Consider the following 111,319-nt stretch of genomic DNA (forward strand, 5'->3'; position numbering starts at 1 on the left):
GCTGGTGCGCCCAGCGGTTGAAGCGGGCGAAAAGCTCGGTTTCCTGCCCGGTGACTTGTCGCAGAAAATTGACCCGTACTTGCGACCGCTCTACGACGCCCTTTATGAAATGCTCGGCTTCGAATACGTGGCCAAACTGATCGAGCGTCAAGTGATTGAAGTCGCGCCGCTGGCCTATATGCGCGGTCGCACGCTGAATAACAGCTTCATCATTCTCGACGAAAGCCAGAACACCACCGTTGAACAGATGAAGATGTTCCTGACCCGGATCGGCTTCGGTTCCACCGCCGTCATCACCGGTGACATCACACAGGTGGACCTGCCGAAAGGCACCAAGTCTGGGCTGCACCACGTGATCGAAGTGCTCAAAGACGTGCCGGGCATCAGCTTCACCCACTTCAAGCCGAAAGATGTTGTGCGCCACCCCTTGGTGCAGCGGATTGTCGAAGCCTATGAGCGCTTCGAGAACCGCGTGGACGATGAAGCGCCGAAGGATAGCCGTCGCGATGCTTGAGCTTGATCTGCAACTGGCCACCGAAGCGCCAGTCCCAAGCGAAGCCAAGTTGCGCCAATGGTGCGAACTGGCGTTGCGCCAACGTACTGCCGACTCTGAAATGACCATTCGCCTGGTGGATGAAGAAGAAGCTCGCGAGCTGAACTTCACCTGGCGGCAGAAGGACTACGCCACTAACGTGTTGTCGTTCCCCGCCGACGTGCCCGACGAATTTCTCGACATTCCCTTGCTGGGCGACCTGGTGATTTGCGTCGCCGTGGTCGAGCGCGAAGCGGCCGAACAAGACAAGGAACTAAACGCCCACTGGGCACATCTGGTCATTCACGGCTGCTTGCATCTACTCGGTTACGACCACATAGATGACGACGAAGCCGAAGAAATGGAAGCACTGGAACGAACGTTGCTTGCAGAGTTGGGGTACCCCGACCCATACGCGGACGACGAACCCGAAACATCCCCTATCGTCATAACAAAGGATTCAGAGTAATCGCTATGAGCGAAGATCGATCGAGCAACGGGCAGAAGTCATGGCTGGGTAAGCTCACCCAGGCTTTTGCCCACGAGCCGAAAAACCGCCAGGAGCTGCTGGAGCTGCTGCGCGACGCGCACCAAAATAAACTGTTGGACAGCGAAGCGCTGGCCATCGTCGAAGGCGCCATCCAGGTCGCGGACCTGCAAGTACGGGACATCATGGTCCCACGCTCGCAAATGGTCAGCATCAAGGCGACCCAGACACCCCGTGAGTTCCTGCCAGCCGTGGTCGACTCGGCCCACTCCCGCTACCCGGTGATCGGCGAAAGCCACGATGACGTGATGGGTGTGTTGCTGGCCAAGGACTTACTGCCGTTGATCCTCAAGGAGAATGGCGACAGCTTCAACATCAAGGACCTCTTGCGCCCGGCCACCTTCGTGCCGGAGTCCAAGCGCCTTAACGTGCTGCTGCGCGAGTTCCGCGCCAACCACAACCACATGGCCATCGTGATTGACGAATACGGCGGCGTGGCTGGACTGGTGACCATCGAAGACGTGCTGGAGCAAATTGTCGGCGACATCGAAGACGAGCATGACGTCGAAGAAGATAGCTACATCAAGCCACTGCCCAGCGGTGACTTTCTGATCAAGGCCCTCACCCCAGTCGAAAACTTCAACGAGTTCTTTGACAGCGAGTTTTCCGACGATGAGTTCGACACCGTCGGCGGCTTGGTGATGAGTGCGTTCGGGCATTTGCCAAAACGCAACGAAATCACGGAAATCGGCCCGTATCGCTTCCGCATTTTGAACGCCGACAGCCGCCGGATTCATCTGCTGCGCCTGACACCTATCGCCCGGTAACTCTAAGGATTGAAATGCGCTGGATAACCCGCCCCGGCTGGCCCGGTAACCTGCTGGCCGTGGCGGCCGGTGCAATCACCACCCTGGCGTTGGCGCCGTTTGATATCTGGCCGCTGGCATTGCTGGCAGTCGGCTTCTTTTACGCCGGGTTGCGCGAACTGAACCCCCGCCAGGCCCTGGGCCGTGGCTGGTGCTTTGGTTTCGGCCTGTTTGGGGCCGGCACCAGCTGGATCTACTACAGCATTCACCATTTTGGCGGTGCTTCGGTGCTATTGGCCGGGTTGCTGATGCTGGCCTTCACCGCCGCGATTGCCTGGTTCTTCGCTCTGCCGGCCTGGCTCTGGGCACGCTGGTTACGCCGCAACGAAGCGCCGCTGGCCGATGCCTTGGCCTTCGCCGCGTTGTGGGTAGGCCAGGAAGCTTTCCGGGGCTGGTTCCTCACCGGTTTCCCGTGGCTCTACTCCGGTTACAGCCAACTCAATGGCCCACTGGCCGGGCTCGCACCGATGGGCGGGATGTGGCTGGTATCGTTCGTATTGGCGCTGACAGCGGCACTGATCTACAACGCTCCACGCCTGATTCGCACAGCACGCAAAGGCTTTATCGCGCTGGGCGTGTTGCTGCTGGTCGGGCCCTGGGTTGCCGGCATGGCGCTCAAAGGTCACGCCTGGACCAGCCCAGCGGGCGCACCATTGAGCGTCGCAGCCCTTCAGGGCAACGTCGAACAAAGCATGAAGTGGGACCCGGCACAGCTCAACGCACAACTGGCCCTATACCGCGACATGAGCTTCAGCTCCAAGCGAGTCGACCTGCTGATCTGGCCGGAAACTGCCGTCCCGGTACTGAAGGAGTCCGCCGAGGGCTACTTGTCCATGATGGGAAACTTCGCCGCCGAACGTAAGACTGCGCTGATTACCGGTGTGCCAATCCGCCAGGAAGTGCGTCATGAAAAACGCTTCTTCAACGGCATTACCGTGCTCGGCGAAGGCGACGGTACTTATCTGAAACAAAAACTGGTGCCGTTTGGCGAGTACGTCCCGTTGCAAGACCTGCTGCGTGGGGTGATCGCCTTCTTCGACCTGCCCATGTCCGACTTCGCTCGCGGCCCATCCGACCAAGCGCTGCTACAAGCCAAGGGCTATCAGATCGCACCGTTCATTTGCTACGAAGTGGTTTATCCGGAATTCGCCGCCAGCCTTGCTGCTCGCAGCGACTTGTTGCTGACCATCAGCAACGACACCTGGTTCGGCACTTCTATTGGCCCGTTGCAGCACTTGCAGATGGCTCAAATGCGCGCGCTTGAGGCGGGTCGATGGATGATCCGGGCGACCAACAATGGCGTGACCGGCCTGATCAACCCGTTTGGCCAGATCACTGCGCAAATCCCGCAATTCGAACGCGGCATTTTGTACGGCGAAGTGGTGCCGATGCACAACTTGACGCCTTATCTGCAATGGCGTTCGTGGCCGTTGATTATTCTGTGTGGGTTGTTGTTTGGCTGGGCGTTGCTGGCCGGCCGGATTGCCAAGACGGTCTAAACGCCGTGGCGAGGGAACGCCCCCTCGCCACCGCTTCAACCCATGGCGTCAATTGCGGTAAAACAACCAATACCCCATCTGCCCCACCGCCTCGTTGAGCAACTGCCCACTTTGCCAGATCGATTTAAACTCTGGCATCCAGCCGCCCAGCGGCCGAGCATTGTCCACCCCTAAAAACCCGACAGGCCCGGGCACCACATCAAAGCCAGCCTGCTCGAAACTCCAGACCGCACGCTGCATGTGCCAGGCTTGCGTCACCACGACCACTCGCTTGATGCCTTCAGGCAACAGCACCTGCGCGCTCATTTGTGCGTTTTCCCACGTGGTGCGGCTAAGCCCCTCCTGCCAACGAACGGTCACACCGAAATCATCAAGCATCGAATCGGCCATCAGCTTCGCTTCGCTGGGCGGGGTGCCGTAATGCAGGCCGCCGCTGGTCAGGACCGGTAAACCGGACGCCTTGGCCAATCGCGCGGCATACCGCTCGCGCTCCAGCCCGATACCGGTTGGCTGATCGGCGCCCCAGGCCAGATCCCCACGCTCGCGCCCCGACCCCAGCACCACAATCGCATCGGCCCGCAGTGCCAGGCTCGCCCATTCGTCACGTGACAACGGCGGCTGGCGTTCCAGCGCGCTGGCACCCCATTGCACTACGACGGGAAGGCTCATCAGCCAGAACCCGCCCAAGCCCAGCGCGAAGCATATGCCCGCCAGACGGGGCCTGGAACGACGAAACCACCAGGCAAGCGCCAGCAGCAGCAAAAGAATACCGGGGGGCAACAGAAGTTGTTTTACAAAATAACGAAAAGGCATCGAGCATCTCCCTGAGATGCCCGAAGCCTATTTGGCTTGACGCCATACGACAACTATTACAGAAGGCCTTTTACTCAAAAAACAGTCGGCGTGGCGCTGCGCCTTTATTTGCATTGCAGAGCCTTCGCCTTTACCGCACTTGTGGGTGCTCTGTCCCTGAGCCAGATAACCTTGGCCGAACGTGCTGAGCCGAGCTGCTTCACTGCCTCTGACAAACATCCGTGCATCTCACGCTCTCTTCGATTCAGATACGCCTTGACCAGTTCAAACTCTGCGCGGCTCAACCCACGCAACTCCAGTTCCAACGGACGCTCATCACGTAGCAGACCCGCAGTTTTTGCGGCGTCCAAGGCGACTCCCAGACGATCTATCAGCCTTTCATACAACTCAGGCGTTGTGACTTTCCTCTGTGATTCAACCATCCAGCACCTCATTGAAGATAAGACTCACTCCCCATTTAGAGCTTAGCTTCGCTGAACAAACCGGCTGAGCGCTGCGACCAACGGCCCTCACAGCCAATATCGACCGCCCACCTGCCTGTAATCAGGGTTTCCCTCGGTAGAGCACGGTCATGTATGCTACGGCGCTTCCTGTAACTCCACTTCCAGCTCGCCTGGGCACCGAAACGCCGAATTGGCGTGATCACCGTCCAGCGTTGCATTGAAGAGGATTAGGCCACCCCTATTCAGTTCAAAAGTAGCCATGCACGAACAATATCAGCCCCGTGAAATCGAAGCCGCCGCCCAGTCATTCTGGGACGAGCAAAAGTCCTTTGAAGTCAGTGAACAGCCAGGCAAGGAGACGTTCTACTGCCTGTCGATGTTCCCTTACCCCAGCGGCAAGCTACACATGGGGCACGTGCGTAACTACACCATCGGTGACGTGATCTCCCGCTACCAGCGCATGCTCGGCAAAAATGTCCTGCAACCCATGGGTTGGGACGCCTTCGGCATGCCAGCGGAAAACGCCGCGATGAAGAACAACGTAGCGCCCGCCAAATGGACCTACGAAAACATCGCCTACATGAAAACCCAGCTGCGTAGCCTGGGCCTGGCCGTGGACTGGTCCCGCGAGGTGACCACCTGCAAGCCTGATTACTACCGCTGGGAACAATGGCTGTTCACTCGCCTGTTCGAAAAAGGCGTGATCTACCGCAAAAACGGTACCGTGAACTGGGACCCGGTCGACCAGACCGTTCTGGCCAACGAACAGGTGATCGACGGTCGCGGCTGGCGTTCCGGCGCGCTGATCGAAAAGCGCGAAATCCCGATGTACTACTTCAAGATCACCGCTTACGCGGATGAGCTGCTGGAGAGTCTCGACGAGCTCACGGGCTGGCCTGAACAGGTCAAGACCATGCAGCGCAACTGGATTGGCAAATCCCGCGGCATGGAAGTTCAGTTCCCGCACAACGTCGATTCCATTGGTGAAAGCGGCGTACTGAAAGTCTTCACTACCCGCCCGGACACCCTGATGGGCGCGACCTACGTTGCCGTGGCCGCCGAGCACCCGTTGGCGACCCTGGCCGCGAAGAGCAGCCCTGAGCTGCAAGCGTTCATCGCTGAATGCAAGGGCGGCAGCGTCGCTGAAGCGGATGTCGCCACTCAAGAGAAAAAAGGCCTGCCGACGTCACTGTTCGTCGAGCACCCGCTGACCGGTGAAAAACTCCCGGTGTGGGTCGCCAACTACGTACTGATGCATTACGGCGATGGCGCGGTAATGGCTGTGCCGGCGCACGACGAACGTGATTTCGAGTTCGCCACCAAGTACAACCTGCCGATCAAGTCCGTGGTACGCACCAGCGCCGGCGACACCAACCCGGCACCGTGGCAGGACGCCTATGGCGAGCATGGCACGCTGATCAATTCCGGCGAGTTCGACGGCCTCGACTTCGCCGGCGCTTTCGACGCAATGGAAGTGGCGCTGATCAAGAAGAGCCTGGGCGCCTCGCGCACCCAGTTCCGTCTGCGCGACTGGGGCATCAGCCGCCAACGCTATTGGGGTTGCCCGATCCCGATCATCCACTGCGACACCTGCGGTGATGTTCCGGTCCCGGAAGATCAACTGCCGGTGGTATTGCCGGAAGACGTGGTGCCGGACGGCGCGGGTTCGCCACTGGCGCGCATGCCCGAGTTTTACGAGTGCGAGTGCCCGAAATGCGGCGCGCCTGCCAAGCGTGAAACCGACACCATGGACACCTTCGTCGAGTCCTCTTGGTACTACGCCCGTTACGCCTCACCGCACTATGAAGGCGGTCTGGTGGAAAAATCCGCTGCCGACCATTGGTTGCCGGTAGATCAGTACATCGGCGGTATCGAACACGCGATCCTGCACCTGCTGTATGCGCGCTTCTTCCACAAGCTGATGCGCGATGAGGGTTTGGTGAGTTCCAACGAACCGTTCAAGAACCTGCTGACTCAGGGCATGGTGATTGCCGAGACGTACTATCGTCGCGAAGCCAATGGTGCCTACACCTGGTTCAACCCCGCAGACGTGGAACTTGAGCGTGACAGCAAGGCCAAGGTAATTAGTGCCAAATTGATCGCAGACGGCCTGCCGGTGGAAATCGGCGGCACTGAAAAGATGGCCAAATCAAAGAACAACGGCGTTGACCCACAGTCGATGATTGACCAGTTCGGCGCAGACACCTGCCGTCTGTTCATGATGTTCGCCTCGCCGCCGGACATGAGCGCGGAATGGTCCGACTCCGGAGTAGAAGGTTCGCACCGTTTCCTCAAGCGTGTCTGGCGCTTGGCGCAAGCACACGTCACTCAAGGTCTGCCGGGCAAACTTGATGTCGCCGGCCTGAATGACGAGCAGAAAGTCATTCGCCGCTCGATCCACTTGGCGATCAAACACGCCAGCCAGGACGTCGGCCAGCACCACAAATTCAACACCGCCATCGCCCAGGTGATGACGCTGATGAACGTGCTGGAAAAAGCCCCGCAAGGCACCGAACAGGATCGTGCGCTGGTTCACGAAGGCCTGGAAACCGTAACCTTGCTGTTGGCTCCGATCACGCCGCACATCAGCCACGCGCTATGGAATCAACTGGGTCACGCCGATCCGGTGATCGACGCAGGCTGGCCGGTGCTGGACGAAAGCGCGTTGGTACAGGACAGTCTGCAACTGGTGATTCAGGTCAACGGCAAGCTGCGCGGCCACCTTGAAATGCCGGCCAGCGCCAGCCGTGAAGAAGTCGAAACCGCCGCACGGGCCAATGAAAACGTGCTGCGCTTCGTCGATGGCCTAACTATTCGTAAAGTGATTGTAGTGCCCGGGAAACTGGTCAATATCGTCGCCAGCTAATTGGATCAGGCGTCAGGTGAGCCTGGCGCCGAGTAAAACCTTTCGGGCCGCACCGTCGGCCCACATGGTTTCAAGGGGAGCAACAAGATGATCAAACGCAATCTGCTGGTGATGGGCCTCGCGGTCCTGTTGAGCGCCTGCGGTTTCCAGCTGCGCGGTACTGGCACCACTGAACTGACGATCAAGGAGCTCGACCTGAGCGCCCGCAACGCCTACGGCGATACCGTGACGCAATTGCGTCAGGTACTGGAGGGGAGCGGCGTCAAGGTCTACACCGGCGCGCCTTACAAACTGATTCTGACCGATGAGCAGGAAACCCAGCGCATCCTCAGCTATGCAGGTGCCGGCCGCACTGGCGAATACCAGGTGAGTACCGTGCTGAACTACGACATCCGTGGTGAGCACGACCTTTCCCTGTTGAGCGACAAGCTTGAAGTGCAGAAAATCTTCATCCACGACGGCAACAACCTGGTGGGATCCGACCAGGAATCCAACACTGCCCGCCAGGAAACGCGTCGCGACCTGGTTCAACGCATGATCCTGCGCCTGCAACAGATCACTCCAGCTCAGTTGGAGCAACTGCAGCAGAGCGCCAATAACCGAGCGAAGGCAGAAGCCGATGCTCTGGAAGCGGCGAAGAAGTTTGAAGCGCAAACGCCGCGCCAGTCGCCTGTCGAACTGCCGCAGCAATAAGACTTACGGGGCGCCCAGGCGCCCTGTTCGCCCTTCTATATGAAACTCGCCCCCGCCCAACTCGGTAAACACCTGCAAGGTACACTCGCGCCAGTCTATATCATCAGTGGCGATGACCCACTGCTGTGCCAGGAAGCGGCCGACGCCATCCGCACCGCCGCCCGCCAGCAAGGCTTCGACGAGCGCCAGGTGTTTGCCGCCGACGCCAGTTTCGACTGGGGTACGCTGCTACAAGCCGGCGCCAGCATGTCGTTGTTCGCTGAAAAGCGTCTGCTGGAACTGCGCCTGCCCTCCGGCAAACCCGGCGACAAAGGCGCCGCTGCGTTCATCGAATATTGCTCACGACCTGCCGAAGACACGGTGCTGCTAATCAGCCTGCCCAAGCTCGATGGCGCCGCCCAAAAGACCAAGTGGGGCAAGGCGTTGGTCGAAGGCGCACAGACCCAGTTTGTGCAGATCTGGCCGGTGGATGCCAACCAGTTGCCGAGCTGGATTCGCCAACGCTTGTCCCAGGCCGGCTTGTCTGCCAGCCAGGACGCGGTCGAACTGATCGCCGCCAGGGTCGAGGGCAACCTGCTGGCCGCCGCCCAGGAAATCGAAAAGCTCAAGCTAATGGCCGAGGGCGGTCAGATTACCGTCGAAACCGTGCAAGCGGCAGTGGCCGACAGTGCGCGCTTCGACGTCTTCGGCCTGACCGACGCGATTCTTAACGGCGAAGCCGCTCACGCCTTGCGCATGCTCGAAGGACTGCGGGGCGAAGGGGTTGAACCTCCCGTGATTCTCTGGGCCCTGGCCCGAGAGCTGCGCCTGCTGGCGAACCTGGCGCTGCAATACAGCCAGGGTGTGCCGTTGGATAAAGCCTTCAGCCAGGCACGTCCACCGATCTGGGACAAACGCAAACCACTGATGAGCAAGGCCCTGCAACGCTACTCTGCGCAACGCTGGGCACAATTGTTGCTCGAAGCACAGCGCATTGATGCGCAGATCAAGGGTCAGGCAGCGGGTTCGCCATGGATGAGTTTGAGTCGTTTGTCGTTACTGATGGCTGGCCAACGGCTGATGTTGCCTGCCGAATAGGTTGTTGCGCCGGTCCTCTCCTACTCAATGCAGGACTGGACAGCGCCTCAACATCGGCAGATGATTTGCCTCGCAAAAACCACTCATCTGCGAGAAATCATCATGAGCAAAAAGCCATCCAGGAATGGCCCCAACAAGGCCAAATCAATCATCGCCCAGCCACTGTTCCGCAGCCGTCAGGAACCCGCCGGCAAGGGCAAAGGCAGCTACCGCCGCGAAGCCTTCCAGTCTAATAGCTGGGAGGCTTCTTACTTTCTGGCCGCCTGAAGCAAAACCACCCTCCCCCGTGATAAGGTCGGCACCTGATTCGTATTCTCTGGACCTGTGCATGCCCCTTTGTCTTTCCCGTCGTTGGCACCTTCGCCAACTGATCGCTGCCTCCAGCCTCATTCTGCTTGTCGCCTGCGCGGAAAAACCAACCGCCGCCGACGCCCAACCGCTCCAGACCGTGCCCGTCACGACGGCCCCTGCGCTCATCCCGCCAGTGGTGCCAAGCGGTGACAACCTCGACATCCAGCCGACCCAGACCTTCGCCGAATGGCAAGCCGGTTTTCGCAAGGACGCTCTCGCCGCCGGCATCCGCGCCGATGTCTTTGACCGCGCGTTTGCCAATGTCAGCGTGGACATGAGCGTGATCCGCGCTGACCGCAGTCAGCCGGAATTTTCGCGCCCGGTGTGGGAATACCTCGACGGTGCCTTGTCACCGCTGCGGGTGCGCAAAGGTCAGGCGCTGATCAGCCAATACAGCGACGTTCTGCAGAGCATCGAGCAACGCTATGGTGTCGACCGTCAGGCACTGGTCGCGGTGTGGGGCATGGAAAGCAACTTCGGGCAATTCCAAGGCACAAAGTCGGTGATCAATTCGCTGGCGACGCTGGCCTATGAAGGCCGGCGTCCGGCATTTGCACACGCACAACTGATCGCCGCCCTGCAGATCCTGCAACATGGCGATATCGAGCCCGAGAAGATGCTGGGCTCCTGGGCCGGCGCGATGGGCCAGACGCAGTTCATTCCGACCACCTACAACACCCATGCGGTGGATTTTGACGGTAAAGGTCGCCGCGACATCTGGGGCAGCCCGACCGATGCGCTCGCCTCCACCGCGCACTATTTGCAAAGCTCCGGCTGGCAGAAAGGCCAGCCGTGGGGTTTCGAAGTGCAATTGGCCAGCGGTTTCAATTATTCGCTGGCTGATGGGGCGATTCGCAAGAGCGTCGCCGAATGGCTGCAAATGGGCGTCACGTTGCCCAATGGCAGACAGATTCCTACAGGCTCCGAACACCTGTCTGCGGCCCTGCTGCTGCCAGCGGGCTATCGCGGGCCAGCGTTCCTGATCCTCGATAATTTCCGCGCAATCCTCAAGTACAACAACTCGTCGTCCTATGCCTTGGCCGTGAGTCTGCTATCTGAACGATTCAACGGTGCAGGCTTGATCAACGGTATGTGGCCCAAAGATGATTTGCCTTTGAGTCGCACTGAACGGATCGAACTACAAAACCTGCTGAGCGCCCGCAACTACGATGCGGGCACTGCTGACGGGATTATCGGCGCCAACACCCGCAAAGCGATTCGCATCGCGCAGCAGTCGTTTGGCTGGCCGGCGGATGGCTACCCGACACATCAGTTGCTGGACGCACTGCGCAATCGTTAAAGGCTTAGCGAGCAAGCTTGCTCCCAGCAGTGACCGGGTTCGGCCAAATGTGTGGGAGCTTGCTCGCGACGACGGACGCTCAGGCAAGCGAGCGCTAACCTCTGATCACGACATCTTGCTCCAACACCAACACCTTATTCCCCGCATCCAGGCGCACCAACGCGCCCATGGGTAACGTCAGGTTCGGATCGCAATGACCGCTGCGCCACCCCGCCAACACCGGAATCCGCAACGGCTCGAAAGTTTGCTTGAGCAGTCGAGCAAGCGCTTCGGCATCCACCCCCGCGACGTCCCCCACCAGAACCCCTCGCAGCTTGTGCAGCGTGCCAGCCAAGCGCAAGTGCGTCAGTAATCGATCAATGCGATACAGCGGCTCATTGACGTCCTCGATGAATAGAATCACGCCTTCGGCGTCGATTTCGTAAGGCGTGCCCATGGTCGCAGCGATCATCGACAAATTCCCTCCCAGCAAACGCCCATGAGCAATGCCAGGCTCGATCGTGGTCAACGGGTAGGCGACCGGGTGCTTTAGCTCGCTGCCGGCTTTCAGCTGCCCACGCAGCATGCTGAAGAAAGAGGATTCAGTCGGTTGCTGTTTGCCGCCCAGCAGATCGGCGTTGAGTAACGGCCCGTGGAAGGTTACGAAGCCCGCATACCGACTGATGGCCAGGTGCAGCGCCGTGATGTCGCTGTAACCGACGAACGGCTTGGCGTTGCTGCGCAACAAATCGAAGTCGATGCGATCGAGCAACCGAGGGGTGCCGTAACCTCCGCGTAGGCAGATGATGGCATCGACATCCCTGTCGGCAAAGGCCGCGTGCAGGTCATCGAGCCGCACATCGTCGCTGCCCGCCAGATAGCCGTCTTGCTCGTAAACGCCGGGGAATACCCGCAGCGAATAACCTCGGGCGCGTATCCATTGCACCGCTTTGACCGTGTCCAGTGCTGCCGGACCGGCAGGCGCAATGACGCCGATCAGCCCTTCAGACGGCAAAGCCGGGACGGGGACGTGAGGACAAAGGGTATGGGGCGGTCGAACAGTCATCCATGAATCTCCCTGCATGAAAACATCAGCACACAGTAGTCAGGAACGGGGGAAAACAGAAGAGGGGCTGTCCCCCCGCACAGCGCAGGAAAAGACTATAGGTCACGTAGGCAAGGCCATAAAAACGCCCGCAAGGCTCGATAAGCCTTGCGGGCGTTTTTTGTCTTTCTGATCGCCGATCAGGACAAAGACGACATCAGCTCGGCCTTGACCAATTTCGCCTGCTCGTCAGCATGGTACGAGGAACGTACCAGTGGGCCCGACGCAACGTTTTTGAAGCCCATTTTGTAGCCTTCCTCAGCGAACCAGGCGAACACATCCGGGTGGACGAAACGCTCGACCGGCAGGTGGCTGCGGGACGGTTGCAGGTATTGGCCCAGGGTCAGCATATCGATGTCGTGTTCGCGCATGCGCTTCATGACTTCGATCACTTCTTCGTCGGTTTCGCCCAGACCCAGCATCAGACCCGACTTGGTAGGGATGTGCGGCATCATCTGCTTGAAGCGTTGCAGCAGGGTCAGCGACCACTGGTAGTCCGAACCCGGACGCGCAGCCTTGTAGAGGCGCGGCACGGTTTCCAGGTTGTGGTTGAACACATCAGGTGGCTCAGCGGCAGTGATTTCCAGCGCTACGTCCATGCGCCCACGGTAGTCCGGAACCAGGGTTTCGAGCTGCACGTTCGGCGACAGCTTGCGGATCTCACGGATGCAATCGGCAAAGTGCTGGGCACCGCCGTCACGCAGGTCGTCGCGATCCACCGAGGTGATCACCACGTACTTGAGTTTCAGGTCGGCGATGGCGATGGCCAGGCTCTGCGGTTCGTTGACGTCCAATGGCTTCGGACGACCGTGGCCGACGTCGCAAAACGGGCAGCGACGGGTGCAGATGTCGCCCATGATCATGAACGTCGCGGTGCCACCGGAGAAGCATTCGCCCAGGTTCGGGCAGGATGCTTCTTCACACACGCTGTGCAGTTTGTGTTTGCGCAGCAGAGCCTTGATGCGGTCGACTTCCGGGGAAACCGGGATGCGCACGCGAATCCAGTCGGGTTTCTTTGGCAGCTCAGTCGTCGGAATGATCTTCACCGGGATGCGTGCAACCTTCTCGGCGCCGCGCAGCTTGACGCCGGCTTCAACCTTGGCACGCGGGGCCGGGCGCTCGGTGACATCCAGCGTCGGGATCATGGTTTGCACTGCATCAGTAGTCATATCAGTCGATTCCGCCCGTTAGGGTCGTCTGCTCAGCATAGTCGAGGTGTTTGACGAGCTGCGCGCGCAGCCGGGCACTTACCTCGGCAAATTCAATCGATCCTGCGTGATCGCTCAGCTGGGTCATCGCCAGCCCGGCGTAGCCGCAGGGATTAATTCGTCGAAACGGTTCCAGGTTCATGTCCACGTTCAGTGCCAGGCCATGAAAGGAGCAACCGTGGCGGATCCGCAGACCCAGAGAAGCGATTTTCGCCCCGTCGACGTAGACGCCCGGTGCATCCGGCTTCGCAGCGGCGCTCACGCCGTAGCTGGCCAGCAACGCGATCAGGCACTGCTCCATGCGGGTGACCAGGTCACGCACACCGAAACCCAGCTTGCGCACGTCCAGCAACAGGTACGCCACTAATTGGCCGGGGCCGTGATAGGTCACCTGGCCACCGCGATCGACCTGCACCACCGCAATATCGCCGGGGAGCAATAGATGCTCGGCCTTGCCGGCCTGCCCCTGGGTGAACACGGGCAGGTGTTCCACCAGCCAAATCTCGTCAGCCGCGTCGGTTCCGCGTTCATTGGTGAAGCGTTGCATGGCATGCCAGACCGGCTCATAAGCCATCTGGCCAAGCTCGCGAAAGCCCAGCGTGCCAGACATCACAGCACCATATGCACGAAACCGGTGGCGCGTAACTCGCTGTTGATGTCGTACAACTGGTCTTGACCGGTGGCGACAATGTGCAACTGGATAGTGGTGTACTTCCCGTTGCTGCTTTGACGCTCGTCCACACGTTCATCGTTGATCGTCGCGTGTTTCTTGACGATGTCGATGATCTTTTGCTTGATGTCGACAATGGTGTCGCCGATCACTTTGATCGGGTAATCATTGGCAGGGAATTCGATTTTTGGCGCCTTTACTTCGGTATCGGTCATGGCGTAACGGCCTCGTAAGCCGTGGCAACGGACATGGTCCCGCTCCGGATTGGAACGGGCCCATGCAGGTCCACACTAATTCAGTTGAACAAGCCGTAGAAGAATAGACGGATGCTATCCCACATGCGGCGGAAGATACCACCTTCCTCGACAGCGTCCAGCGCGATCAGGTTGGCGCTGTGCACCACCTTGTCGTCCAGTTTCACTTCGACTTTACCGATTACGTCGCCCTTGGCGATTGGCGCAACCAGTTGCGGGTTCATGGTCATGCTGGCGGCAAGCTTCTTCAACTGGCCTTTTGGCAGGGTCATGGTCAGGTCTTCAGCCAGGCCGGCCTTGACTTGATTAGTGGTGCCTTTCCAGACAGGAGCCTGCGCCAGCTCGGCGCCTTTCTGATAGAAGGTCTGGGTTTCGAAAAAGCGGAAACCATAAGTCAGCAACTTCTGGGTTTCGGTAGCACGAGCCACTTCGCTGTTGGTGCCGAAAACCACGGCGATCAGGCGCATGCCATCACGTACAGCGGACGACACCATGCAGTAGCCAGCTTCGTCGGTGTGACCTGTTTTCAGACCATCGACGGTCTTGTCGCGCCACAGCAGCAGGTTGCGGTTAGGTTGCTTGATGCCGTTCCAGAAGAACTCTTTCTGCGAGTAGATCGCATAGTGAGCTGGGTCTTCGTGGATGATCGCGCGAGCCAGCAACGACATGTCGTGAGCCGACGAGTAGTGCTCCGGGTTCGGCAGGCCGGTCGGGTTCATAAAGTGGCTGTTGGTCATACCCAGGTCGCCGGCCGTCTTGTTCATCATGTCGGCGAACGCATCTTCGCTGCCGGCGATGTGCTCCGAGAGCGCAACACTGGCGTCGTTACCCGACTGGATGATGATGCCGTGCAGCAGGTCGCTGACAGTCACCTGCGACCCAACCTTGATGAACATCCGCGAACCGCCGGTACGCCAGGCATTTTCGCTGACGGTAACCGGATCGTTTTCGCCGATCTGGCCACGACGGATTTCCAGCGTCGCGATGTAAGCGGTCATCAGCTTGGTCAGGCTGGCCGGCGGCAGACGCTGGTCACCGTTGTTCTCTACCAGCACGTTGCCGCTGCTGGCGTCCATGAGCACGTAGGATTTAGCGGCCAGTTGCGGTGGCGACGGCATCATCTCTACCGCAAATGCGGCAGGAGTGATGAACAGCGGGACTAGCAGGCACAGGCGTTTGGCAAAGGTGGTGATGTTCATCCGTCTCTCGAAATCGCTAATGGAAACTTGCCCAAGGGCAAAACTTTATTCAGACAGCCTTCTAAAGGGCCATCGCGTGTTCAGTTGCTCACTCTGTAACCCTTGCCGGGCTTTTGTTCTTTAACGAGCCAACAACCAGGTTCACCCCCCAAAACCGCAAGCGAACCTTCAATCAAGTACTGCGTATTACTCGGCAGTCACCAGGCTCGGCGAACCGAGATTGGCCATCCGCACACTGTTCTGCACTTGCTGAATCTCACCCTGAGAACCGATCGGCCCCAAGCGTACCCGATGCAGTGTCTGCTGGTTGCGCACGATCGAGCTGATGAACACCGGAGCGCTCACCATCCCGCTGAGCTTGGACCTCAGGAGTTCTGCAGCGTCCGGGTTGGCGAACGCGCCCACCTGCAGATACTGGCCAGACGCTGGTACAGAACCGTTTTTTTTTGCATCAATCTGCACCGGCACAACGGCCGCGGCATGCTGCTGCGGCGGCGGAGTCCACTGCTCGACGGTCCCCGCAGAAGCGGTAATTGTCGGCGCGGCATTTTGCGCTATTTGTGGCTCGTTAAGCATCAACGGCGCCGGACGTCCTTTCTGTGCCCACCACTCCTGTGGGTCGATGCCTTCAACCTTGACCCGTGCCGTACCGATCTCTGCATAGCCGAGCTTTTTGGCGGCAGCGTAGGACAAGTCGATGATTCGATCCGAATAGAACGGTCCACGGTCGTTAACGCGCAGAATTACGCTCTTGTTGTTGTCCAGGTTCGTCACCCGAACATAACTTGGCAGTGGCAGTGTTTTGTGAGCGGCACTCATGCCGTACAGGTCATAGACTTCGCCGTTGGCGGTGTTCTGACCATGGAACTTGGTGCCATACCAGGACGCCGTACCCGAGGCGACGTAACGCTTGGAGTCGTTCAACGGGAAATAGGTCTTGCCCAGCACCGTGTAGGGATTGGCCTTGTAAGGACCGGTGTGCAGGGTCGGCGTGGCATCCGGAATGCGCGAGACATCGACGTCCCACCACGGAGCGCCGTCTTTGTGGGCGCGGTTGATGTCCAGCCCCGGCGCTGAGCGCACGGAGTTGGAGGCGTATTTCTGGGTCGGCGCACGACTGGTCGAACAACTGGCGACCAGCATCGCCAACGCGGCATATGCCAGCAGCTTCAGGGGTTTATTCATAGGCAATGCCCGCATTACTTAACGCCCCGTGCTTGGACCAGCTGTTCAGACAGTTGATGTACAGCCATGGCGTACATCACGCTGCGGTTATAACGCGTGATCGCGTAAAAATTCTTCAGGCCCATCCAGTATTCGGGGCCATTCTCCCCTTCCAGGCGGAAAGCAGTGACCGGCATATCATCGCGCAGCGCATCATGACTCGACCAGCCCAGCGCCCGCAACTCCCCGACGGTTTTCGTTGGCTCGATACCCGTGGTCAAACCTTCGTCCACCTGATCGCCACGCACATCGGCGCGACTGACCACGGGCTCGCCCGCAACCCAACCGTGACGCTTGAAGTAACTGGCTACGCTGCCGATGGCGTCGTCCGCATTGGTCCAGATATTAATGTGGCCGTCACCGTCGAAGTCCACCGCGTAGGCGCGAAAACTGCTTGGCATGAACTGCGGCAAGCCCATTGCCCCTGCGTAAGAGCCTTTGAGGGTCAACGGATCGACTTGTTCTTCACGCGCCAGCAATAGAAATTCACGCAATTCCTTGCGGAAGAATTCGGCACGGGGAGGATAGTCGAAACCCAGGGTCGACAACGCATCGATCACCCGGTAATTGCCGGTATTGCGGCCGAAAAAGGTTTCAACGCCGATGATCGAGACAATCACCTGGGCCGGCACGCCGTATTCCTGCTCGGCACGGGCCAGCACGGCCTCATGCTGGCGCCAAAAGTCCACACCGCGGGCGATGCGCGCTTCAGTGAGGAACATTGGGCGATACTCTTTCCACTGTTTTACCCGTTCGGCGGGTTTGGAAATCGCGTCGAGGATCGCCTGTTTGCGCTCGGCTTCGCGGAACACCGCCATCAGCTGTTCACCGGCAAAGCCGTAGTCGCGGGTCATTTCACCGACGAATTCGGCCACTTGGGGTGAGCCTTCGTAATCGCCGGCCCGCGCATGTTCCGCGGAACCAAGGATGCCTACCAGGCCGACCCACGGCGCGTATCGAGTCGCCCAGCCACGCATTGCTTGCATTGAAATCTTCACCTTATTCAAACCTGTGCGATCCACTTACGATGGGTATGGATCGACATCAAAACCCCAAACGCTGACAGCAGTGTCACTAGCGAAGTTCCTCCGTAGCTAATGAACGGCAACGGCACCCCTACAACCGGTAACAGGCCACTGACCATACCGATGTTGACGAAAACATAAACAAAAAACGTCATGGTCAGGCTGCCTGCCAGCAATTTGCCGAACAATGTCTGGGCCTGGGCGGTAATCACCAGGCCGCGACCGATCAACAATAAGTAGATCAACAGCAGCGCACAAATGCCCACTAGGCCGAATTCTTCGCCCAGCACCGCAATAATGAAGTCGGTGTGGCTTTCCGGCAGGAAGTCCAGGTGCGACTGGGTGCCCAGCAGCCAGCCTTTGCCAAACACACCACCGGAACCGATGGCGGCTTTGGATTGAATGATGTTCCAGCCCGTGCCCAGCGGATCGCTTTCCGGGTCGAGGAACGTCAGGATTCGCTGCTTCTGGTAGTCATGCATGATGAAAAACCACATCGCCACCGCCACCGGTACCGCCGCAGCGATCACGCTGAGGATCCAGCGCCAGCGCAAGCCCCCCATAAACAGTACGAACGCGCCGCCAGCGAGAATCAACAGCGAGGTGCCGAGATCCGGCTGACGCACAATCAGGATAAACGGCAATCCGATCAAAAACAGACTGACCCCGACGTGCTTTAGCTGCGGCGGCAAGGTGCGTTTGGACAGGTACCAGGCGATGGTCGCCGGCATCAGAATCTTCATGAACTCGGACGGCTGGAAGCGGATCACTCCAGGGATGTTGATCCAGCGCGTGGCGCCCATGGCGTTATGCCCCATGACATCCACCACCACCAGCAACAGCACACCGAGCACATAACCGATCGGCACCCATCGGGCCATAAAGCGCGGCTCGAACTGGGCAATGACGATCATCGACACCAGACCGATGCCGAACGACGTCGCTTGCTTGGCCAGCAAGTCCCAGCTCTTGCCACTGGCCGAATACAGCACGAACAGGCTGCCGGCGGCGAGGGTCAGCAGCAGGATCAGCAGCGGGCCGTCGATGTGCATGCGTTGCAGCAGCGTCGCCCGGCGACGCATCACGTCCTCACTGGAAAGGATGCGATCGAAATTACTCTTCACGGGCCGTAGCCTCCGCACTGATTGGGCCGGCGTATTCCGGTTTGAGTCGGCCATCGGGGTCCAGCAGCCAGGCGTCCATGACTTGACGCACGACTGGCGCGGCCACGCCGGAGCCGGACTCACCGTTTTCAACCATCACCGACACCACGATTTTCGGGTTGTCGGCCGGTGCAAAACCGACGAACAAGGCGTGGTCGCGATGGCGCTCCTGAACCTTGGAGCGGTCATACTTCTCACCCTGTTTGATAGCAACCACCTGAGCCGTACCACTTTTGCCAGCGATGCGGTATTGCGAACCCACCGCAGCCTTGCGCGCCGTACCGCGTGCGCCGTGCATGACTTGCTGCATTCCGTGGTTGACCTTGGTCCAGTCGGACGGGTCGCGCAGGATGATGTCCGGCATGGGGTTTTCATCCTTCGGCCGCTGGCCTTCGACGGTCTTGGCCAGGTGCGGGCGATTCCAGACCCCTTTGTTGGCCACCAGCGCCGTGGCTTGGGCCAGTTGCAGCGGTGTGGACTGCATGTAGCCCTGGCCGATCCCCAGAATCAGGGTTTCACCGGGGAACCAGGCTTGACGCCGGGTCGCACGCTTCCACTCACGGGACGGCATCAGCCCCGGCGATTCTTCGAACATATCCAGAGAAACCTTCTGCCCAATGCCGAACTTGCCCAAGTATGCCGACAACCGATCGATCCCAAGTTTGTGGGCCAGGTCATAGAAGTAGGTGTCGTTGGACCGCATGATCGCGGTATCGAGGTCCACGTAGCCATCGCCGGTACGGTTCCAGTTGCGATATTTGTGATCGTAGTTGGGCAGTTGGTAGTAGCCGGGGTCGAACACGCGGGTCGACGCCGTCACCACACCCGAATCCAGCCCGGCAATGGCGACCGCCGGTTTGATGGTCGAGCCTGGGGGGTACAGACCGCGCAGCACTCGGTTGAACAGCGGCCGATCAATCGAGTCGCGCAGCTCAGCGTAAGCCTTGAAGCTGATCCCGGTGACGAACAGGTTCGGATCGAAACTCGGTTGGCTGACCATGGCCAACACTTCGCCGGTGCTCGGGTCCAGCGCCACCACCGCGCCACGACGACCGCCCAACGCGGCTTCGGCGGCTTCCTGCAATTTGATGTCCAGGCTCAGGACGATGTCCTTGCCGGGAATTGGATCGGTACGCTTGAGCACACGTAATACGCGGCCCCGCGCGTTGGTCTCGACTTCCTCGTAGCCCACCTGACCATGCAGCTCAGGCTCGTAGAAGCGTTCGATGCCGGTTTTGCCGATATGGTGGGTGCCGCTGTAGTTGACCGGGTCGAGGGCCTTGAGCTCCTTCTCATTGATCCGCCCCATATAACCCACGGAGTGCGCAAAGTGCGCGCCCTGCGGATAGTGGCGAACCAACTGGGCAACCACCTCTACCCCCGGAAGACGAAACTGATTCACCGCAATCCGGGCAATCTGTTCTTCGCTCAACTCAAACAGGATCGGCACCGGTTCAAATGGCCGGCGCCCCTGTTTCATACGCTTTTCGAAGATTTCCCGGTCTTCGGGCGTCAGTTCCAGCACCTGGACGATCACGTCGAGCACTTGCTGCCAGTCCCCGGAGCGCTCGCGGGTCATGCTCAGGCTGAAGCTGGGCCGGTTATCGGCCACCACCACGCCATTACGGTCGAAGATCAGCCCACGGGTCGGCGGAATCGGCTGCACATGGACACGGTTGTTTTCCGACAGCGTGGAGTGGTACTCGTACTGAATCACCTGCAGGAAATACAGCCGCGCGATCAACACACAGATCAGCACCACCACCGCAATGGCCCCGAACACGACACGGCCACGCACCAGACGGGCGTCTTTTTCGTGGTCCTTGATGCGGATCGGCTGGGACATGAGGGCAAAGCTACTTGTGGTAAGGGTGACCGGACAGCACTGTCCAGGCACGATACAACTGTTCGCCGATCAGAATCCGCACCAGCGGGTGCGGCAACGTCAGCGGCGACAACGACCAGCGCTGATCAGCCCGGACACAGACTTCCGGCGCCAGCCCTTCGGGGCCGCCGACCATGAAATTCACCGTGCGCGAATCCAGCCGCCAGCGATCGAGTTCGACCGCCAGCTGCTCGGTACTCCAGGGCTTGCCATGGACTTCGAGGGTCACAACCCGCTCATTCGGCCCGACCTTGGCCAGCATCGCTTCGCCTTCCTGACGGATGAAACGTGCCACGTCGGCATTCTTGCCACGGGTGTTGAGCGGTATTTCCACCAGTTCCAGCGCCAGCTCGGACGGAAGACGCTTGGCATACTCATGCCAGCCTTCTTCCACCCACTTGGGCATGCGTGAACCGACGGCGATCAGTCGCAGTCGCACAGCGATCCCTTATTGCTGGTCTTTGTTGAGCTTGATGAAATGCTCATGGGTGTTTTCCGGGCTGTGGTGAGCAGCGCTGCCGGCACGGCTCTGTTCGGCGCCCTGCCACAGACGTTCCAGGTCATAGAACTGGCGAGCACTGGCGGTCATCATGTGAACGATGACATCGTCCATGTCGAGCAGTACCCAGTCGCTGTCGCCCTTGCCTTCTTCACCCAGCGGCTTGACGCCCAGGGCTTTGACCGCATCACGAACCTTATCCAGCATCGCGCCGATCTGGCGGTTGGAAGTACCTGTAGCAATGATCATGAAGTCAGTGATGCTTTGCTTTTCACGAACGTCGATCACCAGGATGTCCTGGCCCTTGACGTCTTCCAGGGCCGCAACGGCGACCTTGACCAGCTCTTCGCCGACGAGTGCCGGGCCGGTTTCTGCCGCTACTGGCAGCGGAGCGCTCTTGAACGAACCTTTGCGCTTAACTTTAGTTACGTCTTTGTCAGTCATATAAAACTCGTTTTGCTCGTATGTTCGGGCGCTTCGATACACGTGATCACGTGCCTTGAAGCGCGCCCTTTTTTTCAGTTCGACGCACGGTAAAGTCCGTGCGCTTCGATGTAGGCCAGGACCGCGTCGGGCACCAGGAAACGTACCGACTTACCGCTGGCCAGCAGTTGACGGATCTGGGTGGCGGATACCGCGAGCGGTGTCTGCCAGACGAATGCAATCTGTCCGCTCGGCCCTTTGAGGGCCAGCGGGTCGCTCACCGAGCGCGCCGCCAACAGATTGCGCAAGGCATCCGGCGGTTCGCTGTCGGCATCCGGGCGTTGCAGCACCAGGATGTGGCAATGCTGGAGCAACTCTTCCCAGCGGTGCCAAGTGGGCAGGCCGCAAAAAGCGTCCCAGCCCAAAAGTAGAAACACCTGGTCTGACGCGGCCAACTCGGCGCGCATCAGTTCCAGGGTGTCGATAGTGTAGGACGGTTTGTTCCGCTGCAATTCACGGGCGTCCACCACCAACGGCGCCACACCGGCCACCGCGCACTCGACCATCGCCAAGCGATCCTTGGCGGACACCTGCGGTGTGTCCCGATGAGGCGGCCTGGCACTGGGTGTCAGGCGCAACTCGTCGAGACTCAAGGACTCAGCGACCTCCAGCGCACCGCGCAAATGGCCGATGTGTACCGGGTCGAAGGTGCCGCCCAGCACGCCAATGCGCCGAGGCACCGGCTCGCGGGCAGAAACCTTGGCTGACGGGTCGAGGTCGCCCAAGTCAGGCCGACTCCTGTCCGCGCAACTGGCCATCACCGACCACGATGTACTTTTCGCAGGTCAGTCCTTCGAGGCCCACCGGGCCGCGGGCGTGCAGCTTATCAGTAGAAATGCCAATCTCGGCACCCAATCCGTATTCGAAGCCATCGGCAAAGCACGTCGGCGTGTTGATCATCACCGACGATGAGTCGACTTCAGCCACAAAACGCCGGGTGTCGCTCAGGTCTTCGCTGACAATCGAATCGGTGTGATGGGAGCCGTGACGGTTGATGTGTTCAATGGCCTGGTCCAGCCCGGCGACCACGCGAATCGACAAAATCGGCGCCAGATATTCGGTGTTCCAGTCGTCCTCGGTCGCCGCCACAGCGTCGATGATCGCCCGCGTGCGCTCGCAACCGCGCAGTTCGACGCCTTTCTCGCGGAACTGCGCGGCCATCGGCGGCAAGAAATCTTTGGCAACGATTTCATCCACCAGCAGCGTTTCCATGGCGCCGCAAATACCATAGCGGTAAGTCTTGGCATTGAACGCAATGCGCTGGGCTTTGTGCAGGTCGGCGTGCGCACTGACGTAAACGTGGCAGATACCGTCCAGGTGCTTGATCACCGGCACCCGCGCATCACGACTGATCCGCTCGATCAGGCCCCGGCCGCCACGGGGCACGATGACGTCCACGTATTCGGGCATGGTAATCAACGCGCCAACAGCGGCGCGGTCAGTAGTTTCCACCACTTGCACCACGGCGGCAGGCAAGTCGGCCTCTGCCAGACCGGCCTGGATGCAGGCCGCGATTGCCCGGTTGGAGTGAATCGCCTCGGAACCGCCGCGCAGGATGGTCGCGTTGCCGGACTTCAGGCACAAGCTGGCGGCATCGATGGTCACGTTCGGTCGGGACTCGTAGATGATCCCGATTACGCCCAAAGGCACACGCATCTTGCCCACCTGGATGCCCGATGGCCGATAGCTCATGTCACGGATCGCGCCCACCGGATCCGGCAGTGCCGCGACCTGACGCAGGCCGACGATCATGCCGTCGATGCGTGCCGGGGTCAGCGCCAGCCGTTCCAGCAGTGCCGGTTCAAGACCATTGGCACGACCCGCCGCCAAATCCAGCTCATTGGCGGCCGTCAGCTCGGCACGCGCAGCATCCAGCGCATGGGCGGTGGCCTGCAGGGCGCGGTTTTTCTGCGCAGTGCTGGCACGGCCGATGATGCGCGACGCTTCGCGGGCTGCGCGACCCAGGCGGGTCATGTAGTCAAGGACAGACTCAGTCATGGTAGGGCGTTGTCTTTGCTTTAGGTTAGGGTAAAGAGTAAAGCGGCAGATTATAGCTGTCGTACCTCTCGACTAACAGCGGTGACGGGCGGATGGTCGAAATGGAAGGCGATTTGCCGACGTTCAGCCGGGATTAAGCTGCAAATTGTTATCATCGCGGCTCAATAAGCCCTGACAAACGCCGCTCATCATGTCCAACCTGACTGTTCGCGCCCCCGTTTCGAGTCTGCCCAAGGCGCTGCCAGACGGTTTTTTCGACCGTGACGCACAAGTCCTGGCACGGGACTTACTGGGAAAAGTGATCCGGCATCGAGTTGGCGATCTGTGGCTAAGCGCCCGAATCATCGAAACCGAGGCCTATTACTGCGATGAAAAAGGCAGTCATGCCTCCCTCGGGTACACAGAAAAGCGTAAGGCTTTGTTTCTGGATGGCGGCCACATCTATATGTATTACGCCAGGGGCGGTGATTCGTTGAATTTCAGCGCGCAGGGCCCCGGCAACGCGGTGTTGATCAAATCCGCTTATCCTTGGCTCGATGCACTGAGCGGGCCGGCAAGCCTGGCGCAAATGCTGCTGAATAATCCTGACGCCAGTGGCCGACCGCGCCCCTCGCAGAAACTCTGTGCCGGGCAAACGTTGCTGTGCAAAGCCCTGGGCCTGAAGGTGCCAGTGTGGGACGCCAAGCGCTTCGATCAGGAACGGCTGTTGGTGGAAGACACTGGCCCAAAACCCGGAAACATTATTCAAACCACGCGCCTGGGCATTCCGCATGGCCGTGACGAGCACTTGATGTACCGCTTTGTCGACGCAGCCTATGCGCCTTATTGCACAAGGAACCCGTTGCGCAGGGGGCAGGTCGAAGGTCGAAATTATTTTTTATTGCCCTGAGTGTCGCGGCACCGGGCAATAAACACAGCCACTGTGGGCGCGAGCCCATCTCATGATTCGATGGAGTTATAGGTATGGGCCCATGGCTCGATAGCATCACCGGCTGGTTGGCACTCAACCCGCAATGGCTAGCCGCCGCGGTACTGATAGTGGCCTTAATCGAATGCCTGGCGATTGTCGGGCTGATCGTGCCCGGCACCGTGTTGCTGTTCGCCGTGGCCGTGCTGGCCGGCAGTGGCACCTTGTCGCTGGGCGAAACCCTGTTATTGGGGTTTATCGGCGGCATTACGGGCGACGTGGTCTCGTATTTTCTGGGTCGCCACTTCCACCAGAACATCCGGCGCTTGCCTGGGCTGCGTCATCATCCGGAGTGGATCGCTGGGGCCGAGGCGTATTTCCAGCGCTATGGCATCGTCAGCCTGCTCGTCGGACGCTTTATCGGACCACTGCGACCGATGCTGCCGATGGTTGCTGGCATGTTCGACATGCCCTTCCCACGCTTCTTCGCGGTCAGCCTGTTAGCGGCGGCGGGCTGGAGCGTCGCCTATCTGCTGCCGGGCTGGGCCACCGGGGCCGCCATTCGCCTGCCTTTGCCCGAAGGCTTCTGGCCTGAAGCGGGGATCGTTATCGGCAGCATCGCCGTGATGATCGGCTTGAGCGTCACCAGCAGCCTGCGTCGTCACCGCAAGGCCACTCTGCTGATTACCGGGATGAGTCTGCTGATCCTGATTGGACTGTTTATCGGCTACCCGCACCTGACCGCACTCGACCAAGGCATCATGACCCTGGTTCAGGAACACCGCAGCCCAGCGCTCGACAAAGTAGCCGTCACGCTTACGCTGATCGGCGAATTCCGCAACATGCTGCTGTTCAGCGCCCTGCTCACCGGCCTGCTGCTGTTGATGCGGCAATGGCGTCAGGCGATTTTCGTCGGCTGCACATTGCTGGGAACGGCGCTGGCCAACACCGCGCTCAAACATCTTTTGGCCCGCGCGCGACCGCAGGTGCTGATTGAGCCACTGGACAGTTTCAGCCTGCCCAGCGGTCACGCCTCCGGTTCTTTTGCATTGTTCCTGGCCATCGCGGTACTCGCCGGTCGCGGACAACCGCCACGGATGCGCCTGACCTGGTTGCTGCTGGGATGCCTGCCAGCGCTATGGATTTCGCTGTCGCGGGTCTACCTGGGCGCCCACTGGCCAACCGACATTCTGGCCGGCGCGATGCTCGCATCGTGCTTCTGCGCGGCAAGTCTGTGGGTAAACCAGCGCCAGGCGCCGCTCAGCCCGATGCCGCCGAAAGTCTGGTGGATAGTGCTGCCCGCGCTAGTGGGGCTATTCGGATTTTTCGCCATCTGGCACTTACCCGAAACCCTGCTGCGTTACGCCTACTAGCACCCCACCGCCACACGTCCCCGCACAGCAACAGTGCGGGGATTTTCTATAAAAATCGTAAAAAATTCACAAAAAACAGTCGATTACGAAGGTATGAATAGATACCGCTCCGACGTGATTTGATTGCGATCAGACAACCCCGGCGATTAATCCCCGAACGTTCAGGCAGTCACACACTAAGGCAGCACTGCACTTATCAAACCCTTGAACAAGGCGACGGCCCCATCAACCCGTTTAAGTACGAAAGTCGTTGGCGCCCTGATACCGCCCGCCCTTGATCGTAGATTTACCTCACTGTAGACAAATGCCACCGTTTCACCCTGAACGTCTTTAAACAAGGCGCTTTTTGCGTCCTCGCCGATCAAGGTGACATACACCGGCCCTGGCTCAAGATCGGCCAAAGAGGCATTGTTAGTGGTCGATGTCACAAGTTTAAATCGCAAGCCGCGTATAGGTTTATCCACGATCATCAACTGATCACTGTCGCCGGCCCGGGCAAAACGCCACTCGTTATATCGACCACTGACCACCGCATGGATGGAGTAACCGAACTCATCCGGGACGAACTTAAACAGCAGCGCTTCACTGTCGTCATGCGCAGCGATTGTGATGCAGCGTGCCGCTGGACTGTCAGCCCCAACGATGACTTCGGCCTCAAGACGCTGACGATGAGTCAGGCGAGGCTCTTTCAACTGCTGTTGCATTCGCTGCTGATACAGCACCAGCGGAAAGCCATCGAGAAAGAGATAGGCATAGAACGCGACGTGTTTATCATCCATTGACATAAAAGCTCCTTAACTTGCATTAACAACATCGTGCAACGCAGTAACACATTACTTGATCGCCGAAACCGAATTTATCGCCACCGGCACTTTGGCTTTTGCTCGCTTACGCTTGCGACGCTCAACCACCATCAAGTCGGCGAAGTCGGCCGCGCCAGTGACCACTTTATGGGCATTTTCGTCACTCACGGCAAACTTGAACATATAGCGTGCTGCCACATCATCCCAAAACGCCAGCTCATCTTGATAAAGAGTCATAGTGCTTATCCCTATTATTTGAATTCACTTCCTGTTCGAAGCTGATTTCAACTTAGGCAAAGCTCAAGAAAGACGCAATACTGGCATCGCGGGCAACCTGATACAAAGTGAAACTAGGCAAACAACTCACCCTGCAACTCATCAAGCAATGCCTGAATCGCGTCCAGACGTTGCTGGGGATCATCAAGTTGCAGTAAATCAATCTTGTCCACTTCAGCAAAGGGCAACAAATACGCCAACTGGTTGGCCAATGATTGTTGCCCGGTCGCCTCGGTGCCCATATTCAAGGCCTCGACCATCGGATGTTCGGCCAACGCTTTGAGCAGCGCGACAAGATCGGCATCTTCGTCCTGCAACGGTTGTTCGGGATCATCTTCGAGCCACTCAATATCGGCGACCGTCAATTGATCGCGCTGAACCTCCGTGCGCAGGATATTGAAGCGCCGCCCACCTTGCACCCGAATACCCAGCAAACCGTTGTCCTGCTGCTTGAAGTCAGTAATCAGCGCCTCGCACCCGACCAGCGCGTAACCGGCCGGGGCGATCCCCACTTCGCGTCCATCCAGAATGCATACCACGCCGAAGCCGCCACCTTGCTTCATGCAGCGGCTAATCATGTCCAGATAGCGCGCCTCGAAAATCTGCAAGTCGAGGATGCAACCCGGAAACAGCACCGTGTTCAGCGGAAAAAGCGGCAAGCTCATAGACATTTCCTTACACCACCATCGACACCGCCAACGGCAGGAAGACTGCCGTGGCCACGCCCATCAGACTCATCGCCAGCGCCGCGAAAGCGCCACACTCTTCACCTTCCTGCATCGCCACCGCCGTGCCGACCGCGTGGGCGGTCATGCCCAGCGCCATGCCTCGCGCCTCTGGACTATGGACACCAAGCCTTGTCAAAAGACTCGGACCAAAGATCGCGCCGATGACGCCGGTGATCAGCACGAACACCGCAGCCAATGCCGCGACACCGCCGATCTGCTCGGCCACCAGCATCGCGATTGGCGAGGTCACGGATTTGGGCGCCATGGTCATCAGGATCATATGCTCGGCACCAAACCACCAACCCAGCAACACGCCCAAGCCGGTGGCGACCACTCCGCCTATCACCAGCGTAGTAAATATCGGCCAGAACAACTGCCGAATCCGCCGCAGGTTCAGATACAGCGGCACCGCCAGGGCAACCGTCGCCGGGCCCAACAGGATGCTGAGGATTTCGGTGCTTTTGCGGTACTCCACGTAGGTCAGCCCGCAGCTCAGCAAAATGCCGATCACCAACAGCATGGAGACCAGCACCGGCTGCAGAAAGATCCAGCGGGTTTTCTCGAATACCGCGAGCACCAGTTGGTAGGCACCCAATGTAATGCCGATGCCGAACAACGGATGATGAATCACCGACGCCCAGGCGCCGTGCCAGTCGACCATCATTGAGAGTGCTCCGAGCGGGCCGCATGACGCTTGATCAGGCGCTGCATTAGCACCCCGGCGAACGCCATCGACAGCACCAGCGACAACACCAATGCCCCGACAATGGCCCAGAAGTCCGCCGCAATGTCGGCGGCATACACCATCACGCCCACAGCGGGGGGCACCAACAGCAACGGCAAGTAACGTAACAGGCTGCTCGCGGCCAGACTTAATGGCTCACCCACTTCGCCATGGCAGATCAAAAACACCAGCAGCAGCAACAGACCGACAATCGGTCCCGGCAGCACCGGCAACAATAGGTGGTTGATGGCTGTGCCCAATAATTGGAACAGCACCAGCCAGGTCAGGCCACGTAACAACATCCGGCATCTCCCACAACGTTCTCCCCACAGGACAGGGCCGAGCATTATAAGCACGCCAGCGCTATACACCGGCATTCGCCAAAAGCATGGTCGGTTGACCGGAGCAAATTGTCATGTTGATCTAAAGTGGTTCACAGGGACGTCACATCGCCCCACCTCAACCACTAGAAACCGATGAACTCAAGGAGAGTCTCAATGCCCTATGTTCCAGTTGCAGAGCTCAAAGATTATGTCGGCAAGGAACTCGGACGCTCTCAATGGCTCACCATCGATCAGGAACGGATCAACCTGTTCGCCGAAGCCACAGGCGATTATCAGTTCATTCACGTCGACCCGGCCAAAGCCGCGCAAACCCCGTTTGGCAGCACCATCGCCCACGGTTTCCTGTCGCTGTCGTTGATGCCCAAACTGATGGAAGACATTCTGATCCTGCCTGAAGGCGTGAAGATGGTGGTCAATTACGGCCTCGACAGCGTCCGTTTCATTCAGCCAGTGAAGGTCAATTCGAGGGTCCGACTCAAGGTCGACATGAACGAAGTAACCGAGAAAAAACCCGGGCAATGGCTGCTGAAAGCCACTGCCACCCTTGAAATAGAAGGCTCGGACAAACCGGCTTATATCGCCGAACCGCTGTCACTCTGCTTCGTCTAGACCATCCCGGATGCGAAGCAGCTCAGGCTGTTTCGCGACTCTCTTTATGCCTTCTCTATATAAGGACACATAGCTACGGCATACTCGGTCGCCTAACTGCCCGGATCCCGCTATGCGCTCACTTGTACCGCTCGCTTTGACCCTATTGCTCACCGCTTGCGGCGATGGCGAATCGCTGCTGCCGCCTGACGCCCGCTTGCCGGACGGAGGACGCTACCGTGGGGATCTGGTCAACGGGTTGCTGCAAGGCCAGGGCCGCATCGACTACCCGAACGGCAGCTGGTACGCCGGCCAGTTCGATAAAGGCCAGTGGCATGGCCAGGGCGAATGGCACGGCAGCAACGGCGAACTCTATCGCGGACTGTTCCAGCAAGGGTTATTCAATGGCCAGGGCACGCTGACCACCCCTGGCAGTAGCTACACCGGCGGTTTCAGGCTAGGCCGACGCGACGGTGAAGGCACCCTCAAAGAAAACGGCATGACCTACCGTGGTGAATTCAAAGCCGATCAATATTCAGGGCTCGGTCGTCTCGAACTCGAGGACGGCAGCTCGTATCAAGGCCAATTCGCCCACGGCAAACCCAATGGCGAAGGTCAGCGCGGCGATGCCAGCGGCAATCAGTTCACCGGGCATTTCGTCGATGGACAGTTGGAAGGCAATGGGACGTTCAACAGCGCCGACGGCGATATTTATGTCGGCGGATTCAAGAACAACCTGCTCAATGGCAAGGGCCGCTACGAGAACGCCGACGGCGACGTCTGGATCGGTCAGTTCAAGGACGGCGTGCTCAATGGCAAGGGCGAGCTGATCGGCACTGACGGTAGCCATTACGTCGGTCAGTTCAGCGACTGGCGTTTCACCGGTCCAGGGCGCTTGAACCTGGCCGACGGCAGTTTCTACGAGGGCCAGTTCGACAGTGACAGTTATCAGGGGCTGGGCACGCTGGTGCTCACCGATGGCACGGTGCTGAGCGGTACGTGGGTCAACGGCCAACGCGTGCGCGACGGCAGCGGCAAGTTGCTGCCAGATCCTCTGGAGCTCGGCTTGCTGGCCCAGGGCCGCTTGCTCGACGAAGCGCTGGCCAACGTGCCGGCCTCGACCCCTGAAGTAGAGCTGTACACCCTGACACTTGGCGGCGACGGCAAGCAGAGCGTGTTCCTGCGTGAGTCCGACTACGTCAGCAACATGCTGGCCAGCCGCTTCGGCGCCTATGGCCAGATCCGTCTGGTCAACCATCGCGACCACCTTACTGACCGGCCGATGGCGACCCGGGAAAACCTGCGCCGCGCGATCCAGACGCTGGCCGAGCGCAGCGGCCCGGAAGACCTGGTGTTTATCTACCTGACCAGCCACGGCACCAGCGAACATGAACTCGTGCTCGACCAGCCACGCATGGAGCTGGCGGATCTGCCGGCAGATGAACTGGCAGCGGTACTCGCGCCACTGAAGAGTCGCGACAAGATCATCGTGATTTCATCCTGCTATTCCGGCGGTTTCATCCCCGCCCTGAAGGACGAACACACGCTGATCATGACCGCCTCGCGCGCTGATCGCGTGTCCTTCGGTTGCTCGGAAGAAGCCAATTTCACCTACTTTGGCGACGCCCTGTTCGCCCAGGCGTTGAACCAGACGGACGACTTGGAGAAAGCCTTCAAACTGGCGAAAGCCACCGTCGCAGAGCGCGAACTGGCCGATAACTTCGAAGCCTCGGAGCCGCAAATCTGGGCGCCGAAAACCGTGCTCGCCCACTGGCAACTGTTACGAAAACAACAAGCACGAAAGGCATTGCAAAGTGTCTCAATCAGCAGCAAGGACGCGAAGAGCAACTAAGCTGAACAGTATCAATGGGGAGACACTATGTACCTGACGCCTCAGCATGTATTGCTTGCCGGAGCCACCGGTTTGACTGGCGAACACCTGCTTGACCGCCTGCTCAATGAGCCCACGATCACTCGGGTACTGGCGCCCTCACGCCGGCCACTGGCCGAGCATCCGCACCTGGAAAACCCCGTGGGTGATCCGGCCGTGTTTCTGCCGCAACTGAACGGGCGCGTTGACATCGCTTACTGCTGCCTGGGCACCACCATCAAACAGGCGGGCTCCGAACAAGCGTTTCGTGCGGTGGACCTGGACATGGTCGTCGCCTTCGCCAAACGTGCGCGGGAGATGGGCGCGCGGCACCTGATCGTGATCAGCGCGCTGGGGGCCGATCCGACCTCCTCGATTTTCTACAATCGCGTCAAAGGCGAAATGGAACAGGCGCTGCGCGCACAGGACTGGCCACAGTTGACCATCTGCCGACCTTCGCTGCTGCTGGGTGACCGTGTTGAGCCGCGCTTGGCCGAGCAACTTGCCGGGCCATTGTCACGACTGATTCCGGGCAAATACCGCGGCATCGAAGCCTGCCAATTGGCTCGCGCCATGTGGCGACTGGCGCTCGAAGAACAGGATGGGGTGCGGGTTATTGAGTCGGATGAGTTACGCAAATTAGGCAAATAACGGTGTGCGCCTGAACGGCACCTCTCGCGAGCACGCGTGCTCGCGAATAGCGGGAAGCGTCCTGCTACAACCCGCCAGTCGCCTGAAAAGCAACGCCCAAGACTGTCAGCACCGACAACGGTAACAACAGTGTGTCGAGCAAGGCACTGGCCGGCAGGTCGATGTGCGGATAGCTCGGGGCTTCGGCGCCAAAACGGTCCTTGGCGCAGCAACCACCGTTGATGGCATACAGATCCAGACGCATGCCCGAGTAGACCACCGGTGCTCCAGGCTGCGCAGCATCGAGCGTGCGCGCCGTGGCGCACCCTGCCAATTGCAACGCCAACACAATAGTCAGTAGCTTATTCATCGCTGCTCAAATGGAGTTCGCCCCACCGTGGCAGCATGTCCTGAGGAATGTTCAGCACATTGAGAATCCGCGCCACCACAAAATCGATCAAATCATCGATGGTTTGCGGCTGGTGATAGAAGCCCGGCGAGGCCGGTAAAATCGTCACGCCCATGTTCGACAGCTTGAGCATGTTTTCCAGGTGAATGCTGGAGTACGGCGCTTCACGCGGCACCAGAATCAGTTGCCGACGCTCCTTCAAGGTGACATCGGCGGCACGCTCGATCAGGTTATTGCAGGCCCCTGTCGCGATGGCCGACAGCGTCCCGGTGGAACACGGCACCACCACCATCGCCGCCGGTGCGCCGGAGCCGGAGGCCACCGGTGACATCCAGTCTTCCTTGCCGTACACCCGAATCTGACCCGCCGCCGCGCCCGTGTACTCGGTGAGGAAGGCTTGCATCATTTGCGTTTTGGGTGGCAGCGACACGTCCGTCTCCGTCGCCAACACCAGTTGTGCGGCTTTTGAGATCAGAAAATGCACCTCGCGGTCCTCGCGCACCAGGCAATCAAGCAGGCGTAAACCATACTGCGCACCCGATGCACCGGTCATCGCCAGCGTAATGCGTTCAGGTCCATTGTTCATTGCAGCGCCTCGGCGAGTTTGCCGTGCAGGCCGCCAAAGCCGCCGTTGCTCATAATCACCACGTGAGTGCCGGGCTGAGCCTGGCTTTTCACGCGCTCAATGATGCCTTCAAGGGAGTCGCTGACAATCGACGGCACCGTACACAGCGCCGCAGTACCCGCCAGGTCCCAGCCAAGATTGGCCGGCGCATACCAGATCACTTGATCGGCATCGACCACGCTTTGCGGAAGGCCATCACGGTGTGCGCCAAGCTTCATCGAGTTGGAGCGCGGTTCGATGATTGCGATCAACGGCGCATCGCCAATGCGTTTACGCAGGCCATCAAGTGTGGTGGCGATGGCCGTGGGGTGGTGGGCGAAATCGTCATAAATGGTGATACCACGCACCTCTGCGACTTTTTCCATGCGCCGCTTCACGCTTTTGAATGCACTCAGGGCGGCGATACCCATTGATGGCACAACACCGACATGACGGGCCGCCGCCAGGGTGGCCAAGGCATTGGCGACGTTGTGCTGACCGGTCATGTCCCACTCAACCACGCCCTGGGCAGTGCCTTCAAACATCACTTCAAACCTGGACCCGTCTTCACTCAGCAGCTTGACCCGCCACTGGCCGCCAGCGCCGGTGGTTTGCACGGGAGTCCAGCAACCCATCTCGATCACGCGCTGCAAGGCTGGCTCAGTGGTCGGATGGATGACCAAGCCTTCACTCGGGATGGTGCGCACCAAATGATGGAACTGCCGCTCGATAGCCGGCAGATCGGGAAAGATGTCGGCGTGATCGAACTCAAGGTTATTCAGGATCGCCGTGCGCGGACGGTAGTGGACGAACTTGGAGCGCTTATCGAAGAAGGCGCTGTCATATTCATCGGCTTCGATCACAAAGAAAGGGGTGTCGCCCAGACGTGCCGACACCGAGAAATTCTGCGGTACGCCGCCGATCAGAAAACCCGGGCTCATGCCCGCGTGCTCCAGCACCCAGGCGAGCATGCTGCTGGTCGTGGTCTTGCCGTGAGTACCGGCGACGGCCAACACCCAGCGATCCTGTAATACGTGATCCGCCAGCCATTGCGGACCGGAGACGTAAGGCAGGCCTTTGTTCAACACATATTCAACGGCCGGGTTACCACGCGACATCGCATTGCCGATGACCACCAGGTCGGGGGCCGGATCGAGCTGCGCAGGGTCGTAACCTTGGGTCAACTCAATGCCTTGCGCCTCAAGCTGAGTGCTCATAGGCGGATACACGTTGGCATCGGAGCCGGTTACGTGATGGCCCAGCTCTTTGGCCAGAACCGCCATAGAACCCATGAAAGTGCCGCAGATACCAAGAATATGAATGTGCATAGTCGACCTCGTAAAACATGGCCGCAGGTTAGCGTAGGGTGGGAAAATTCGCACCCTGTGTTTCGGGCAGCAGGACACTCTGCGCCCCAGAAGCGGACTCAGAAGCAGACGAAGACACAGAGCGTCTGTTGAGGCATTCCCACGTCGACCGTGGGAACGATCGGTTACGCCGAGCGGGCGATACCGTGTTTACGCAGCTTTCTATAGAGGGTATTGCGGCTGACACCGAGCTGTTCGGCGGTATGCGTCATGTGCCAGCGCTGTTGCTCCAGCGCATTGAGCAGTGCCAGCCGCTCGGCGTCCTCCAGCGGATGGTCGCAAGGCTCCTCGGCAGGCAATGCAACGACCGGCCGCGCCTGACGGATCATCGCCGGCAAATCCTCCAGCCCGATCCGCCCGTCGTCACACAACGCCGCCAAGGTGCGCAACACATTGCGTAACTGCCGAACATTCCCCGGCCACGCGAACCCGAGCAACGCTTGTCGCGCCGGCTGATCAATCAACACGGTTTGCGCGCCGGCCTCTTCGACCAACAGAAAATCAAGCAGTTGGGCTTTGTCGGTGCGGTCGCGCAGCGCCGGCAGCGCCACTTCCAGACCGTTGAGGCGGTAATACAAATCCTCACGAAAGCCACCGCCCTGGACTCGCTCCAGCAAATTGCGGTGAGTCGCGCTGATAATTCTGACGTTGACGGACTCCGGTTCCCCACCAATCGGCACGACCTGGCGATCCTCCAACACGCGTAACAGTCGAGTTTGCAGGGCCAAGGGCATGTCGCCAATTTCGTCGAGGAACAAGGTGCCGCCGTCGGCCTGCTGCAACTTGCCACGCATGCCTTCCTTGCGAGCACCGGTGAAGCTGCCACCGCGATAGCCGAACAGTTCACTCTCGATCAGGCTTTCAGGGATGGCCGCGCAGTTGAGCGCGACGAAGGCTTTTTCGGCGCGCTGGCTGGCGTGGTGTACGGCTTTGGCGAATGCCTCTTTGCCCGAGCCGGTTTCGCCGTTGATCAACAGCGGCACGTCTCGCTCGAACACCCGCAGGGCCTTGCGGAAATCTTCCTGTAAGGCGCTATCGCCCAGGCAGATACCCGAAAGATGCGGGCCCTGGGCCCTAAGCGGCGCTTTTGCCACGGGCACCGGAATGCTCCGCGATTGGCCACGCAATACCGCAAACAGGCTACGCCCATCGCGGCTGCGCAACGGCCAACTGGCGCTGGCATCGACGCTCGCCCGCCCCATCAGTTCATCCAGCGAGCAGTCAAAAAAAGCATCGACTGATTTGCCCAGCAGACCGCCGCGTACATGCCCCAACAGATTCAGCGCGCTTTGATTGACCGCGCTGATCCGCCCGTCCCCGTCGAACGCCAGCAACCCTTCACTGAACAGCCCGACGGACTCGGCCTGAAGGTGAAAACGCAGCAGCCATTGATTATCGAAGTAACGCAGGAAATAGCAGCTTTCGATCATCTTCGCCGACAGATTGACCAAGGCCATGGTGTGAAACTGGCTCTGACGCGAGACATCATGCCGCGCCGACGAGACGTCCAGCACGGCTAGCAGTTCGCCCTGGGGATCGAACACCGGGCTCGCCGAGCAGGTCAGGCCCGTGTGGCGGCCACGGAAATGTTCGTCCTGATGGATGGTGAGGGACTGGCGCTCCACTAGGCAGGTGCCAATGCCGTTGGTGCCCTCGCACGCTTCGCTCCAGTCGGCGCCGAGCCACAACCCGGCACGCTCGAAAATCTTGCGTTCGGCAGGAGCGGTGACGCAATTGAGGATCACCCCCCGCGCATCGGTGAGCAGCACCGCATGCCCGGCACCGGAAAGTTGCTGATGCAGGCTGGTCATTTCATTGCCGGCGATCTGCAGAACGTGTTGCAGGCGTTCGCGGCTTTCAAGCACGCGACCATGTTCTAGCACGGTCGGCGCGATGGTCAGTGCGGGGTCGAGGTGATAGTCCTCAAGGCAGCGCAGCCAGGACCGCGCGATGGAAGGGTCACTGCCGGGACCGTGCAGGTGCGACTTGCCCTGGGTGACCGTCAAGACTTGTTGGGCATGGCGACTCAAATGGTTGTCGTGCATTTCTTATTATTCTCCCCGGGGCTCGGGGGCCCGTGCGTGAAGTGACGCCCAGCATCCTCCAGCCACCGATGCTTTGCAATGCTGAGCAGACCGCCCGGTCACACACTGCGCCACAAGCGGTACAAAGTGTCACCCCGGCTGTACCAAAACCGTCACAGCCGGCCCCCGTTGGTCCGACAAAAAGTGCGCAACGCCTTGATTTTCCTGAGCTGCAAGGCAGTGGCCCGACCTTTGCTCTACGCTTATAACAAGCGCTCATGCGCCACTCCCTTATAAGCACAAAAGCCAAGGAGAAACCCGTCATGCGTTACGCTCACCCCGGTACTGAAGGCGCTATCGTCTCGTTCAAGAGCCAATACGGTAACTACATCGGCGGCGAATTCGTCGCGCCTGTCAAAGGTCAGTACTTCACCAATACTTCGCCAGTGAACGGCCAACCGATTGCCGAATTCCCGCGTTCCACCGCTGAAGACATCGACAAAGCCCTGGACGCTGCCCACGCCGCCGCCGATGCCTGGGGCGCCACGTCTGCCCAGGCGCGGTCGCTGGTGCTGCTGAAAATTGCCGATCGCATCGAGCAAAACCTCGAGGTGCTGGCGGTTACCGAGTCTTGGGACAATGGCAAAGCCGTTCGCGAAACCCTCAACGCCGACATCCCACTGGCGGCAGATCACTTCCGCTACTTCGCCGGCTGCATTCGCGCCCAGGAAGGCAGCGCCGCCGAAATCGACGGCAACACCGTGGCTTACCACATCCATGAACCGTTGGGCGTGGTCGGGCAGATCATCCCGTGGAACTTCCCGATTCTGATGGCCGCGTGGAAACTCGCCCCAGCCCTGGCGGCCGGTAACTGCGTGGTGCTCAAGCCTGCCGAGCAAACCCCGCTGGGCATCACCGTGCTGATGGAACTGATCGGCGACCTGCTCCCACCAGGCGTGCTGAACGTGGTGCAAGGTTACGGTAAAGAAGCCGGCGAAGCCTTGGCCACCAGCAAGCGCATCGCCAAAATCGCCTTCACCGGTTCGACACCGGTCGGCTCGCACATCATGAAGTGCGCCGCCGAAAACATCATTCCGTCCACCGTCGAGCTGGGCGGCAAGTCGCCGAACATCTTCTTCGCCGACATCATGCAAGCCGAACCCACCTTCATCGAAAAAGCAGCCGAAGGCCTGGTGTTGGCGTTCTTCAACCAAGGCGAAGTCTGCACCTGCCCATCACGAGCGCTGGTGCAAGAGTCGATCTACGACGATTTCATGAAAGTGGTGATGAAGAAAGTCCTGCAAATCAAACGTGGCGACCCGCTGGACACCGACACCATGGTCGGCGCCCAGGCGTCTGAGCAGCAATTCGACAAAATCCTCTCCTACCTGGAAATTGCCAAGGGCGAGGGCGCCGAGTTGCTGACCGGCGGCAAGGTAGAAAAACTCGAGGGGAACCTGGCGACCGGTTACTACATCCAGCCGACCCTGCTCAAGGGCACCAACAAAATGCGCGTGTTCCAGGAAGAAATCTTTGGCCCGGTGGTGAGCATCACCACCTTCAAGGACGAAGCCGAAGCCCTGGCCATCGCCAACGATACCGAGTTCGGGCTGGGTGCCGGCCTCTGGACTCGCGACATCAACCGCGCTTACCGCATGGGCCGTGCCATCAAGGCCGGTCGAGTCTGGACCAACTGCTACCACCTGTACCCGGCGCACGCTGCGTTTGGTGGGTACAAGAAGTCTGGCGTTGGCCGTGAAACCCACAAAATGATGCTCGACCACTATCAGCAGACCAAAAACCTGCTGGTGAGCTACGACATCAACCCGCTGGGCTTCTTCTAAAAACCGGGGCGATGCAGGTAATCCTGTATCGCCCTTCAAATAGCTTTCGCGAGCAGGCTCGCTCCCACCTATGCATTGCCTAGCACTCTGGGAGTGAACCCGCTCGCGAAGTTGTCCTTGATGACACCATCAAAAAACTGCCGTGCTGCTCTGACACAGGCTTTGCGCGCCCGCTCTTTACGTAATCGCTGCACCTGAAAGTCCAATAGATCAAACAATAAAAAAAGACAGAGAGGACTTATGACGTCTACTACACAGCTCAAACCCACACTCGGCACCCTGCATTTATGGGGCATTGCCGTTGGCCTGGTGATTTCCGGCGAATACTTTGGCTGGAGTTACGGCTGGGGCACTGCCGGCACCTTGGGGTTTCTCGTCACCGCATTGATGGTGGCGACGATGTACACCTGCTTCATCTTCAGTTTTACCGAACTGACCACCGCGATTCCCCACGCGGGCGGGCCGTTTGCCTACAGCCGAAGGGCCTTCGGGGAAAAAGGCGGATTGATCGCCGGTATCGCCACCCTGATTGAATTCGTGTTTGCGCCACCGGCGATTGCCATGGCCATCGGCGCCTACCTCAATGTGCAATACCCGGATCTGGACCCCAAGATTGCAGCGGTCGGCGCCTACTTTGTGTTCATGACCCTGAACATCCTCGGCGTCAGCATCGCCGCGACCTTTGAACTGGTGGTCACGGTGCTGGCCGTCGCCGAGTTGCTGGTGTTCATGGGCGTGGTTGCACCAGGCTTCAGCGTCAGTAACTTCGTGCTCAACGGCTGGTCCGGCGCCAACGAGTTCACCATGGCTTCGATCCCCGGCATCTTTGCGGCGATCCCGTTTGCGATCTGGTTTTTCCTCGCCATTGAAGGCGCCGCCATGGCGGCCGAGGAAGCCAAGGACCCGAAACGGACGATTCCCAAAGCCTACGTCAGTGGCATCCTGACCCTGGTGTTCCTGGCCATCGGCGTGATGATCCTGGCGGGCGGTGTGGGTGACTGGCGTCTGCTGGCCAACATCAACGATCCCTTGCCACAAGCAATGAAAACCGTGGTGGGCAACAACTCCAACTGGATGCACATGCTGGTCTGGATTGGCCTGTTCGGTCTGGTGGCAAGTTTCCACGGCATCATCCTCGGCTACTCGCGACAGTTCTTCGCCCTGGCTCGCGCTGGCTACCTGCCCCGCTCGCTGGCCAAACTCTCGCGCTTTCAGACCCCGCACCGGTCGATCCTGGCCGGCGGCGTCATCGGCATCGCCGCTATCTACAGCGACGGCCTGGTCAACCTGCAAGGCATGACCCTGACGGCGGCGATGATTACCATGTCGGTATTCGGCGCCATCGTGATGTACATCATCAGCATGCTGAGCCTGTTCAAATTGCGTAAAACCGAGCCAAACCTGGAGCGCACCTTCCGCGCGCCGGGGTATCCGATTGTGCCGGGGATTGCGCTGTTTCTGGCGGTGGTCTGCCTGGTGGCGATGGCATGGTTCAATGCGGTGATCGGGCTGGTGTTCCTCGGCTTTATGGCCGCCGGCTTCATCTACTTCCAACTGACCGCCAAACAACGTTCGGACGCACCGGCTGACGCTATGCTCACAGGTAACTAAGCGGTATCGGCGCCGGATTTATCGTCCGGCGCCTGCTACATCGACGTGCATACACATCCCACAAGGGTTTGGTGGTGTTTTTGAGTTATCCACAGAATCAGGAGGCCTCCGTCTCATGGCCGTATTTGCCCATACCGTCGGCGCCCAGACCTACCGTTTCGAGAGCCTCAAGGACGTGATGGCCAAGGCCAGCCCGGCCCGTTCCGGGGACTTCCTGGCCGGTGTCGCCGCGCTTAACGACGGCGAGCGGGTCGCCGCGCAAATGGCCTTGGCCGACATCCCGCTCTCGCACTTCCTGCAGGAGGTGCTGATTGCGTATGAAGCCGATGAAGTTACCCGACTGATCATCGACACCCACGACCCACACGCTTTCAGCGTGGTCAGCCACCTGACCGTCGGCGGTTTTCGCGACTGGCTGCTCAGCGATGCCGCCGACGAAACGAGCCTACGCGCCCTCGCGCCCGGCCTCACCCCAGAAATGGCCGCCGCCGTGTCGAAGATCATGCGCGTACAGGACTTGGTGCTGGTGGCGCAGAAAATCCGCGTGGTCACGCAGTTTCGCGGCACGATGGGCCTGCGCGGCCGGTTATCCACTCGGCTGCAACCCAATCACCCGACCGACGAACCGGCCGGCATCGCGGCGAGCATTCTCGATGGCCTGCTGTACGGCAACGGCGATGCAATGATCGGCATCAACCCGGCCACCGACAGCATCGCCTCAATCTGCGCCATGCTGGAAATGCTCGACGCAATCATCCAGCGCTACGACATCCCGACCCAGGCGTGCGTACTGACTCACGTCACCACCTCTATTGAAGCGGTGAATCGAGGCGTGCCACTGGACCTGGTGTTCCAGTCGATTGCCGGCACCGAAGCGGCGAATGCCAGTTTCGGCATCAACCTGAATGTGTTGCAGGAGGGTTATGACGCGGGGTTGAGCCTGAATCGCGGGACGCTTGGGCAAAACCTGATGTATTTCGAAACAGGCCAGGGCAGCGCCCTGTCGGCCAATGCTCACCACGGCATCGATCAACAAACCTGCGAAACCCGCGCCTACGCGGTGGCGCGCCATTTTAAGCCGTTCCTGGTGAACACCGTCGTCGGCTTCATCGGCCCGGAATACCTTTACAACGGTAAACAAATCATTCGCGCCGGCCTCGAAGACCACTTCTGCGGCAAGCTGCTGGGCGTGCCGATGGGGTGCGACATTTGCTACACCAACCACGCCGAAGCCGACCAGGACGACATGGACACCCTGCTAACCCTGCTCGGCGTCGCCGGGATCAACTTCATCATGGGCATCCCCGGCTCCGACGACATCATGCTCAACTACCAGACCACTTCGTTCCACGATGCCCTTTACGCGCGCCAGACGTTGGGCCTGAAACCGGCACCGGAGTTCGAACAATGGCTGGCGAAGATGGGCATTTTCACTCAGGCGGACGGCAAGGTTCGCTTCGGCAACAGCTTGCCGCCAGCCTTCCGCCAGGCCCTGGCGCAATTGGGATGAGTGTTGATATGGATAAGCCCCCCGTCGATCCGCAGAACCCGTGGCTGCAGCTGCGTCGCCTGACCCCGGCACGCATTGCGCTCGGCCGCACCGGCACCAGCCTGCCCACCAAGGCGCAACTGGATTTCCAGTACGCCCATGCGCAGGCCCGGGACGCGGTGCATTTGCCGTTCGACCACGCGGGGCTGAGCGCGCAACTGGCCAAGCACGGTCGCGAGAGCCTGCTGCTGCACAGCGCTGCCACGGATCGGAACAGTTATTTGCAGCGTCCTGATCTGGGGCGCAAGTTGAGTGATGCGTCGGCGCAGAGCCTGCGCAACTACGCCCTGGCGCACCCCGGTGGTGTGGATTGCGTCATCGTTGTCGCCGACGGTTTGTCGGCATTGGCCGTTCATCGCCATACCGTGCCGTTTCTGACGCGCCTGGAAGAACAGGCTGCAGCGGACGGCTGGTCGATGTCACCGGTCGTTTTAGTGGAGCAGGGACGCGTAGCCGTGGCCGACGAGATCGGCGAACTGCTGGGCGCGAAAATGGTAGTAATCCTGATCGGTGAACGCCCCGGCCTCAGCTCACCGGACAGCCTGGGGTTATATTTCACCTACAATCCCAAAGTCGGCCTCACAGACGCCTACCGCAATTGCATCTCCAATGTCCGGCTCGAAGGCTTGAGCTACGGCATGGCGGCGCACCGCTTGCTGTATTTGATGCGCGAAGCTTGTCGAAGGCAGTTGTCGGGGGTCAATCTCAAGGACGAGGCCCAGGTTCAGACCCTGGCGTCAGACACCGGCACGGACATGAAAGGAAATTTCCTACTCAGTCCGCCGGATGCCTGAACCGTTTCTGCATTGCGTTTCTGATCCGGTTTCAGGCAGGATCGAAGCACGGCTGCCCGAGTAACAAACCGCCGCCAGCGCACGTGAAGACAGCCACTTGAAGACGAGACCTACCATGCGGATTATTCAAGCGACCCTCGAACACCTGGACATCCTGACCCCGTTGTTCGTCAAATACCGCGAGTTTTATGGCGCCTTGCCGTATCCGGACTCGTCCCGGGCATTTCTCGAAAAACGCCTGCGTCGTAAAGAGTCGGTGATCTACCTCGCGCTGGCCGATGACGACAACAACAAACTCATGGGCTTTTGTCAGCTCTACCCAAGCTTCTCGTCCCTCTCACTTAAACGGGTCTGGATTCTCAATGACATTTACGTTGCCGAAGATGCGCGCCGCCAACTGGTCGCCGACAACCTGATACGCACCGCAAAGAAAATGGCCAAGGAAACCCATGCCGTGCGCATGCGTGTGTCCACCAGCAGCAACAATGAAGTGGCACAGAAGACTTACGAGTCGATTGGCTTTAAGGAAGACACCGAATTCAAGAACTACGTGCTGCCGATCAGCGACGAACTCTGATTCACCCTAGGCAGGGTCCAAGCGAGTCTGCTCGCGATACAGGCACCTCAGTGTTTCAGCGACACCGAGGCCATCGCGAGCAAGCTCGCGCTCACAAAAACCCGCAACGACCACCCATCTCTATCGACATCCCCCGCTACAATCTCGACGCGCTTTTCACCTCTCACACCGTATAATCGCGACCTTTCTGGCTTGTAAGAAAAACTACACTCGCGTGTAGGCTTACATAAAGTCGTCCGCACAGGCCTGCTGAGCCGGGCCATAACCACAGGTGCTTTCCATGGATTTCAACCCCCTTGACCTTATCCTGCATCTCGATGTGTACCTCGATATGCTAGTGACCAATTACGGGCCATGGATATACGCCATCCTGTTTCTAGTGATCTTCTGTGAAACCGGCCTGGTGGTAATGCCATTCCTGCCGGGCGACTCCCTGCTCTTCATCGCCGGTGCCGTGGCAGCAGGCGGCGGCATGGACCCGGTGCTGCTGGGCGGCCTGTTGATGCTGGCGGCGATCCTGGGCGACAGCACCAATTACGTCATCGGCCGAACGGCGGGCGAGAAGCTCTTTAGCAACCCAAACTCGAAAATCTTCCGCCGCGACTACCTGCAACAAACCCACGACTTCTACGACAAGCACGGCGGCAAAACCGTGACCTTGGCGCGCTTCCTGCCGATCATCCGCACCTTCGCACCGTTCGTCGCCGGCGTGGCGAGAATGCCTTACCCACGTTTCTTCGGCTTCAGCGTGCTGGGTACGATTTTTTGGGTCGGCGGCCTGGTTACCCTCGGTTACTTCTTCGGCAACGTACCGTTCATCAAGAAAAACCTTTCGTTGCTGGTCGTCGGCATCATCCTGCTGTCGCTGCTGCCAATGATCATCGGTATCGTGCGCAGCCGGCTCGGCGGTTCGAACTCCAAGACCGAAACGCGCTAACTGGCGATGTGGTCCCTCAGCGCCTGGCGACGCCAGCGCACCCTGGCCAAGCACCCGATTGCCGATGACCTTTGGCAGCGGGTGCGCCACCACCTAAGCTTTCTCGACGGCCTCAGCACCGAGCAGGACCAGTGGCTACGTGAAGCCTGCGTGCTGTTTCTGCACGATAAACACCTGACCGCCCTGCCCGGCGTCGAACTCCATCAGGAGCAACGCCTGCTGCTGGCCGCGCAAGCCCAGTTGCCACTGCTGAACCTGGGCGACCTGAACTGGTATCAGGGCTTTCACGAAATCGTTCTGTATCCCGATGACTTCCTCAGCCCTCAGCGCCACCGCGATGCCAGCGGCGTCGAACATGAATGGGACGGCGAACACAGCGGCGAAGCCTGGCAACAAGGACCGATCATCCTCGCCTGGCCCGGTGTGATGGCGAGCGGTGGTTGGGAAGGCTATAACCTGGTTATCCACGAACTTGCACACAAACTGGACATGCTCAACGGTGACGCCAACGGCCTGCCGCCGCTGCACCCCGATATGCGCGTCAGTGACTGGGCAACCATCATGCAAAAGGCCTACGACGACCTAAACCGGCAACTGGACCGCCATCCTGACGCCGAAACCGCCATCGACCCTTACGCCGCCGAGAACCCGGCAGAGTTCTTCGCCGTCACCAGCGAATACTTCTTCAGCGCGCCGGATTTGCTGCACGAGGCTTATCCACAGGTCTATGAGCAGTTGAAGCTTTTCTACCGGCAGGACCCTTTGAACAGACTGCGGCAACTTCAGGCGAATGACCCGGTCTATCAGGCACACGACTAAGGTCTACAAGACCTCTGGTGCGTGGCATCGGTGGCGGAATATGCCTATAATCGCCGCCACTTTTTGGTCAATCCGACCAAGTGATTTTGGTCAACTAACGGGGGCACCGCCCAATGAGCTACAGCAAGATTCCGGCTGGCAAAGACCTGCCGAACGACATCTACGTCGCGATCGAGATTCCGGCCAACCACGCGCCGATCAAATACGAAATCGACAAAGACAGCGATTGCCTGTTCGTTGACCGTTTCATGGCCACCCCGATGTTCTACCCGGCCAACTACGGTTTCATCCCGAACACCCTGGCGGACGACGGTGACCCCCTCGACGTACTGGTCGTGACCCCTTACCCGGTTGCCCCTGGTTCGGTCATCCGCGCTCGTCCAATCGGCATTCTGCACATGACCGACGACGGCGGCGGCGATGCCAAAGTCATCGCAGTCCCACACGACAAGCTATCGCAGCTGTACGTCGACGTGAAAGAGTGCAGCGATCTGCCACCTCTGCTGATTCAGCAGATCGAGCACTTCTTCGCGAACTACAAAGACCTCGAAAAAGGCAAATGGGTGAAGATCGAAGGTTGGGGCGACTCAGAAGCCGCTCGCACCGAGATCATGAAGTCGGTTGCAGCCTACAAAGGCTAAGACGCCATGGCGTATTGCGCCTTTGACGACTTGAAAAACCCCGGTTAGTCCGGGGTTTTTTGTGGGTGCTTATAAAGGCGTACTTAAACGGCATGTTTAAAAAGCTCTAAGCATTGTTTTAATCTGTTTAATTGTTACCCAGCACGTCTTACATAAAGACTTAAAATTCCGGCGTAATTTGAACAGTTGGTTTATTCAAACCCTTAAACCACGCCCGTAAACTCGTGTTTATGAAAAAGAACACTAGCGGCCCACGGTTTAAAGCACTGCTCCAAGCGGCGAACATCACGACGACAGGATTTGCAGTCTTCTGGAACACAGAAGCACAAAACATCCACAACTGGTACACCCGCGGTGTGCCCGCCTATCGCATGGAAGAAGTGGCGAGAATACTGTCCGTGAGCAGCGATTGGCTCAAAACCGGCGAGGGTCCGAAAGACTCGACGCTTCTGCGCGTGTTCGACGAATCCGGTAACACCTTCGACGCCCAGGCCATCCGTGGCGTCTACACCGTCATCGAGGCCATCGACGTCGAACTTTCCTACTACAAGGAAGTAGCGCGCCCCCACACTGACAAGACCCATGTCGTCGAAGACTCCGAGCAATCCATCCGACTACCACGTAGTCACCTCGACTCCCTGGAAATAAATCCACGCGATGCGATATGCACCCGGATGATTGGCAACAGCATGGCCGAGAAAATTGAAGACGGCTCCACGCTGGCCATTGATCGCGGGCTGACCCAAGTCATCGATGGAGAAATATATGCGATCGAACATGACGGGATGCTACGCATCAAATACTTGCACCGCATGCCCGGCAATGCCCTGCGATTACGCAGTCACAACAACGCTGAATACCCGGACGAAATATTCAGCGCCAAACTTATCGAAGAGCAAAACATCAAAATATTGGGATGGGTATTCTGGTGGTCAACACTTAACAAGCGACGCCCGCTGGTGCCGTTCCTGTGATCACTCGGGCGCAGCACTTTTCACAAGATCGGTACATGCGCCAGCGATTGGGCAAAGTGACGTAAAAACGTGCAGCCAACGCTCTAAACTGCACGTCCCACTGGGAATCTCCCAAAAAAATCAGTATGCTGCGCCCCACATTTGCGCATCAACCCGCTTCGCGGCGAAGAATCGCACCGACAAGGCAGATCACTTTCTAGCCAAGTCCCACAGCCGGACGCAAGATCCGGGTGTACGTTTTGAAGGCCGGCGCGGTTTACCAAAAATAAACCAAGCCAGTCCCCGAGAAGCCGGCCACAAGCCGGCTTTTTAATTGTCCGAAATCACCCGAGAGCCCACCTGATAGCTCCGCTATTAAAGGTGATTCAGGCGTCCCCCTTTCCAATAGCGTTCAACGCCATTTGGCCCCATGTTAACGCCGACTGCGCCCCCCAAGAATTGTCCTCCACCCTCCCAGACGATCACGCTTCACGGATAACTAAACGACCTAACCAGCGTCAACTCCCCCACCGCCCGCATCGGCACCACGAACGTTTCCATTTTCTCGTTCGGTGTTCCCTCTTCCGTAATCACCGTCACTTGCGCCGTGGTCAGCGGCTGCACCGCATCCGTCTGCCCGTCTTCATCACTGCGATAGCCGCCGCCGAAGTAGTTCACATAGATCAGGTATTGGCCTTTGATCGGCGCAGGCATGGAGAAGATTTCCGGGCCATAGCCGGTGGTGACATCGACGTCGAGTGCAGCGCCGTTGGGCGCCACCCGGTTGCCGTACCAGATGTGCGCACCGTCGGGGGTGATGAGGTGTAAGTCGAGGTCCGTGTTGTCGCTATCCCACGACAGCAGCACCCGCAGTTTGGCCGGTGTGGCGCCGCCACTGGCGTGGAGAAACTGTGTTCGATGGCGCTGTTGGCCGTCAGGGCTGCGTACTTCGACGCTGTTGCTGCCGCTGGGAAATGAATACGGGCGATCAAAGTGCCCGGCGGGGTCGATTTTTAGCGGCATGCTGATGCCGTTGACGATCAGTCGGCCGGGGTCGTTGGACTTGGGTGTGGCTTTGATCTGGCCGCTGATACGCGCGGTGTTGGCCTGACCGAGCGGTGTGTTCACCGAGGAGGCTGGGTAGTTGACCGTCTGGCGGTAGTTTTCGCCTTCGCCCTCGACAGCCCCCGTGCGCCAGCCGCCGACGGGGGTGTCGAGTTTGACGGCGGCGTCGGCGGCGAAGGACGTCGGCAACACGCAGAAGGTGCAGAGGAACAGGAAGACCTGTGGATAACTGAGTTTCATGGCCTATTCCAGCAAGAGGTGGCGGGCGAGCCCTTCGATGTAGATTTCATCCTGGCCGTTGGGGTGTGCGTCGAAGGCCAGGTGCAGGTATTCGTGGGTCAGGTCGAGTCGGTCTTGCAGCGACAGCACGCCGCGCACGTAAATGCGCTGGCGCTCACGGTCAACGTAGGGACGGCCGAAGGCCAGGCGGCAGACGGCGAAGGTGCTGACTTCGTTGTAGCCGACCTCATTTTCGAGGCGTTGGCGCCAGCCGCGACGCTGGTTGAGCAGCCAGTCTTGCGCGGCGGGCAATGCTTCGCAGGAGGCTACCGGATTGTCCCAACGGCTGAGGCTGGCGCGCGGGTAGGCGTGCAACAAAATGGCGTCGTAGCGTTGGCCGGCATTGGCTTGTTCGACGGCTTGTTGCCAGGAGAGTTTGTCCAGACCGGGCTGGTCGGAGTGGTAGGTGACGGTACTGCCGGCCAGGACGAGGTCACTGGTCCACGCCGCGATGTAGCGCGATTGTGCGGTGGCCGGGCGCGGGGCGACGCGTTGGCGGCTGCTGCTGTCGTCGATGCTCAGGCAGTCGCCGTTGCGGGTGGCGTTTTGCAGCAGGTAGGTTCTGATCGCGATGGCCAGTGCTTTGGCGGCCTCAACAGGTTCGGATTTGGCTTCCCGTTGCAGGACGCGGGCGACGTATTCTTCGCGGTCCAGACGCGCAACGAGTTTGTCTTTCAGCAGAAAGAGTTCGCCGTCGCTGTGGATATCCAGTTGATTGCCGCTGGCGAATTCGACGCGATAGTCGCCTTGCAACGGCCCGGAGTCAGCAACCCGATCCCCGGCCAAAACGCGGCTGATCGGATAACGTGAAAACAGTCCGACCTCAACACAACGCCCGACATCCGCAGGCCAATCCGCCGGCAACACCGACGCCAACGCCTCCCCGTAATTGCGCAGCACCTGTTGACTGGTCCCGCGCCCACCGGCCCAGATCGGCGCGCCATCCACCGTCCAACCGGCGAACCCGCCCTGACGCGACGTTGGGTCCTGATCGCCCAACCAGCTCCAGGTTTTGACCCGCAACCGGCCACCCATTTCACCCACGAGATTGCCGTCAGCGGCGTTCAACACCACGTCCAGCAGCACTCGCCGCGCCTGATCCTGCGCCGGCATCACGGCCAGCACCTTAAGCAATTCGGCCACGGGAACTCGCGTCGAAGGCTGCAATGACTGCACGTTCAGCAGCCACTCCGGCGCCTGTCGAGCCTGCCAATACGTGCGCCAATCAGCATTAACAATGCCCAGCCGCGCTGGCTCAAAGTACAACCCGCAAGATTTGACCAACGCCTCATCCCGCTCAATTTTGCCGCCGGCCGTGCAGCAATAAACTTCCTCCTTCGATTGCCCACGACACTCATACGCCGGTTCACGGGCGCCGGTGTCCGCCAACCAAGCGTAGACAAACAACTTCCACACACTGCCCAGCGGCGTTTGTAAATCCGTCGGTAACAGCTCACGGGATATCAACTGAGTGCGGCCCAACGACAACAACTCACCTTTAAAGCCTAGCCGCAGCGGCTCGTCCTGCGCTGTCGCCAGCGCAGGGATCAAACACAGCAGCAACCAGACCCGTAGCCAGCTCATGTCAGTGGACCGTGGCTTGGCCGAGGGCCGGCTTCTGTTCCTGCGCCTGGTGCTGTGGCGCATAGACCTGAGTGAAACGCACCGGCGGTAGATTGAATTGACCTTTCTGCGAGAAACGCACCAAGTGACGCACACGCAACTCACCGCTCAAGGCGTCCACCGGAATCGCGTAAGCCATTTGCCCCGGTTCAAAACGCGCTTTCTCCAGCGCGGTCGGTTCAGTACCGGCCTTGCCCATCAACTTGATGCCCCACGTGGTGCGCTCAACGTCGGCGCCCGGTGGCAGCGGCACTTCGATCATGCCGTAGCGCAGCGGCTTCGGCGCTTTGCTGGTGATGATCACTTCGTCCAGGTACAGGCTATCGCTCGACAGCGGCTTGTCACCGACGGCTTCAAGTTTGAAGGCGAACGCTTCGTCACCCGGCACCAGACGCGACAAGCGACGGGTGATGGTCACGGCCATCGGGTCGATTGCCGGTTGTTGGGTCTGATAGCTCAGCGTCGCGCGCAACGGGCGCTCTTGCGTCCCCGTCACCGACAACAGGGCAGGCACGGGCGCAGCACCCTGCCACGTCCAGTACACCTCACCGCTATCACCGTATTTTTTCTTCCAGCCGTCACCCGGCGCCAAGGCGATGGTGGGCGAGGCCTGCTCGATGCTACGTTGCAACCAGGTCAGCGCCAAGGCGCGTTCCAGGGTCGATTGCTGTGGCAACAAACGTTGCAACAACGCTTGCGCGTGAGCCTGATCGAAGGCTTGCAGCGACAGGTTCAAGGCTTCGGCAAACGGCTGCGAACTCACGGCCAATCGTTGTTGCGCATCCGCCAATTGACGGTTGAACGCATCTGGCAGAGCCACTTTCGACTGCTTGGCCAAAGAAGCGGTCAACGCACGCGCCGCCGCCAACCCCAGCGCTGAATCGGGATCGCTCATGACGATGCTGTCTTCACCATCGTCCATCAGGTTTGCGGCATTGCCATCGCCAGCCTTCGCCAGGTCATCCATCAAACCGCTGAGCAAGGTGTTCACCGGCAACTGCATAGACTTGGCAAACGAAAGGGTCAGCGCACGCTGCAACAGTGGCGTGGTCTTCGCCTGTTTCGCGTACACCTCCAACACCCGCTGCCAATGCTCCGGCGGCAGGCTCAACGACAAAGCTTTGCTGGCGTACCAGTCGGCGTAATAGGCGTATGCGGTCAGGAACGCGTCCGGTTCACCGTCCTGGCCCCACCAAGTAAAACTCGCCGAAGGACCGGCCATTTGCACCAGTCGCAGCCGGCTGTTTTGCAGGATTAGGCGCAAGCGGTCGCGTACCTGTGGGTTCGACGACAGCGACGGATAGGCGATGCTCAGCGGCAGCAGACGGCTGGCGGTTTGTTCAACGCCACCATAGGGGTAGCCCAACAAATCGTCGAGGGCCGAGCGCAATAGCGCTTGCGGGCTGTCATCCAGGCGCAGGCGAATATCCGTGGCGTCGACCGGCAGCGTCAGCGGCGTTTCACCGCTGACCACGTTCAGGCTTTGGCTGCGCGTCACTTGCCAACCCTCACCGCTCGCGGCCAGGCGCACAGCCAAGGCATCGACCGTTTTGCCGTCCTGCACCAACTCGGCGGTCCACTCGCCATTGGTCAACGCAAACGCCGGCAGTGCGATGTAGTTGATGCCGTTGTTCAGAGTCACCGGCACCCGCTGATCGGCGGCGCCGTAATGAATCACCAGCTCAGCCTTGACCGGTTTCTCGGCCTGACTGAACGCAAACACACCGAGATCCGGTTTGTCACCGGTACGGAATTTGGTCGGACCGCTCCACTTCAGGTACAGCGGTTTTTCCGAACGAACGAATTGTTTTTTCTGCCCAACCTGACCGTCATCGGCGATGGCACGGGCGGTGATGCGCCAGCGGGTCAGCGAGTCCGGCATTTTGAAGGTGAAGCGGGTTTTGCCGTTGGCGTCGGTCACCAATTCAGGCTGCCATGCAGCGGTATCGACGTCCTCACGGCGCGGCCGCTCCAACACTTTCACTCCACGCTCGCTGCGGTTGGCTTTGCCCGGCGCGCCTGGGCTGCCCGGTAACGCAACGTCATAACTGATGAACGACAAACTCGCGCTGGTACGCACGTTATTGCGGCGCGGGTGATAGAAGAATTGGTCGATGCTCGGCGCGACTTCCGGTTGCAGCGCGTAGATCATTTCGTCGACCACGCTGACCGTCAGGTGCGCCGGGATTGGCTTGCCGGCGAACTGCGTGGTCAGGTCCACCGACACGGTATCGCCTGGCTGATAAGCCTCTTTGTCAGTGGCAATCGCCACGTCGATTTGCGGCGTAATCACCTTGATGCCGGCGTTCTGAAAGCTGTACTGACCGCCCTTGGTGTACAACACCGAGAACGTCAGGTTCGGTGCGAAGTTATCCTTCACCGCAATGCGCGCGCGGTATTGGGTGTCGCTGAGTTTTTCCATCTTCAGCCAATCGCCGCCCTTGGACAGCAGCGCCGTAGCCTCGACCTTGTCCCGCTCCAGCGACAACAGCGCATCGCTGACAGGTTCTGGGAAGGTGATCAATGCAAGCGCTTCGTCGCCAGCCTTGTACTCGGGTTTATCGAGGACAATTTCCACGGTGCCCGGCACGGCTTTGACGCCATCACCCGTGACCGAATGACCAGTGGCGCCGACCACGCGGCCATGTTCATCCTTCAGGGTCAGGTTATAAGTGCCAGGACGCTCGAACGCCAGGCTGAAGCCTTGGTCTTTGGCGCTGAGCTTGCCATCGCCGGTGCTCTGGTCTTCCAGACGGACCCAGTTGTAGCTGCTCGCAGTGACGGCTTTACTTTGCTCGCTGCCACCTTCGTTGGCGTAGCTGAACGCAACCTTGTCGCCCACGGCGCTAAAGCGCTGCGGTGCGCTCAAACGAAAGCTGGCGGCACCACGGTCGATCAGGATTTCCTTGGTGGTCTTGACCCGATACGCCGCGCCGTCGCTGGCAAAAACCGTGAGCATGTAACGGCTCGGTTTGTCGGCGGCCGGCAAGTCGAGGGTCGCGTTGCCCTTGGAATCGGTGGTCAACTCGGTGCTGCTCAGCTCAATCGGAAATTGCCCGAGGTATTGCAGTTCGTTGTCGACCATCGACAGTTGCTGGGCGCGCAGGCCCAAGGTCAACTTGGCGCCGACCACCGGTTTGCCGTCCGGGTACAGCAGCACCAGGCTGCCCTTCACCGGCTCGCCCGTGTGGTAATCCTGCTTGGCGAGGTTCAACGAGATTTCGAAGTGCGGCTTGATGTATTCAGCGACGCGAAAGGCGCTGCTGTAGGCCTGATCCTTGTAGCTGAACCGCAGCTCATAACCGCCCGCCACCGCGTTTTCCGGCAATTGGAAACGACCCTGGGTGCCGGCCTTGGAATCGAGCTTCAGCGCCAACGACTGTAGCGCAGAGCCGGTTGCATCGAGCACCGTCACGTTGACATCGGCCGCGCTCGGCACTACCGAATCCCGAGCGTTCTTGAACTCGCGACCGACGATTTTCAGCGACACCCAATCCCCCGGCCGGTACAGCGGCCGGTCGGTGAAGGCATAGAGTTTGGTGTCGTAGATTTCGCTGTCGTAATAGAAGTTCTCGGAGACAAAAACACCACCCTCTTCGTCTTCGCCGATCACGAACGAACGTTCGGGGCTGACGTGTTTCAGTCGCAGTAAACCATCGGCATCCGTCGCACCACTGCTCATCACGCCCAGGCCATCGGTCCACAGCACGTTGACCTTGGGCACCGAACTGCCTTCGTGTTTACGCGCCGCCCAGACCACCAGCTCATCGCCGGCAATTTTGCTTACGGCCACGGTATTGGAAACGAAGACCATGGTGGTCGCGCGGTACTTGCCGATCAGCGCTTCGACCAAATACAAACCCGGTTTCAGATGACCCAACGGGATGTACACATTGCCCGGAGCAACACTGACAAATTCGCTGGAAGAACCGGCCAGGTTCACACCGGCCGGCGGCTGGATCGGTTTGGCTTCCCACAGTGGATAACGGAATTGGCTGACCACTGGCAGGCCCGGAATCAGCGCGAATTGCGGCTGAGCGTCGTAGGGCGTTGGCGCAGAGATCGCGCTGCCCATCTTCAGCTCAGGCACTTCCTCGGTGACTTGTTTGCGCGACTCGTAGGAAAACGCCCGTTGCATCACACGACGGGATTTGCGGTACCAGTTGTCCCACAGGTACGCGAGGGTATTCGACAGGCCTTCGCCCTTGAACTGGCCGTCGCTGACCACACGGTGCAGGTTCTTCTGGCGCTTGAGGAAATCCAGCGGCTTGTCGATGCGATAGACGCGAATGTCAGCGCCACCGTAAGGCTCCATGCGGAACCGGCGATAGTCGCGGCCCGGCGCTTCGAGGCGCACCATCGCCTGTTCGTCACTGGCGAAACTGCTATCGGCCAACAGGAAAAAGCTTTCACCGGCCACCGGCGTGTAGCCGCTGGGCTCGACGGTGTCTTCGGCATTGACCGTGGCGAACGGAATCAGCAACGCCAGCAATAAAGGAATTCGAGAGCAAATGCGCAGCATGCGGGCACCGGTCATTGGGAGAGAAAGTTCAGTCGATAGACGCCGATGAAGTTGGGGTTGGCTGCGTCGGGTATCCATCGGGTGTCCTTCCATGTCATGAGTTGCTGCAGGCTCGCGGATCGCATGCCGTTGTCAGTGGGGGTGGTCGTGCCGGTGTGATAGGCGATGTAGCGGCCCATCCAGATCATCAGGTGCTGGTCGTCGCCCTGATCGAAAAACATCAGGTCGCCGGGCCGGGCTTGCGCCAGGTCTCGGCCGACCAGGTGGCTGTTGAACTGAATCAATTTGATCGCGTTGACGTAAGGCCCGACCTTACCGCCACCCTGTTGCCATTGCTGGGCGAGGCCGCGCTGGGCTTCGCTCAGTTGCAGTTCCGGTGGCAGGTAACGGTTGGACAGGCCATTGCTGCGCAGCCATTTGTCGTCATGCACTTTCAGGGCTTCGTTGGCGGCAAAACGAACCAGCCCGGCGCAGTCCTGTTGATACCAGCGCGGGCTCGGGCCCTGGGTCAGCTGCTCTTGGGCGATGCGCACAAACCAGGCGCGAAACACCTGGGATTGCTGCACGTCCAGCGGCGGCGGCTCATTGGCAAACGCCCGACTACCGAGCAGCATCGCCAGCAGGCCGAGGCCTCGGATAAGCGCGATCACAGGGCTTTCCATTCCAGCGGCAGCCACTGCCAATGGCCGTTCGGCTCGCTGCCCTTGGGCAGGGTCAGCGCGTATTTGCCGTAGCCGCCGAGCGTGCGCAGTTTCGGGATCAAGTAGGTTTGCGCGGCGTTGTAGAACACCGGTTCCATGTCTTGCGGCAGGCTGTCGAGGGTTTCCTGTTGCATCAACTGCGCCATGGAATCCGGGCCGAAGTAGACCGGCATCAGCAAGTCGTTGGGCAACACATCGGCCAGCGGCGGGAAGTGTCTGTCGAGGGTGCCGAGGGCTTTGTCCAACAGTTTGTCGTCGAGGGAGAACAGCAGCGTCGAACCGTGACGGGCCAGGCTGACTTTCATGAACGCCTTGCCGGTGACCGCATCAGGATTCTCGGCGTCCTTGGCCGCATACGGGCCAAAGTTGGAGCTGACCTGACGCTGCCACTGATGGGTTTCGCCTTCTTGCTTCTCGACCACCGGGAACGCGTGCTCGTCGACCTTGCCTTCATAGGCACCCACCATCGAGCCAAACAGGCTACCCAGGTCGCCGTCGAGTTTGGCGCTGTCCTTGTCGTTCAGACTGACCACCAGCAGTGGCGTGTACAGCCGCGAATCGGCGTACCAGCACAGGCCAGCGGCACCGGCCACATGTTCGGTCAGGGCCTCGGCGATTTTTTCTTCGGCGCCCAGTTTTACCAGCAGCGGTTTCTGTTGCTCAGCAGCCAGCGGCAAGGCTACGCAGGCACTGGCCCCCATGGGCATGGCTTGCCAGATCGGTTTGAAATCGAAATCCGGCTGGTTATCCAGTTCGTCCATGGCCAGGTAGCTGCGCCAGCCCTTGTCGTCCATGTCGAAACGCAGGCCGGCGAAGTTCGGGATAAAGCGCTGATAACCCATGGCCAACACGCTGGAGTTGACCGACAGGCGCTGCTTCACTTCCGGCGCGCGGGGTTGCAGGCCGAAGGCTTCCGGGAACAGTTTGTCGCCGTTGAGCAGCGCGGCGATGGCGTTGGTCGATACGCTGCCCGGCTCCTCAGTGGCGCCATTGTCCGGATCGTAGAGTTTGGCCGGGTTCGACAGCACCACCAGTTTGTCGCCATGGGAGGCGAACAGCAGCGATTTGGTGGCGTTGTAGACCAGTTGATAGAGCGCCACATCGTCGGTGCCGACTTTCACGTCGCCGACTTTGGTCAGTTGCGTATCGTCCAGCGCAACCTTGGCCAGTGGCTCCAGCACCTTGGCCAGACCACCGCGATCCATCACCAACAAGAAGTCTTTCAGGCGCCCGTCCGCCCCGCGCCACAGCGCCACATCAGCCGGTTGATCGAAGAGTTGCTCGATCAGGCTGTCCTGCAACTTCAGGTCATGTTCGTAAATGATCCGCCGCAAGCTACCGATCAAACCGAGGCGATCCGCATGCGTTTCGTAATAGAAGACGAAATCTTCGGTCAGGGTTGCCTTGAGGAATGGCACCGCCAGCAAATCCTTGGGCAATTGGCTCAAGGAATGGGTTTCCAGCAGACCATCCGGGCGGCTCATGCCCAGTTTGTCGCTGGCTAGCGCCGCCGCGGGCACTTTGGGTTTGTGCATGAGCCAGCCCAACCCGCCTGCCACGCCAGCCACCAGGCACAGCCCGATCAGCACGGCCGGCCAACGCCGGGAAGATTTGGCAACCGGTACGTCAGCGGCCGGGGGAACGGCAGGGGAAATCGTGTTATCGCTCATGTTCACGCTCATGTTCCCAAAGCTCAGCAATTCATCCGTGAGGCGGGATGCTTAATAGTTGAAAGTCTTGACCAGCAGCAGATCACCGATGGCCCGCAGGGGCACGATGAAGGTCTCGCGTTTTTCGTCGACGGTGTTTTCGTTAAGCACCAGGTTGATCTGCGAGGTAATCACCTCGTTCTGGTTACTGTGCTCATCGAAGTTATAGCCTTCGCTGCCGAAGTTGCCCCAATAGTTCACATAAACCAGATAGGTGCCATGCATCGGCGCGGTCATGGTGAACATTTCCGGGCCGGGGCCATCGACACCGTCCGGGTCCAGACCGCCGCCATTGGTCAACGCCGTGTGGGCGAAGAACGCGTGCTGGCCGTCGGGAGTAATGATGTGCAAGTCGAGTTCGGCTTTGGGATCGTCCCAGCCCAGCACCACACGAATCCGCGCCGGAGTTCGCAGGGTGTTGGCTTCATAGAATTGAACGCGCTTGAGCGATTTACCCTCGGCACTGCGCACTTCGACGCTGTTGGAACCAGCGCCAAACGCATACGGCCGGGCAAAGCGCCCTTGCTCGTCGGTGTACAGGTTCAGCGGATTACCGTTGACCGCCAGCGTGTGAGGCCCGCGTTGCGTGCCGATGGCCTTGAGCTGGCCTTCGATCATCGTGCGATTGCGCTGCACGCCCCGGTCGATGGGCGGTGTGGGATAGGCCACTTGAGGGTATTCACTGCGGTCCAGTAAACCGTTATAACGCCAGCCGCCCACCGGCTCCGACAGCTCGGCCGCAGGCGCTGCCCACGCAACCTGGGCGCAAACCAGCAGTATCAGCAGTGAAAGAAAAAAACGCATGTGAGGCCTCCTGCCCTGCATCACTAAACCTTGCGCCCGGTCCTCGGCGCGTGACAGATAAAAAACGGCGTTTAGTCAGAAAGACCCGTGATCGCACGGGTCGTAGAAGGCGCGAAGGTTAGCTATTCGGCAGTTTTTTAACAATCAGATAGATCTGGATTTGTGGTGAGAGTCACGGCGAATGTCAGGCGCGAGCTGAATAGCGGGGTTATTCGGCTCACGAAATGAGCCGAATAGGATCAGTATTCGGCTTAGTGACTCTGGTGCGCCCAAATTCATGGCGCCACACCGGGTCTGGGACGGAGGCGCAGGCCATTCGTTTTTCAACAAAGATTTCGACTGAAGCTCAATCCCGTCTCATGGTCAACTACGGCCCTAAATACGCTGGCAAGTGCGCAAAGAACCAGAGGTAAGTCCGTGATACTGCAAAAACTGAAACTCAAGGATTTCCGTCGATTCGAGGACATTGAAATCGACTTTCATCCTGAACTGACGGTAATTGCCGCACGAAACGGGCAAGGCAAAACCACGATTCTGGAGGCCATTGCCACCGCTCTCGGCCCTTTTGTTGGCGCATTTGACATGGGGAAGTCCAAGCACATCGAGCGCACGGATGCCCGCTATGTTCGTTTAGGCAATAGTTTTGAAAATGAGCAGCGATTCCCGGTCATTATTGATGCCGCTCTGGAAGCACCGGACATTAAGTGGCAGCGGGCACTGCACGGCCCGAAAAGTCGCACTACTACAAAAGAAGCAGCGCCAACTCGCCATGTTTCATCAAGACCACGGTCTCTTACCGCTCAGCCTGTTGAGCGATGGCGTAAGGGCCATGATTTCGCTTACAACCGACATGGCCTTGCGCTGCAGCCGCCTTAATGGGCACTTCAAGGAGCAAGCCTCTCTACTGACAAAAGGGATTGTCTTGATCGATGAAGTGGAACTGCATCTGCATCCGGCCTGGCAGCAGCAAGTCATAGCGTCTTTGCGCAGGGCCTTTCCAAAAATTCAATTCATTCTCAGCACCCATAGCCCCCAGGTACTGACAACCGTCAACCGCGAACAGATTCGGGTCATTTACAGGCAAGAGGACACCTGGATTGCAGAGCGCCCCAAAATGAGCCCCCTTGGGCAAGAAGCCGGAGATGCTCTTGCAGGCATTATGGAAGTGCCTGAGCGTCCAGACATTCCAATTACAGAGACGGCTAACGCCTATGAACAATTCGCCCGAGACGGTGAAGCTGATAAGCCACAGGCAAAGGAATTGAAAGCAGAACTCGACAAAGCCGGCTATCAAATTCCAAAAATCGAAGCCGAACTTTGGGATTTTCTTGCTGAGCATGCCGAGAGCCAAAAGAATGATTGAGCTGATTCATGCTCCCGTTCCGGCTGAAGCGAGCAAAGCATTATCGGACTACGCCGCTGCCGCTCCCGGAGCAGGGCCGAACGAGTTCGATACACTGGCTTTTCTTCCGTATAAAAAATCGTCAAAGCCTCCCACCATCAAACCCAGGAAGGTTTGTGCGCCTACTGCGAGACATCATTACAGGCTGACAAAGGCCAGGTGGAACATATAAAGCCCAAAGGAGGAAAAAGGCTCATCCGCACCTGACGTTCGATTACACAAACTACGCGCACGGCTGCATTAGCAATAATTCGAAAACCTGCGGCCAAAAAAGGGGTCGGAAATTCTGCCTATCGTGCCAAGACCCGGCTGCAATGTTTTTTTTCGATATCTACAAAGGGAAACCTAAGCCCAGCACCGACGCTTTCAGATGCCGACAAACAACGAGTAAGTGAAACAATCCGAATACTCGGGCTTCAGCACCCTCCGCTCGTCCTTGAGCGAAAGAAAATGATCGACGCACTGTTGGAAGTGAAAGCAAAAATGCCTGCCCTTGCACCGCTATATCTAAGCACCAGAGAGTTTCGGCACATCCTCAAGCGCCTTTAAAACGTAGCCAGATAGAAACCTGCATACAGCATCTCCATCGGTCCGCGCGTTGCTGACAACCCCCATGTCTGCTAGTGTCGCGCCGGTTTAACGTCAACCGGAAATAGCCGCCATGGCCCGCAAAAAAGCTGCACTGGATTTCGAACAATCCCTCGCTGACCTGCAAACACTGGTCGAGCGACTGGAGAACGGCGAGTTGTCGCTGGAAGACTCGCTGACGGCTTTCGAGCAAGGCATCGGTCTGACCCGCGATTGCCAGGCGGCGCTGGCCCAGGCAGAGCAAAAGGTTCAAGTGCTGCTCGAGCGTGATGGCGAGCTGGCCGAGGAACCCTTTGACGCGGATCAGCCCGAATGATTGCTGCCTATTCGGCGACCAGCCAGGCCAGGGTTAACGCAGCATTGCAAACCCTGTTCAACGCGCCAGGCCCCGAACTCGCCCGTCTCTATGAGGCCATGCGCTATAGCGTTATGAACGGCGGCAAGCGTGTGCGTCCGCTGCTGGCTTATGCCGCGTGCGAAGCGCTGGGCGGCAAGGCTGAACAGGCCAATGGCGCGGCGTGCGCTGTGGAGCTGATTCACGCCTATTCCCTGGTGCATGACGACTTACCGGCCATGGACGACGATGATCTGCGTCGCGGCCAGCCCACCACCCACAAAAAATTCGATGAGGCCTGTGCGATCCTCGCCGGCGACGGCTTGCAGAGCCTGGCCTTCAGCGCCCTGCTCGACTCGCGCCTGAGCACCTTGGATGCGCAAATCAGCTTGCAGATGGTCAGCGCCCTGGCGCTGGCAGCCGGCCCGGCGGGCATGGTCGGCGGCCAGGCCATCGACCTCGGTTCCGTCGGTTTGAAGCTCGATCAAAAAGCCCTTGAGTACATGCACCGGCACAAGACCGGTGCCTTGATCGAGGTCAGCGTCAAACTCGGCGCCCTGGCCAGCGGCCGTGCCGAAAAGGACGAGCTGAAGTCTTTGCAGACCTATGCCCAAGCCGTTGGCCTGGCGTTTCAGGTGCAGGACGATATTCTCGACGTCGAAAGTGATACTGAAACCCTCGGCAAACGCCAAGGCGCCGATATCGCTCGGGACAAACCCACTTACCCGGCCTTACTCGGCCTCGATGCCGCCAAGACCTATGCCTTGGAACTGCGCGATCAGGCCCTGCATGCACTGCGACCGTTTGACGCGGCAGCCGAGCCCCTGCGCGACCTGGCCCGCTACATTGTCGAGCGCCGCAGCTAAGTGACTCACGCTCAAGTTCAGACCAACGCGTGGGCATGGGGCGATGCATCAGGTAAACTGCCGCCTCTTCTATACCTATAACGATTCGCCTGATGCCCACGACGTTTCATGAGATTCCCCGCAAGCGCCCGACCACGCCCCTGCTCGACCGTGCTAACACGCCGGACGGCCTGCGCCGGTTAGGCGAAGCCGAGCTGGAAACCCTGGCTGATGAGTTGCGCCTGGAGTTGCTCTACACGGTCGGTCAGACCGGCGGGCATTTCGGTGCCGGCCTGGGCGTCATTGAGCTGACCATCGCGTTGCATTACGTTTTCGACACCCCGGACGACCGGTTGGTGTGGGACGTGGGTCATCAGGCCTATCCGCACAAAATCCTCACCGGCCGTCGCGAGCGCATGAGCACGCTGCGCCAGAAGGACGGCGTGGCCGCTTTCCCGCGTCGCGCCGAGAGCGAGTACGACACCTTCGGTGTTGGCCATTCCAGCACCTCGATCAGTGCGGCACTGGGCATGGCCATTGCGTCGCGCCTGCAAAACAGTGATCGCAAGGCAATTGCCGTGATCGGTGACGGCGCGTTGACCGCCGGCATGGCCTTCGAGGCGCTGAACCATGCGCCGGAAGTGAACGCCAATATGCTGGTGATCCTCAACGACAACGACATGTCGATCTCGCGCAACGTTGGCGGGCTGTCGAACTACCTGGCGAAAATCCTGTCCAGCCGCACTTACGCGAGCATGCGTGAGGGCAGTAAAAAGGTCCTGTCGCGCTTGCCCGGCGCTTGGGAAATCGCTCGTCGTACCGAAGAATACGCAAAAGGCATGCTGGTCCCCGGCACGCTGTTCGAAGAGCTGGGCTGGAACTATATCGGTCCGATCGACGGCCACGACCTGCCGACCCTGATCGCCACGCTGCGCAACATGCGCGATCTAAAAGGCCCGCAGTTCCTGCACGTCGTTACCAAAAAAGGTAAAGGCTTCGCCCCCGCAGAAGTCGACCCGATCGGTTACCACGCCATCACTAAACTCGACCCCCTGGACGCTCCGGCCGCCGCGCCGAAGAAAGCCAGCGGGCCGAAGTACTCCGCGGTGTTCGGCGAGTGGCTGTGCAACATGGCCGCAGCCGACCCTCGTCTGGTGGGCATTACCCCGGCAATGAAAGAAGGCTCCGACTTGGTGGCCTTCAGCGAGCGCTTCCCGCTGCGCTATTTCGACGTGGCGATTGCCGAGCAGCACGCCGTGACCTTTGCCGCCGGCATGGCCTGCGAAGGCGCGAAACCGGTGGTCGCGATCTATTCGACGTTCCTGCAACGCGGTTACGACCAGCTGGTGCATGACGTGGCAGTGCAAAACCTCGACGTGCTGTTCGCCATCGACCGCGCTGGCCTGGTGGGCGAAGACGGCCCAACGCACGCCGGCAGCTTCGACCTGTCGTTCCTGCGCTGCATCCCCGGCATGCTGGTGATGACCCCGAGCGATGAAAACGAACTGCGCAAAATGCTCACCACCGGTTACCTCTACAACGGTCCGGCGGCGGTGCGTTACCCACGCGGTACGGGGCCGAATGCGCACATCGACAACGACCTGCAACCGATCGAAATCGGCAAAGGCGTGGTTCGCCGCCAAGGCAGCAAAGCCGCCCTGCTGGTATTCGGCGTGCAACTGGCCGAGGCGCTAAAAGTCGCCGAAACGCTGGACGCGACGGTCGTCGACATGCGTTTCGTCAAACCGCTGGATGAAGCACTGGTTCGTGAAATTGCTGGCAGCCACGATTTACTGGTGACCATCGAAGAGAACGCAATCATGGGCGGGGCCGGGGGCGCTGTCAGCGAATTCCTCGCGAGGGAAAACATCCTTAAGTCAGTGCTGCACCTGGGCCTGCCAGATGCCTACGTCGAACACGCCAAGCCTGGACAAATGTTGGCCGAATGCGGACTGGACGAGGCAGGGATCGAAGCGGCAGTGCGTGAACGCCTGCAACGGCTTAACCTCTAAACCCCGGCCCCATGAAACACCCCTTGTGGGAGCGAGCCTGCTCGCGAAAGCGGTGTGTCAGTCAACGACGATGTTGACTGACACACCGTCATCGCGAGCAGGCTCGCTCCCACAGTTGATTTGCGCTCCCAAAATGCCAATGGACTGCCAATGAACCTCGCCCGCCTCGCCCTGACGCTGACCCTTCTGCCATCCGCCAACGCCTTCGCCGAGACCTTCGAGCGCGATCAGGCGCTGAAACTGCCGGAAATGCTGATCAGCGCCAACCGCCAGGTCGAAGCACGCAATGACAGCAGCGCCGCCAACACCGTGTTCACCCGTGAAGACATCGACCGTCTGCAACCGAGCAGCGTCACTGACCTGCTGCGCCGCGTGCCAGGAGTGCAAGTGACGCAAAGCGGCGGCCGTGGCAGCCTGCCGGGAATTTACATCCGCGGCACCCAATCGGCGCAAAGCCTGGTGCTGGTCGATGGCCAGCGAATCGGCAACGCCACCTCCGGCGACAGTAACCTGCAACACATCAACATCGAACAGGTCGAACGCGTGGAAGTGCTGCGTGGATCGCGTGCGGTGATTTATGGCAGCGATGCAATTGGCGGGGTGATCCAGATTTTCACCCGTCGCGGCGCCGAACAGGGTTTGCAGCCGCGGATGCACGTAGGATTTGGTAGCAACCAGACCTGGGAGCGCAGCCTCGGGTTGTCCGGTGGCGACGACAACACGCGCTTTAATCTCGGCGCCAGCCTTGATGAAACCGCCGGGATCAATCGTACCCACGAGTCCTATCCCAGCGACGGCGATCACGACGCGTATCGCAATAAGTCCATGAGCTTGAGCCTGAGCCATGCCCTGAGCGACGACGTCGAAATCGGCGCCAATCTGCTGGATAACCGTGGCAAAAGCGAATTCGACAACCCGTTCGGGCGCTTCGATACGAGTACGCTCACCTCGGTCCAGCAGCGGCCCTACAGCGATTACGACGTCAGCAGCGTCAGCAGTTACGTCGATGCGCGAATCAACGACCGGTGGAACACCCGCGTTGAGCTCGGCCACAGCGAAAATCGCGAGACGACCCTCGATCAGCTCAGCGACGAACGCAGCGTGTTCAACACCTACCGCAATTCGCTGAACTGGCAGAACGACCTGACGTTGAATGCGCGCAACAACCTGATCCTGGGCGGCGATTGGTACGAAGACCGGATCAACAGCAGCACGCCGTTCGAGAAGGACAGTCGTTGGAATCGCGCAGCGTTTATCCAGCACCGCTATCAGGCTGAACACTTCTCCACCGAACTGGGCCTGCGTCGCGACCAGAACCAGCAATTTGGCGGCCAGAACAGCTGGAGCGGCACGTTCACCCTGCCGCTGAACCCGGAAAACGACGTGCTACTGACCTACAGCGAAGGTTTCCGTGCGCCGACGTTCAACGACCTGTACTACCCGGACTTCAGCAACCCGGACCTGAAACCCGAAACCTCGAAGAGTTATGAAGTGCAATGGCGCAGTCAATTGACCGAGCACAGTCGCCTGGAAGCTTCGCTGTATCGCACTGATCTGAAAGACGCGATTATTTTCGGCAGCAACAACCGCCCGCAGAATATCGCCTCGGCGCGAATCAACGGCTTCGAAGCGGCACTCAAACAGGAAGTGTTCGGCTGGCAGAGCAACCTCGGCGTAGCAATCATCGACCCCAGAGATCGCGACAGCGGCCATACCCTCGCCCGCCGCGCACGGCGCACGTTGAGTCTGGATCTTGATCGGCAGTTTGATCGACTGGGGCTGGGGGCCAGCTGGCAGGCCGTCAGCAGCAGCTATGACGATGTGGGCAATCGTCAGCCATTGGCGGGCTATGCATTGCTCGGGCTACGCAGCAGTTGGGCGCTGAATCGGCAGGTGAAGCTGGAGCTTAAGGTCGACAACCTGCTGGACAAGGATTACAGCCGGACGCTGTACAGCTACGACGGTAATCAGTACGGGTATCGCGAGGAGGGACGGGCGTGGATGTTTGGGGTGAGCTGGACACCGCCGCTATAGCCCTCGGTCAGCGTGATGGTGCGATGAGTTGGCACAGTTTGGCGGTCGCCTCGATCATCTGCCCGCTCGGGCGCTCAAGGCCTTTGTCGGCCACCTGCAATAATCGCCCCTGCGCCACCGCTGTCACCTGTGGCCAGGCCTTCCACGCGTCCAACTGCGCCTGATTACCGGCCAGAATCACCTCGGGATTACGCTGCAACACAGCCTCGATACTGACCTGCGGCGCAGGCAAGGCCAGGTCGGCAAACACATTGCGCGCCCCGCACACCGCCAGCGCATCGCTGATGATCTGCCCACCTCCGACGGTGTACAGCGGCTGATCCCAGACTTGATAGAACACGCGTAACGGCACCTCACGCTGATAGCGCTGGCGCAAGGCATTCAGTTTCTGTTGCAGATGCGCTGCCAACGTCATGCCGCGTGCGGGTCGCCCGAGTAGCGCGGCAATGGCTTCAATCTGCGCGGTGAGTTGTTCGAGGCGGTGCGGCTCGGCGACATAGGTGGGGATGTTCAGTTGCTTGAGCTGATCGCGCTGCGCCGGGCCGACGCTGCCGGGCCAAAGCAGTAACAGGTCAGGTTTCAGGCTCAGGAGCCGCTCCATGTCCAATTGGCCATAACGGCCCACGGAGGGGATGTCCTTGAGCTCGACAGGTCGCTCACCGGCATCCAGCACACCGACCAACAGGTCTGCCGAGTCCAGCTCGATAACGATTTCAGAGAGCGACGGCGCGAGGCTGACCACGCGCTGGACGGCAAAAGCCGAACCGCTGACGGCCAGCAGTAACAGCGCCAGCCAACGTCGGCGCATTAGCCGAGTTGACGCGGAATACGATAGAGGTAGAACAGCACCGCGGTAGAAAGCGCCAGCAACACCAGCGGCACCGCTTCAAGACCGACGAAGACCGCCAGCGCACCAGTCCACGCCGGCAGGCCTGCGACCAGAAGCGCTACGCGACGCTTCGCGGCCAGGGCGATCCAGGCGGCCGGCTCTTCAGGGGTATCGAGGGCTTTCTGAGTGGCGATCAGTGCATGTTTGTAGCTGCCGAAAAACTTCAGGCTGACAAACATCGACGCCACACCCGCGATGAACAACGGCATCGCCAGCACCGGCAGAATCGCCTCACTCTGGCCAAACACACCGTTGATCACGAACAGCGGCAACAAGGCCAGCGCCAGGTATTGCCACCAGTTGACGGACAGTCGCCGCCGCACTTGGCCGCGAGTCACGCGCGATCGGCCTCGCCCTGATGCTCGTTCCCCATCATGTGGTCGAGCTTGCTGGCCTTGGTGGCCAAATAGAGTTTGTTGTGTGGGTTTTGCCCCGTGTGCAGCGGCACGCGCTCGGCGACCACGATCCCCATGTCGGTCAAGGCTTTGACCTTGCGCGGGTTGTTGGTCATCAGCCGCAGGGATTTAACGCCCAGGTGTTCAAGCATCGGCAGGCACATCGCGTAGTCGCGCTGGTCAGCGGCGAAACCCAGACGCTCGTTGGCTTCAACGGTGTCGGCGCCGCCGTCCTGAAGCGCATAGGCGCGGATTTTGTTCAGCAGGCCAATACCACGACCTTCCTGACGCAGGTACAGCAATACGCCACGACCTTCACGGGCGATGGCCTTTAGCGCGGCCTCAAGCTGTGACCCGCAATCGCAACGCTGGCTGAACAAGGCATCGCCCGTCAGGCACTCGGAGTGCAACCGGCCGAGTACCGGGGCACCGTCGGCGAACTCACCCAGACTCAGCACCACGTGCTCGCGCCCGTTTTCCTCATCGAGAAACCCGTGCATGGTGAATTGCGCAAAAGGCGTTGGCAGCTTGGAAGCGGCGACAAAAACGACAGGCACCGGTGTGCTCCTGATCAATAGGTACTGGAGATTCGCAGAGGCGGCATTGTAACAGCACGTTCCTACAGACGCTTAGGCTGAATTATGGGGGATAACAATCAGAAAGTTTGATCAACGGCCTGCCATCCCCCGCCCAAAACAGGGCGCAGGATTGACCGTCGTCAGCGCACGGGCAGTCCCTGTTGAGCCGTCAAGCGACGAGCAGCACCAACCCTTGCATCGCCAGCCACGCAAACACCCCGGCCAATACGTCATCGAGCATGATCCCGACGCCGCCGTGAACGTGCCGGTCGATCCAGCGAATTGGCCATGGTTTGAGGATGTCGAAGAAGCGGAACATCAGAAAACCCACCACCAGCCAGTACCAGCCTGCGGGCACCAGCCACAGGGTGATCCACATCCCGACCATCTCGTCCCAGACGATGCCTTCGTGATCGTGAACGCGTAAGTCGTCGGCTACTTTGCCGCACAGCCAGAAGCCGAACAGCATGGTGATGCCCAGCATCAGCCAGTAGCCCCAGTCAGGCAACATCTGCCATAACGGAATAAAGGGCAGCGCGACCAGAGAGCCCCACGTGCCTGGAGCCTTCGGCAAGGTGCCCGAGCCGAAGCCAAACGCCAGGAAATGCCATGGATTGCGCCAAACCGACGGCGGTACGAATTCCGCCGGGGTCTGTTTGGGGTGATCTGTCATGGTGTCTCCCGAAAATGTTGATAGCCCCGTGTTTGCGGGGTGATGTCTTGCCCAAAAGCGTCCAGCAGCACAACGCCCTGCCCTGTCACGACACGCCCGACCACATGAATTGGCCAGCCATCCGCCAGCAGTGGCGGCAATTCGAAGGACGGTAAGGTGAAGGCCAGCACATAATCGTCACCACCGCTCAGGGCGGCGTCTTCAGCGCCCGATTGACCGAGAAATGCGACTAACGCCTTCGACACAGGCAGCTTACTCCGCTCAACCTGAATGCCGACCTTCGAGGCGAGCGCAATATGCCCGCAATCGGCGAGCAAGCCGTCGGAGATATCCAGCGCCGAGGTGGCTTTACCTCGCAGCGCGCTCCCCAAACCCAGTTGCGGTTGCGGCGACCAGTAATGGGCCAGCAGTGGATCGGCGATGCTCGCTTCGGCGGTCCGCTGACCGAGTACCAGAGGCAGGGCCCCGGCGGCATTGCCCAGCTCACCGCCGACACACAGCAAGTCGCCCGGCTGCGCGCCACTTCGGGTCAACGCCTTGCCGACCGGCACCCGACCCAATACGGTCATCGTCAAGCTCAGCGGCCCACGGGTGGTGTCGCCGCCCACCAACGCTACGCCACAGCGCTGTGCCATGACGTTCAAACCACGGGCGTAGGCGTCCAGCCACTCGGCGGTCACCGTCGGCAAGGTCAGGGCAAGGGTAAAGGCAACGGGGGTGGCGCCCATGGCGGCCAGGTCACTGATGGCAACAGCCAGCGAACGCTGACCGAGCAAAAACGGGTCGCAGGGGTCTGCGAAATGCACACCGGCCACCAAGGTGTCGGTGGAAATAGCCAACTGTTCCCCCAAAGGAACAGTCAGCAAGGCGCAGTCATCGCCGATCCCCAGTGCAACGCCCTCGCCGCCCTGCGCACAAGGCGCGGCAGCGAAGAAATTGCGGATCAGCTCAAACTCGCCCATGGCTCAGCGCTTGAACGCCTTCACCTCAGCTTCACGCAGACGCGGGGCCAGCTTGTCGAGCACACCGTTGACGAACTTGTGGCCGTCGGTGGAACCGAAGACTTTGGCCAGCTCGATACCTTCGTTGATCACAACGCGGTACGGCACATCGACCCGCTTGAGCAGTTCCCAGGTGGACAGGCGCAGAACGGCCAGTTCAACCGGATCAAGCTCTTCAATGGTGATGTCCAGGCACGGGCTCAGCACCGCATCGATCTCAGGCTTGTGGGCCGGAACACCGTGCAGGATGTCGTGGAAGTACGCCGCATCGACATCACTGAAATCGTTATCGACCCGGAACTGCGCTTCGATCTCGTTCAGCGACTGCTTGGCCATGTGCCATTGGTACAGCGCTTGAGTCGCTAGCTGACGGGCTTCGCGACGCTTGACGCTTTTCGATGGCTTGCCGGCATCCGCTGGCTTTGGATCGCGCGGGTTGAAACGATCACTTTCGTCGCTAATCACTTGGCCTCCAACTGCGCCAGCAGGCTGACCATTTCCAGAGCGGACAAGGCAGCTTCAGCACCTTTGTTGCCGGCCTTGGTGCCGGAACGTTCGATGGCTTGCTCGATGGAATCAACGGTCAGTACGCCGAAAGCGACCGGTACGCCAAACTCCATGGACACCTGGGCCAAGCCCTTGGTGCATTCGCCCGCCACGTATTCGAAGTGCGGAGTACCGCCACGAATGACCGCGCCCAGGGCGATAATTGCCGCGTATTCGCCCTTCTGAGCGACTTTCTGCGCAACCAGCGGGATTTCGAAGGCGCCAGGCGCACGGATGATGGTGATGTCGCTTTCGCTCACGCCATGGCGAACCAGGGCATCAACTGCACCGCTGACCAGACTTTCAACAACGAAGCTGTTGAAGCGGCCCACTACCAGAGCGTAGCGGCCTTTGGGGGCGATGAAGGTACCTTCGATGGTCTTCAGGGTCATTCGTTAGATCTCTTAAAGAGCCGGGATGCGTTTTCTACGCATCCCTCAGTGATGTGTTAACCGCGAATCAAGGACTGGAAACAACCGGTCATTATTCGGAGGGCACGTATTCTACAACTTCCAGATCGAAACCGGATATCGCATTAAATTTCATCGGCGCACTCATCAGGCGCATTTTGCGCACACCGAGGTCGCGAAGGATCTGCGAACCGGCACCGACGATGCTGTAAGTGGTCGGCTTTTTCACGGGTAATTGCTCCGTGGTTTCACGGATGTGCGCCAACAAGACGTCGCCGTCGAGCGGGTGACCGAGCAACAGCACCACGCCGCTACCCGCCTCGGCGACCTTGGCCATGGCGGCACGCAGGCTCCAGCGGCCCGGTTGCTTGACCATCAGCAGGTCGCGCAGCGGGTCCATGTTGTGTACACGAACCAGGGTCGGTTCTTCTGCGCACACAGTGCCCAGGGTCAACGCCATGTGTACGTCGCCCTCCACGGAATCGCGATAGGTCACCAGGTTGAATTGGCCCAGTTCGCTGTCCAGCGGCTGCTCGGCAATCCGCTGAACGGTACGTTCGTGGATCATCCGGTAGTGAATCAGGTCGGCAATAGTGCCGATCTTGATGTTGTGTTGGGCGGCAAACGCTTCAAGTTCCGTGCGACGGGACATGGTGCCGTCGTCGTTCATCACTTCGCAGATCACGCCGCTCGGCTCGAAACCGGCCATGCGTGCAAGGTCGCACGCTGCTTCGGTGTGACCGGCGCGGGCCAACGTGCCGCCGGCCTGGGCCATCAGCGGGAAGATGTGGCCTGGGCTGACGATGTCTTCTGCTTTGGCGTCCTTGGCGGCAGCCGCTTGCACGGTGCGAGCGCGGTCAGCAGCAGAAATACCGGTGGTCACGCCTTCAGCGGCTTCAATGGACACGGTGAACTTGGTGCCGAAACCGGAACCGTTGCGCGGCGCCATCAAGGGCAGCTTCAGCAGTTCGCAGCGTTCGCGGCTCATGGGCATGCAAATCAGGCCACGGGCGTGCTTGGCCATGAAGTTGATGTGTTCCGGCTGGCAGCATTCGGCGGCCATGATCAGATCACCTTCGTTCTCGCGATCTTCGTCATCCATGAGGATGACCATCTTGCCTTGGCGGATATCTTCAACCAGTTCTTCGATGCTATTGAGCGCCACAAGGCACCCCCTTGGGTCAGGATTTGAGGTAGCCATTAGCGGCCAGAAAGCTTTCGGTGATGTTCCCGGACGTTGGCTCTGCGGCCTTATCGCCCAGCAACAGGCGCTCCAGGTAACGTGCCAGCAAGTCAACTTCGAGGTTCACCCGGCGACCTGGCTGGTAGGACGCCATGATGGTTTCGCTCAGGGTGTGCGGAATGATCGTCAGCATGAATTCAGCGCCATCGACCGCGTTCACGGTCAGGCTGGTGCCGTCGACGGTGACTGAGCCTTTATGGGCGATGTACTTGGCGAGGTCTTTCGGCGCGCGGATGCGAAACTCCACCGCGCGGGCATTTTCGGAACGGGCAACCACTTCGCCCACGCCATCAACGTGACCGCTGACCAGGTGCCCACCCAGACGCGTGGTCGGGGTCAGGGCTTTTTCCAGGTTGACCGGGCTACCGCTTTTGAGGTCATTCATGGCGGTGCAGTCGAGGGTTTCGCGACTGACGTCTGCCGCAAAGCCGTTGCCAGGCAACTCAACGGCGGTCAGGCACACGCCGTTGACCGCGATGCTGTCGCCCAGTTTGACGTCGCTCAGGTCGAGCTTGCCGGTGTCTACATAGACCCGCACATCTCCGCCTTTTGGGGTCAATGCACGAATACTGCCGATGGATTCGATGATGCCGGTAAACATGAAGTCCTCCTCGAGAACAGGGCTGTCGCTTGGCGCAAGCCGGGAATTATACGCTCGCTGCTGGCACAGGTATGGCGATGACTCGCCAGTCATCGCCAACCGCGCGAATTTCAGTGATTTTGAGTTCGGGCGCGTCTTTCATGTGCGCCAGCGGCCAGTCCAACAAGGGGCGCGCAGACGAGCCTAAAAACTTGCCGGCGATGAAAATCTGAAACTCATCCACCAGACCTTGTTGGGCAAACGCCCCAGCCAAGCGAGGACCGGCCTCGACCAGTACCTCGTTGACCCCACGATGGGCGAGTTCGACCAGCAGTTTGCGCAGGTCGACCACGCCATCATCACCGGCCACGATCAAGCATTCCGGGCCGTTGGCGTATTGCTCTTCGACAGCCATGCAGGTCGCAACCAACACCGGGCCGGCCTTGAAAAACGGCGCATCCAGCGGCACTCGCAAACGGCCGTCAATCAGCACCCGCAGCGGCGGACGACTCATGATGAGCGCTGTTTGCTCGGGGTCCAGGCCTAACTCGTCGGCGCGCACGGTCAAGCGCGCGTTGTCTGCCAGCACCGTATCGGCGCCGGTCAGTACCACACTGGCCTGAGCACGCAGCCGCTGCACCGCCGAGCGCGCCGCCGGGCCGGTGATCCACTGGCTTTCGCCGCTGTCCATCGCCGTGCGGCCATCCAGGCTCATGGCCAGTTTGACGCGCACGAACGGCAAGCCGTGCTCCATGCGCTTGAGGAAACCTTGGTTGAGCAGGCGCGCCTCGCCTTCCAGCACACCGCTTGCAGTGGTAATACCGGCTTGGGCCAGACGCGCCATGCCGCGACCGGCCACCGACGGGTTCGGGTCCTGCATGGCGGCAACCACGCGGGCGACACCGGCATTCACCAGCGCATCGGCACAGGGCGGCGTATGGCCGTGGTGGCTGCAAGGTTCGAGGGTCACATACGCCGTGGCGCCCCGAGCCAATTCCCCGGCCGCACGCAAGGCATGGACTTCGGCATGAGGTTCACCGGTGCGCACATGCCAGCCTTCGCCGACGATCTGCCCGTCACGCACGATCACGCAGCCGACCCTCGGATTGGGGTGCGTCGTGTAGTGACCTTTACGCGCCAGTTCCAGGGCACGGGCCATGTAGTGCGCGTCGAGGATGGCTTGTTCTGGGGAGGGGATCATTCTTTCACCGGCTCACGGGCCAGGCGATCGATCTCTTCACGGAACTCGTTGAGGTCCTGAAAGCGCCGATACACGGAGGCGAAACGAATGTAGGCGACTTCGTCGAGCTTTTGCAGCTCGGCCATCACCAGTTCACCGACCACGAGTGATTTGACCTCACGTTCGCCGGTGGCGCGCAGTTTGTGCTTGATGTGTACCAGCGACGACTCCAGGCGCTCGACACTCACCGGGCGCTTTTCCAGCGCTCGCTGCATGCCGGCACGCAGTTTTTCTTCGTCGAACGGCTGACGGCTACCGTCAGTTTTGATCAGGCGCGGCAACACCAGTTCGGCGGTCTCGAACGTTGTAAAACGTTCGCCGCAGGCCAGGCATTCACGCCGGCGGCGCACCTGTTCGCCCTCGGCGACCAGACGCGAGTCGATGACCTTGGTGTCGTTGGCACCGCAGAAGGGACAGTGCATGGTGGCAGGCAACAAAAAAAGGGAGGGCCATGGTAGCGCATCCCGGTGGCAAGACAAGCCATAGGGTTTACGGTATATAGACGGGCTAGTGTCCTGATCTATGGATTTCACCTTGCTGGAGCCGCAAATGTCACTCAGACCGCTCGTATTGCTCAGTCTTTTCAGCCTATTGGTGGCCTGCGGCAGCGGTGCGCCCAAGCCCCAACCTCCAGCGCCAGGCCCGGCACCGCAAGAGGCGGTAAAAAAAGCCCGCGAGTCGGCTAACCTTGGCCCACTGCCCGCGTATCAGCGTGAGTTGAGCGGCACGATGCAAGGCGTTCCGACCGGCGCCGAAGTCGAACTGGCAATGTTGGTGATTGACGAAAAAGGCCGGCCGCAACAACTGCTGGCCAGTTCCAGCCTGATCGGCACCAATCAAGCCTTGCCATTTCGCCTGCGCTTCAATCCGGAGTCCTTCCCGGCAGGCGCACGCGTTGAACTGCGTGGCCGCGCCACTCAATCGGGGCAGTTGATTCTGCACCTGCCGCCGCAACGCATCGCACAACCGACTACCCAGGCGATGGGCCAGCTGCAATTTGTCAAAGCGCCATGAATGCACCGCTCGGCCTGCAACAGCCGTTAAGTGAATTGCTCGGTGATGCGCAGTTGATTGCACGTGACTTACCGGGAACTGACCTCAAGCTGTGGCTGATCGACGGCGACAACATGGACCGAGCCTTCAACCCTGAAGAAACCCGGCGGATTCTGCATGACCCGCCGTACTGGAGTTTCTGCTGGGCCAGTGGGCTGGCGGTGGCACGTTATCTGACGGCTTTTCCGGAGTGGGTCAAAGGTAAGCGCGTGCTGGATTTCGGCGCCGGTTCCGGGGTCGCCGCAATAGCCGCCATGAAGGCCGGCGCAGTGGAAGTGGTGGCTTGCGACCTCGACCCGCTGGCCATTACCGCATGTCGGGCGAATGCTCAACTCAATGACGTTCACCTCAATTACTCGACGGACTTCTTTGCCGAGGACGATCGGTTTGATCTGATTCTGGTCGCGGATGTGCTGTATGACCGGGCGAACCTGCCGTTGTTCGATGAGTTTTTGAGTCGTGGCCGGGAAGCACTGGTGGCGGATTCGCGGGTTCGGGATTTTCGGCATCCGCTGTACCGGCGTATCGAGATGCTCGAGGCGATGACCTTGCCCGATCTGGCCGAGCCCGAAGAGTTTCGGCATGTGAGCCTTTACCATGCCACTCGCCCATGACCGCTACCACGCTGCGCGTGGGAACGATCTGCGCTACCGCTTCCGGCGGCACCCCGCCAAGCCTTATAGTGGCCCCATTCACGCTTTCAAGAGATCCCCCATGAGTCAGGAAACGCCGTACATCTTCGACGCCACAACTGCCGATTTCGAGCAGTCGGTGATTGCTAACTCTTTCCACAAACCGGTGCTGGTGGATTTCTGGGCCGAATGGTGTGCGCCGTGCAAAGCGATGATGCCGATGCTGCAAACCGTCGCCCAGAGTTATCAGGGCGAGCTGCTGCTGGCCAAGGTCGATTGCGAAGCCGAATCAGACATCGTCGCGCGTTTCGGCATTCAGAGCCTGCCAACGGTGGTGTTGTTCAAGGACGGTCAACCGGTGGATGGTTTTGCCGGTGCGCAACCGGAGTCCGCCGTGCGCGCGATGCTTGAACCTCACGTGCAAATGCCGCCGCCGGCAGCTGCCGATCCGTTCGAACAGGCTCAGGCTTTGTTCGATGAAGGCCGTTTCGCCGACGCCGAAGCCATTCTCAAAGTGCTGCGGGGCGAAGACAACACCAACGCCAAAGCGCTGATCCTGTATGCCCGTTGCCTGACTGAACGTGGTGAGTTGGGCGAAGCGCAAAGCGTGCTCGACGCGGTCAAGACCGACCAGCACAAGGCGGCCCTGGCCGGTGCCAAGGCGCAGATTCAATTCCTCGGCCAGGCCAAGGATTTGCCGGATGCCGCCGACCTGAAAGCGCGCCTGGCGAAAGATCCACAGGACGATGAAGCGGTGTATCAACTGGCGATTCAGCAACTGGCCCGCCAGCAATACGAACCGGCGCTGGAGTCGCTGCTGAAGTTGTTCATCCGCAACCGCAGCTACAGCGAAGGCTTGCCGCACAAGACCTTGCTGCAAGTGTTCGAACTGCTGGGCAATGATCACCCGCTGGTCGCCGCGTACCGTCGTAAATTGTTTGCGGCGCTGTACTAAGCGACCTCGATCCAACTGTAGAGCGGTGTATCCCCGCCGCTCACCACTTTCACGTCCGCACAATGGCGTAAGCGCACCAGCAAGCGTTTGCCCGACGCCGCGCTGCCGGTCAGGCCTTCCAATTGCTCCAGCAAATCCGGACCGCTCAATTGCCCGGCCTTGCGCAACAGGTCTTTGGCGATCAGCCATAGCGCTTCATCCTGATTCAGTGGCTTGGCCACCGGGGCGCTGACTTCTTCGGTTTTGCTGACGTGCAACTGCGCGCCGAGCCGTGCCCAGTCACCGTCATCCATCTCGAGGGTCAAATCCACCGGCCAGTCGCCGATGCTTCCGCGTATTCGCAACATGGGTCTGCTCCTGCACATTTCTGGCCTGCATGCTCCCATGGCTCTTGTGCAACGCCAAGCAGACGGTCAAACTCTCGGCACTTTCGTTATAAGATCACATAACAAACCATTCACTTTACTTCCCGGAGAATTGCCATGCGCCGCCTGCTTCTCGCTCTGCCGTTTGCCCTGTTGCCGCTGGCCATCGCCCACGCTGCCGACGAACATGCTCACGATCACGATCATGAGCACGGCAGCCTTGGCGCCCACGAGCATGGCGTCGGTCGCCTGAACGCAGCGCTCGACGGTCAAACCCTGGAGCTGGAACTGGACAGCCCGGCGATGAACCTGGTGGGTTTCGAGCACGCCGCCAGCACCGACGCCGACAAGGCCAAAGTCGCCGCTGCCCGTGCCCGACTGGAAAACCCATTGGTGCTGTTCAACCTGCCCAAAGCCGCTGGTTGCGTCGTCGCGACGCAGCAACTGGAAAGCCCGCTGTTCGGCGACAAACCGGCGGCGGATGCCGACGAAGACGATGACCACGACGAAGACGCCAAGGAAGCTAACGGCCAACCCCACCACCACGAGCACAGCGAAATCCACGCCCATTATCAATTCAGTTGCTCGGCACCGGGCGCACTGAAGACCCTGGACCTGGCAACGATCTTCAATACCTTCCCGGCGACCCAGAAAATTCAGGTACAACTGATCAGCCCGAGCGGCCAGCAAGGGGTTGAAGTGACGGCCAAGGCTGCTGCCCTGAACTTCTGACCTATGGCAACGCCACTGTGCGAGCGCGCCTGCTGGCGAAAGCGCTCTGACCGTCAACATTGATGTTGAGGCTGACGGCGCGCTCCCACAGGGTTCACCTCTTTACCTGACCGGTTTCACATGACCCAAGCACTTATCGAACTGTCCGACCTGGGCTTCAACTGGCCCGGTCACCCGCCACTACTGGACATCCCGGCGTTTCGCCTGGAGCCTGGCGAAACCCTGTTTCTCAAAGGCCCCAGCGGCAGTGGCAAGACCACGCTGCTTGGCTTGCTTGGCGGCGTACAAAAACCCGAACGCGGCAGCATCCGCCTACTTGGCCAGGAGCTGACTGAACTGTCTGCCGGGGCTCGCGATCGGTTTCGGGTCGATCACACCGGCTACATCTTTCAGCAATTCAACTTGCTGCCGTTTCTCTCGGTGCGCGAGAACGTGGAGCTGCCCTGCCACTTTTCCAAACTGCGCGCCGAGCGGGCGATACAGCGCCACGGGAGCGTTGATCAAGCCGCCGCGACCCTGCTCGCTCACTTGGGCCTCAAAGATCAAAACCTGCTCAGCCGCCGCGCCGACTCCTTGTCCATCGGCCAGCAGCAACGGGTCGCCGCCGCCCGCGCGTTGATCGGTCAACCGGAACTGGTGATCGCCGACGAACCCACGTCAGCCCTGGACTACGACGCACGCGAAAACTTCATCCGCCTGCTGTTCGCCGAATGCCGCGAAGCCGGGTCGAGCCTGTTGTTCGTCAGCCACGACCAGAGCCTGGCGCCGCTGTTTGATCGCAACCTGTCGCTGGCCGAACTCAATCGTGCCGCTACCCCGTTCGAGGTCTGAGATGTATTTGTTTCGTCTAGCGCTGGCCAGTCTGGCCAACCGCCGCTTCACCGCGATCCTCACAGCATTCGCGATTGCGCTGTCGGTCTGCCTGTTATTGGCCGTTGAACGGGTGCGCACCGAAGCCAAGGCCAGTTTCGCCAGCACCATCAGCGGCACCGATTTGATCGTTGGCGCCCGTTCCGGCTCAGTAAACCTGCTGCTGTATTCGGTGTTTCGCATCGGCAACGCCACCAACAACATCCGTTGGGACAGCTTCGAACACTTCGCCAACGACCCGAAAGTGAAGTGGGCGATCCCGATGTCCCTTGGCGATTCCCATCGCGGTTATCGGGTGATGGGCACCACCGAGGCGTACTTCGAGCATTACCAGTACGGTCATCAACAACACCTGGAAATCGCCAACGGCCGGGCCTTCGCCACCGACCCGTTTGAAGTGGTGCTCGGCGCCGAAGTGGCGGATGCGTTGCACTACACACTCGGCGACAAACTGGTGCTGGCCCACGGCGTGGCGGTGATCAGCCTGGTCAAGCACGACGATAAGCCGTTCACCGTGGTCGGCATTCTCAAACGCACCGGCACGCCGGTCGATCGCACGTTGCACATCAGCCTCGGCGGCATGGAAGCGATCCACATCGACTGGCACAACGGCGTGCCCGCACAGGGCAAAGGCCGGATCAGCGCTGATCAGGCGCGCAATATGGACCTGACGCCGCAAGCGATCACCGCGTTCATGCTCGGCCTCAACAGCAAGATTTCGACCTTCGCCGTGCAGCGTGAGATCAACGAATTCCGTGGCGAACCGATGCTGGCGATCCTGCCGGGCGTAGCGTTGCAAGAGCTGTGGAGTTTGATGAGCACCGCTGAAAAAGCCCTGTTCGTGGTTTCGCTGTTCGTCGTGCTAACCGGGCTGATTGGTATGCTCACGGCCATTCTCACCAGCCTCAATGAACGACGGCGCGAGATGGCGATTCTGCGGTCAGTGGGTGCCCGGCCGTGGCACATTGCGACTTTGCTGATTCTGGAAGCGTTTGCCCTCGCGCTGTCGGGAGTGATTGCCGGCGTGGCCCTGCTTTACATCGGCATCGCGGCCGCTCAGGGTTACGTGCAGGCCAATTACGGCTTGTATTTGCCGCTGTCCTGGCCAAGCGAATATGAATGGACGCTGCTCGCCGGCATCCTGATCGCGGCCCTGCTGATGGGCTGCGTGCCGGCTTGGCGCGCATATCGCCAATCATTGGCTGATGGCCTATCGATCCGTTTATGAGGACGTTAAAGATGCCCCGCGCTCTGCTCGCGCTATTGATGCTAGTCGCCCTGCCGCTGTGGGCGGCCGAGCCAAAGGATTTGACCTGGCAGGAAATGATCCCGCCAGACGCTCCGGCCGAAGTGCCAAACATGAAGCCGCTGCATGACTTGTCGCAGATGGGCAGCGCGCTTGAGTCAGCGCCAGCGGCTAAACAGGATCTGCCCGATGCGCCGGTGGTGAAAAACCTTGATGGCCAGCACATCCGCTTGCCGGGTTACATCGTGCCGCTGGAAGTGAGTGAAGAAGGCCGTACCACGGAGTTTCTGTTGGTGCCGTATTTCGGCGCCTGCATCCACGTACCGCCGCCGCCATCGAACCAGATCGTGCATGTGAAAAGTAAAGTCGGTGTGAAGCTTGATGAGCTGTATCAGCCTTACTGGATCGAGGGTTCGTTGCAGGTCAAAGCGTCCAGCAGCGAGTTGGCGGATGCCGGCTATCAGATGAATGCCGACAAAATTTATGTGTACGAACTGCCGGAGTGAATCCGGCAGTCCCGTGTTGTCGGGTCAATCGGCCTCGCGGGCAAAGGTTCCCCTATTAATGGCCACATCACTGTTTCATTGAGCTGAATCAAAAGACCGTATCAGATGGCTTCGTACCATTGGACATCGAACATTTTCAACGTCCTTTGGAGCCCCCATGAACAAGTCCTTGCTCAGCGCTTCGCTGTTTGCCCTAGCGCTCACAGCTCCGCTCGCCCACGCCTTCGACGCCGGCGATATCATCGTTCGTGCCGGTGCGATCACCGTCAACCCGAAAGCCAGCAGTTCCAGCGTCAAGGTCGATCAAGGTCCATTGGCAGGCACCAACCTGGGTGGCAAGGCCACCATGGACAGCGACACGCAGCTGGGCCTGAACTTCGCCTACATGCTCACCAACAATATCGGCATCGAGCTGCTCGCCGCCTCCCCGTTCGAACATGACGTGAGCCTCAAAGGCACCGCACTGGGCGCGGCCAACGGTAAGCTCGGCACTCTCAAACATCTGCCGCCGACCCTGAGCGTGGTCTACTACCCGCTCGACAATAAGTCCGCGTTCCAACCGTATGTCGGTGCTGGCATTAACTACACTTGGATCTACGACGAAAAACTGAGTAACGAAGCTCAAGCCAACGGCTTCAGCAACTTCAAGGCGAAAAACTCCTGGGGCATGGCATTCCAGGTCGGTGCCGACTACATGATCACCGACAACATCATGCTCAACGCCCAGATGCGTTACATCGACATCAATACCCGCGCCACTGTGGAAAACGACGCCGTAGCACCGGGCACTCGGGCCAGGGTTAACGTGGATGTCGATCCGTTCGTGTACATGGTCGGGCTCGGCTACAAGTTCTAAGGCCCCTTCACGAGCAGGCTCGCGAAGACGTCCAACCGGGCAACAAAAATCCGGAATGAACAAGGCGCCTCAACAGGCGCCTTTTTCATGGCTGCGAAAGACTCAGCGACCCAGCAACCGCGCCAGACCAACGCTCATCGGCGTCTGCTGCGGGTAGGTAAACCGCTCCAGTAAACGGCGGTTGTTGGCTCGCGAGTGACGAATATCACCAGAACGCGCCGGGCCGTAGCTCACGGGCGGTAACTCACCCACCACTTCGCCCAAGGCTGCCAGCATCTGCTTGAGCGTTGTGGCTTGGTTCCAACCAACGTTGACCGCGCCCACTTCAATCTGCGGTTTATCGATCGCCTGCACCAGCAAGTCCACCAAGTCCTCGACGTAAACGAAGTCGCGTGTCTGCTCGCCATCCCCGAACACGGTGATAGGCAGGCCTTTGCGCGCACGCTCGCTGAAAATGCTGATCACCCCAGAGTACGGCGAGGACGGATCCTGGCGCGGGCCGAAGATGTTGAAGAAGCGGAACACCACCGGCTCCAGACCATGCTGGCGGCGGTAGAAGTCAAAGTAGTATTCACCGGCCAGTTTGTCCGACGCGTAGGGCGTCAGTGGTGCTTTGGCGGTGTCTTCGTCAATCGACTCGCCTTCGCCGTTGTTGCCATACACCGCGGCGCTGGAGGCGAATAACACCCGCTTGACGCCGGCCTGACGCATGGCTTCGCAGACGTTCAACGAGCCGATGAAGTTGCTCTGGTGCGTCTTCACCGGGTCGTCCACCGACGCCTGCACCGACGCCACGGCGGCCAGGTGTGCTACCGCGCTGCAACCGATCATCGACCGGTGGACCAGGGCGGCATCAGCCACATCGCCGACAATCAGTTCAACCTGGGGATTGTCCAGCGGCAGGTTGCTGCGTTTACCGGTGGACAGATCATCGAGGATCCGCACCGAGTGACCCGTGGCGAGCAAGGCTTCCGTAAGGTGCGAGCCTATGAAACCGGCGCCGCCGGTGATTAAAACAGGGCCTTCAGCCATGACGATAAAACCTATCCAGTAAGCCCGGGAGCGCCGCGCGCCAGGCACGCGGTTTGATCCCGAAAGTGTGCAGAATTTTCTTGCAGGCAAGCACCGCGTGTTGCGGCTCTTCAGCGGCATCGGGCCTTGCCGCGTGAGCCTGGGCCGTCGGCGCTTCGATCGCAAGCTCGTGTAGGTTGCGTGCTTCGTTGAGAATCGCCTGTCCCAATGCCAGCGGCGTGGTCGCCTCATGTCCGGCGTAATGGTAAGTGCCCCAGAGCGGCGCCGCGCAATCGAGTTGTTTGAGCACCGAGATGATCACCCGGGCAGCGTCTTCCACCGGTGTCGGGTTACCCCGTCGATCGTCGGCCATTAGGAGTTCTTCAGGCACTAGCGCGCGAGCGAGGAAACGTCCGAGCGCGCCGTCAGGGCTATCATCGAGCAGCCAGCCGAAACGCAGCAGCACGTGTTGCGGGCAGGTGGCGCGCACGCTTTGCTCGATCCGCCACAGCGCTTGACCGCGCAGGCCCAGAGGCACCGGCTCATCCTTTTCGCTGTAAGCGGTGGCTCGTGAGCCATCGAACACGCGATAGCTCGACGGCTGCACCAGAACAATGTTGTGGTGCTGGCACAGTTCGGCAAGACGTTCGACCGATCGTTCCTGCCCGGTCAGCCGAGCCTCATTCACGTTCTCCGCCTGAAACCAGTCGAAATAGTAGGCAAGGTTGATGAGCGCGTCCGGGCGGGTGTCGTCGAGCAGTTGCGTCAGGCTCGCGGCGTCCCAGCCGTCTTGTGGTGGACGGGGAGCGAGGAAACCGATGTCTTCCTCCGCACCAAGGCGAATCAGCGCTTGCCCAAGGGCATTTCCGCCGCCCAGTAACATAAGGCGCATTCGCATAGAGTCAGCAGGCCCAGTCTGATTGAAACAATGGCTTTATCGACAGCGCTCGCAGGCGGTGTCGTCGAGAGATGCCGGAATCGTTGCATTTTGCGGGTTTAGAGCGCAACCGTCATCCGTAAAGTGTAGTTGCCGGAATTTAGGGTGCAGCTACTCGCCCCTTGGCGAGCAGGCACGGGCGCCATTTGAAGGGTGTACGACACGGATCTCTTGAGAGGAGGTGCGCACTATTGAGTCCGCGGCGGGTCTGGCAGCAACACCGGCGAAGGCTGCGGTGCCGGGCCGTCGCTTTCATCGACCGCACGCGTGGGCAATAAAACCTGCTGTGGATAAGTTTGCGCAAAATGTACCCACGGGCTGTTATCCACCAGCTTTTTCAAGCGCTGGTTAAACGCGCGACTCACGGCGTATTGCCCGCCTGACACGGTGCGGAACTGCGCCGTGAGCACCACGCCGTTAAGGTCCATTTTGTCCACCCCAAAGACATCCAGCGGGCCTTGCAGGTTGTACTTGAGAAACGCATCGTCACGGATCGAGTCACCGGCCTCGCGGATCAGTTCGATGGCCTTGTCCACGTCTGTGTCGTAAGTGAATTGCACCGAGAAGAAGGCGTAGGCGAACTGCCGCGATTGATTGGTCACGGCTTTGATCTGCCCGAACGGCACCGAATGCACAAACCCCTTGCCGTCGCGCAGTCGCAAAGTCCGGATGGTCAAGCCTTCGACGGTCCCGGCATGGCCGGAATCGAGCACCACCCAATCACCAATCGACAGGGTGTCTTCGATGATGATGAACAGCCCGGTAATCACGTCCTGCACCAGTTGCTGCGAACCGAAACCGATGGCCAGGCCGACCACCCCGGCACCGGCCAGCAGCGGCGCGACGTTGATCCCCAAGTTGGCCATCGTGGTAATCGCGCAGATCACCACCAGGATGATTTTGACGGCGTTGCGCAGCAACGGCAGGATGGTTTTCACCCGTGTACTCGGTTGGCGCGCCGAACGCTTGTTGAGCGGCGGTTTCAGCGCTTCCTGAATCGCGGTGTCGAGCACGACCCAGAACAACCAGGTCACCAACAAGATCAACCCGATACGGCTCAGCGAATCACTGATCGCCCGCCCGACTGAGTTTTGTTCGGCGAACTCAAACAGTGAAATGCCCCAGATCCGCCCGAGTATTTCAATGAACGCCACGGCCATGACGATTCGCAGCAATGCGTGCAGCAAACTCAGGAAGCGTTCCTTGTAAGCACTGCTACGCTGGATCGCTTCGGCTTTTCGGGACTTGAACACGTGCTGGAAAATCGTGCTGAGAAACACCGTCGCGATCAACAGCACCGTGGTCAACAGCGCACAACGCAACGCCTTCTGGTTGTCCTCGCCGACACCGATCAGGTTGATCGCCGAGACCAGCACCATCAACAGAATCGGCCAATACCACAGACCGGAAAATATGCGCAGTGACTCTTGCAACGAAGGCTGTTTGAGGCGCGGGGCCAAGGGACGATTACGGATCAGGTGCGCCACCGGACGACGCAAGCGGATCACCACGTAACCGAAGATGATCGAGGCCAACAGACCGGTGAATACCGCGACGCTGCTGGTGATGTTGCCGCCCAGTTGCCGAGCGATCTGAGGGCTGGTCAATGCATCACTCAGCGCGGCGAGGAAACCGATCAGGAACAGCGGCCTGGGCCCGTAATCACGGATGATCCGCACCGCCGCGCGCTTGTGTCCGGTGTTGAACATGACAATCACGCACAGCAACATCGAGGTCGAGAAAATGCCGCTGCTGGTCGCGTAGGCAAAGCACAACGCCAACGCACGCCCCACCGAAGCTTGCAAGAAATGGCTGGCATAAAGGGTCAGCGGCAGGCAAATCAGGGCGGGCAGCGTGTAAGGCAGCACGTAGCCAATCAGGTCCTGACTGCGTTGCCGGGTGCGCAGCCAGCGCCCCTGAATCAAACGCTTACCGAAGAGACCACCCAGTACCGTCAACACAACAAACGTGCCCAGCCAGACGCCGGACAGCAGCAGAAAATCGCCCGCCACGCTCCAGGTAGAGCGCGACGATGGCTGATTAACCAGTTTGTCGACTTCATCTGCCGCACGGTCGGCCCGCAGGCGCCAGGCGTCTACCAGGTTTTCATTGAGGTCGAGTTTGTCTTGCACGTCGTCAATGCTGGTACTGATGGCCCCGAGCAGACCGCCCTGAACCAGCGGTTCAGGCTTGGCCGGTGCCTGGGCAGTGGCTGAGGCGGGAACACCCGGCAGCGTGGCAGCTTGCAGTCCGGCACTGCTCAGAACCAGCAGCATGCCCATTAGTCTCGCGATCTTGAACTTGAACAACACGCCGAGCTCCTTCAGAAGGGTCTGTAAGGAACTGATTGATAAATGACGGGCAAGTTCGGTTTAGCGCGAGATAACGCGTGCAAACATTCGCTGCGCGAGCACGTTTGCGCCTCTATTGGTTCGGCGCTGAACGCGCGTTAGCGCGCCACACTTGCAGGCGCTGTCACGCCAAACCTTGTCCGGTAATCATTGGGCGACAGACCGGTAATTTTCTTGAACATGGCGCGAAACGCACTGGGGTCCTGGTAGCCAACGGTCCAGGCAATGTGATCAATGGTGCCATTGGTGAACTCAAGCATTTCCCGCGCCTTGCCAACCCTCAGGTGCTGGCAATACTCGGTAGGCTTGAGCCCGGTCGCGGCCCGGAATCGGCGCAGGAAGGTACGTTCCTCCAGCCCGGCCTGCTGCGCCATAACAGCCAATGAAACCTCTGTCGCCCCGGTGCTTTGCAGCCAATGCTGGGTTTTGAGAATCGAGGCGTCGCCATGGCTCAGGATCGGCGAAAAATGGCTACCGCACTGGCTCGCACTGTCGCTGTGTTCCACCACCAAAAAACGCGCGGTGAGCGTAGCGAGGCTTGGCCCCAATAGACGGTTGACCATGCGCAAGCCCAGCTCGGACCACGCCATCAGCCCAGCGGTGGTAATCAGGTCACCATCGTCGACGATGGGCGTATCGGCCTTGAGTTTAATGGCCGGATAACGCTCGGCAAAGGCCTTCGCCGAGGACCAATGAGTGGTGGCGCTGCGGCCATCGAGCAGGCCACTTTCGGCGAGCAGAATAGAACCCACACAGACCCCGCCGAGGATCGCACCTTGAGCGTGCTGCTGACGAAGCCAGCGAATCAACCCCTGTGGTGCCTGGCCCTCGGAAAAACCGGCAATCGACGGCGGGATCATGACCGCCACCAAGACGCTGTCCGACCCCGGATGACTGTCATACACCCGCTCAGGTGCCTGATCGCCATCAACCCGCCAATGGCTGACCCGCAGCAACGGCAATTGTGCCGTTTGATGCTCGGTGGCGATGCGGTTGGCAACGGCGAACAAATCCGTCAGCCCATGCACCGCAGCCATCTGCGCGCCGGGATAGATCAACACTCCCAACTCAGCGACGGCCCTTTGTGCGTCCATTGTCAGTTTTCCCCCTTCTATTGTCGGTGCAGCCAATCCTCGGACAGCCCGCCGAACCCGATACTGGAGGCCACTTCCATCTGCACGTAGAGGAAACACCCATGGCCAAGCAAGCGCTCATCGTAGTCGATATCCAGAATGACTACTTCCCCCACGGCAAGTGGCCCTTGGTCGGCGCCGATGCCGCCGCAGACAACGCAGAACGGATCATCCAGGCGTTTCGCCAAGCGGGTGATGCGGTGCTGCACATCCGTCATGAGTTCACCTCCGCCGACGCGCCGTTTTTCACCCCGGGCTCAGAAGGCGCGAAACTGCACCGCAAAGTCCTCAACCAAGCCGACGAGCCCGTGGTGCTCAAACACTTCGTCAACGCGTTTCGCGAAACCGAATTGAAGGCAATGCTCGACCAGCAACACATTGAGCACCTGGTGATTGTCGGCAGCATGAGCCATATGTGTATCGATGGCATCACCCGTCATGCGGCCGACCTCGGCTACACCGTCACGGTGATCCACGACGCCTGCGCGACCCGTGATCTGGAATTCAACGGCCTCACCGTACCCGCGGCCCATGTCCACGCCGCGTTCATGTCGTCCCTGGGTTTCGCGTATGCCAGCGTGATCTCGGCTGACGAATTCCTGCGCAGCGGCGATTAATCCACAGCCCACCGGCCCATTTTCAGCTCGCGAAACAACTAGACAAACAATAGGCCCGTAGCGTTTTGGCGCTGCGGGCCTTTGTTATTGCGCGCGATGAAAAATCTCACGCGTGAGCTATTGAGAGCTTAAAAAATTGCCTGTAAGGTTTCTCACGCGTGAGTTTTCACAACGGGATCAGCACCATGAAAAGCAGCTCTCCAATGGGTACGCCTGTCGCGCCCGCGACCGATACAACACACCAAAAGGAAGAGCGCTCGAAACCGTCCGCGAAAAAACCATCGAGCTTTTACATGAAGCAGATGCGCGCGGGCCTGGGGGCCGCCGGTTATGTGAAACACGAGACTTGGGTGCTTCCTGAAAATCGAAGCCTGCTCAAGCAGATGGAGAAACAGCTACGCCAACCGATCCTGGCTGGCTCATTCATGTCGGAGAATTACATGAGCGCAGGTACTAACTGGAACATCGATCGCCTCAGCAGCGCACTTCAGGCTCTGGATGAAGTGGTCTCGAATGACATCACCCTCTCCCTCGTTCAAGGCTCCGAGTCCAGCATCAAGCTGGAAATGAACGATTTCGGTGGCTTGCCGATTTACATCGCAGTGGTTGGCGAGCAGATCATCGTTGACACCGTTCTGGTCGACGTCGAGTCCATCAACGACGTGCCAGCCTTCAATGACGCGGTGCTGCGCAGTCGTGAAATGTTCCCGCTGTCCTCGATCGGGATCGAGTCCATGCCCAACGGGCAAATTGTGTACAACATGTTTGGCTCGCTGAGTTCCGACTCCAGCCTGACCAACGTCGTGACCGAGGTCAAAACCCTGGTCGACAACGTGCAGCGCGCGAGCGAAGCCTTTGAACGTTTCTTCAATTAATTATTCGGGAATAGGGAATATCCAATGACTCAGTCCATCTGGAGCAAATTGTTCACCGCGCTGCGCGGCGGTGCCAACGAAGTCGGCGAATCGATCGTCGATCAACAGGCCCTGCGCATCCTCGACCAGGAAATTCGTGACGCAGACAGCGCACTCGCCAACGCCAAGCGTGAGCTGGTCACCATTATGGCGAAGCACAAACTCTCGGCCGACCGGGTCAGCGAGTACAACGCCAAGATCAAGGACCTGGAGTCCAAGGCCATGGCCGCGATCCAGGCCAACCGTGAAGACTTGGCAATGGAAGTGGCCGAAGCCATTTCGACCCTGACCAACGAACTCGATGTCGAGCAAAAGCAGGCCACCGAATTCGGCGGTTACGCTGACAACATGCGCAAAGACATCACCAAAGCCGAAAGCCGCATCAAAAGCCTGCGCCAGCAAGTGGACATGGCCAAGGCCCGCGAAAGCGTGCAGAAAGCACAGGTCAGCGCTTCGATTGCCAGTGGGGGCGCCAACGGCAAGCTGGAAACCGCCGTCGGTACGCTGAACCGCCTGCAAGCCAAGCAACAGCAACGCGCCGCCGAACTGGAGGCCCAGGACGAACTGGCCGAAGCGTCGACCGGTAACGACCTGGAGCGCAAGCTTCGCGAAGCCGGCATCACACCGGACCAGGGCAGCGCCAACGCGATCCTGGATCGCCTGAAGAAAAAATCGGCCGAGTAACAAACCAGGGCAATAGCGCAACAGGAAGGGCATTGATTGCCCTTCTTTGTTGTCGAGTCGAGGGCAAGGATGGATACCCTGAAAGGTTTCAAAACAATCGCAGGCGTGGCGATCTTCATGGTCGCAGTGCAACTGGTCAATGCGGCGACTGGCTACAGCCTTATCGCCTTCAGCCTGGTACCGAGAACCTTGCACGGATTGCCAGGGATTATTACCTCGCCCTTTTTGCATGCCTCCTTTGCACACCTGAGCGCTAACCTGATTGCCTTTTTGATCCTCGGTACGCTGGTCATTATCGAAGGACTTAACCGGTTCCTGGCCGTTAGCGCCATCATCATTCTGCTGGGCGGTGCGCTGGTCTGGCTGTTCGGTTTTTCCGGCGCGCACGTCGGTGCGAGCGGTTGGGTGTTCGGGCTGTGGGCGTACATTCTGTCGCGCGCCTGGTTCCAAAGAAGCTGGGGCAACCTGATCATGGCCGGTGGGGTGGCCGCGCTTTATGGCGGCCTGATTTTTGGCTTCCTTCCTCGCCAGGGCATTTCCTTCGAAGGACATATCGCGGGTGCGTTCGCCGGATTTATTGCAGCCAAAGTGCTTTTCTCTGCGCCGCGCAGCAGGTTTAATGCCGCCCGGTAACCCCACTTGAGCACTCATCGGCCAGGGCGGTTAGTCGCCAGGAATGAGAGCCCCCAAGGAATCAGGGACAACATGTCTATTTTCTTTTTATTGCGTATTGCCACCTCGCCCTTGAGGTGCAATGCCGAGCGCGCGCTGAAAATAGAACGCCAGTGCGCCCTCTTCAGTGAACACTCCGGCATCGCCTCCATTCGCCCCAAGGAACTCTCTCATGGGATGGTTTAAACAGTTGATGGGCCTTGAGGCCCCGCAAGCCAAAGGCAACGACATTGCACCGGTTATCGGTCCACTCGGTCTGGCCATGGGCAAAGGTGTGATGTTCGATACCACCCTGCGTTTGTTGCTCGACGAAAAAACCAGCGTGACCATCCCCGGCTCTCAACAAATATGGAGCGTCGGCACGATTGAACTCGGGCAGTCGACTTGGCTGTCGCGCTATTACATGAACGACGAAGACTACTGGCTGCAAGTGCATACCACTGGCGACATTGACGGCCAGGTCGAGTCGGTCATTCTGTTCAATTACCTCAGTTACGTGACCATCAGCAGCGAAGCCGAGCTACGTCGCCTCGCCGGCCCGCAGAGCCTGATCGGGCTACCGAGCTACCACCAAAACGGTGTCGAATACACGCGTGAATGGGGCACCGAGAACGGACAAACAGAACTGGTAGCCCTGACTGAACAGCTGAAAAACCCGGATGAGGCGTACAGCATCTCGCACCGCTCGATGCTGTACGCCCGCGAAACCGGCCTGACGGATCGCCGGGAGTTTCTGCTGTTTTCTGTCGAGGAAGACCTCGAAGGCACTATCAGTTTGAGCACTTCGCTGGGCATCTCGCTGTACACCACCGACCTGAACACTCTTTAAAAGGAACATGTCCATGCTTGATGCGCTCTCCATTTCCCTGAACAAGGCCGCCGTGCTCGGATTTGTCTCCTACATCCTCGGCGCGGCTTTGCTGTTCGCGCTGTTCCAGTTCATCTACACCCGAATCACACCGCACAAGGAGTTCGAACTGATCCGTTCGGGCAACGTGGCCGCCGCGATTGCTCTGGGGGGCGCCATCATCGGTTTCGCCATTCCGGCCAGCAACGTGATTGCCTACTCCATCAGCATTCTGGACTTCGTCGTTTGGGCGGTGATCGCCGCGTTCGTGCAACTGCTGGCATTCCTGATGACCAGCCTGGTGCTCAAAGGCACCTCCGAACGCATCCGCAAAGGTGAAATCGCTGCGGGCATCTATGTCGCAGCCGTGGCCATCAGCGTCGGCATGTTGAACGCCGCGTGCATGACCCCTTCCCAGAACTGATCGCGCCACGGAGATTCCGATGAAACGAAGCAAGTACGTTCAGCTCTCGCTGGCCGCGTCGGTCGCAATGGCGATATCCGGCTGCGGGCCAACGGAAAAAACCTACGCAGTACAGAAGAAGTACAACTTCCAGTCCGTTCAGCAGTGCGCCGATGAAAAGCTCCCGGTGGATATCTGCTCGGATGCCTACATGAACGCCATGGCCGAACACCGCCGAATAGCACCGGTGTACGACAACCAGGCCGATTGCGACGCCGACTTCGTCGTGGGCTGGTGCCAGCAGGATTCCGCCGGCAAGTTTCTGCCCAAGCTGGGCGGTTTCGAGCTGACTGCTGATGGCCAGGTCACACAAACCCAGGTTGATGCCGCCAAGGCTCAACTGCCCGCCTCTGAAGCAAACACTGGAGGCTCGGGGTTCTCCGGCAGCAGCCTGCTGACCGGAATGCTGATCGGCAACATGCTGAGCAACAACCGCAACAGTTATTACTCACAACCGGTCTACCGCTACCGTGATTCTCGGGGAGACTACGGCTCCTCAACGCTCAGCCAGCGTATTTCGACGGGCTCGACTTTTACCCGATCCAATCAGGCAAAGTCCGGCAGCAGTTACAGAGACGCCATCAGCCGCTCGGCCAGCAAGCCGATTTCCGTGGCATCGTCCACCTCCCGTGGCGGCTTCGGCAGCCAGGCCAGCGCACGTAGCGGCTGGGGCGGATCGGGTAAGAGTTTTGGCGGATCGAGCAGTTAAGGAAACACGGCCATGAAGAAGATTCTCTGTACAGAGCGTCATGACTGGAGACAGACGGCCGAAAGCCTGGGCTTCCTGTTCCACACCATCGACGGCGAGCCTTACTGGGACGAACGCGCGTACTACCAGTTCACGCTCAAGCAGATCGAGAACGACCTCGAAGACCCGACCACCGAGATTCATGAGATGTGCATGGAGCTGGTGAATCGGGTGGTGCAGAGCGAAGAATTGCTGGAACGCCTGAGCATTCCCGCATCATTCTTCGACATGATTCGCACGTCCTGGCGTGAGGGCCACCCGCATCTGTACGGGCGCATGGACTTTTCCTACAACGGCATCGCCCCCGCCAAGTTACTGGAACTCAACTACGACACGCCGACGAGCCTGTATGAAGCCGCCGCGTTTCAGTGGGGGTGGCTGGAGCAATGCATCGAGCGCGGTTTGCTGCCCACGCATGCCGATCAGTTCAATAGCATCGACACCAAGCTGCACCAAGCCTTTGCGCAGTTGCAGCTCAAGCAGCCGTTCTATTTTGCTTCGATGAAAGACTCGGTCGAGGACAAGGGCACCACCGACTACCTGCGTTTGATCGCAGAGCACGTCGGAATAGAATCACGGCATATTGATATCGAAGACATTGGTCTCACCAGGGAAGGACGTTTCGTCGATCTCGAGGATCGATGGATTCCTCATTTATTCAAACTGCATGCCTGGGAGTTCATCTTTCACGAACCCTTCGGGGCTGCCATTGCCCAATCCGACACGCAGTTTTTCGAACCGGCCTGGAAATCGATCCTCTCCAACAAGGGCATCCTGCCTTTATTGTGGGAGTTCAACAAAGGTCATCCGAACCTGTTGGCCTCGCACCTGGACGCTGACCCGAGTAAAGCCGTGCCGAAAGGTTGGGTGCGCAAGCCGTTTTTCTCCCGCGAAGGCGCCAACATCGAGTTGCAAACCGCCGATGGCCAGATCGTTAAAGAGGATGGGCCCTACACCGACGCGCCCTTCATCCTGCAAGAGTTCGCGCCTCTGCCTCGGTTTGGCGACAGCTTTACGCTGGTCGGCTCTTGGGTCATAGGTGACCAAGCGGCTGGCATCGGGGTGAGGGAAGACAACAGCTTGATCACCAAAGACTCAAGCCGTTTTTTGCCACACCTGATACTCGACTGACCCACTCAGCGCCCACAAAAAAGGCCCGAAGGGATCAGCTTCGGGCCTTTTTTACATCGCGTAACTGCTAGAACGGAATATCGTCATCAAAGCTGTCGAAATCCGGAGCCGGCTGCGGGGCAGCCTGCTGTGGTGCCGGGCGCGATTGTTGCGGTGAAGACTGTTGCGGTGCCGACTGCTGAGGACGCGGAGCCTGTTGGCGCGGGGCCGGGGCGGATTGCTGGTAGTTATTGCCCCCGCCTTGTTGCTCGCCCTGCTGTGGACGGCCGCCCAACAGTTGCATGGTGCCTTGCATGTCGACCACGATTTCCGTGGTGTAACGCTTGATACCGTCTTTTTCCCACTCGCGGGTTTGCAACTTGCCTTCGATATAAACCTGCGAACCTTTACGCAGATACTCGCCGGCGATTTCGGCAACCTTGCCAAACATCGATACACGGTGCCATTCAGTCTTCTCGACCTTCTGACCGGTTTGCTTATCGGTCCACTGTTCGCTGGTCGCCAGACTCAGGTTAGTCACGGCGTTACCGTTAGGCAGGTAGCGAACTTCGGGATCCTGGCCGCAAGTACCGACCAATATGACTTTGTTAACCCCACGGGCCATAACGTTCTCCTAGGCTACGCACGCTGCCTCGGCCGGGTTGTTCACCAAGCGCTCGAGGGTGGTGCGATCCAATAGTTCTGTGTCCAATTTGATGTAAATCGCCGCTTCTTCTTCGACGATCACTGCATCTGTTACCCCTACAACGGCCTTCAGGCGCTCGACCAGACCCGCTTCGCGGATCGCTTCGGCCGACAGCGGCAAGCGCAGGCTCGTCACGTAGGGAGGTTCGCGCATGGTAACAGCAAAGGCCAGCCAGAGGGCAGCCAGGCCGGCGCATCCGAGGAACACAACCGACAAACCGCCGTGCTGGAACATCCAGCCGCCCATAATCCCGCCCAGTGCTGAACCGAGGAACTGACTGGTGGAGTAAACCCCCATCGCCGTGCCCTTGCCGCCTGCCGGGGAGACCTTGCTGATCAGTGATGGCAAGGACGCTTCGAGCAAATTGAACGCGGTAAAAAACACCACCGTCCCTATCACCAGAGCCCGCAAGCTATCACCGAACTTCCAGAAGAATAGCTCAGTGAGCATCAGCGTCACGACGGCACCGAGTAAAACTCGTTTCATTTTGCGTTTCTTCTCGCCGTAGATAATGAACGGGATCATGGCGAAGAAAGAAATCAGCAGCGCGGTAAGGTAGACCCACCAGTGCTGCTCTTTGGGCAGCCCGGCTTTCTCGACCAGCGCCAGGGGCAATGCGACAAAACTCGACATCAACATCGCGTGCAGCACAAAAATGCCCAAGTCCAGGCGTAGCAAGTCTGGATGCTTGAGCGTCGGCAACAGCGCCTGACGCGCGACACCCGACTCGCGGTGCTGTAATGGGCCGATGGACTTCGGCACCATAAACATGACGATGACAATGCCGAACAGCGCCATGCCGCCGGTCGCCAGAAACAGGCCAGACAGGCCAAAGGCCCGCGTCAACAAAGGCCCGACAACCATCGCGACAGCGAACGACAGGCCGATGGTCATACCGATCATGGCCATGGCTTTAGTCCGGTGCTGCTCGCGCGTCAGGTCTGACAGCAAGGCCATGACGGCGGCGGAAATCGCCCCGGCACCTTGCAGGATGCGCCCGGCGATCACGCCCCAGATCGAGTCCGCATTAGCTGCCAACACACTGCCGAGCGCAAACACAATCAACCCGAGGTAGATAACCGGCCGGCGCCCGATACGGTCGGAAATGATACCGAACGGAATTTGAAAAATCGCCTGGGTCAAGCCGTAAGCGCCAATCGCCAGCCCGATAAGGGCCGGGGTCGCTCCGGCCAGATCCATCCCATAGGTCGCCAGTACCGGCAACACCATGAACATGCCAAGCATACGGAAGGCGAACACCAGGGCCAGACCGCTTGCTGCGCGGGTCTCACTGCCACTCATGCGTTCGCTGTGGGGATCGTGCATGGAAAAACCTCATGTGAACCGGCGGCGATTCTACCAGTCCCATCGATTGACGGGGTACATCGCGACGCTTTGACGCGCACAGATGACGCAGTCTTCATATAAGGCTGCGAAGCCCTCATTTGATAGTGTGCATCCATCCAGTATTTGGCCGTATACTCCTACGTTTTCGCCGCCCGCCAATCGAGGCCACTTTGGACAAGATCCTGATTCGTGGGGCCCGAACCCACAACCTGAAGAACATCGACCTGACCCTGCCGCGGGACAAACTGATCGTCATCACCGGCCTGTCCGGGTCCGGCAAGTCATCGCTGGCCTTCGATACGCTCTATGCGGAAGGTCAACGGCGCTACGTCGAGTCGCTGTCGGCCTATGCCCGGCAGTTTTTGTCGATGATGGAAAAACCTGACGTCGATACCATCGAGGGTCTCTCTCCAGCCATTTCCATTGAACAGAAATCGACCTCGCACAACCCCCGCTCGACAGTCGGCACCATCACCGAAATCTACGACTACCTGCGCCTGCTCTACGCCCGCGTTGGCATTCCACGCTGCCCGGATCACGACATCCCGCTGGAAGCGCAGACCGTCAGTCAGATGGTTGACCTGGTCCTGGCACAACCGGAAGGCAGCAAACTCATGCTGCTGGCCCCGGTCATCCGCGAACGCAAAGGCGAGCACCTGTCCGTTTTCGAGGAACTGCGCGCCCAAGGCTTTGTTCGGGCCCGCGTCAACGGCCGGCTGTGCGAGCTGGACGAATTGCCGAAACTGGATAAACAGAAAAAACACTCGATCGATGTGGTGGTCGACCGTTTCAAGGTCCGGGCCGACATGCAACAGCGCCTGGCCGAATCTTTCGAGACCGCGCTAAAGCTCGCAGACGGCATCGCGCTGGTCGCACCGATGGACGACGAGCCCGGCGAAGAAATGATTTTCTCTGCACGCTTCGCTTGCCCGATTTGCGGTCATGCGATCAGCGAGCTGGAACCCAAGCTCTTTTCCTTCAACAATCCAGCTGGCGCCTGCCCGACTTGCGATGGTCTGGGCGTTAAACAGTTCTTCGACATCAAACGGCTGGTGAACGGTGAGCTGACGCTGGCCGAAGGCGCAATACGCGGCTGGGACCGGCGCAACGTCTATTACTTTCAAATGCTCGGGTCGCTGGCCTCGCATTACAAGTTCAGTCTTGAAGTGCCCTTCAATGAATTACCGACCGAACAGCAGAAATTCATCCTGCACGGTAGCGGCTCGCAGAACGTTGACTTCAAGTACCTGAACGACCGGGGCGACATCGTCAAACGCTCGCACCCATTCGAAGGCATCGTGCCGAACTTGGAACGCCGCTACCGCGAAACCGAGTCTGCCTCCGTGCGCGAAGAGCTGGCCAAGTTCCTCAGCACCCAGCACTGCCCCGACTGCCGCGGCACCCGATTGCGACGCGAGGCACGGCACGTATGGGTTGGCGAGAAGACATTACCGGCGGTGACCAACCTGCCCATTGGCGATGCCTGTGAATATTTCGGGGGGCTGAAACTGACTGGCCGCCGCGGTGAAATCGCCGACAAGATTCTCAAGGAAATTCGCGAGCGCCTGCAATTTCTGGTCAACGTGGGTCTCGACTATCTCTCATTGGATCGCAGCGCCGACACCCTCTCGGGCGGTGAAGCGCAGCGTATTCGTCTGGCCAGTCAGATTGGCGCAGGCTTGGTGGGGGTTCTTTATATCCTCGACGAACCCTCGATTGGCTTGCACCAGCGGGACAACGATCGCCTGCTCGGCACCCTCAAGCACCTGAGGGACATCGGCAACACGGTGATCGTGGTCGAGCACGACGAGGACGCCATTCGCCTAGCGGACTATGTGGTAGATATCGGCCCAGGCGCCGGTGTACATGGCGGGCACATCGTTGCCGAAGGTACGCCAGCCGAAGTCATGGCTCACCCTGACTCGCTGACCGGCAAATACTTGTCGGGCCGAGTGAAGATCGCAGTGCCCGCCAAGCGCACACCACGCAACAAGAAGCTGATGCTGTCGCTCAAGGGCGCTCGCGGCAACAACCTGCGCAATGTCGATCTGGAAATTCCGCTGGGGCTGCTGACCTGCGTGACTGGCGTGTCGGGTTCGGGAAAATCGACGCTGATCAACAACACCCTGTTCCCGTTGAGTGCAACGGCACTCAACGGTGCCACGACCCTTGAGGCTGCCGCTCACGACAGCATCAAGGGCCTGGAGCACCTGGACAAGGTTGTGGACATCGACCAGAGCCCGATCGGTCGCACACCACGCTCCAACCCAGCGACGTACACCGGCTTGTTCACACCGATTCGCGAACTGTTCGCCGGCGTACCGGAGTCTCGCTCCCGAGGTTACGGCCCGGGCCGCTTCTCCTTCAATGTGAAGGGCGGGCGCTGCGAGGCCTGCCAGGGCGATGGCTTGATCAAGGTAGAAATGCACTTCCTGCCGGACATCTACGTCCCGTGCGACGTTTGCAAAAGCAAGCGTTATAACCGCGAGACTCTGGAGATCAAGTACAAAGGCAAGAGCATCCACGAAACCCTCGAGATGACCATCGAGGAAGCACGCGTGTTCTTCGATGCGGTCCCGGCCTTGGCACGCAAGCTTCAAACGCTGATGGACGTTGGCTTGTCGTACATCAAACTGGGTCAATCAGCGACCACGCTGTCCGGTGGTGAAGCCCAACGGGTGAAGCTCTCTCGCGAGCTGTCAAAGCGCGATACCGGCAAAACCCTGTACATCCTTGATGAGCCAACCACTGGTTTGCATTTCGCAGACATCCAGCAATTGCTCGACGTGCTGCATCGACTGCGCGACCACGGCAACACCGTGGTGGTGATTGAGCACAACCTTGATGTGATCAAGACCGCCGACTGGTTGATCGACCTCGGGCCAGAGGGCGGCTCCAAGGGCGGACAGATCATTGCCGTCGGTACGCCGGAAGAAGTGTCTGAGATGAAGCAGTCTTACACGGGCTTCTACCTCAAGCCATTATTAGCTCGCGACAAGGCCTGATTCAAACCTACGAAAAAGCCCCTGTCACTGAGTCGGTGACAGGGGCTTTTTTTGCAGTCTAGGAGTATCAGAACTGTGATTGCAGGTAATTCTCCAGACCAACCAGCTTGATCAGCCCGAGCTGTTTTTCCAGCCAGTAAGTGTGATCTTCTTCGGTGTCGGCTAGCTGAACGCGCAGGATCTCGCGGGTCACATAGTCCTTGTGCAGCTCGCACAGCTCGATGCCTTTGCAAAGGGCTGCACGGACTTTGTATTCCAGGCGCAGGTCGGCAGCAAACATGTCAGGCACTGTCGTGCCGACATCCAAGTCATCCGGGCGCATACGTGGCGTACCTTCGAGCATCAGGATTCGACGCATCAACGCATCAGCGTGCTGCGCCTCTTCTTCCATCTCGTGATTGATACGTTCGTAGAGTTCGGTGAACCCCCAGTCCTCATACATCCGCGAATGAACGAAATATTGATCACGCGCCGCCAGTTCACCGGTGAGTAGCGTGTTGAGGTAATCGATTACGTCTGGGTGGCCTTGCATCGCCCTACATCTCCCTGCTTGAAAGTGCGTAGTCTGAACCAACCTAGCCCGAAGGTCACTCACTTGACGCAATAAAAGCGAAGAAACCCCGAGAAAAGTAGCTTAAATAACGCAAAAACCGCCCAAATGAGGGCGGTTCTGCTTATCGTTTAGACTTAGTTAAGCTATACGTTCAACGCCTTTGCGATTGCTTCTCCATACGCAGGATCTGCGCGGAAGAAGTGCTGCAATTGACGATCAACCACATCGCTGGATACACCGGCCATAGCGCCTGCAATGTTATCCACCAACAGCGCTTTCTGTTCGTTGCTCATCAAACGGAACAGCGCGCCAGCGTGGCTGTAGTAGTCGGTGTCTTCGCGATGATCATAACGATCCGCAGCACCGCTCAAGGCCAACGCCGGCTCAGCGTAACGAGGTGCTTGCTTTGGCGACTCTACGTAGCTGTTCGGCTCGTAGTTAGGTGTAGCACCGCCGTTGCTGCCAAATGCCATCGAACCATCACGCTGATAGGTATTGACCTGAATACGCGGAGCATTCACCGGCAGTTGCTGGTGATTGGTGCCAACACGGTAGCGGTGAGCATCGGCATAGGCGAATACGCGACCCTGCAGCATACGATCCGGTGATAGGCCAACGCCTGGAACCATGTTGCTCGGCCCGAATGCCGCTTGCTCGACCTCAGCAAAGTAGTTCTGCGGATTACGGTTGAGCTCCAATTCACCGACCTCGATCAACGGGAACTCTTTTTGCGACCAAGTTTTGGTCACGTCAAACGGGTTCTCGTAGTGCGCCGTGGCCTGGGCTTCGGTCATGATCTGAATGCATACGCGCCACTTCGGGAAGTCACCGCGATCAATCGCACCGAACAGATCGCGCTGAGCGTAATCCGGATCGGTGCCGGCCAAGCGCGCAGCATCTGCCGGAGTAAGGTTCTTGATTCCCTGCTGCGTCTTGTAATGCCATTTAACCCAGTGGCGTTCACCATTGGCGCTGATGAGGCTATAGGTGTGACTGCCAAAGCCATGCATATGCCGGTAGCCGTCAGGGATCCCACGGTCTGAAAACAGAATGGTGACCTGGTGCAGCGCCTCAGGCGAATGCGACCAGAAGTCCCACATCATCTGCGCACTTTTCAGGTTGCTTTGCGGCAGACGCTTTTGGGTGTGGATAAAGTCAGGAAACTTGAGTGGATCACGGATGAAGAAAACCGGCGTGTTGTTGCCGACGATGTCCCAGTTACCTTCTTCGGTGTAAAACTTCAGAGCAAAACCACGCGGGTCACGCTCGGTATCCGCCGAACCACGTTCGCCACCCACAGTAGAAAAGCGAAGAAAGGTCGGGGTCTGTTTGCCGACGGACTCAAATAGTTTCGCACTGGTGTACTGCGTGATGTCACGAGTGACCGTGAATGTACCGTAAGCACCCGAGCCTTTAGCATGCACGCGACGCTCAGGGATGTTTTCTCGGTTGAAGTGGGCAAGTTTCTCGATCAGATGAAAATCGTCGAGTAACAGCGGGCCACGAGGGCCGGCAGAGCGGGAGTTCTGGTTGTCGGCGACAGGAGCGCCACTGGCGGTGGTAAGCGTTTTACTCTGGCTCATACGACTTCTTCCTCAGTCAGTCTTGGAACTGCCGGTTAACCGGCTGACGAGGAGTATCGATGAACAAGATGACATCTTCAAATTTATTAAGCAGCTATAGTCGATAGATAATTACTAACAACTTTCTTGCACCAAATAACCAACGGCCCCATCTTTCTCGCGCGCACAAAAAACCGGGCGCTAGGCCCGGTTCTTCGTTTCAGACTGACATCTTACTCAGCGGATACTGCTTCGCCGCCGGCAGGACGATCAACCAACTCGACGTACGCCATAGGCGCGTTGTCGCCAGTGCGGAAACCGCACTTGAGGATGCGCAGGTAGCCACCCTCACGGGTAGCGTAGCGCTTGCCCAGGTCGTTGAAGAGCTTACCAACGATAGCTTTCGAACGAGTACGGTCGAAAACCAGACGGCGGTTAGCCAGGCTGTCTGTCTTGGCCAAAGTGATCAGCGGCTCAGCAACGCGACGCAGTTCTTTAGCTTTCGGCAGTGTAGTTTTGATCAGCTCGTGCTCGAACAGCGACACTGCCATGTTTTGAAACATGGCCTTGCGGTGCGAGCTAGTGCGGCTCAGGTGACGACCACTTTTACGATGACGCATGGTTCATTCCTTACCAAACACAACGTTCGGTGATTACGACGATCAGGCAGTCGCCTTGTCGTCCTTCTTAAGACTTGCAGGCGGCCAGTTGTCGAGGCGCATGCCGAGGGACAGACCGCGGGAGGCCAGAACGTCCTTGATTTCAGTCAAGGATTTCTTGCCAAGGTTCGGAGTCTTCAACAGCTCTACTTCGGTACGCTGAATCAGGTCACCGATGTAGTAGATGTTTTCCGCCTTAAGGCAGTTAGCCGAACGTACAGTCAGTTCCAGATCGTCAACCGGGCGAAGCAGGATCGGATCGATCTCGTCTTCCTGCTCAACAACCACTGGCTCACTGTCACCTTTGAGGTCGACGAACGCAGCCAACTGCTGTTGCAGAATGGTTGCAGCGCGGCGAATAGCCTCTTCAGGATCCAGAGTACCGTTGGTTTCCAGATCAATAACCAGCTTGTCCAGGTTAGTACGCTGTTCGACACGGGCGTTTTCCACCACGTATGCGATACGGCGAACCGGGCTGAACGAAGAATCAAGCTGCAAGCGACCGATGCTGCGGCTTTCGTCTTCATCGCTCTGACGCGAGTCGGCCGGTTCATAACCACGACCACGAGCTACAGTGAGCTTCATGTTCAGGGCGCCGTTAGACGCCAGGTTAGCGATTACGTGATCGGGGTTAACGATCTCGACATCATGATCCAGCTGAATATCGGCAGCGGTAACCACCCCCGAACCCTTCTTCGACAAGGTCAGCGTAACTTCGTCACGGCCGTGCAGCTTGATAGCCAGACCTTTAAGGTTCAACAGGATTTCAATTACGTCTTCCTGTACACCTTCGATGGCGCTGTACTCGTGGAGCACACCGTCAATCTCGGCCTCGACTACTGCACAGCCGGGCATTGAGGACAACAAGATGCGTCGCAGCGCGTTGCCCAGGGTGTGGCCGAAACCACGCTCGAGAGGCTCGAGAGTGATCTTGGCGCGGGTTGGACTGACAACCTGCACATCAATATGGCGGGGTGTCAGGAACTCATTTACCGAAATCTGCATGGATGCACCTATTTTCTAGCCCTTACTTGGAGTAGAGCTCGACAATCAGGCTTTCGTTGATGTCGGCGGACAGATCACTGCGAGCAGGAACGTTCTTGAAAACGCCCGACTTCTTCTCAGTGTCTACTTCTACCCATTCTACGCGGCCACGTTGGGCACACAGATCGAGAGCTTGGACAATGCGAAGTTGGTTCTTTGCTTTCTCGCGAATCGCGACTACGTCACCAGCACGAACCTGGTAAGACGGTACGTTTACGGTTTGACCGTTAACGCTGACGGATTTGTGCGATACCAGCTGACGGGATTCGGCACGAGTAGAGCCAAAACCCATACGGTATACAACGTTGTCCAGACGGCATTCGAGCAGTTGCAGCAGGTTTTCACCGGTTGCACCTTTTTTGCCAGCAGCTTCTTTGTAGTAGCCGCTGAACTGACGCTCGAGAACGCCGTAAATACGACGGACCTTCTGCTTTTCACGCAGTTGGGTGCCGTAATCGGACTGGCGACCGCGGCGTTGGCCGTGGATACCAGGTGCTGCTTCGATGTTGCACTTCGATTCGATCGCGCGCACGCCGCTCTTCAGGAAGAGATCGGTGCCTTCGCGACGAGCGAGTTTGCATTTTGGACCAATGTAACGAGCCATTCTTTACAATCTCCTGGATTACACGCGGCGCTTCTTCGGCGGACGGCACCCGTTGTGCGGGATTGGCGTCACGTCGGTGATGCTGGCGATCTTATAGCCACAGCCGTTCAAAGCACGGACAGCAGACTCACGACCTGGACCTGGACCTTTGACGTTAACGTCGAGGTTTTTCAGGCCGTATTCCAGCGCAGCTTGACCAGCACGTTCAGCAGCTACTTGAGCAGCAAACGGGGTGGACTTGCGGGAACCGCGGAAACCCGAACCACCGGAGGTAGCCCAAGAAAGCGCGTTACCTTGACGGTCGGTAATGGTCACGATTGTGTTGTTAAAAGAAGCATGGATGTGGGCGATGCCATCAACCACTGTCTTTTTAACTTTTTTACGAGGACGAGCAGCAGGTTTTGCCATGATTAATTTCCTGTCGATTCGCTGGGGCGATTACTTGCGGATCGGCTTACGCGGACCTTTACGGGTACGCGCGTTAGTCTTGGTACGCTGACCGCGTACTGGAAGACCACGACGATGACGCAGACCGCGATAGCAACCGAGGTCCATCAAACGCTTGATTTTCATGTTGATTTCGCGACGCAGATCACCTTCAGTGGTGAACTTCGCCACTTCGCCACGCAGCTGTTCAATCTGCTCGTCGCTCAGATCTTTGATCTTTGCGGCTGGGTTTACCCCAGTCACTGCACAAATTTTCTGTGCAGTAGTGCGACCAACACCATAGATGTAGGTCAGCGAGATAACAGTGTGCTTGTTATCTGGAATGTTAACGCCTGCAATACGGGCCATTCAGTGGGACTCCAATTGACAGCTACCTACGCCCCGGAAGCCAAGAAATAGGGCGCGAGATAATATCGCTGTAATAACAAATAATCAACCCGGCAGCGCACTAGCTACCGGGCTTCAAGCGGATCACACTCAGCCTTGGCGCTGCTTGTGACGCGGTTCCGCGCTGCAAATTACTCGAACAACACCTTCGCGGCGAATAATTTTGCAGTTACGGCACAGCTTTTTCACCGATGCACGAACTTTCATCACCAACTCCTCGAACCTTATGGGTACTCAGCGCAACATGCCGCTGCCGTAACCCTTCAGGTTGGCTTTCTTCATCAGGGATTCGTACTGGTGCGAAACGAGGTGGGATTGTACTTGGGACATGAAGTCCATAACAACCACTACGACGATCAGCAACGAGGTCCCGCCAAGATAGAACGGTACGTTTGCCGCTACCACCAGAAACTGGGGTAGCAAGCACACGGCCGTCATGTATAGGGCACCGAACATGGTCAAGCGAGTCAAAACGCCATCAATGTAGCGCGCAGACTGCTCACCTGGACGAATACCCGGAATAAAGGCACCGGACTTCTTCAGGTTTTCCGCTACGTCTTTCGGATTGAACATCAACGCCGTATAGAAGAAGCAGAAGAAAATAATCCCTGCACTAAACAGCAGAATATTCAACGGCTGACCAGGAGCGATCGACTGCGAGATGTCCTGCAGCCAGCCCATACCTTCAGACTGACCAAACCAGGCACCCAACGAAGCCGGGAACAGCAAAATGCTGCTCGCGAAAATAGCCGGAATAACACCGGCCATATTCACCTTCAGCGGCAAGTGGCTGGTCTGCGCAGCGAAAACCTTGCGGCCCTGCTGACGCTTGGCGTAGTGAACAGCAATACGACGCTGACCACGCTCAATGAACACCACAAAACCGATAATCGCTACTGCCAGCAAACCGATGGCAACCAAGGCAAAAATATTGATATCACCCTGACGCGCAGACTCGAAAGACTGCCCTATCGCTCTCGGAAGACCGGCGACGATACCCGAAAAAATCAACATCGAGATACCGTTGCCAACACCGCGCTCTGTAATCTGCTCACCCAGCCACATCATGAACATCGCACCAGCCACAAAAGTGGATACCGCGACGAAATGGAAGCCAAAGTCACCAGTGAACGCAACGCCCTGCCCCGCCAGACCAATGGACATGCCAATAGCCTGAACAAGAGCAAGGACGACAGTGCCGTAGCGGGTGTACTGGCTGATCTTGCGACGGCCAGCTTCACCTTCCTTCTTCAACTGCTCCAGCTGCGGGCTGACGGCGGTCATCAATTGCATGATGATCGATGCCGAGATGTACGGCATGATCCCCAGTGCAAAGATACTCATCCGTTCCAGCGCGCCGCCGGAAAACATGTTGAACAAGCTAAGAATGGTCCCCTCATTCTGTCGAAACAGGTCCGCGAGTCGGTCCGGGTTAATACCTGGAACCGGGATGTGTGCGCCTATTCGGTAGACGATAATCGCCAGGAACAGAAAACGCAGACGAGCCCAGAGTTCAGACATACCGCCTTTGCCGAGCGCAGAGAGAGCACCTTGCTTAGCCATTTATTCCTCGAACTTGCCGCCAGCTGCTTCGATAGCCGCACGCGCACCTTTGGTGGCGCCGATTCCCTTTCCGATGGTAACAGCGCGAGTAACTTCGCCGGACAGCATGATTTTCACACGCTGAACGTTTACGTTGATCACGTTGGCATCTTTCAGAGACTGCACGGTGACGATGTCGCCTTCCACTTTAGCCAGCTCGGACAAACGCACTTCTGCGCGGTCCATGGCCTTCAGGGAAACGAAACCGAACTTCGGCAGACGACGATGCAGCGGCTGTTGACCGCCTTCAAAGCCTGGTGCAATGGTGCCACCGGAGCGGGAGGACTGACCTTTGTGGCCACGGCCACCGGTCTTGCCCAAACCACTACCGATACCACGGCCCGGACGATGCTTTTCGCGACGGGAACCCGGCGCTGGACTCAGATCATTGAGTTTCATCGATTAACCCTCGACACGCAGCATGTAGTAAGCCTTGTTGATCATCCCGCGATTCTCGGGAGTATCAAGTACTTCTACAGTGTGACCGATGCGACGCAGACCCAGACCCTTAATGCACAGTTTGTGATTAGGGATGCGGCCGGTCATGCTTTTGATCAGCGTAACTTTAACGGTAGCCATGATCAGAAGATCTCCTTGACACTTTTGCCACGCTTGGCGGCAATAGACTCAGGAGACTGCATAGCTTTCAAACCTTTAAAAGTGGCGTGAACCACGTTTACCGGGTTAGTCGAGCCGTAGCACTTGGCCAGAACGTTATGAACGCCAGCAACCTCGAGGACAGCACGCATAGCGCCGCCAGCGATGATACCTGTACCTTCAGAAGCAGGCTGCATGTACACCTTCGAAGCGCCATGAGCGGACTTCATTGCGTACTGCAGAGTAGTGCCGTTCAGATCAACTTGGATCATGTTGCGGCGAGCCGCTTCCATTGCCTTCTGGATCGCAGCAGGCACTTCACGTGACTTGCCACGGCCGAAGCCAACACGCCCTTTACCATCACCAACCACGGTCAACGCGGTGAAAGTGAAGATACGGCCGCCTTTAACGGTTTTGGCTACGCGGTTAACTTGAACCAGCTTCTCAATGTAGCCTTCGTCGCGCTTTTGGTCGTTATTTGACATAACTTAGAACTCCAGCCCAGCTTCACGAGCAGCATCAGCCAGCGCCTTGACGCGACCGTGGTACTTGAAGCCAGAGCGGTCGAAAGCCACCTGCGAGACGCCAGCGGCTTTTGCACGCGTAGCGACCAGCTGGCCAACCTTAGTGGCCGCGTCGATGTTGCCAGTGGCGCCATCACGCAGTTCTTTATCCAAAGTCGAGGCACTTGCCAGGACTTTGTTGCCGTCGGCCGAGATGACCTGGGCGTATATGTGCTGCGACGAGCGGAACACGCAGAGACGCACGACTTCGAGTTCGTGCATTTTCAGGCGTGCTTTGCGAGCGCGACGCAGGCGAGTAACTTTTTTGTCGGTCATTTGCTATGCCCTACTTCTTCTTGGCTTCTTTACGACGGACGACTTCGTCCGCGTAACGTACACCTTTACCTTTATAAGGTTCTGGTGGACGGAAACCGCGGATCTCAGCGGCCACCTGACCTACCAGCTGCTTGTCGATACCCCGAATCAGGATATCGGTCTGGCTAGGTGTCTCAGCGGTGATGCCTTGCGGCAGTTCGTAATCCACTGGGTGCGAGAAGCCAAGGGCCAGGTTCAGCACCGTGCCTTTTGCTTGCGCTTTGTAACCAACACCGACCAGCTGGAGCTTACGCTCGAAGCCTTGGCTTACGCCTTGGACCATGTTGTTTACCAACGCACGAGTGGTACCGGCCATTGCGCGAGTTTGTTGATCGCCATTGCGAGCAGCGAAACGCAACTCACCAGCTTCTTCAACGATCTCAACGGACGAATGGATATTCAGTTCGAGAGTGCCCTTGGCACCCTTCACCGAAAGCTGTTGGCCTGCGAATTTTACTTCGACACCGGCTGGCAGCTTAACGGGGTTCTTAGCGACGCGTGACATGCTTATCCCCCCTTAGAACACAGTGCAAAGAACTTCGCCGCCGACACCGGCAGCGCGCGCAGCACGATCCGTCATCACACCTTTGTTGGTGGAGACGATAGACACACCGAGACCGCCACGAACTTTTGGCAGATCATCGACGGACTTGTACTGACGCAGGCCTGGACGGCTAACGCGCTTCACTTCTTCGATGACCGGACGGCCTTCGAAATATTTCAGCTCGATAGACAGCAGAGGTTTGATTTCGCTGCTGATCTGATAACCCGCAATATAACCTTCATCCTTCAGGACTTTGGCTACAGCTACCTTCAACGTAGAAGATGGCATGCTTACGACGGACTTTTCAGCCATCTGGGCATTACGGATTCGAGTTAGCATGTCCGCTAACGGGTCCTGCATACTCATGGGCTAGACGCTCCTAATACAAAAAAATAAGCCTTGCGGCTACTACCTTCGCCGAGAACATCCGCGCGAAAAAAGCACGGGCTCAGGCGAGCCGGGTATTCTAGACACACCCCACAAATGAATCAAGCCCCAATAGGGGCTTGATTCAAGCTCAAGGTCACCGGCGGTCAGTATCTTGCGATCCTGAACGCCGAGACTTTGATAGTGCTTACCAGCTGGCTTTAACCAGACCAGGTACGTCACCACGCATTGCAGCTTCACGCAGTTTGTTACGGCCGAGGCCGAACTTGCGGTAAACGCCGTGTGGACGACCGGTCAGGCGGCAGCGGTTGCGCATGCGCGAAGCGCTTGCGTCACGTGGCTGCTTCTGCAGAGCTACTGTAGCTTCCCAACGCGCTTCTGGACTTGCGTTCAGATCAACGATGATAGCTTTCAGTGCTGCACGCTTTTTGGCGTACTTGGCAACCGTGAGCTGACGTTTCAGCTCGCGGTTTTTCATGCTCATCTTGGCCATTTTCCTACTCCAATCAGTTGCGGAACGGGAATTTGAAAGCACGCAGCAATGCGCGACCTTCATCATCGTTCTTGGCAGTGGTGGTCAGGGTAATGTCCAGACCGCGGAGAGCATCGATCTTGTCGTAGTCGATTTCCGGGAAGATGATCTGCTCTTTTACGCCCATGCTGTAGTTACCACGACCATCGAAGGACTTGGCATTCAGGCCGCGAAAGTCGCGAACCCGAGGCAGGGAGATCGACAGCAGACGATCCAGGAATTCGTACATACGCTCACGGCGCAAGGTCACTTTGACGCCGATCGGCCAACCTTCACGGACTTTAAAGCCAGCGATGGATTTGCGAGCGTAGGTCACAACGACTTTTTGGCCGGTGATCTTTTCCAGGTCAGCAACAGCGTGCTCGATGACTTTTTTGTCGCCGATCGCTTCGCCCAGACCCATGTTCAGGGTGATTTTGGTAACGCGCGGAACTTCCATCACGTTCGAAAGCTTAAGTTCTTCCTTAAGTTTCGGTGCGATTTCCTTCCGGTAAATCTCTTTTAGTCGTGCCATGGTCTTCTACCTAGCAGTGTTCAAGCATCAACCGCTTTTTGGGTCGACTTGAAGACACGAATTTTCTTACCGTCTTCTACTTTGAAACCAACGCGATCAGCCTTGTTGGTTTCGCCGTTGAAAATGGCAACGTTGGAAGCGTGCAGTGGCGCTTCTTTCTCGACGATACCGCCTTGTACGCCCGACGCAGGGTTTGGCTTGGTATGACGCTTAACCAGGTTCAGACCACCGATGACCAAACGGTCATCAGCGAGAACCTTAAGCACCTTACCGCGCTTACCTTTGTCTTTGCCGGCGATCACGATGATCTCGTCGTCACGACGAATCTTTTGCATGTCGGATCTCCTTACAGCACTTCTGGGGCGAGCGAGACGATCTTCATGAACTTCTCGGTACGAAGTTCACGGGTCACTGGCCCAAAGATACGGGTGCCGATCGGCTCTTGCTTGTTGTTCAGAAGAACAGCAGCGTTGCCATCAAAGCGGATAATGGAGCCATCAGCACGACGTACGCCGTGACGAGTGCGGACTACAACAGCAGTCATCACTTGGCCTTTTTTCACTTTACCGCGAGGAATTGCTTCCTTCACGGTAACTTTGATGATGTCACCGATACCAGCGTAACGACGATGGGAGCCACCCAGCACCTTGATGCACATAACACGGCGAGCGCCGCTGTTATCGGCCACATCGAGCATGGATTGAGTCTGAATCATATAATTTCTCCGACCCCTAGTCCTTAGACTTCCACAGCGCGTTCGAGAACATCAACCAGCGCCCAAGACTTAGTCTTGGCCAAAGGACGAGTTTCACGAATAGTGACTTTGTCGCCGATGTGGCACTGATTGGTTTCGTCGTGCGCGTGCAGCTTAGTCGAACGCTTAACGTATTTACCGTAGATCGGGTGCTTAACGCGACGCTCGATCAAAACGGTGATGGTTTTGTCCATCTTGTCGCTGACAACACGGCCAGTCAGCGTACGGACAGTTTTTTCGGCTTCAGCCATGATCACTTACCTGCCTGCTGGTTGAGCACAGTCTTCACGCGAGCAATATCGCGCTTAACTTGCGAGAGCAGATGAGACTGCCCCAACTGGCCAGTTGCTTTCTGCATACGCAGATTGAACTGGTCGCGCAGCAGGCCGAGCAGTTGCTCGTTCAGCTGCTGTGCGGATTTTTCACGAAGTTCATTCGCTTTCATCACATCACCGTCCGTTTAACAAAGGAGGTGGCGAGTGGCAGCTTCGCAGCAGCCAGGGCGAAAGCCTCACGCGCCAGCTCTTCAGTAACACCCTCGATTTCATACAGGACTTTGCCTGGCTGAATCTGGGCAACCCAATATTCCACGTTACCCTTACCTTTACCCATCCGAACTTCGAGTGGCTTTTTGGTTACAGGCTTGTCCGGGAACACACGGATCCAGATCTTGCCGCCACGTTTAACGTGACGGGTCAGAGCACGACGCGCTGACTCGATCTGACGAGCGGTGAGACGACCACGAGCTACAGACTTCAGCGCATATTCGCCGAAGCTGACTTTGCTACCGCGCTGAGCCAAGCCACGGTTGTGGCCAGTCATCTGCTTGCGGAACTTCGTACGCTTTGGTTGCAACATTTGGCGTACCCCTTACTTAGCAGCTTTTTTACGAGGCGCTGGTGCTTGTGGTTTCAGTTCTTCTTGGCGACCACCAATTACTTCGCCTTTGAAGATCCAAACCTTTACACCGATCACACCATAAGTGGTGTGAGCTTCGTAGTTGGCATAGTCGATGTCGGCACGCAGGGTGTGCAGTGGCACACGACCTTCGCGATACCATTCAGTACGTGCGATTTCAGCACCGCCGAGACGACCGCTCACTTGGATTTTGATGCCTTTGGCACCAATGCGCATGGCGTTCTGAACAGCGCGCTTCATAGCGCGACGGAACATTACGCGACGCTCCAGCTGCTGAGCTACGCTCTGCGCAACCAGCATACCGTCGAGCTCCGGCTTACGGATCTCTTCGATATTGATGTGCACAGGCACACCCATTTGCTTGGTCAGGTCCTGACGCAGTTTCTCAACATCTTCACCTTTCTTCCCGATAACGATACCTGGACGAGCAGTGTGGATGGTGATACGTGCAGTTTGAGCCGGACGATGGATATCGATACGGCTTACGGACGCGCTTTTTAGTTTGTCTTGGAGATACTCACGCACCTTCAGATCAGCGAACAAATAGTCCGCATAAGTCCGACCGTCTGCGTACCAGACGGAGGTGTGCTCCTTGACGATTCCCAGGCGAATGCCAATGGGATGTACTTTCTGACCCATCTCTTCGACTCCGTTACTTGTCAGCAACCTTGACAGTGATATGGCAAGACCGCTTGACGATGCGATCAGCACGGCCTTTGGCACGTGGCATGATTCGCTTCAGCGAACGCCCTTCGTTGACGAAAACGGTGCTGACTTTAAGGTCATCAACGTCTGCGCCTTCGTTATGCTCGGCGTTGGCTACGGCCGACTCCAGCACTTTCTTGATGATCTCGGCGGCTTTCTTACTGCTGAAAGCCAACAGGTTGAGCGCTTCGCCCACCTTCTTCCCGCGGATCTGGTCGGCGACCAAGCGGGCTTTCTGGGCGGAGATTCGAGCGCCCGACAACTTAGCGGCTACTTCCATCGTTCCTTACCCCTTAACGCTTGGCTTTCTTGTCTGCCACGTGCCCACGATATGTGCGGGTACCGGCAAACTCGCCCAGTTTGTGGCCGACCATGTCTTCGTTCACGAGAACTGGAACATGTTGACGACCGTTATGCACTGCAATGGTCAAACCGACCATTTGTGGCAGGATCATGGAACGGCGCGACCAGGTTTTCACTGGTTTGCGATCGTTCTTTTCCGCCGCCACTTCGATCTTCTTCAGTAGGTGAAGATCAATAAAAGGACCTTTTTTCAGAGAACGTGGCACTGTCGTATCCCTCTATTTACTTGCGACGACGGACGATCATTTTGTCGGTACGCTTATTACCACGAGTCTTCGCGCCCTTAGTCGGGAAGCCCCATGGCGATACCGGATGACGACCACCAGAGGTACGACCTTCACCACCACCATGTGGGTGGTCAACCGGGTTCATGGCAACACCACGAACGGTTGGGCGAACGCCACGCCAGCGTTTGGCACCAGCTTTACCCAGCGAACGCAGGCTGTGCTCGGAGTTCGAGACTTCACCCAGGGTCGCACGGCATTCAGCCAGCACTTTACGCATCTCACCAGAACGCAGACGCAGGGTCACGTAGACACCTTCACGAGCGATCAGCTGAGCCGAAGCACCAGCGGAACGAGCGATTTGCGCGCCTTTACCTGGCTTCAATTCGATGCCGTGTACGGTGCTACCAACTGGAATGTTACGCAGTTGCAGAGCGTTGCCCGGCTTGATCGGCGCCAAAGCACCTGCGATCAGCTGGTCGCCAGCACTCACGCCTTTAGGGGCGATGATGTAGCGACGCTCGCCATCTGCGTACAGCAGCAGAGCGATGTGAGCAGTACGGTTTGGATCGTATTCAATACGCTCGACAGTGGCAGAGATGCCATCTTTGTCGTTGCGACGGAAATCGACCAGACGATAATGCTGCTTATGGCCACCACCGATGTGACGAGTGGTAATACGACCATTGTTGTTACGACCACCAGTCTTCGATTTTTTCTCGAGCAGCGGTGCGTGAGGAGCGCCTTTATGCAGCTCCTGGTTGACCACCTTGACCACAAAACGGCGGCCAGGGGAAGTCGGTTTGCATTTAACGATTGCCATGATGCACCCCTTCCTTACTCAGCACTGCTGCTGAAATCGAGATCTTGGCCTGGCTGAAGGGAGATAACTGCCTTCTTCCAGTCATTACGCTTGCCCAGACCGCGAGCAGTGCGCTTGCTCTTACCCAGAACATTCAGGGTAGTAACACGCTCTACTTTCACGCTGAACAGGCTTTCGACGGCCTTCTTGATTTCCAGCTTGGTTGCGTCAGTTGCAACCTTGAAAACGAACTGGCCTTTCTTGTCAGCCAGAACCGTAGCCTTCTCGGAAACGTGCGGGCCAAGCAGAACTTTAAATACGCGTTCCTGGTTCATCCCAGCAGCTCCTCGAATTTCTTCACGGCCGACACGGTGATCAACACCTTGTCGTATGCGATCAGACTAACTGGATCGGAACCTTGCACATCACGTACATCGACGTGTGGCAGGTTGCGAGCAGCCAGGTACAGGTTCTGATCAACCACTTCAGACACGATCAAGACGTCAGTCAGGCCCATGCCGGTCAGCTTGTTCAGCAGATCTTTGGTCTTCGGTGCATCAACAGCGAAGTCCTGAACCACAACCAGACGATCAGTACGCACCAGCTCAGCAAGGATGGAACGCATTGCTGCGCGATACATCTTCTTGTTCAGCTTCTGGGTGTGATCCTGAGGACGAGCTGCGAAAGTGGTACCGCCGCCACGCCAGATTGGGCTACGGATAGTACCGGCACGAGCACGGCCAGTACCTTTCTGACGCCATGGGCGCTTACCGCCACCACGAACGTCGGAACGGGTCTTTTGCTGCTTGCTACCTTGACGGCCGCCGGCCATGTAGGCCACGACTGCTTGGTGAACCAGCGTCTCGTTGAACTCGCCGCCAAATGTCAGTTCGGAAACTTCGATCGCTTGAGCGTCATTTACATTTAATTGCATGTCAGCTTCCCCTTAACCGCGAGCCTTGGCTGCTGGACGTACAACCAAGTTGCCGCCAGTAGCGCCAGGAACAGCGCCCTTGACCAACAACAGATTGCGTTCAGCGTCCACGCGCACTACTTCGAGGGACTGCACGGTCACGCGCTCAGCGCCCATATGACCGGACATTTTTTTGCCCTTGAATACACGACCAGGAGTCTGGCACTGGCCGATAGAGCCTGGAACGCGGTGGGACACGGAGTTACCGTGGGTATTATCTTGCCCGCGGAAATTCCAGCGCTTGATCGTACCCTGGAAGCCTTTACCTTTGGACTGACCGGTCACATCAACCAGTTGACCAGCAGCGAAGATTTCAGCGTTGATCAGATCGCCGGCCTGGTACTCGCCTTCTTCAAGACGGAATTCCATTACGGTACGACCAGCGGCAACGTTCGCTTTAGCGAAGTGGCCAGCTTGAGCAGCTGTAACGCGCGAAGCACGACGCTCACCTACAGTGACTTGCACTGCACGATAGCCATCGGTCTCTTCAGTTTTGAACTGGGTGACGCGATTCGGTTCGATCTCAATGACCGTGACCGGAATGGAGACACCTTCTTCGGTGAAAATACGGGTCATACCGCATTTACGACCGACTACACCAATAGTCATGTTGTAAACCTCATGAGTGTACGGGGCTTTCACCCGCTATGGCCGCCCATTTCAGAGCGTTACACGACTAAGACCGAGTCTTAGCCGAGGCTGATCTGCACTTCCACACCGGCCGCAAGATCAAGCTTCATAAGAGCATCAACGGTTTTATCCGTTGGCTGGACGATGTCCAGAACGCGCTTATGAGTACGGATCTCGTACTGGTCGCGCGCGTCTTTGTTGACGTGCGGGGAGACCAGAACGGTGAACCGCTCTTTACGGGTAGGCAGTGGAATTGGACCACGCACTTGAGCACCAGTACGTTTCGCGGTTTCCACGATTTCCTGGGTGGATTGGTCGATCAGGCGATGGTCAAAAGCCTTCAACCTGATACGGATTTGCTGATTTTGCATTGGATTTCAGACTCCGGCTGCTATTCCCAGCGAGCGCAATACGCC

The 111,319-nt window shown here is 58.7% G+C and carries 125 protein-coding genes (1 of these 125 running past the window's edge); 47 read left to right on the top strand and 78 right to left on the bottom strand.

Annotated features, from left to right (window positions below; all coding sequences use genetic code 11):
• The 4 genes in view from RHM68_RS21970 to lnt are tightly spaced (at most 14 nt apart) and all read left to right on the top strand, a layout consistent with a single transcriptional unit that may run on beyond the window.
• On the top strand, positions 1-514 hold the 3' portion of the coding sequence (locus tag RHM68_RS21970) for a PhoH family protein (RefSeq protein WP_322219109.1). Its footprint begins 491 nt before the window's first position; 514 of the gene's 1,005 nt are visible here — the last part of the coding sequence; its start codon lies beyond the left edge, outside the window; it ends in the stop codon at positions 512-514.
• Positions 507-1,001, top strand: coding sequence for an rRNA maturation RNase YbeY (ybeY, locus tag RHM68_RS21975; RefSeq protein WP_322219110.1), 495 nt, complete (start codon positions 507-509; stop codon positions 999-1,001). The genes RHM68_RS21970 and ybeY overlap by 8 nt, the downstream gene beginning before the upstream one ends.
• Positions 1,002-1,006: 5 nt before the next feature.
• Positions 1,007-1,846, top strand: coding sequence for an HlyC/CorC family transporter (locus RHM68_RS21980; protein ID WP_322219111.1), 840 nt, complete (start codon positions 1,007-1,009; stop codon positions 1,844-1,846).
• 14 nt (positions 1,847-1,860) lie between these two features.
• Entirely contained in the window at positions 1,861-3,384 is a 1,524-nt protein-coding gene (lnt, locus tag RHM68_RS21985) for an apolipoprotein N-acyltransferase (RefSeq protein ID WP_322219112.1), read from the top strand.
• 48 nt (positions 3,385-3,432) lie between these two features.
• On the opposite strand, the gene RHM68_RS21990 is transcribed toward lnt, so the two are convergent.
• Both RHM68_RS21990 and RHM68_RS21995 read right to left on the bottom strand, forming a co-directional pair.
• Positions 3,433-4,197: a YdcF family protein gene (locus tag RHM68_RS21990; RefSeq protein WP_322219113.1), complete on the bottom strand. Its 765-nt coding sequence runs from the start codon at positions 4,195-4,197 to the stop codon at positions 3,433-3,435.
• Between the two features lie 104 nt (positions 4,198-4,301).
• On the bottom strand, positions 4,302-4,619 hold the full coding sequence (locus RHM68_RS21995; RefSeq protein WP_322219114.1) for a hypothetical protein: 318 nt from the start codon (positions 4,617-4,619) through the stop codon (positions 4,302-4,304).
• Positions 4,620-4,899: 280 nt separating this feature from the next.
• Here RHM68_RS21995 and leuS point away from each other — a divergent pair, with 280 nt between their 5' ends.
• The 5 genes from leuS (at position 4,900) to RHM68_RS22020 (ending at position 10,927) form a co-directional block, all read left to right on the top strand.
• Positions 4,900-7,506 carry a leucine--tRNA ligase gene (gene leuS / locus RHM68_RS22000; RefSeq protein ID WP_322219115.1) on the top strand — a complete coding sequence of 869 codons (2,607 nt, stop codon included), beginning with the start codon at positions 4,900-4,902 and terminating at the stop codon, positions 7,504-7,506.
• Between the two features lie 87 nt (positions 7,507-7,593).
• On the top strand, positions 7,594-8,199 hold the full coding sequence (lptE, locus tag RHM68_RS22005; protein WP_322219116.1) for an LPS assembly lipoprotein LptE: 606 nt from the start codon (positions 7,594-7,596) through the stop codon (positions 8,197-8,199).
• Between the two features lie 39 nt (positions 8,200-8,238).
• Positions 8,239-9,276 (top strand): DNA polymerase III subunit delta, encoded by a 1,038-nt coding sequence (gene holA / locus RHM68_RS22010; RefSeq protein WP_322219117.1) that lies wholly within the window; start codon positions 8,239-8,241, stop codon positions 9,274-9,276.
• A gap of 102 nt (positions 9,277-9,378) precedes the next feature.
• Positions 9,379-9,543 (top strand): alternative ribosome rescue factor ArfA, encoded by a 165-nt coding sequence (arfA, locus tag RHM68_RS22015; RefSeq protein ID WP_322219118.1) that lies wholly within the window; start codon positions 9,379-9,381, stop codon positions 9,541-9,543.
• A gap of 61 nt (positions 9,544-9,604) precedes the next feature.
• Complete coding sequence (locus tag RHM68_RS22020) at positions 9,605-10,927, top strand: lytic murein transglycosylase (protein ID WP_322219119.1); 1,323 nt, start codon at positions 9,605-9,607, stop codon at positions 10,925-10,927.
• 94 nt (positions 10,928-11,021) lie between these two features.
• On the opposite strand, the gene RHM68_RS22025 is transcribed toward RHM68_RS22020, so the two are convergent.
• From RHM68_RS22025 to RHM68_RS22085, 13 genes are all read right to left on the bottom strand, one after another.
• A complete protein-coding gene (locus RHM68_RS22025; RefSeq protein ID WP_322219120.1) occupies positions 11,022-11,972 on the bottom strand; it encodes an LD-carboxypeptidase in 951 nt (316 codons plus the stop codon).
• Between the two features lie 179 nt (positions 11,973-12,151).
• Positions 12,152-13,180: a lipoyl synthase gene (gene lipA / locus RHM68_RS22030; protein ID WP_416195211.1), complete on the bottom strand. Its 1,029-nt coding sequence runs from the start codon at positions 13,178-13,180 to the stop codon at positions 12,152-12,154.
• Position 13,181: 1 nt separating this feature from the next.
• Entirely contained in the window at positions 13,182-13,829 is a 648-nt protein-coding gene (lipB, locus tag RHM68_RS22035) for a lipoyl(octanoyl) transferase LipB (RefSeq protein WP_322219121.1), read from the bottom strand.
• Positions 13,829-14,104 (bottom strand): DUF493 domain-containing protein, encoded by a 276-nt coding sequence (locus RHM68_RS22040; RefSeq protein WP_322219122.1) that lies wholly within the window; start codon positions 14,102-14,104, stop codon positions 13,829-13,831. The genes lipB and RHM68_RS22040 overlap by 1 nt, the downstream gene beginning before the upstream one ends.
• An 80-nt stretch (positions 14,105-14,184) precedes the next feature.
• On the bottom strand, positions 14,185-15,342 hold the full coding sequence (locus RHM68_RS22045) for a D-alanyl-D-alanine carboxypeptidase family protein (protein ID WP_322219123.1): 1,158 nt from the start codon (positions 15,340-15,342) through the stop codon (positions 14,185-14,187).
• Between the two features lie 186 nt (positions 15,343-15,528).
• The gene (locus tag RHM68_RS22050; protein WP_322219124.1) at positions 15,529-16,542 is read right to left on the bottom strand and encodes a septal ring lytic transglycosylase RlpA family protein; all 1,014 of its coding nucleotides are present in this window, start codon (positions 16,540-16,542) and stop codon (positions 15,529-15,531) included.
• The gene (gene mltB / locus RHM68_RS22055) at positions 16,542-17,552 is read right to left on the bottom strand and encodes a lytic murein transglycosylase B (RefSeq protein WP_322219125.1); all 1,011 of its coding nucleotides are present in this window, start codon (positions 17,550-17,552) and stop codon (positions 16,542-16,544) included. The genes RHM68_RS22050 and mltB overlap by 1 nt, the downstream gene beginning before the upstream one ends.
• A 17-nt stretch (positions 17,553-17,569) precedes the next feature.
• Positions 17,570-18,673, bottom strand: a complete 1,104-nt coding sequence (gene rodA, locus RHM68_RS22060; protein WP_054052418.1) for a rod shape-determining protein RodA — start codon at positions 18,671-18,673, stop codon at positions 17,570-17,572.
• Between the two features lie 31 nt (positions 18,674-18,704).
• Positions 18,705-20,600 (bottom strand): penicillin-binding protein 2, encoded by a 1,896-nt coding sequence (gene mrdA, locus RHM68_RS22065; protein WP_322219126.1) that lies wholly within the window; start codon positions 20,598-20,600, stop codon positions 18,705-18,707.
• A 10-nt stretch (positions 20,601-20,610) separates the two neighbouring features.
• A complete protein-coding gene (gene rlmH / locus RHM68_RS22070; RefSeq protein WP_283189197.1) occupies positions 20,611-21,078 on the bottom strand; it encodes a 23S rRNA (pseudouridine(1915)-N(3))-methyltransferase RlmH in 468 nt (155 codons plus the stop codon).
• Between the two features lie 9 nt (positions 21,079-21,087).
• The gene (rsfS, locus tag RHM68_RS22075; protein ID WP_322219127.1) at positions 21,088-21,582 is read right to left on the bottom strand and encodes a ribosome silencing factor; all 495 of its coding nucleotides are present in this window, start codon (positions 21,580-21,582) and stop codon (positions 21,088-21,090) included.
• Positions 21,583-21,656: 74 nt separating this feature from the next.
• The gene (nadD, locus tag RHM68_RS22080; protein WP_322223904.1) at positions 21,657-22,301 is read right to left on the bottom strand and encodes a nicotinate-nucleotide adenylyltransferase; all 645 of its coding nucleotides are present in this window, start codon (positions 22,299-22,301) and stop codon (positions 21,657-21,659) included.
• Positions 22,302-22,347: 46 nt separating this feature from the next.
• On the bottom strand, positions 22,348-23,619 hold the full coding sequence (locus tag RHM68_RS22085; RefSeq protein WP_322219128.1) for a glutamate-5-semialdehyde dehydrogenase: 1,272 nt from the start codon (positions 23,617-23,619) through the stop codon (positions 22,348-22,350).
• A gap of 190 nt (positions 23,620-23,809) precedes the next feature.
• Between RHM68_RS22085 and RHM68_RS22090 the strand changes: the two genes are divergently transcribed.
• Both RHM68_RS22090 and RHM68_RS22095 read left to right on the top strand, forming a co-directional pair.
• The gene (locus RHM68_RS22090; protein WP_322219129.1) at positions 23,810-24,508 is read left to right on the top strand and encodes a DNA-3-methyladenine glycosylase; all 699 of its coding nucleotides are present in this window, start codon (positions 23,810-23,812) and stop codon (positions 24,506-24,508) included.
• A gap of 74 nt (positions 24,509-24,582) precedes the next feature.
• Positions 24,583-25,899: a bifunctional DedA family/phosphatase PAP2 family protein gene (locus RHM68_RS22095; protein WP_322219130.1), complete on the top strand. Its 1,317-nt coding sequence runs from the start codon at positions 24,583-24,585 to the stop codon at positions 25,897-25,899.
• Positions 25,900-26,075: 176 nt separating this feature from the next.
• Here the strand turns inward: RHM68_RS22095 and RHM68_RS22100 are convergent, their stop codons facing one another.
• The 5 genes from RHM68_RS22100 to RHM68_RS22120 all read right to left on the bottom strand — a co-directional run bounded on the left by RHM68_RS22100 (position 26,076) and on the right by RHM68_RS22120 (position 28,732).
• Entirely contained in the window at positions 26,076-26,678 is a 603-nt protein-coding gene (locus RHM68_RS22100; RefSeq protein ID WP_322219131.1) for a hypothetical protein, read from the bottom strand.
• 54 nt (positions 26,679-26,732) lie between these two features.
• Positions 26,733-26,939, bottom strand: coding sequence for a hypothetical protein (locus RHM68_RS22105; RefSeq protein ID WP_322219132.1), 207 nt, complete (start codon positions 26,937-26,939; stop codon positions 26,733-26,735).
• A 113-nt stretch (positions 26,940-27,052) separates the two neighbouring features.
• Positions 27,053-27,643, bottom strand: coding sequence for an LON peptidase substrate-binding domain-containing protein (locus tag RHM68_RS22110; RefSeq protein ID WP_322219133.1), 591 nt, complete (start codon positions 27,641-27,643; stop codon positions 27,053-27,055).
• Positions 27,644-27,653: 10 nt separating this feature from the next.
• Positions 27,654-28,370, bottom strand: a complete 717-nt coding sequence (locus tag RHM68_RS22115) for an LrgB family protein (protein WP_322219134.1) — start codon at positions 28,368-28,370, stop codon at positions 27,654-27,656.
• Positions 28,367-28,732: a CidA/LrgA family protein gene (locus RHM68_RS22120; RefSeq protein WP_322219135.1), complete on the bottom strand. Its 366-nt coding sequence runs from the start codon at positions 28,730-28,732 to the stop codon at positions 28,367-28,369. The genes RHM68_RS22115 and RHM68_RS22120 overlap by 4 nt, the downstream gene beginning before the upstream one ends.
• 195 nt (positions 28,733-28,927) lie before the next feature.
• Between RHM68_RS22120 and RHM68_RS22125 the strand changes: the two genes are divergently transcribed.
• The 3 genes from RHM68_RS22125 to RHM68_RS22135 all read left to right on the top strand — a co-directional run bounded on the left by RHM68_RS22125 (position 28,928) and on the right by RHM68_RS22135 (position 31,883).
• Entirely contained in the window at positions 28,928-29,383 is a 456-nt protein-coding gene (locus tag RHM68_RS22125) for a MaoC family dehydratase (protein WP_322219136.1), read from the top strand.
• Positions 29,384-29,495: 112 nt separating this feature from the next.
• Positions 29,496-31,214 (top strand): C13 family peptidase, encoded by a 1,719-nt coding sequence (locus RHM68_RS22130; RefSeq protein WP_322219137.1) that lies wholly within the window; start codon positions 29,496-29,498, stop codon positions 31,212-31,214.
• 27 nt (positions 31,215-31,241) lie between these two features.
• Entirely contained in the window at positions 31,242-31,883 is a 642-nt protein-coding gene (locus tag RHM68_RS22135) for an oxidoreductase (RefSeq protein ID WP_322219138.1), read from the top strand.
• A 64-nt stretch (positions 31,884-31,947) separates the two neighbouring features.
• Here RHM68_RS22135 and RHM68_RS22140 read toward each other — a convergent pair whose 3' ends face one another.
• From RHM68_RS22140 to RHM68_RS22155, 4 genes are all read right to left on the bottom strand, one after another.
• Positions 31,948-32,232: a YceK/YidQ family lipoprotein gene (locus RHM68_RS22140; protein ID WP_322219139.1), complete on the bottom strand. Its 285-nt coding sequence runs from the start codon at positions 32,230-32,232 to the stop codon at positions 31,948-31,950.
• Entirely contained in the window at positions 32,225-32,857 is a 633-nt protein-coding gene (gene ubiX, locus RHM68_RS22145; protein ID WP_322219140.1) for a flavin prenyltransferase UbiX, read from the bottom strand. The genes RHM68_RS22140 and ubiX overlap by 8 nt, the downstream gene beginning before the upstream one ends.
• Positions 32,854-34,203 (bottom strand): UDP-N-acetylmuramate:L-alanyl-gamma-D-glutamyl-meso-diaminopimelate ligase, encoded by a 1,350-nt coding sequence (mpl, locus tag RHM68_RS22150; protein ID WP_322219141.1) that lies wholly within the window; start codon positions 34,201-34,203, stop codon positions 32,854-32,856. Before mpl ends, ubiX begins: the two co-directional genes overlap by 4 nt.
• A gap of 164 nt (positions 34,204-34,367) precedes the next feature.
• Positions 34,368-36,287 carry a sigma-54-dependent Fis family transcriptional regulator gene (locus RHM68_RS22155; protein ID WP_322219142.1) on the bottom strand — a complete coding sequence of 640 codons (1,920 nt, stop codon included), beginning with the start codon at positions 36,285-36,287 and terminating at the stop codon, positions 34,368-34,370.
• Between the two features lie 302 nt (positions 36,288-36,589).
• Here RHM68_RS22155 and RHM68_RS22160 point away from each other — a divergent pair, with 302 nt between their 5' ends.
• From RHM68_RS22160 to RHM68_RS22200, 9 genes are all read left to right on the top strand, one after another.
• Complete coding sequence (locus RHM68_RS22160; RefSeq protein ID WP_322219143.1) at positions 36,590-38,110, top strand: aldehyde dehydrogenase family protein; 1,521 nt, start codon at positions 36,590-36,592, stop codon at positions 38,108-38,110.
• Positions 38,111-38,350: 240 nt separating this feature from the next.
• A complete protein-coding gene (eat, locus tag RHM68_RS22165) occupies positions 38,351-39,721 on the top strand; it encodes an ethanolamine permease (protein WP_322219144.1) in 1,371 nt (456 codons plus the stop codon).
• 115 nt (positions 39,722-39,836) lie between these two features.
• Positions 39,837-41,231, top strand: coding sequence for an ethanolamine ammonia-lyase subunit EutB (locus RHM68_RS22170; RefSeq protein ID WP_322219145.1), 1,395 nt, complete (start codon positions 39,837-39,839; stop codon positions 41,229-41,231).
• Between the two features lie 8 nt (positions 41,232-41,239).
• Positions 41,240-42,064, top strand: a complete 825-nt coding sequence (gene eutC / locus RHM68_RS22175) for an ethanolamine ammonia-lyase subunit EutC (RefSeq protein ID WP_322219146.1) — start codon at positions 41,240-41,242, stop codon at positions 42,062-42,064.
• Between the two features lie 115 nt (positions 42,065-42,179).
• Positions 42,180-42,641 (top strand): GNAT family N-acetyltransferase, encoded by a 462-nt coding sequence (locus RHM68_RS22180; protein WP_322219147.1) that lies wholly within the window; start codon positions 42,180-42,182, stop codon positions 42,639-42,641.
• A 280-nt stretch (positions 42,642-42,921) separates the two neighbouring features.
• Positions 42,922-43,578 carry a DedA family protein gene (locus RHM68_RS22185; protein ID WP_322219148.1) on the top strand — a complete coding sequence of 219 codons (657 nt, stop codon included), beginning with the start codon at positions 42,922-42,924 and terminating at the stop codon, positions 43,576-43,578.
• A 6-nt stretch (positions 43,579-43,584) separates the two neighbouring features.
• Complete coding sequence (locus RHM68_RS22190; RefSeq protein WP_322219149.1) at positions 43,585-44,397, top strand: M90 family metallopeptidase; 813 nt, start codon at positions 43,585-43,587, stop codon at positions 44,395-44,397.
• A 113-nt stretch (positions 44,398-44,510) separates the two neighbouring features.
• Positions 44,511-45,038 (top strand): inorganic diphosphatase, encoded by a 528-nt coding sequence (ppa, locus tag RHM68_RS22195; protein ID WP_008153565.1) that lies wholly within the window; start codon positions 44,511-44,513, stop codon positions 45,036-45,038.
• 230 nt (positions 45,039-45,268) lie between these two features.
• A complete protein-coding gene (locus RHM68_RS22200) occupies positions 45,269-46,012 on the top strand; it encodes a helix-turn-helix transcriptional regulator (protein WP_322219150.1) in 744 nt (247 codons plus the stop codon).
• 468 nt (positions 46,013-46,480) lie between these two features.
• Here the strand turns inward: RHM68_RS22200 and RHM68_RS22205 are convergent, their stop codons facing one another.
• Genes RHM68_RS22205 through RHM68_RS22230 form a run of 6 tightly spaced genes read right to left on the bottom strand, consistent with a single transcriptional unit; the run spans position 46,481 to position 56,694 of the window.
• Positions 46,481-47,296 carry a YfaP family protein gene (locus RHM68_RS22205; protein ID WP_322219151.1) on the bottom strand — a complete coding sequence of 272 codons (816 nt, stop codon included), beginning with the start codon at positions 47,294-47,296 and terminating at the stop codon, positions 46,481-46,483.
• A 3-nt stretch (positions 47,297-47,299) separates the two neighbouring features.
• The gene (locus RHM68_RS22210; RefSeq protein ID WP_322219152.1) at positions 47,300-48,919 is read right to left on the bottom strand and encodes a DUF2300 domain-containing protein; all 1,620 of its coding nucleotides are present in this window, start codon (positions 48,917-48,919) and stop codon (positions 47,300-47,302) included.
• Position 48,920: 1 nt separating this feature from the next.
• The gene (locus RHM68_RS22215; RefSeq protein WP_322223905.1) at positions 48,921-53,495 is read right to left on the bottom strand and encodes an alpha-2-macroglobulin; all 4,575 of its coding nucleotides are present in this window, start codon (positions 53,493-53,495) and stop codon (positions 48,921-48,923) included.
• Positions 53,492-54,142 carry a DUF1175 domain-containing protein gene (locus RHM68_RS22220; protein WP_416195212.1) on the bottom strand — a complete coding sequence of 217 codons (651 nt, stop codon included), beginning with the start codon at positions 54,140-54,142 and terminating at the stop codon, positions 53,492-53,494. The genes RHM68_RS22215 and RHM68_RS22220 overlap by 4 nt, the downstream gene beginning before the upstream one ends.
• Positions 54,127-55,851, bottom strand: a complete 1,725-nt coding sequence (locus RHM68_RS22225; protein WP_322219153.1) for a DUF2138 domain-containing protein — start codon at positions 55,849-55,851, stop codon at positions 54,127-54,129. Before RHM68_RS22225 ends, RHM68_RS22220 begins: the two co-directional genes overlap by 16 nt.
• A 51-nt stretch (positions 55,852-55,902) precedes the next feature.
• Entirely contained in the window at positions 55,903-56,694 is a 792-nt protein-coding gene (locus RHM68_RS22230; RefSeq protein WP_322219154.1) for a YfaP family protein, read from the bottom strand.
• A 417-nt stretch (positions 56,695-57,111) separates the two neighbouring features.
• Here RHM68_RS22230 and RHM68_RS22235 point away from each other — a divergent pair, with 417 nt between their 5' ends.
• The 6 genes from RHM68_RS22235 to RHM68_RS22260 all read left to right on the top strand — a co-directional run bounded on the left by RHM68_RS22235 (position 57,112) and on the right by RHM68_RS22260 (position 63,909).
• The gene (locus tag RHM68_RS22235) at positions 57,112-57,570 is read left to right on the top strand and encodes an ATP-binding protein (RefSeq protein ID WP_322219155.1); all 459 of its coding nucleotides are present in this window, start codon (positions 57,112-57,114) and stop codon (positions 57,568-57,570) included.
• Positions 57,524-58,057: an AAA family ATPase gene (locus RHM68_RS22240; RefSeq protein ID WP_322219156.1), complete on the top strand. Its 534-nt coding sequence runs from the start codon at positions 57,524-57,526 to the stop codon at positions 58,055-58,057. Before RHM68_RS22235 ends, RHM68_RS22240 begins: the two co-directional genes overlap by 47 nt.
• A 700-nt stretch (positions 58,058-58,757) precedes the next feature.
• Positions 58,758-59,000, top strand: coding sequence for an exodeoxyribonuclease VII small subunit (locus RHM68_RS22245; RefSeq protein WP_007894317.1), 243 nt, complete (start codon positions 58,758-58,760; stop codon positions 58,998-59,000).
• Positions 58,997-59,884 (top strand): farnesyl diphosphate synthase, encoded by an 888-nt coding sequence (locus RHM68_RS22250; protein WP_322219157.1) that lies wholly within the window; start codon positions 58,997-58,999, stop codon positions 59,882-59,884. Before RHM68_RS22245 ends, RHM68_RS22250 begins: the two co-directional genes overlap by 4 nt.
• A 92-nt stretch (positions 59,885-59,976) precedes the next feature.
• A complete protein-coding gene (gene dxs / locus RHM68_RS22255; protein ID WP_322219158.1) occupies positions 59,977-61,875 on the top strand; it encodes a 1-deoxy-D-xylulose-5-phosphate synthase in 1,899 nt (632 codons plus the stop codon).
• A gap of 150 nt (positions 61,876-62,025) precedes the next feature.
• Positions 62,026-63,909: a TonB-dependent receptor domain-containing protein gene (locus RHM68_RS22260; protein ID WP_322219159.1), complete on the top strand. Its 1,884-nt coding sequence runs from the start codon at positions 62,026-62,028 to the stop codon at positions 63,907-63,909.
• A 7-nt stretch (positions 63,910-63,916) separates the two neighbouring features.
• Here the strand turns inward: RHM68_RS22260 and RHM68_RS22265 are convergent, their stop codons facing one another.
• From RHM68_RS22265 to nrdR, 11 genes are all read right to left on the bottom strand, one after another.
• Complete coding sequence (locus RHM68_RS22265; RefSeq protein WP_322219160.1) at positions 63,917-64,717, bottom strand: cobalamin-binding protein; 801 nt, start codon at positions 64,715-64,717, stop codon at positions 63,917-63,919.
• Positions 64,717-65,136, bottom strand: a complete 420-nt coding sequence (locus tag RHM68_RS22270; protein ID WP_322219161.1) for an MFS transporter — start codon at positions 65,134-65,136, stop codon at positions 64,717-64,719. Before RHM68_RS22270 ends, RHM68_RS22265 begins: the two co-directional genes overlap by 1 nt.
• A complete protein-coding gene (ribA, locus tag RHM68_RS22275) occupies positions 65,133-65,750 on the bottom strand; it encodes a GTP cyclohydrolase II (protein WP_322219162.1) in 618 nt (205 codons plus the stop codon). Before ribA ends, RHM68_RS22270 begins: the two co-directional genes overlap by 4 nt.
• Positions 65,751-65,940: 190 nt before the next feature.
• Positions 65,941-66,444 (bottom strand): phosphatidylglycerophosphatase A, encoded by a 504-nt coding sequence (locus RHM68_RS22280; RefSeq protein WP_322219163.1) that lies wholly within the window; start codon positions 66,442-66,444, stop codon positions 65,941-65,943.
• Positions 66,441-67,406 carry a thiamine-phosphate kinase gene (thiL, locus tag RHM68_RS22285; RefSeq protein ID WP_322219164.1) on the bottom strand — a complete coding sequence of 322 codons (966 nt, stop codon included), beginning with the start codon at positions 67,404-67,406 and terminating at the stop codon, positions 66,441-66,443. The genes RHM68_RS22280 and thiL overlap by 4 nt, the downstream gene beginning before the upstream one ends.
• Before the next feature lie 3 nt (positions 67,407-67,409).
• Positions 67,410-67,910: a transcription antitermination factor NusB gene (nusB, locus tag RHM68_RS22290; protein ID WP_322219165.1), complete on the bottom strand. Its 501-nt coding sequence runs from the start codon at positions 67,908-67,910 to the stop codon at positions 67,410-67,412.
• On the bottom strand, positions 67,907-68,383 hold the full coding sequence (ribE, locus tag RHM68_RS22295; RefSeq protein ID WP_003185938.1) for a 6,7-dimethyl-8-ribityllumazine synthase: 477 nt from the start codon (positions 68,381-68,383) through the stop codon (positions 67,907-67,909). The genes nusB and ribE overlap by 4 nt, the downstream gene beginning before the upstream one ends.
• Positions 68,384-68,474: 91 nt before the next feature.
• On the bottom strand, positions 68,475-69,566 hold the full coding sequence (gene ribBA / locus RHM68_RS22300) for a bifunctional 3,4-dihydroxy-2-butanone-4-phosphate synthase/GTP cyclohydrolase II (protein WP_322219166.1): 1,092 nt from the start codon (positions 69,564-69,566) through the stop codon (positions 68,475-68,477).
• A gap of 16 nt (positions 69,567-69,582) precedes the next feature.
• Complete coding sequence (locus tag RHM68_RS22305; RefSeq protein ID WP_322219167.1) at positions 69,583-70,245, bottom strand: riboflavin synthase; 663 nt, start codon at positions 70,243-70,245, stop codon at positions 69,583-69,585.
• 46 nt (positions 70,246-70,291) lie between these two features.
• Complete coding sequence (ribD, locus tag RHM68_RS22310) at positions 70,292-71,425, bottom strand: bifunctional diaminohydroxyphosphoribosylaminopyrimidine deaminase/5-amino-6-(5-phosphoribosylamino)uracil reductase RibD (protein WP_322219168.1); 1,134 nt, start codon at positions 71,423-71,425, stop codon at positions 70,292-70,294.
• Positions 71,422-71,886, bottom strand: coding sequence for a transcriptional regulator NrdR (nrdR, locus tag RHM68_RS22315; protein WP_003228656.1), 465 nt, complete (start codon positions 71,884-71,886; stop codon positions 71,422-71,424). The genes ribD and nrdR overlap by 4 nt, the downstream gene beginning before the upstream one ends.
• A gap of 127 nt (positions 71,887-72,013) precedes the next feature.
• Here nrdR and RHM68_RS22320 point away from each other — a divergent pair, with 127 nt between their 5' ends.
• The 3 genes from RHM68_RS22320 (at position 72,014) to trxA (ending at position 74,104) form a co-directional block, all read left to right on the top strand.
• Positions 72,014-72,478 (top strand): hypothetical protein, encoded by a 465-nt coding sequence (locus RHM68_RS22320; protein WP_322219169.1) that lies wholly within the window; start codon positions 72,014-72,016, stop codon positions 72,476-72,478.
• The gene (locus RHM68_RS22325) at positions 72,475-73,131 is read left to right on the top strand and encodes a class I SAM-dependent methyltransferase (RefSeq protein WP_322219170.1); all 657 of its coding nucleotides are present in this window, start codon (positions 72,475-72,477) and stop codon (positions 73,129-73,131) included. The genes RHM68_RS22320 and RHM68_RS22325 overlap by 4 nt, the downstream gene beginning before the upstream one ends.
• Before the next feature lie 100 nt (positions 73,132-73,231).
• Positions 73,232-74,104 (top strand): thioredoxin, encoded by an 873-nt coding sequence (gene trxA / locus RHM68_RS22330; RefSeq protein WP_322219171.1) that lies wholly within the window; start codon positions 73,232-73,234, stop codon positions 74,102-74,104.
• Here the strand turns inward: trxA and RHM68_RS22335 are convergent.
• Positions 74,101-74,451 carry a hypothetical protein gene (locus RHM68_RS22335; protein ID WP_322219172.1) on the bottom strand — a complete coding sequence of 117 codons (351 nt, stop codon included), beginning with the start codon at positions 74,449-74,451 and terminating at the stop codon, positions 74,101-74,103. The genes trxA and RHM68_RS22335 overlap by 4 nt on opposite strands.
• Positions 74,452-74,586: 135 nt before the next feature.
• Between RHM68_RS22335 and RHM68_RS22340 the strand changes: the two genes are divergently transcribed.
• The 5 genes from RHM68_RS22340 to RHM68_RS22360 all read left to right on the top strand — a co-directional run bounded on the left by RHM68_RS22340 (position 74,587) and on the right by RHM68_RS22360 (position 78,679).
• The gene (locus RHM68_RS22340) at positions 74,587-75,201 is read left to right on the top strand and encodes a DUF2796 domain-containing protein (protein ID WP_322219173.1); all 615 of its coding nucleotides are present in this window, start codon (positions 74,587-74,589) and stop codon (positions 75,199-75,201) included.
• 120 nt (positions 75,202-75,321) lie between these two features.
• Entirely contained in the window at positions 75,322-76,032 is a 711-nt protein-coding gene (locus tag RHM68_RS22345; protein WP_322219174.1) for an ABC transporter ATP-binding protein, read from the top strand.
• A 1-nt stretch (position 76,033) separates the two neighbouring features.
• Complete coding sequence (locus RHM68_RS22350) at positions 76,034-77,299, top strand: ABC transporter permease (RefSeq protein ID WP_322219175.1); 1,266 nt, start codon at positions 76,034-76,036, stop codon at positions 77,297-77,299.
• An 11-nt stretch (positions 77,300-77,310) separates the two neighbouring features.
• Complete coding sequence (locus tag RHM68_RS22355; protein ID WP_322219176.1) at positions 77,311-77,823, top strand: DUF3299 domain-containing protein; 513 nt, start codon at positions 77,311-77,313, stop codon at positions 77,821-77,823.
• A gap of 157 nt (positions 77,824-77,980) precedes the next feature.
• On the top strand, positions 77,981-78,679 hold the full coding sequence (locus RHM68_RS22360; RefSeq protein WP_322219177.1) for an OmpW/AlkL family protein: 699 nt from the start codon (positions 77,981-77,983) through the stop codon (positions 78,677-78,679).
• Positions 78,680-78,781: 102 nt separating this feature from the next.
• Here RHM68_RS22360 and RHM68_RS22365 read toward each other — a convergent pair whose 3' ends face one another.
• From RHM68_RS22365 to RHM68_RS22380, 4 genes are all read right to left on the bottom strand, one after another.
• The gene (locus RHM68_RS22365) at positions 78,782-79,711 is read right to left on the bottom strand and encodes an NAD-dependent epimerase/dehydratase family protein (RefSeq protein ID WP_322219178.1); all 930 of its coding nucleotides are present in this window, start codon (positions 79,709-79,711) and stop codon (positions 78,782-78,784) included.
• The gene (locus tag RHM68_RS22370; protein ID WP_322219179.1) at positions 79,704-80,588 is read right to left on the bottom strand and encodes a sugar nucleotide-binding protein; all 885 of its coding nucleotides are present in this window, start codon (positions 80,586-80,588) and stop codon (positions 79,704-79,706) included. The genes RHM68_RS22365 and RHM68_RS22370 overlap by 8 nt, the downstream gene beginning before the upstream one ends.
• 227 nt (positions 80,589-80,815) lie before the next feature.
• Complete coding sequence (locus RHM68_RS22375; RefSeq protein ID WP_322223907.1) at positions 80,816-82,936, bottom strand: mechanosensitive ion channel family protein; 2,121 nt, start codon at positions 82,934-82,936, stop codon at positions 80,816-80,818.
• A 140-nt stretch (positions 82,937-83,076) separates the two neighbouring features.
• A complete protein-coding gene (locus RHM68_RS22380; protein WP_322219180.1) occupies positions 83,077-84,072 on the bottom strand; it encodes a GlxA family transcriptional regulator in 996 nt (331 codons plus the stop codon).
• A gap of 101 nt (positions 84,073-84,173) precedes the next feature.
• Between RHM68_RS22380 and RHM68_RS22385 the strand changes: the two genes are divergently transcribed.
• The 9 genes from RHM68_RS22385 (at position 84,174) to RHM68_RS22425 (ending at position 90,187) form a co-directional block, all read left to right on the top strand.
• Entirely contained in the window at positions 84,174-84,728 is a 555-nt protein-coding gene (locus tag RHM68_RS22385) for a cysteine hydrolase family protein (protein ID WP_322219181.1), read from the top strand.
• 293 nt (positions 84,729-85,021) lie between these two features.
• The gene (locus tag RHM68_RS22390; protein WP_322219182.1) at positions 85,022-85,603 is read left to right on the top strand and encodes a YjfI family protein; all 582 of its coding nucleotides are present in this window, start codon (positions 85,022-85,024) and stop codon (positions 85,601-85,603) included.
• Positions 85,604-85,627: 24 nt separating this feature from the next.
• The gene (locus RHM68_RS22395) at positions 85,628-86,326 is read left to right on the top strand and encodes a PspA/IM30 family protein (RefSeq protein WP_322219183.1); all 699 of its coding nucleotides are present in this window, start codon (positions 85,628-85,630) and stop codon (positions 86,324-86,326) included.
• A gap of 69 nt (positions 86,327-86,395) precedes the next feature.
• Complete coding sequence (locus RHM68_RS22400; RefSeq protein ID WP_322219184.1) at positions 86,396-86,959, top strand: rhomboid family intramembrane serine protease; 564 nt, start codon at positions 86,396-86,398, stop codon at positions 86,957-86,959.
• Positions 86,960-87,031: 72 nt separating this feature from the next.
• Positions 87,032-87,184 (top strand): hypothetical protein, encoded by a 153-nt coding sequence (locus RHM68_RS22405; protein WP_322219185.1) that lies wholly within the window; start codon positions 87,032-87,034, stop codon positions 87,182-87,184.
• Positions 87,171-87,827, top strand: coding sequence for a DUF2491 family protein (locus tag RHM68_RS22410; RefSeq protein WP_322219186.1), 657 nt, complete (start codon positions 87,171-87,173; stop codon positions 87,825-87,827). The genes RHM68_RS22405 and RHM68_RS22410 overlap by 14 nt, the downstream gene beginning before the upstream one ends.
• 13 nt (positions 87,828-87,840) lie before the next feature.
• A complete protein-coding gene (locus tag RHM68_RS22415; RefSeq protein ID WP_322219187.1) occupies positions 87,841-88,269 on the top strand; it encodes a DUF350 domain-containing protein in 429 nt (142 codons plus the stop codon).
• Between the two features lie 19 nt (positions 88,270-88,288).
• Positions 88,289-89,017, top strand: coding sequence for a DUF1190 domain-containing protein (locus tag RHM68_RS22420; protein WP_322219188.1), 729 nt, complete (start codon positions 88,289-88,291; stop codon positions 89,015-89,017).
• 12 nt (positions 89,018-89,029) lie between these two features.
• Complete coding sequence (locus tag RHM68_RS22425; RefSeq protein WP_322219189.1) at positions 89,030-90,187, top strand: glutathionylspermidine synthase family protein; 1,158 nt, start codon at positions 89,030-89,032, stop codon at positions 90,185-90,187.
• Between the two features lie 67 nt (positions 90,188-90,254).
• Here RHM68_RS22425 and RHM68_RS22430 read toward each other — a convergent pair whose 3' ends face one another.
• Both RHM68_RS22430 and RHM68_RS22435 read right to left on the bottom strand, forming a co-directional pair.
• The gene (locus RHM68_RS22430; RefSeq protein WP_322219190.1) at positions 90,255-90,791 is read right to left on the bottom strand and encodes a single-stranded DNA-binding protein; all 537 of its coding nucleotides are present in this window, start codon (positions 90,789-90,791) and stop codon (positions 90,255-90,257) included.
• Between the two features lie 9 nt (positions 90,792-90,800).
• Positions 90,801-92,198: an MFS transporter gene (locus RHM68_RS22435; protein WP_322219191.1), complete on the bottom strand. Its 1,398-nt coding sequence runs from the start codon at positions 92,196-92,198 to the stop codon at positions 90,801-90,803.
• Between the two features lie 191 nt (positions 92,199-92,389).
• Here RHM68_RS22435 and uvrA point away from each other — a divergent pair, with 191 nt between their 5' ends.
• Entirely contained in the window at positions 92,390-95,224 is a 2,835-nt protein-coding gene (gene uvrA, locus RHM68_RS22440) for an excinuclease ABC subunit UvrA (RefSeq protein ID WP_322219192.1), read from the top strand.
• A 67-nt stretch (positions 95,225-95,291) separates the two neighbouring features.
• Here uvrA and bfr read toward each other — a convergent pair whose 3' ends face one another.
• The 30 genes from bfr to rpsJ form a co-directional block, all read right to left on the bottom strand.
• Positions 95,292-95,756 (bottom strand): bacterioferritin, encoded by a 465-nt coding sequence (gene bfr, locus RHM68_RS22445; protein WP_322219193.1) that lies wholly within the window; start codon positions 95,754-95,756, stop codon positions 95,292-95,294.
• A gap of 164 nt (positions 95,757-95,920) precedes the next feature.
• The gene (locus RHM68_RS22450; RefSeq protein WP_322219194.1) at positions 95,921-97,360 is read right to left on the bottom strand and encodes a catalase; all 1,440 of its coding nucleotides are present in this window, start codon (positions 97,358-97,360) and stop codon (positions 95,921-95,923) included.
• A 212-nt stretch (positions 97,361-97,572) separates the two neighbouring features.
• Positions 97,573-97,959 carry a 50S ribosomal protein L17 gene (rplQ, locus tag RHM68_RS22455; RefSeq protein ID WP_131062043.1) on the bottom strand — a complete coding sequence of 129 codons (387 nt, stop codon included), beginning with the start codon at positions 97,957-97,959 and terminating at the stop codon, positions 97,573-97,575.
• Positions 97,960-98,001: 42 nt separating this feature from the next.
• Positions 98,002-99,003 carry a DNA-directed RNA polymerase subunit alpha gene (locus RHM68_RS22460; protein WP_003186012.1) on the bottom strand — a complete coding sequence of 334 codons (1,002 nt, stop codon included), beginning with the start codon at positions 99,001-99,003 and terminating at the stop codon, positions 98,002-98,004.
• Positions 99,004-99,025: 22 nt separating this feature from the next.
• Positions 99,026-99,646: a 30S ribosomal protein S4 gene (gene rpsD / locus RHM68_RS22465; protein ID WP_003210056.1), complete on the bottom strand. Its 621-nt coding sequence runs from the start codon at positions 99,644-99,646 to the stop codon at positions 99,026-99,028.
• 18 nt (positions 99,647-99,664) lie between these two features.
• Positions 99,665-100,054 (bottom strand): 30S ribosomal protein S11, encoded by a 390-nt coding sequence (gene rpsK / locus RHM68_RS22470; RefSeq protein WP_002555466.1) that lies wholly within the window; start codon positions 100,052-100,054, stop codon positions 99,665-99,667.
• Positions 100,055-100,084: 30 nt separating this feature from the next.
• Positions 100,085-100,441 carry a 30S ribosomal protein S13 gene (rpsM, locus tag RHM68_RS22475; protein WP_003186020.1) on the bottom strand — a complete coding sequence of 119 codons (357 nt, stop codon included), beginning with the start codon at positions 100,439-100,441 and terminating at the stop codon, positions 100,085-100,087.
• A 129-nt stretch (positions 100,442-100,570) separates the two neighbouring features.
• Complete coding sequence (gene rpmJ, locus RHM68_RS22480) at positions 100,571-100,687, bottom strand: 50S ribosomal protein L36 (RefSeq protein WP_002555468.1); 117 nt, start codon at positions 100,685-100,687, stop codon at positions 100,571-100,573.
• Between the two features lie 27 nt (positions 100,688-100,714).
• Complete coding sequence (secY, locus tag RHM68_RS22485) at positions 100,715-102,043, bottom strand: preprotein translocase subunit SecY (RefSeq protein ID WP_003228718.1); 1,329 nt, start codon at positions 102,041-102,043, stop codon at positions 100,715-100,717.
• Positions 102,044-102,481 (bottom strand): 50S ribosomal protein L15, encoded by a 438-nt coding sequence (gene rplO / locus RHM68_RS22490; protein WP_007896782.1) that lies wholly within the window; start codon positions 102,479-102,481, stop codon positions 102,044-102,046. It abuts the gene before it with no gap.
• Positions 102,482-102,484: 3 nt separating this feature from the next.
• Positions 102,485-102,661: a 50S ribosomal protein L30 gene (gene rpmD, locus RHM68_RS22495; protein WP_003444363.1), complete on the bottom strand. Its 177-nt coding sequence runs from the start codon at positions 102,659-102,661 to the stop codon at positions 102,485-102,487.
• Positions 102,662-102,663: 2 nt separating this feature from the next.
• Complete coding sequence (gene rpsE / locus RHM68_RS22500) at positions 102,664-103,164, bottom strand: 30S ribosomal protein S5 (RefSeq protein ID WP_322219195.1); 501 nt, start codon at positions 103,162-103,164, stop codon at positions 102,664-102,666.
• A gap of 3 nt (positions 103,165-103,167) precedes the next feature.
• Positions 103,168-103,518: a 50S ribosomal protein L18 gene (gene rplR, locus RHM68_RS22505; protein WP_003186037.1), complete on the bottom strand. Its 351-nt coding sequence runs from the start codon at positions 103,516-103,518 to the stop codon at positions 103,168-103,170.
• A 10-nt stretch (positions 103,519-103,528) separates the two neighbouring features.
• A complete protein-coding gene (rplF, locus tag RHM68_RS22510) occupies positions 103,529-104,062 on the bottom strand; it encodes a 50S ribosomal protein L6 (RefSeq protein WP_322219196.1) in 534 nt (177 codons plus the stop codon).
• Between the two features lie 12 nt (positions 104,063-104,074).
• Entirely contained in the window at positions 104,075-104,467 is a 393-nt protein-coding gene (gene rpsH, locus RHM68_RS22515; RefSeq protein WP_003186040.1) for a 30S ribosomal protein S8, read from the bottom strand.
• Between the two features lie 208 nt (positions 104,468-104,675).
• On the bottom strand, positions 104,676-104,981 hold the full coding sequence (rpsN, locus tag RHM68_RS22520) for a 30S ribosomal protein S14 (RefSeq protein WP_003176414.1): 306 nt from the start codon (positions 104,979-104,981) through the stop codon (positions 104,676-104,678).
• 13 nt (positions 104,982-104,994) lie between these two features.
• Entirely contained in the window at positions 104,995-105,534 is a 540-nt protein-coding gene (gene rplE, locus RHM68_RS22525) for a 50S ribosomal protein L5 (protein ID WP_003210069.1), read from the bottom strand.
• Positions 105,535-105,554: 20 nt separating this feature from the next.
• The gene (rplX, locus tag RHM68_RS22530) at positions 105,555-105,869 is read right to left on the bottom strand and encodes a 50S ribosomal protein L24 (RefSeq protein ID WP_029299388.1); all 315 of its coding nucleotides are present in this window, start codon (positions 105,867-105,869) and stop codon (positions 105,555-105,557) included.
• A gap of 11 nt (positions 105,870-105,880) precedes the next feature.
• Positions 105,881-106,249, bottom strand: coding sequence for a 50S ribosomal protein L14 (rplN, locus tag RHM68_RS22535; protein ID WP_002555479.1), 369 nt, complete (start codon positions 106,247-106,249; stop codon positions 105,881-105,883).
• A gap of 23 nt (positions 106,250-106,272) precedes the next feature.
• Positions 106,273-106,539 (bottom strand): 30S ribosomal protein S17, encoded by a 267-nt coding sequence (gene rpsQ, locus RHM68_RS22540; protein ID WP_003176419.1) that lies wholly within the window; start codon positions 106,537-106,539, stop codon positions 106,273-106,275.
• A gap of 2 nt (positions 106,540-106,541) precedes the next feature.
• On the bottom strand, positions 106,542-106,733 hold the full coding sequence (gene rpmC, locus RHM68_RS22545) for a 50S ribosomal protein L29 (protein WP_002555481.1): 192 nt from the start codon (positions 106,731-106,733) through the stop codon (positions 106,542-106,544).
• Positions 106,733-107,146, bottom strand: coding sequence for a 50S ribosomal protein L16 (gene rplP / locus RHM68_RS22550; RefSeq protein WP_095080428.1), 414 nt, complete (start codon positions 107,144-107,146; stop codon positions 106,733-106,735). The genes rpmC and rplP overlap by 1 nt, the downstream gene beginning before the upstream one ends.
• A 12-nt stretch (positions 107,147-107,158) precedes the next feature.
• Positions 107,159-107,845, bottom strand: a complete 687-nt coding sequence (rpsC, locus tag RHM68_RS22555; RefSeq protein WP_003176422.1) for a 30S ribosomal protein S3 — start codon at positions 107,843-107,845, stop codon at positions 107,159-107,161.
• A 13-nt stretch (positions 107,846-107,858) separates the two neighbouring features.
• Entirely contained in the window at positions 107,859-108,191 is a 333-nt protein-coding gene (gene rplV / locus RHM68_RS22560) for a 50S ribosomal protein L22 (protein WP_003210077.1), read from the bottom strand.
• Positions 108,192-108,204: 13 nt separating this feature from the next.
• A complete protein-coding gene (gene rpsS, locus RHM68_RS22565) occupies positions 108,205-108,480 on the bottom strand; it encodes a 30S ribosomal protein S19 (RefSeq protein ID WP_002555486.1) in 276 nt (91 codons plus the stop codon).
• 16 nt (positions 108,481-108,496) lie between these two features.
• Complete coding sequence (rplB, locus tag RHM68_RS22570) at positions 108,497-109,321, bottom strand: 50S ribosomal protein L2 (RefSeq protein WP_003176423.1); 825 nt, start codon at positions 109,319-109,321, stop codon at positions 108,497-108,499.
• A gap of 14 nt (positions 109,322-109,335) precedes the next feature.
• Positions 109,336-109,635: a 50S ribosomal protein L23 gene (gene rplW / locus RHM68_RS22575; protein WP_002555488.1), complete on the bottom strand. Its 300-nt coding sequence runs from the start codon at positions 109,633-109,635 to the stop codon at positions 109,336-109,338.
• Entirely contained in the window at positions 109,632-110,234 is a 603-nt protein-coding gene (gene rplD / locus RHM68_RS22580) for a 50S ribosomal protein L4 (protein ID WP_007896707.1), read from the bottom strand. Before rplD ends, rplW begins: the two co-directional genes overlap by 4 nt.
• Positions 110,235-110,246: 12 nt before the next feature.
• Positions 110,247-110,882 (bottom strand): 50S ribosomal protein L3, encoded by a 636-nt coding sequence (rplC, locus tag RHM68_RS22585; RefSeq protein ID WP_003186059.1) that lies wholly within the window; start codon positions 110,880-110,882, stop codon positions 110,247-110,249.
• Positions 110,883-110,962: 80 nt separating this feature from the next.
• Positions 110,963-111,274 carry a 30S ribosomal protein S10 gene (gene rpsJ / locus RHM68_RS22590; RefSeq protein ID WP_003186070.1) on the bottom strand — a complete coding sequence of 104 codons (312 nt, stop codon included), beginning with the start codon at positions 111,272-111,274 and terminating at the stop codon, positions 110,963-110,965.
• Between the last annotated feature and the right edge of the window lie 45 nt (positions 111,275-111,319).

Source organism: Pseudomonas sp. DC1.2 (assembly GCF_034351645.1).
In the GTDB taxonomy this organism is placed as follows: Bacteria; Pseudomonadota; Gammaproteobacteria; order Pseudomonadales; family Pseudomonadaceae; genus Aquipseudomonas.

Coding starts and splice junctions, on each gene's coding strand:
- RHM68_RS22395 (WP_322219183.1), top strand. CDS start 85,628: ATGACTCAGTCCATCTGGAGCAAATTGTTCACCGCGCTGCGCGGCGGT.
- rplC (WP_003186059.1), bottom strand. CDS start 110,882: ATGACTATTGGTGTAGTCGGTCGTAAATGCGGTATGACCCGTATTTTC.
- RHM68_RS22085 (WP_322219128.1), bottom strand. CDS start 23,619: ATGACTGAGTCTGTCCTTGACTACATGACCCGCCTGGGTCGCGCAGCC.
- ubiX (WP_322219140.1), bottom strand. CDS start 32,857: ATGAACAATGGACCTGAACGCATTACGCTGGCGATGACCGGTGCATCG.
- arfA (WP_322219118.1), top strand. CDS start 9,379: ATGAGCAAAAAGCCATCCAGGAATGGCCCCAACAAGGCCAAATCAATC.
- RHM68_RS22340 (WP_322219173.1), top strand. CDS start 74,587: ATGCGCCGCCTGCTTCTCGCTCTGCCGTTTGCCCTGTTGCCGCTGGCC.
- eat (WP_322219144.1), top strand. CDS start 38,351: ATGACGTCTACTACACAGCTCAAACCCACACTCGGCACCCTGCATTTA.
- rsfS (WP_322219127.1), bottom strand. CDS start 21,582: ATGACTGACAAAGACGTAACTAAAGTTAAGCGCAAAGGTTCGTTCAAG.
- ppa (WP_008153565.1), top strand. CDS start 44,511: ATGAGCTACAGCAAGATTCCGGCTGGCAAAGACCTGCCGAACGACATC.
- RHM68_RS22435 (WP_322219191.1), bottom strand. CDS start 92,198: ATGCACGATCCCCACAGCGAACGCATGAGTGGCAGTGAGACCCGCGCA.
- leuS (WP_322219115.1), top strand. CDS start 4,900: ATGCACGAACAATATCAGCCCCGTGAAATCGAAGCCGCCGCCCAGTCA.
- RHM68_RS22355 (WP_322219176.1), top strand. CDS start 77,311: ATGCCCCGCGCTCTGCTCGCGCTATTGATGCTAGTCGCCCTGCCGCTG.
- rplX (WP_029299388.1), bottom strand. CDS start 105,869: ATGCAAAAGATTCGTCGTGACGACGAGATCATCGTGATCGCCGGCAAA.
- lipA (WP_416195211.1), bottom strand. CDS start 13,180: ATGACTACTGATGCAGTGCAAACCATGATCCCGACGCTGGATGTCACC.
- RHM68_RS22200 (WP_322219150.1), top strand. CDS start 45,269: ATGAAAAAGAACACTAGCGGCCCACGGTTTAAAGCACTGCTCCAAGCG.
- RHM68_RS22320 (WP_322219169.1), top strand. CDS start 72,014: ATGTCACTCAGACCGCTCGTATTGCTCAGTCTTTTCAGCCTATTGGTG.
- RHM68_RS22415 (WP_322219187.1), top strand. CDS start 87,841: ATGCTTGATGCGCTCTCCATTTCCCTGAACAAGGCCGCCGTGCTCGGA.
- RHM68_RS22210 (WP_322219152.1), bottom strand. CDS start 48,919: ATGAGCTGGCTACGGGTCTGGTTGCTGCTGTGTTTGATCCCTGCGCTG.
- RHM68_RS22185 (WP_322219148.1), top strand. CDS start 42,922: ATGGATTTCAACCCCCTTGACCTTATCCTGCATCTCGATGTGTACCTC.
- rplW (WP_002555488.1), bottom strand. CDS start 109,635: ATGAACCAGGAACGCGTATTTAAAGTTCTGCTTGGCCCGCACGTTTCC.
- RHM68_RS22430 (WP_322219190.1), bottom strand. CDS start 90,791: ATGGCCCGTGGGGTTAACAAAGTCATATTGGTCGGTACTTGCGGCCAG.
- rplO (WP_007896782.1), bottom strand. CDS start 102,481: ATGAAACTCAATGATCTGAGTCCAGCGCCGGGTTCCCGTCGCGAAAAG.
- RHM68_RS22365 (WP_322219178.1), bottom strand. CDS start 79,711: ATGGCTGAAGGCCCTGTTTTAATCACCGGCGGCGCCGGTTTCATAGGC.
- rpsJ (WP_003186070.1), bottom strand. CDS start 111,274: ATGCAAAATCAGCAAATCCGTATCAGGTTGAAGGCTTTTGACCATCGC.
- holA (WP_322219117.1), top strand. CDS start 8,239: ATGAAACTCGCCCCCGCCCAACTCGGTAAACACCTGCAAGGTACACTC.
- mrdA (WP_322219126.1), bottom strand. CDS start 20,600: ATGTCCCAGCCGATCCGCATCAAGGACCACGAAAAAGACGCCCGTCTG.
- rplN (WP_002555479.1), bottom strand. CDS start 106,249: ATGATTCAGACTCAATCCATGCTCGATGTGGCCGATAACAGCGGCGCT.
- mpl (WP_322219141.1), bottom strand. CDS start 34,203: ATGCACATTCATATTCTTGGTATCTGCGGCACTTTCATGGGTTCTATG.
- RHM68_RS21995 (WP_322219114.1), bottom strand. CDS start 4,619: ATGGTTGAATCACAGAGGAAAGTCACAACGCCTGAGTTGTATGAAAGG.
- RHM68_RS22170 (WP_322219145.1), top strand. CDS start 39,837: ATGGCCGTATTTGCCCATACCGTCGGCGCCCAGACCTACCGTTTCGAG.
- rplQ (WP_131062043.1), bottom strand. CDS start 97,959: ATGCGTCATCGTAAAAGTGGTCGTCACCTGAGCCGCACTAGCTCGCAC.
- RHM68_RS22215 (WP_322223905.1), bottom strand. CDS start 53,495: ATGACCGGTGCCCGCATGCTGCGCATTTGCTCTCGAATTCCTTTATTG.
- rpsH (WP_003186040.1), bottom strand. CDS start 104,467: ATGAGTATGCAGGACCCGTTAGCGGACATGCTAACTCGAATCCGTAAT.
- RHM68_RS22360 (WP_322219177.1), top strand. CDS start 77,981: ATGAACAAGTCCTTGCTCAGCGCTTCGCTGTTTGCCCTAGCGCTCACA.
- RHM68_RS22140 (WP_322219139.1), bottom strand. CDS start 32,232: ATGAATAAGCTACTGACTATTGTGTTGGCGTTGCAATTGGCAGGGTGC.
- ribD (WP_322219168.1), bottom strand. CDS start 71,425: ATGATCCCCTCCCCAGAACAAGCCATCCTCGACGCGCACTACATGGCC.
- RHM68_RS22460 (WP_003186012.1), bottom strand. CDS start 99,003: ATGCAGATTTCGGTAAATGAGTTCCTGACACCCCGCCATATTGATGTG.
- rplP (WP_095080428.1), bottom strand. CDS start 107,146: ATGTTGCAACCAAAGCGTACGAAGTTCCGCAAGCAGATGACTGGCCAC.
- trxA (WP_322219171.1), top strand. CDS start 73,232: ATGAGTCAGGAAACGCCGTACATCTTCGACGCCACAACTGCCGATTTC.
- RHM68_RS22245 (WP_007894317.1), top strand. CDS start 58,758: ATGGCCCGCAAAAAAGCTGCACTGGATTTCGAACAATCCCTCGCTGAC.
- RHM68_RS22155 (WP_322219142.1), bottom strand. CDS start 36,287: ATGCACGACAACCATTTGAGTCGCCATGCCCAACAAGTCTTGACGGTC.
- lipB (WP_322219121.1), bottom strand. CDS start 13,829: ATGTCTGGCACGCTGGGCTTTCGCGAGCTTGGCCAGATGGCTTATGAG.
- RHM68_RS22450 (WP_322219194.1), bottom strand. CDS start 97,360: ATGAGCCAGAGTAAAACGCTTACCACCGCCAGTGGCGCTCCTGTCGCC.
- RHM68_RS22020 (WP_322219119.1), top strand. CDS start 9,605: ATGCCCCTTTGTCTTTCCCGTCGTTGGCACCTTCGCCAACTGATCGCT.
- RHM68_RS22105 (WP_322219132.1), bottom strand. CDS start 26,939: ATGACTCTTTATCAAGATGAGCTGGCGTTTTGGGATGATGTGGCAGCA.
- RHM68_RS22385 (WP_322219181.1), top strand. CDS start 84,174: ATGGCCAAGCAAGCGCTCATCGTAGTCGATATCCAGAATGACTACTTC.
- dxs (WP_322219158.1), top strand. CDS start 59,977: ATGCCCACGACGTTTCATGAGATTCCCCGCAAGCGCCCGACCACGCCC.
- rodA (WP_054052418.1), bottom strand. CDS start 18,673: ATGCGTCGCCGGGCGACGCTGCTGCAACGCATGCACATCGACGGCCCG.
- RHM68_RS22115 (WP_322219134.1), bottom strand. CDS start 28,370: ATGATGGTCGACTGGCACGGCGCCTGGGCGTCGGTGATTCATCATCCG.
- RHM68_RS22400 (WP_322219184.1), top strand. CDS start 86,396: ATGGATACCCTGAAAGGTTTCAAAACAATCGCAGGCGTGGCGATCTTC.
- RHM68_RS22350 (WP_322219175.1), top strand. CDS start 76,034: ATGTATTTGTTTCGTCTAGCGCTGGCCAGTCTGGCCAACCGCCGCTTC.
- RHM68_RS22390 (WP_322219182.1), top strand. CDS start 85,022: ATGAAGCAGATGCGCGCGGGCCTGGGGGCCGCCGGTTATGTGAAACAC.
- RHM68_RS21980 (WP_322219111.1), top strand. CDS start 1,007: ATGAGCGAAGATCGATCGAGCAACGGGCAGAAGTCATGGCTGGGTAAG.
- RHM68_RS22345 (WP_322219174.1), top strand. CDS start 75,322: ATGACCCAAGCACTTATCGAACTGTCCGACCTGGGCTTCAACTGGCCC.
- RHM68_RS22025 (WP_322219120.1), bottom strand. CDS start 11,972: ATGACTGTTCGACCGCCCCATACCCTTTGTCCTCACGTCCCCGTCCCG.
- lnt (WP_322219112.1), top strand. CDS start 1,861: ATGCGCTGGATAACCCGCCCCGGCTGGCCCGGTAACCTGCTGGCCGTG.
- RHM68_RS22325 (WP_322219170.1), top strand. CDS start 72,475: ATGAATGCACCGCTCGGCCTGCAACAGCCGTTAAGTGAATTGCTCGGT.
- rpsN (WP_003176414.1), bottom strand. CDS start 104,981: ATGGCCAAGATGAGCATGAAAAACCGCGAGCTGAAACGTCAGCTCACG.
- RHM68_RS22410 (WP_322219186.1), top strand. CDS start 87,171: ATGGGATGGTTTAAACAGTTGATGGGCCTTGAGGCCCCGCAAGCCAAA.
- eutC (WP_322219146.1), top strand. CDS start 41,240: ATGGATAAGCCCCCCGTCGATCCGCAGAACCCGTGGCTGCAGCTGCGT.
- RHM68_RS22220 (WP_416195212.1), bottom strand. CDS start 54,142: ATGGAAAGCCCTGTGATCGCGCTTATCCGAGGCCTCGGCCTGCTGGCG.
- rpsD (WP_003210056.1), bottom strand. CDS start 99,646: ATGGCTCGTTACATTGGTCCAAAATGCAAACTCGCTCGTCGCGAAGGC.
- RHM68_RS22260 (WP_322219159.1), top strand. CDS start 62,026: ATGAACCTCGCCCGCCTCGCCCTGACGCTGACCCTTCTGCCATCCGCC.
- rplB (WP_003176423.1), bottom strand. CDS start 109,321: ATGGCAATCGTTAAATGCAAACCGACTTCCCCTGGCCGCCGTTTTGTG.
- RHM68_RS22420 (WP_322219188.1), top strand. CDS start 88,289: ATGAAACGAAGCAAGTACGTTCAGCTCTCGCTGGCCGCGTCGGTCGCA.
- rpsQ (WP_003176419.1), bottom strand. CDS start 106,539: ATGGCTGAAGCCGAAAAAACTGTCCGTACGCTGACTGGCCGTGTTGTC.
- RHM68_RS22305 (WP_322219167.1), bottom strand. CDS start 70,245: ATGTTTACCGGCATCATCGAATCCATCGGCAGTATTCGTGCATTGACC.
- nrdR (WP_003228656.1), bottom strand. CDS start 71,886: ATGCACTGTCCCTTCTGCGGTGCCAACGACACCAAGGTCATCGACTCG.
- RHM68_RS22050 (WP_322219124.1), bottom strand. CDS start 16,542: ATGCGGGCATTGCCTATGAATAAACCCCTGAAGCTGCTGGCATATGCC.
- RHM68_RS22130 (WP_322219137.1), top strand. CDS start 29,496: ATGCGCTCACTTGTACCGCTCGCTTTGACCCTATTGCTCACCGCTTGC.
- RHM68_RS22135 (WP_322219138.1), top strand. CDS start 31,242: ATGTACCTGACGCCTCAGCATGTATTGCTTGCCGGAGCCACCGGTTTG.
- lptE (WP_322219116.1), top strand. CDS start 7,594: ATGATCAAACGCAATCTGCTGGTGATGGGCCTCGCGGTCCTGTTGAGC.
- RHM68_RS22265 (WP_322219160.1), bottom strand. CDS start 64,717: ATGCGCCGACGTTGGCTGGCGCTGTTACTGCTGGCCGTCAGCGGTTCG.
- rpsC (WP_003176422.1), bottom strand. CDS start 107,845: ATGGGTCAGAAAGTACATCCCATTGGCATTCGCCTGGGAATCGTCAAG.
- RHM68_RS22425 (WP_322219189.1), top strand. CDS start 89,030: ATGAAGAAGATTCTCTGTACAGAGCGTCATGACTGGAGACAGACGGCC.
- thiL (WP_322219164.1), bottom strand. CDS start 67,406: ATGGGCGAGTTTGAGCTGATCCGCAATTTCTTCGCTGCCGCGCCTTGT.
- RHM68_RS22380 (WP_322219180.1), bottom strand. CDS start 84,072: ATGGACGCACAAAGGGCCGTCGCTGAGTTGGGAGTGTTGATCTATCCC.
- RHM68_RS22045 (WP_322219123.1), bottom strand. CDS start 15,342: ATGAACATCACCACCTTTGCCAAACGCCTGTGCCTGCTAGTCCCGCTG.
- RHM68_RS21990 (WP_322219113.1), bottom strand. CDS start 4,197: ATGCCTTTTCGTTATTTTGTAAAACAACTTCTGTTGCCCCCCGGTATT.
- RHM68_RS22110 (WP_322219133.1), bottom strand. CDS start 27,643: ATGAGCTTGCCGCTTTTTCCGCTGAACACGGTGCTGTTTCCGGGTTGC.
- RHM68_RS22225 (WP_322219153.1), bottom strand. CDS start 55,851: ATGAGCGATAACACGATTTCCCCTGCCGTTCCCCCGGCCGCTGACGTA.
- RHM68_RS22335 (WP_322219172.1), bottom strand. CDS start 74,451: ATGTTGCGAATACGCGGAAGCATCGGCGACTGGCCGGTGGATTTGACC.
- RHM68_RS22370 (WP_322219179.1), bottom strand. CDS start 80,588: ATGCGAATGCGCCTTATGTTACTGGGCGGCGGAAATGCCCTTGGGCAA.
- RHM68_RS22095 (WP_322219130.1), top strand. CDS start 24,583: ATGGGCCCATGGCTCGATAGCATCACCGGCTGGTTGGCACTCAACCCG.
- RHM68_RS22230 (WP_322219154.1), bottom strand. CDS start 56,694: ATGCGTTTTTTTCTTTCACTGCTGATACTGCTGGTTTGCGCCCAGGTT.
- RHM68_RS22280 (WP_322219163.1), bottom strand. CDS start 66,444: ATGACAGATCACCCCAAACAGACCCCGGCGGAATTCGTACCGCCGTCG.
- RHM68_RS22205 (WP_322219151.1), bottom strand. CDS start 47,296: ATGAAACTCAGTTATCCACAGGTCTTCCTGTTCCTCTGCACCTTCTGC.
- RHM68_RS22240 (WP_322219156.1), top strand. CDS start 57,524: ATGATTTCGCTTACAACCGACATGGCCTTGCGCTGCAGCCGCCTTAAT.
- bfr (WP_322219193.1), bottom strand. CDS start 95,756: ATGCAAGGCCACCCAGACGTAATCGATTACCTCAACACGCTACTCACC.
- RHM68_RS22405 (WP_322219185.1), top strand. CDS start 87,032: ATGTCTATTTTCTTTTTATTGCGTATTGCCACCTCGCCCTTGAGGTGC.
- rplD (WP_007896707.1), bottom strand. CDS start 110,234: ATGCAATTAAATGTAAATGACGCTCAAGCGATCGAAGTTTCCGAACTG.
- RHM68_RS22250 (WP_322219157.1), top strand. CDS start 58,997: ATGATTGCTGCCTATTCGGCGACCAGCCAGGCCAGGGTTAACGCAGCA.
- RHM68_RS22120 (WP_322219135.1), bottom strand. CDS start 28,732: ATGTTGTTACGTGGCCTGACCTGGCTGGTGCTGTTCCAATTATTGGGC.
- rplF (WP_322219196.1), bottom strand. CDS start 104,062: ATGTCACGCGTCGCTAAGAACCCCGTTAAGCTGCCAGCCGGTGTCGAA.
- RHM68_RS22040 (WP_322219122.1), bottom strand. CDS start 14,104: ATGACCGATACCGAAGTAAAGGCGCCAAAAATCGAATTCCCTGCCAAT.
- secY (WP_003228718.1), bottom strand. CDS start 102,043: ATGGCTAAGCAAGGTGCTCTCTCTGCGCTCGGCAAAGGCGGTATGTCT.
- RHM68_RS22160 (WP_322219143.1), top strand. CDS start 36,590: ATGCGTTACGCTCACCCCGGTACTGAAGGCGCTATCGTCTCGTTCAAG.
- rpsK (WP_002555466.1), bottom strand. CDS start 100,054: ATGGCAAAACCTGCTGCTCGTCCTCGTAAAAAAGTTAAAAAGACAGTG.
- RHM68_RS22180 (WP_322219147.1), top strand. CDS start 42,180: ATGCGGATTATTCAAGCGACCCTCGAACACCTGGACATCCTGACCCCG.
- rplR (WP_003186037.1), bottom strand. CDS start 103,518: ATGACCGACAAAAAAGTTACTCGCCTGCGTCGCGCTCGCAAAGCACGC.
- rpmJ (WP_002555468.1), bottom strand. CDS start 100,687: ATGAAAGTTCGTGCATCGGTGAAAAAGCTGTGCCGTAACTGCAAAATT.
- ribE (WP_003185938.1), bottom strand. CDS start 68,383: ATGACCCTGAAGACCATCGAAGGTACCTTCATCGCCCCCAAAGGCCGC.
- RHM68_RS22100 (WP_322219131.1), bottom strand. CDS start 26,678: ATGGATGATAAACACGTCGCGTTCTATGCCTATCTCTTTCTCGATGGC.
- rpsM (WP_003186020.1), bottom strand. CDS start 100,441: ATGGCCCGTATTGCAGGCGTTAACATTCCAGATAACAAGCACACTGTT.
- rpsE (WP_322219195.1), bottom strand. CDS start 103,164: ATGTCAAATAACGACCAAAAGCGCGACGAAGGCTACATTGAGAAGCTG.
- mltB (WP_322219125.1), bottom strand. CDS start 17,552: ATGCAAGCAATGCGTGGCTGGGCGACTCGATACGCGCCGTGGGTCGGC.
- RHM68_RS22125 (WP_322219136.1), top strand. CDS start 28,928: ATGCCCTATGTTCCAGTTGCAGAGCTCAAAGATTATGTCGGCAAGGAA.
- RHM68_RS22090 (WP_322219129.1), top strand. CDS start 23,810: ATGTCCAACCTGACTGTTCGCGCCCCCGTTTCGAGTCTGCCCAAGGCG.
- rplV (WP_003210077.1), bottom strand. CDS start 108,191: ATGGAAGTAGCCGCTAAGTTGTCGGGCGCTCGAATCTCCGCCCAGAAA.
- rpmC (WP_002555481.1), bottom strand. CDS start 106,733: ATGAAAGCGAATGAACTTCGTGAAAAATCCGCACAGCAGCTGAACGAG.
- ybeY (WP_322219110.1), top strand. CDS start 507: ATGCTTGAGCTTGATCTGCAACTGGCCACCGAAGCGCCAGTCCCAAGC.
- rplE (WP_003210069.1), bottom strand. CDS start 105,534: ATGGCACGACTAAAAGAGATTTACCGGAAGGAAATCGCACCGAAACTT.
- RHM68_RS22190 (WP_322219149.1), top strand. CDS start 43,585: ATGTGGTCCCTCAGCGCCTGGCGACGCCAGCGCACCCTGGCCAAGCAC.
- rpmD (WP_003444363.1), bottom strand. CDS start 102,661: ATGGCTACCGTTAAAGTTACGCTGATCAAAAGCATGACCGGCCGCATC.